Below are 115343 nucleotides of genomic sequence, written 5' to 3'. Positions count from 1 at the left end.
GGTGGAGAAGTCCACCTCGGCGCGCGACTGCGAGGCCGGGATCATCGGGTGGTCGAACTTGACCGTGAAGCCCAGCTTGAAGCCGTCGTAGGGCTCGAACCGCGCGATCTTGTCGCCGTCGCGCACTTCCACCGGCTTGGTCACGCGAATGAAGCGCTTGGGCACGTTCTGCTCGACGATGCCGGCGGACTGCAGCAGGAACACGAACGGGCTGGCCGAACCGTCCATGATCGGCAGCTCGGCCGCAGACAGTTCGACATAGATGTTGTCGATCCCCAGGCCGGCCAGGGCCGACATCAGGTGTTCGACGGTCTGGACCTTGGCCGGGCCACAGCTCAGGCCCGTGCACAGCGTGGTCTCGGTGACCAGCGAGGCATCGCCGGGGATCTCCACGACCGGATCAAGATCGACGCGACGGAACACCACGCCGGTGTTCGGGGCCGCCGGGCGCAGGGTCATGAAGACCTTGTTGCCGCTGTGCAGGCCCACGCCGGTGGCGCGGATCACGTTCTTGAGAGTGCGCTGGGGGATCATCGGGGAGCTCGCACGCGAAATGTCAACAATTCGTGATGATACCACCCGGGTCTGAACCTGAATGGAAGCGTGTCACGGCACGCGCACCTGCCCCACGGGCGCGGCGCGCGTCCTGGCGGTGAAAAGCCCGCCGGACCGGGCAGGCCGGCCCGGCGGGAAATCACTTGGACACGTCACGGTGTGTACTGCGCCGGTGTCGGCGCGCGGCCGGCAGCAGGCTGCCGGTTCGCGCGCGTGACCGGGTGGAACGGTGGATCAGTCGGCCTGGCGGCGCAGAAACGCCGGGATGTCCAGGTAGTTGTCCGGCAGCTCGGCCGCGCCGGCGGGGCCGCCGACGCTGGGCTCGGTGCCGGCGTTGCGACGCAGGCCCAGGCCCTGGGTGGCGCCCATCACCGGGTCGATCTTGCCGGTGGCGGTGGTGTTGGGCAGTGGCACCGCGTCGACCGGCAGGCCGGTGGTGGCATCGCGCACCAGCTTGATCGGCGCACGCACCGTCTCGCGCGGCTGGTAGCCACCGCCCAGGTCGGTGCCGCGCACCGGCTGGCGGGCGACGGCGCGGTTCAGGCCGGTGGCGACCACGGTCACGCGGACTTCGTCCTGCATGTTCGGGTCGAGCACGGTGCCCACCACCACGGTGGCGTCCTCCGAGGCGAAGCCCTCCACGGTGCGGCCGACCTCGTCGAACTCGGCCATGGTGAAGTCCGGGCCGGCGGTGATGTTGACCAGGATGCCGTTTGCGCCGGACAGGTTGACGTCGTCCAGCAGCGGGTTCTGGATCGCGGCCTCGGCGGCGGCCTGGGCGCGGTCGTCGCCGCGGGCGGCGCCGGTGCCCATCATGGCCAGGCCCATCTCGCTCATCACGGTGCGCACGTCGGCGAAGTCGACGTTGATCAGGCCCGGACGCACGATCAGGTCGGCGATGCCCTGCACGGCGCCCAGCAGCACGTCATTGGCGGCGCGGAAGGCCTGGATCATCGTGGCGTTGCGGCCCAGCACGGTGATGAGCTTCTCGTTGGGGATGGTGATCAGCGAGTCGCAGTGGGTGGACAGTTCCTCGATGCCCTTCAGCGCGACCTGCATGCGGCGACGGCCTTCGAAGGGGAACGGCTTGGTGACCACGGCCACCGTCAGGATGCCCATCTCCTTGGCCAGCTGCGCCACGACCGGCGCGGCGCCGGTGCCGGTGCCGCCGCCCATGCCGGCGGTGATGAACACCATGTCCGCGCCGGTCAGCGCCTCGATGATGCGGTCGCGGTCTTCCAGCGCGGCCTGGCGGCCGACTTCCGGGTTGGCGCCCGCGCCCAGGCCCTTGGTGACGTTGCCGCCGAGCTGCAGCTGCTGCTTGGCGCCGCAGTTCTTGATCGCCTGCGAGTCGGTGTTGGCGGTGATGAACTCCACGCCGTCCACGCTGCTGGCCACCATGTGCGCCACGGCGTTGCCGCCGCCGCCGCCCACCCCGATGACCTTGATCACCGCGTTGGGAGCCATCGTTTCAACCAGTTCGAAATGTGCCATGTCCGTTGTCCTCATCTTTGTGTGGGTATGTCTTTTGAATACAGCTGGGTGACGCTCAAATCCCGTTGTCCCTGCCCTCGCCTCACGCCGGCGCGCCCTCGCGCCGGCGTCGTGCCTCTTGCCGCGTCGAATCAGAATTCGCCGCGGTACCAGTTCTGCAGTTTCTTGAACAAGCTGCCGGCCTTGCCCGTGGGCAGCGACGGCCGGCGCGGATGCTCGATCTGGCTGCCCATCAGCAGCAGGCCCACGCCGGTGGCGTGGACCGGGTTGCCGACCACCTCGCCCAGGCCGGTGACGTGCTGGGGGATGCCGATGCGCACCGGCATCTGCAGCATCTCCTCGGCCAGTTCGACCACGCCTTCCATCTTCGAGGCGCCGCCGGTGAGCACCATGCCGGCGCGCACCAGTTCCTCGAAGCCGGAGCGGCGCAGCTCGGCCTGGACCATCTCGAAGATCTCCTCGTAGCGACCCTGCACCGCCTGCGCCAGCGAATGGCGCGGCATGCGCCGCGGCGGGCGATCGCCCACCGACGGCACCTGGATCGATTCCTCAGCAGTGGCCAGCTGGGCCAGCGCGCAGGCGTAGCGCACCTTGATCTGCTCGGCCTCCGGGGTGGGCGTGCGCAGCATGTGCGCGATGTCGTTGGTGACGTGGTCGCCGGCGATCGGCAGCGAGGCGGTGTGGCAGATCGCGCCGTGCACGAACACCGCCAGGTCGGTGGTACCCGCGCCCATGTCGACCAGGACCACGCCCAGCTCGCGCTCGTCGGCGGTCAGCACCGCCACCGAGGAGCCCAGCGAAGACAGGATCAGATCGTCGATCTGCAGGCCGCAGCGCTGCACGCACTTGGAGATGTTGGCCGCGGCCGACTGCGCGCAGACCACCAGGTGCGCGTCCACCTCCAGGCGCACGCCGGTCATGCCGACCGGATTGCGGATGCCTTCCTGCGAGTTGTCCAGCTTGTACTCGCGCGGGATGGCGTGGAGGATCTTCTGATCGGCCGGGATGGCCACGGCCTTGGCCGCGTCGAGCACGCGGTCCAGGTCGGCCCAGGTCACCTCGCCGTCCCGGATCGGCACGATGCCGGGCGAGTTCTTGCACTGCACATGGGCGCCGGAGATCGAGGCGTAGACGCTGCGGATCTCGCAGCCGGCCATCAGTTCGGCTTCCTCCACCGCGCGCTGGATCGACTGCACGGTCGATTCGATATCGACCACCACGCCGCGCTTGAGCCCACGCGACTCATGGCTGCCGATGCCGATCACCTCGATCGGGTTGCCGGGGGAATATTCGCCGACCAGCGCGGTCACCTTGGAGGTGCCGATGTCCAGTCCGACGATCAGGGATTTGTCGCCCTTGCGGTTCATGCGTGGAATGCCTGCTGCGATGCGTGTGCTGTCAGCGCGGCCATCGGGGCCGGTGCGCTGACGGGAGGAGGAGTCGTGGCGGCGCCATCGTTGGCGGCCGGCCTGGCGTTGCCCCAGGTCAGGGCGAAGCCGTTGGTGTAGCGCAGGTCCACGCTGGCCAGTTGGCGCGGATCGCCGAGCAGGCGCGGCAGCAGGCGCACGAAGCGCTGCAGGCGCGGACGGGCGTCGGCGCGGCCGATCACCACGTTCAGGCCGTTGCCCAGGGTCAGCGACCAGCTGCCGCGCGCATCCATCGCCAGCGCGTCCACCTTCAGCCCCAGCGGCGCGAACAGCTGGGTCGATTCGTTGTACAGGGCCACCACTTCAGCCACCTGGCTCTCCGGGCCGCCGAGCTGCGGCAGCGCGCTGGCGTCGACGTTCCTGGGCAGCGGGAACAGCGCCCCGTCCACCGACAGCAGCTTGTCGCTGCCCCAGCGGGCGAAGGGCTTGTGCTCGATCACGGTCACTTCCAGCACGTCGGGCCAGCGCTTGCGCACCTGCGCGCGCTCGACCCAGGGCAGGCGCTCGACCGCGCGCTGGGCATCGCTCAGCTGCACGGCGAAGTAGCCGCGCGCCGCATACGGCAGCACCACCGCGCGCAGTTGCGCTGGATCGACGCGGTGCAGCTCGCCGCCGACGCGCAGCCGCTTCAGCGGCCAGCGTTCGGCGCCGATCCAGCCGTTGAACACGGCCACGACCGGCAGGGCGACCAGCGCCAGCGCCAGGATCCAGGTCAGCACGCGCAGGGCATTGCTCATGGGCGTGCTCCGTGCGCGGGATTGGGGATTCGGGATTGGGGATGGGAAACGGCCGCGGCGACGCATGCGGCGCCGCTGTCGACCCATCCCGAATCCCGAATCCCCAATCCCGGCTTCATACCGTCTGCTCCAGGATGCGCCAGCACAGATCCTCGAACCCCAGCCCGGCCTGGCGCGCGGCCTTGGGCACCAGCGAGTGGCTGGTCATGCCCGGCGCGGTGTTGACCTCGAGCAGGAAGAACGCGCCGCTGGCGGCGTCGCGCATCACGTCCACGCGGCCCCAGCCGCCGCAGCCGGCGGCGTTGAAGGCGGCCAGCGCGATGCGCCGGATCTCTTCCTCGGCCTCTCCCTCCAGGCCGGGGCACAGGTACTGGGTGTCCTCGGCGATGTACTTGGCGTTGTAGTCGTACCAGGCGCCCTTGGGCACGATGCGGATCGAGGGCAGCGCGGTCTGGCCGAGGATGCCGACGGTCAGCTCGTCGCCGACCACCAGCTGTTCCATCAGCAGCTCACCGTCGTAGCGCGCGGCCAGTGCCACCGCCTCGTCCAGCTGCGCGTCCTCGAACACGCGGGTGACGCCGACGCTGGAGCCTTCGTTGGCCGGCTTGACGATCACCGGCAGGCCCAGCTCGGCGGCCGCGGCGTGCACGGCCGCTTTCGGCATCCTGCCTTCAGCGGCACTCGCGGGATCCTGCGCATCGGCCGTCGCCGCCAGGCGCACGTAGCGCGGGGTCGGCAGACCCAGTGACAGCCAGACCTGCTTGGTGCGCACCTTGTCCATGCTCAGCGCCGAGCCGAGCACGTTCGAGCCGGTATAAGGCACGCCGAAGGCCGTCATCAGGCCCTGGACCACGCCGTCCTCACCGCCGCCATTGTGGCCGTGCAGGACGTTGAACACGCGATCGCAGCCGCCCTGCGCCAGCAGCGTGGCCAGCGCGGGGATGCCATCGACCGCGAAGGCGTCCACGCCGCGCGCGGTCAGCGCCTCGAGCACGTTGGCGCCGGAGTTCAGCGACACCTCGCGCTCGCTGGAGGTGCCGCCCATCAGCACGGCGACGCGGCCGAACGCGGCCGCATCGGCGATGCGCGAGGACGGAAGCGACGTCGCGCTCATGCCTGGCCTCCCGGGACGAAGCCCTGCGCGGCGATCTGCTGGGCGACCGCGCCGATGTCGCCGGCGCCCATCATCAGCAGCAGGTCGCCGTCGGCCAGCACGTCGGGCAGCACGGTGGACAGGTCGGCCACGCTGCTGACCACGACCGGCTCGTTGCGGCCGCGCGCGCGGATGGCGCGCGCCAGCGACTTGGCGTCGGCCCCGGCGATCGGCGCCTCGCCGGCCGGATAGACCTCGCTCAGCACCAGCGCGTCGACCTCGCTCAGCACCGCGGCGAAGGCGTCGAACTGATCGCGCGTGCGGCTGTAGCGATGCGGCTGGAAGGCCACCACCAGGCGCTTGTCCGGCCAGCCGCCGCGCGCGGCGGCGAAGACCGCGGCCAGCTCCTTGGGATGGTGGCCGTAGTCATCTATCAGCTGCACGGTCGCGCCGCGCCCGGTGTCGATGGCGCCCAGATCGTTGAAGCGCCGGCCGATGCCGGAGAAGTTGGCCAGGGCGCGCGCGATCGTGCCCGGCTGCACGCCCAGCTGCCAGCCCACCGCCGCGGCGGCCAGCGCATTGAGCACGTTGTGCTTGCCCGGCAGCGCCAGGGTCACGCCGACCGACACGTCCTCGGGCAGGCACAGGGTGAAGCGCATGCGCCCGGCCTCCTGCACCACGTTCTCGGCACGGATATCGGCGCCGTCGGACAGGCCGTAGGTCATCACATGGCGCGGCGTCTCGGCGGCCAGCGCGGCCACTTCCGGATCGTCGATGCACAGCACGGCCAGGCCATAGAACGGCAGGCGCTGCAGGAACTCGGCGAAGGCCGCCTGCACGCGGGCGAAGTCGTTGCCGTAGTTCTCCAGGTGATCGGCATCGATGTTGGTGATGACCGCGATCAGCGGATTCAGGCGCAGGAAGCTGCCGTCGCTCTCGTCGGCCTCGGCCACCAGCCACTGGCCGTCGCCGAGCTTGGCGTTGGCGCCGGCCGAGAGCAGCTGGCCGCCGATGACATAGGTCGGGTCCAGGCCGCCCTCGCTGAGCACCGCGGCGGTCAGCGAGGTGGTGGTGGTCTTGCCGTGCGTGCCCGCCACAGCGATGCCGCGGCGGAAGCGCATTAGCTCGGCCAGCATCATCGCGCGCGGCACGATCGGGATGCGCTGGCTGCGCGCCTCCATCAGCTCGGGGTTGTCGGCCTTGATCGCGCTGGAGACGACCACGCAGTCGGTGCCCAGCACGTTGGAGGCGTTGTGGCCGCGCATCACGCGCGCGCCGAGCGAGGCCAGGCGCCGGGTGGCCGCGTTCTCCGACGCGTCCGAACCGGAGACCTCGTAGCCCAGCGTGCACAGCACCTCGGCGATGCCGCTCATGCCCGAGCCGCCGATGCCGACGAAGTGCACACGGCGAAAGGCCTGCGCCAGGTTGCCGGTGTTCTGCAGCCGGCGTTCACGCGCCGCGGAAATCATGCGGCTTCCTCCAGAATGATGTCTGCGATGCGTTCGGCCGCATCGATGCGGGCCAGCCCGCGCGCGGCGATGGCCATGTCCAGCCGGCGCTGCGGGTCGGCCGAGAGCACGGCCAGCACGCGCTGCAGGTGCACGTTCAAGCTGTCGTCCTGCTTGAGCAGCACCGCGGCGCTGTGTTCGACCAGGTACTGCGCGTTGCGGGTCTGGTGGTCGTCCACCGCCGCGGCGAAGGGCACCAGCACGCTGCCGATGCCGGCGGCGCACAGCTCGGCCAGGGTGGAGGCGCCGGCGCGGCACACCACCAGGTCGGCCCAGGCATAGGCCTGCGCCATGTCGGCGATGAAGCTCTCCACGCTGGCGGGCACGCCGGCCTGGGCGTAGGCCGCGTCGGCCTCGGCGCGCAGCTTCTCGCCGCACTGGTGGCGCACCTGCGCGTCCAGCTTCAGCGCGGCCAGCGCCTGCGGCACGGCGGTGTTGAGCGCGCGCGCGCCCTGGCTGCCGCCCAGCACCAGCAGGCGCAGCGGGCCTTCGCGACCGGCCAGGCGTTCGCGCGGCGGGGCGATGGCGGCGATCTCCTCGCGCACCGGGTTGCCGACGGCTTCCTCGCGCGTGGCGAAGCTGCCCGGGAAGCCGGTCAGCACGCGGCGCGCGACACGGGACAGCAGCTTGTTGGTCATGCCCGGCGCGCGGTTCTGCTCGTGCACCAGCAGCGGCCGGCCCTGCAGCCGGGCGGCCACGCCACCCGGGCCGGCCGCGTAGCCGCCGAAACTGATCACCGCGCGCGGCGCACGCCGGCGCAGCACGCCGGCGGCGGCCATGACCGCCGCGGCGATGCGCAGGGGCGCGCCGAACAGCGCCGCGGCGCCCTTGCCGCGCAGGCCCTTGACCGCGATGGTGTCCAGCGCGATGTCGTGCTGCGGCACCAGGCGCGTTTCCATCTGTCCGTCGGCGCCCAGCCAGGTCACCGGCACGCCGCGCGCGCGCAGCACCTTGGCCACGGCCAGCGCGGGGAAGATGTGGCCGCCGGTGCCGCCGGCCAGGATCATCACGGGCGCGTCGCCTGCCATCAACCAATCCGCTCGAAAGTGGGTTCGATGCGCTGCGGGCGCGCGTTGCCGCGCACGGCGGCCTTGGCCGGTGCCGGCTGCGGGGCGGGCTCGCCGGCGCGCGCGGGCGTGGCGACTTGCGCAACCTGCGGGGAGGAGCCCTCGTCGCGCTGATCGCGCGACTCGATGCCGCGGGTCAGCGCGATGTGCTTCTCGGCACGGCTGAGTTCGTAGGACACGCGCAGCAGCAGGCCCATCGCCGCGCAGGTCATCAGCACCGACGAGCCGCCGGAGGAGATCAGCGGCAGGGTCAGGCCCTTGGTTGGCAGCAGGCCCAGGTTGACGCCGATCGAGACGAAGGCCTGCATGCCGATCCACAGCGCGATGCCGAAGGCGATGTAGCCGGCGAAGTGACGGTTGCGGCCGATGCAGCGGTAGCCGACATACAGCGCGCGGCCGACCAGCAGCGCGTACAGGCCGATGATGGCGCACACGCCGAGGAAGCCGAGCTCCTCGCCGATCACCGAGAAGATGAAGTCGGTGTGCGCCTCGGGCAGGTAGTTGAGCTTCTGCACCGAGCTGCCCAGGCCCACGCCGGTCCATTCGCCGCGGCCGATGGCCATCAGCGCGTTGGACAACTGATAGCCCGAACCCAGCTGGTCCTTCCACGGATCCAGGAAGGAGGTGACGCGGCGCATGCGGTAGGGCTCGAACACCACCAGCGCCACCAGCGCCGGCAGCAGCGCCAGCACCGGCATGGTCATGCGCGGCAGGTTGGCGCCGCCCAGGATCAGCATGCCGGCGGTGATGCCCAGCAGCAGCGTGGACGAGCCGAAGTCCGGCTGCAGCAGCAGCAGCGCGATCAGCACCAGCACCACGCCGATGGCCTTGATCAGCGCGCCCCAGGTCGCATTGACCTCGTCGCGGAAGCGCACCAGGTAGCTGGCCAGCCAGACGATGTAGAGCACCTTGACCGCCTCGACCGTCTGGAAGCGGGTGAAGCCCAGATTGATCCAGCGCCGCGCGCCGTTGACCGTGCTGCCCAGCCCCGGCACGAACACCACCACCAGCAGCGCGAAGCAGCCCAGCAGCAGCAGCTGGTTGTACTTCTCGATGGACTTGAGCTCCATGCGCATGGCGGTGATCGCCAGGCCCACGCCCAGCGCCAGGAACACCACGTGGCGGCTCAGGTAGTAGTACGGCGTGGAGGCCATGGCGATCGAGGCCGAGGCCACCATCACCACGCCGATCGCCGCCAGCGCCCCGGCGGCGGCCACCAGCCAGAAGTCGTACTGCCCACCGATCGATTCCAGGCGCATGGCCTGCTTGCGGAAGTCGTTCATCAGCGCACCTTCAACGTGGCCAGACCGACAAGGACCAGGATCACCGAAATGATCCAGAACCGGACGATGACGCGCGGTTCGGGCCAGCCCTTGAGTTCGAAGTGGTGATGGATGGGCGCCATGCGGAACACGCGCTTGCCGGTGAGCTTGAAGCTGGCCACCTGGATCATCACCGAGAGCGTCTCGACGACGAAGATGCCGCCCATCACCACCAGCACCAGTTCCTGACGCACGATCACCGCGATGGTGCCGAGCACCGCACCGAGCGCCAGCGCGCCGATGTCGCCCATGAACACCATCGCCGGATAGGTGTTGAACCACAGAAAGCCCAGGCCCGCGCCGGCGATGGCCGCGCAGATGATGACCAGCTCGCCCGCGCCCGGGACCTGCGGGATCTGCAGATAGTTGGAGAACACCACGTTGCCCGAGGCGTAGGCGAACACCGCCAGCGCGCAGGCCACCAGCACGGTCGGCATGATCGCCAGCCCGTCCAGGCCGTCGGTGAGGTTGACCGCGTTGGAGAAGCCCACGATCCAGAAGTAGGCGATGGTGACGAAGCCCACCCCGGCCAGCGGCAGCGCCACGGCCTTGAACAGCGGGATGTAGAACGTGGTCGCCGCCGCCACATCCGCGGTGTGCCACAGGAAGATGCCCGCGGCCAGGCCGAAGATCGACTGCAGCAGGTACTTCCAGCGCGACTTCAGGCCGTTGGGATCGCGGCGCACGATCTTGATCCAGTCGTCGTACCAGCCGATCGCGCCGAAGGCCACCATCACCGCCAGCACCAGCCACACGTAGCGGTTGCGCAGGTCGCCCCACAGCAGCGTGGCCAGCGCCACGGTCATCAGGATCAGCGCGCCGCCCATGGTCGGCGTGCCGGCCTTGGAGAAATGCGTCTGCGGGCCGTCGCTGCGGATCGGCTGGCCGCCCTTGAACTGCGCCAGCCGGCGGATCACCGCCGGGCCCATCCACAGCGACAGGAACAGCGCGGTCAGCGCCGCCAGGATCGCGCGCAGGGTCAGGTAGTTGAAGATCGCGAAGACCGAGTCCAGTTGCCTCAGCCAGCGGGCCAGTTCAAGCAGCATGCGCGGTGCCTCCCGTGGATTGCGCGGGCGCGGCGGGAAGCAGCGCGGTGACGATGCGGTCCATCGCGCTGCCGCGGGACCCCTTGACCAGGATCACGGGACGCGAGGCCGGGGAAGCGGAACCGGACGCGGACGCGTCCAGCTCCGTGGCCAGCGCCTGGGCCAGCGCGGCGTGCGTGTCGAACACGCGCGCGCCGTCGCCGAAGGCCGCGGCCGCGTGGGCGCTCAGTTCGCCCAGCGCGTACAGGCGGGCGATGCCGGCCTGCTTGGCCTGGGCGCCGGCAGCGGCGTGCAGCGCCGCGCCTTCCGGGCCGAGCTCGCGCATGTCGCCCAGCACCAGCCAGCCGTGCCGGGTGGTGGCGGCCAGCGTGTCGATCGCGGCGGCCAGCGAACCGGGGTTGGCGTTGTAGCTGTCGTCGATGAGCACCGCGCCGGAGGGCAGCGTGTGCGAGACCTGGCGGCCGGCGACCGGGCGCGCGGCCTGCAGGCCTTCGACGATGGTGGCCAGCGCCACGCCGCAGCCCAGCGCCAGGCCGGTGGCGGCCAGCGCGTTGCGCACGTTGTGGCGGCCTGGCAGCGGCAGACGCACCTGCGCCTGGCCTTGCGGGGTGAGCAGGGTGAAGTGCGAGCCTTCCGCGTCGGTGACGATGTCGCGCGCGCGGATGTCGGCGCTGCCTTCCAGGCCGAAGCGCAGCACGCGCCGGCCCGCGGCCAGCCCGGCGAAGTATTCGACGAAGGCATCGTCGGCGTTGATCACCGCCACGCCCGTCTCGGGCAGCGCGCTGTAGATCGCGCCCTTGGTCTGGGCCACGCCGAGCAGGCTGCCCATGCGTTCCAGATGCGCCGGCGCGATGTTGTTGACCAGCGACACGTCGGGGCGCGCGATGTCGGTCAGATAGGCGATGTCCCCCGGCTTGCCTGCGCCCATCTCGTAGACGGCGTACTCGGCCGCGTCCGGGGCCTCGATCACCGCCAGCGGCAGGCCGATCTCGTTGTTGCGGTTGCCCGGCGTCGACCAGGTCTGGCCGGCGCGCTCGAGAATGGACAGCACCAGCGCCTTGACGCTGGTCTTGCCGTTGCTGCCGGTGATGGCCACCACCTTGCCCGCGCGATCGCGCTGCAGGCCGGCGGCCAGGCGCGCCAGCGCCTGCTGCGTGTCGGCCACCACGACCTGCGGCAGCGCGCTGTCCACGGCGTGATCGACCAGCAGCGCGCCGGCGCCCTGTGCGGCGGCCTGGGCGATGAAGTCGTGGCCGTCGAAGCGCTCGCCGCGCAGGGCCACGTACAGGCTGCCCGGGCGCAGCGCGCGGGTGTCGTTGGACACCGCCGCCACGGTGACGTCCTCGCCATGCAGCTCGCCGCCGGCCAGGTGCGCGATCAGCGACAGGGGCAGGCGGTTCATCGCCGCGCCTCCAGGTCCTGGTCCAGCGTTGCGCGCGCCTGGAGGGCCGCCTGCGCCTGCACGGTGTCGTCGAAGGCGCGCCTGACGCCATGGACTTCCTGGTAGGGCTCATGCCCCTTGCCGGCGATCAGCACGATGTCGCCGGCCTGCGCCTGGCTCACCGCGTGGGCGATGGCGCGCGCGCGGTCGCGCTGGACCTCGAAGCGCACGCCGTGCGCGTCGAATCCGGCCACGATGTCGGCGACGATGGCATCGCCGTCCTCGCTGCGCGGATTGTCGTCGGTGACGATCACCGCGTCGGCGTGTTGCTGCGCGATGCGCGCCATCTGCGGGCGCTTGCCGCGATCGCGGTCGCCGCCGCAGCCGAACACGCAGATCAGGCGCCCTTCGAGGTGGCCGCGCAGGCTGGTCAGGGCCTGCTGCAGGGCGTCCGGGGTATGCGCGTAATCGATCACCACCAGCGGCTGGCCGTCGACGCCGCCGAGGCGGTTCATGCGGCCGTGGATCGGCTGCAGCTGGCCAAGCACCTGGGCGATACGCGCCGTTGCGATGCCGGTGGCGTGCAGCACGCCGGCTACGGCCAGCAGGTTGTCCACGTTGAAGCGTCCCAGCAGCGGCGAGCGCACCGGGTGCACGGCATCGCCGAGCGCCAGCGAGAAGCCGATGCCCGACGCATCCAGCACGACATCGCGCGCCTGCACGGCGGCCTGCGCCGCGCCGAGCGCGCTGACGCCGACCAGCTGCACCCCGTCGGCCAGCTTGCCCGGCAGGGTCGCGCCGAAGGCATCGTCCAGGTTGACCACCGCGGCCCGCAGGCCGGCGCGCTGGAACAGCCGCGCCTTGGCCGCGCCGTAGCCTTCCATGGTGCCGTGGTAGTCCAGATGATCGCGGGTGAGGTTGGTGAACACCGCCACGTCGAAGGCGACCGCGTCCACGCGGGTCTGCACCAGCGCGTGCGAGCTGACTTCCATCGCCACCGCCTGCGCGCCGGCCTCATGCAGCTGCGCCAGCAGCGCATGAGTCTGCAGCACCAGCGGCGTGGTGAAGCCGGTCGGCTGCACCTGCCCGTACAGGCCGGCGCCGAGCGTGCCGATGCTGCCGCCGGTCACGCCGAGCAGATGCCAGGCCTGGCCGAGCAGCTGCACGAAGGAGGTCTTGCCGTTGGTACCGGTCACCCCGACCACGGTCATCTGCCGCGAGGGGTGGCCGTAGAAGGTATCGGCCATCGCGCCCAGCCGATGACGCAGACCCGGCACGGCGATCGCATCGGCCGGGGCCGGCAGCGCGTCGGGCGCCGGCGGTTCGAACAGGATCGCCGCCGCGCCGGCGGCGCGCGCCTGCTCGACGAAGCCCAGCCCGTGCCAGGTCGAGGGGCTGTTGTCGACCGGACCGATGGCCACAAAGGCGTCGCCCGGCCGCACGCTGCGGCTGTCCTGGGTCAGCCCGTGCACGATCAGGCCCGCCGGGACGGCGGGCACGTCGGGCAGCAGCGCGGACAGGGCCATGGCGCGGCTCATTCCAGGCTCCTGGGCAGCGCCGGCTCGGCCTTGGCCTGGATCGGCGCGGGCAGTGGTGCGGGCAACGGCTTGGGCAGCGCGGCGACGGTCGGCGCACGCTTGGGCGCCTGCGCGGCGCGCTTGGCCTCGTCCTTGGCCTGCGCGGCCAGCCAGCTGTCGATGTCGTCCGGCGGCACGTCCATCAGGCGCAGCGCGTCTTCCATCACGTTGTGGAACACCGGCGCGGACACCAGGCCGCCGTAGTACTTGCCGGCCTGCGGGTCGCGGATCACGGTGACCATGACGAAGCGCGGATTGGTCGCCGGCACCAGCCCGGCGAACAGCGCGGTGTAGTGGCCCGAGGCGTAGCTGCCGCCCGAGGCGATGCGCGCGGTACCGGTCTTGCCGGCCACGTGATAGCCCGGCACGGCCGCATCCTTGGCGCCGCCCTGGGTCACCACGGTCTCCATCATGGCGATGACCTGCTTGGTCACTTCGCGGGGCACGACCTGCACGCTGTTCTCGCTGCGCATGCCCTTGATGAAGGTCGGGGTGACCAGCACGCCGCCGTTGCCGATGGTCGCGTAGGCGCGGGCGATCTGCAGCGGCGACACCGCCAGGCCGTAGCCGTAGGACATCGTGGTCTTGGACGTGCCGCTCCAGCGCGCGGGCGAAGGGAACAGACCCGAGGCTTCACCCGGGAATCCGCTATGCGGCGCGCTGCCGTAACCGAAGGCCTTGACCGTGTTGTAGAAGGTCTGGTCCTGGATCTTGTCGGCGATCTTGGCCGCGCCGATGTTGGAGCTGTGCGTGATCACCCCGCCCACGGTCAGCACGCCGTTGTTGCGCGGCACGTCGCGGATGGTGAAGCCGCCCTTGAGCGCCATGTAGCCCGGGTTGGTGTCGATCAGCGTGCTCGGCGTGACCACGCCCGCCGCCAGCGCGGTGGAGATGGTGATGGGCTTCATCGTCGAGCCCGGCTCGACCAGGTCGGTGACCGCGCGGTTACGGTGCACGTCCGGCTTGCCCAGGTCCTGCGCATTGGGGTTGAACGTGGGCAGGTTGGCCATGGCCAGCACCTCGCCGGTGGCCACGTCCAGGATCACCACCGAGCCGCCTGCGGCCTGGTTGTCGTCGATCGCGCGGCGCAGTTCGCGCGCGGCGATGTACTGGATGCGGCGGTCCACGCTCAGGGTCAGGTCGTTGCCCGGCTGCGCCGGGCGCACCAGGTCGATGTTCTCCACGATGTGGCCGGCCTGGTCGCGGATGACCTTCTTCAGGCCCGGCTTGCCGCGCAGCCAGTCGTCGAAGGCCAGCTCCAGGCCTTCCTGGCCGCGGTCGTCGATGTTGGTGAAGCCCAGGATGTGGGCCATCACCTCGCCCTGCGGGTAGAAGCGCTTGTACTCGCGCTGCGAATACACGCCGGGCACGCCGTGGGCAAGGATCGCCTTGGCCGCGTCGGGATTGATGCGGCGCTTGAGATACATGAACTCCTTATCCGCCTTCTGGCTGACGCGGCGGGTCAGGCTCTCCAGCGGCTCGCCCAGCGCCTGGGCCAGCTCGGGCAGGCGGTCGGGCGACTTGAGCAGTTCGCGCGGATCGCACCACACCGATTCCACCGGCGAGGACACGGCCAGCGGCTCGCCGTTGCGGTCGGTGATCATGCCGCGCGAGGTCGGGATGGCCAGCTCGCGGGTGAACCGCGCGTCGCCTTCCTTCTGATAGAAGTCGCTGTTGATCAGCTGCACATAGGCGGCGCGGCCGACCAGGCTGACCGAGCACAGCACCAGCGCGCCGCCGACCAACAGCAGGCGGTTGCGCAGGTCGTAGCGCGCGCGGTTGCGGTTGCGCGGCAGCGCGCCCTTGCGCTCGCCGTTGCGCTTGATCACCCGCTCGATGGCATCGCGCAGGCTCATGGGCGGATCACCACGACATCGGCCGATTCGGGCGACTTCATGCCCAGACGCTCGCGCGCGATGCGCTCGACGCGATTGCTCTCGCCCACGGTGGCCTGCTCCAGCTGCAGCCGGCCGAATTCGATGTTCAGCTCATCGCGCGCCTTGTCCAGTTGGTTGAGCTGGACGAACAGCACGCGGTGCTGGTGACGCGCGTACACCACCGCGATGGCGGTGGCGATGTTGGCCACGATCACGACGATGAGCAGCAGGCGGGTCATGCGGCCTGCCCCAGCTTCTCGGCCACGCGCAGCACCGCGCTGCGCGCGCGCGGATTGGCGGCGGTTTCCTCGGCATCGGCGCGGGCCGCGTCCTGGATGATCTTCAGCGTGGGCGTGAAGTCCTGCGCCACCGGCAGGCGGCGGTTGCCGGCCGGCGCCTTGGCGTGGCCGGCGATGAAGCGCTTGACGATGCGGTCTTCCAGCGAATGGAAGCTGATCACCGCCAGCCGCCCGCCGACCTTCAGCCGCGACAGGGCCGCGTCCAGGCCCAGCTCCAGATCGGCCAGCTCGCGGTTGATGTGGATGCGGATGGCCTGGAAGCTGCGCGTCGCTGGGTGGATCTTGTCCTTGCCGCGCGGCATCACGCTGGCGATCAGCTCGGCCAGCTGCGCGGTGCGGGTCAGCGGGGTCTCGCCGCGGCGCGCGACGATGGCGCGGGCGATGCGCCGGCTCATGCGCTCCTCGCCGTACTGCCACAGCACGTCGGCGATCTCGGCCTCTTCGGCGCGCGCCAGCCACTGCGCGGCGCTCTCGCCCGCGTCGGGATCCATGCGCATGTCCAGCGGGCCGTCCTTGCCGAAGGAGAAGCCGCGCTCGGCCACGTCCAGCTGCGGCGAGGACACGCCCAGGTCCAGCAGCACGCCATCCAGGCCGTCGGCCGTGGCGTCCCACTGCGCCAGTTCGGCGAAGCTGCCGCGATACACCGACACACGTGCATCGCCGTCGAACACGGCGTGCGCATGGGCGATCGCGTCGGGATCCTTGTCCATCAGCAGCAGTCGGCCTCCCGGGCCGAGTCGTTGCAGCACGCCGCGCGCGTGGCCGCCGCGGCCGAGCGTGCCGTCCAGATACGTTCCGTCCACCTTCACCTGCAGCCCGTCCATGCACTGGGCGAACATCACCGGAAGGTGGCCGGGCTGCGCGTCGGGGCGCATCCGGGCACCTGCCGTCACAGCCTGAGCTCGAGCAGCTCCTCGCCCAGATCCTCGTCAGACAACGTCTGCTGGATCTGCGCGCGGTGCGCCTGCTCGCTCCATAGTTCGAACTTGTCGCCCATGCCCAACAGCACGGCCTTCTTCTCGATGCCGACCGCGGCACGATGGCTCGGCGGCACGGTCACCCGGCCGTTGCCATCCAGCTCCAGGAACGCGGCCGAGCCCACCAGCTTCTGCTGCAGGGTGCGCACGGTGCGCTTGGTGTTGGGCATGGCCATCACCTCGTCGCGCACGCGCTCCCAGGCCGTGGCGTCGTACAGCCACAGGCAGCCGGCCTCGAAGGGGTTGTAGGTCAGCACCAGGCGGTTGCCGCACGCGCGCGCGACCTGGTCACGGTAAGCGGTGGGGACCGCCAACCTGCCCTTGTCGTCCACTGTGATGGCGGTTTCGCCCTGGAACACGTCCCCTCTACCTCGACTTCAGCACTGCGGCGATCATTGAACCACGAAAAACCACAGAAACCCCGGATTTCCCGCTCGTGCCCACCTTAGCACTGGGCAAAGGGTTGTCAACAACTCGCACACGGGAAAATCACTTTCCGGATCAATGGCTTGCAACGAACTTCAGAGACTTGTTCAAGCCTTATCCACAAGTTGCTGTTTCGTCTCAAATTTTGAGATTGGACGGAGATTCAGGGCTGTGCAGGGGATGTGAAGTGACCGCTGTCACGGCCACGCCCGGGCGGCGGCCGGGCGCGCGCACTGCGCAGACTCGGCCGACAATGGGCGCATGTGTCTGGTCGCGATCGCCTGGAAAACCCACCCCCGCTGGCGCCTGGTCCTGGCCGGCAACCGCGACGAATTCCACGCCCGTCCCACCGCCGCGCTGGCGCCCTGGGCCGACCGGCCCGGCGTGATGGCCGGGCGCGACCTGCGGTCCGGCGGCAGCTGGGCTGGCGTGGGGCCGCAGGGACGGATGGCGGTGGTGACCAATGTCCGCGACCCGCGCCTGGCCGCCCCGCCCGGCGCCCCGTCGCGCGGCGCGCTGGTGGCCGACTTCCTGGCCGGGCCGGCGTCCGCGGCGGAGGCGGCCGACGCCCTGCACGCCCGCGCCGCGGCCTTCGCCCCCTTCAATCTGCTGCTGGCCGACGCGGCCGACTGCCGCTACGTGGGCAACTGGCCCGGCCCGCAGACACGCACCGTGCCGCCGGGCGTGCACGGCGTGTCCAACGGCCCCTTCGACGCCCCGTGGCCCAAGACCCGGCGCCTGTGCGCGGCCCTGGCCGGCTGGCTGGACGGCCCGGCCGAGGACCCGGCCGCACTGTGGGCCGCCCTGGCCGACCGCAGCCTCGCCCCGGACGACCAGTTACCCGACACCGGCATCGACCCGGACCTGGAGCGCCGCCTGTCCGCCGCCTTCATCGCAGACCCACGCTACGGCACCCGCGCCAGCACCCTGATCGCCCTCGACCACGCCGGCCGCGGCTGGATCGCTGAGCGGCGGTTTGGTCCTGATGGTGTTTCTGTGGGGGAGACCAGGCTGGAGATCTGAGGGATTCGGGATTCGGGATTCGGGATTGGGGATTGGGGATTGGGATTGGGATTGGCAGCGTCGTGTCAGACCGCTTGATTGGCCCCTCCCTTGCGCGCAGCGCAGGGGAGCTCGAAATCGCGGCTAGCGATTGAGGGGGAGGGGTCGCTTTTCGCGGGGAACTTGAAGAGGCCAAGAGCCAACGGCAACGGCAACGGCAACAGCAACAGCTAACCCCTCCCGACCCTCCCCTGCGCTCCGCGCAAGGGAGGGGGCCTGAAATTCGACGTTTCTGTGCCCACGCCCACACACACGAAGGCGAGGAGGCGAGGAGGCGAGGAGGCGAGGAGGCGAGGAGGCGAGGAGGCGAGAAACGACGCCAGGCCCTGTTGGGGAACTCAAGCCCCCTGAGTCAGGGGGCGCGCCGACAGGCGCGGGGTGTGGAGGGCAAAGCGCCGGGGCCCGAAACGTCGCGCCGCGTGCAGCGGCGCGAGGTTTTGGGGGCTCCATCTCGCTGCGCGAGATGGAGGTGGCGGAGCCGGCCTGTAAGCCGGGTTCTGTCGTGGACAGTCATTCCTCTAGGCGCATCGTCACCGATACGCTCAAGCAACCTACCCGGACCCGACGCGGGCCGCGTCATGAGGTCCCTATTCGGTCTTGCTCCCGGTGGGGTTTACCGTGCCGGTCCGTTGCCGGACTCGCGGTGCGCTCTTACCGCACCATTTCACCCTTACCTGATCCCTTGCGGGCCATCGGCGGTTTGCTTTCTGTTGCACTGGCCGTCGGCTCGCGCCGCCCAGGCGTTACCTGGCACCGTGCCCTGTGGAGCCCGGACTTTCCTCGGCGCCCGCTTCCATCGAAATGGAGCGAACGACGCGACTGTCCGGCCGGCTCCGCCGTCGCGGATTGTCGCATGCCGGCAGGAGCCAAGGGAAAAAACGAAAAATCCGTCAGCGCGAACACCTTCTACGCCTTCCACGCTTCCCCTGTTCCGCCGCGCCCGTTCCTCGCCTCAGGCCCCGTACAACGCCTTGCGCGGCGCGCCGGTGATCTCGGCGGCGAGCTTGGCGGCGGTCGAAGGCGGCAGGTGCGCCTTGAGCAGGGCGTGGACGCGGTGGCCTTCGGCCAGCTGGGCGTCGGCGTCGTCGCCGGCGCCCTGCACCATCACCACGAACTCGCCCTTGCGCTGGTTGTCGTCGGCCTGCACCTGCGCCAGCAGCGTGCCGAGGCTACCGTCGAGCACCGTCTCGAACAGCTTGGTCAGCTCGCGCGCCATGGCAGCGGGACGTTCCGCGCCGAAGGCCTGCGCCAGGTCGGCCAGCGACTCGGCGATGCGGTGCGAGGACTCGTAGAACACCAGCGTGCGCGGCTCGCCGGCCAGCGCGCGCAGCGCGTCGCGCCGGGCGCTGGCCTTGGCCGGCAGGAAGCCTTCGAACACGAAGCGATCGCTCGGCAGGCCGGCCACGCTCAGCGCGGCGATCGCCGCGCAGGCGCCCGGCACCGGGCTGACCCGCACGCCGGCCGCGCGCGCGGCGCGCACCAGCCGGTAGCCGGGATCGGACACCAGCGGCGTGCCGGCGTCGGAGACCAGCGCCAGCGACTGGCCTTCCAGCAGACGCGCGACGATGCGCGCGGCGATCGCCTCCTCGTTGTGTTCGTGCAGGGCCAGCAGCGGCGTGGACACGCCGAAATGCGCCAGCAGCTGGCCGGTGCGGCGGGTGTCCTCGGCGCAGATGGCATCGACGCTGCGCAGGGTCTCCAGCGCGCGCGGCGAGAGATCGGCGAGGTTGCCGATCGGCGTGGCGACGACATGGAGGGTGGGCTGGGCCATGGAGAGGCGCTCATCTGGCAAAGGGTAGAATCCTAGCCCGTTCCTCCAGACCCGGCCCCGCACTGCCCATGCATACGCGCACTGCCCTGCTGTTCGCCCCGGCCCTGCTCGGCCTGCTCCTGGTCGGCTGCGCCACCACGCAGGTGGCCCCGAGCGCGGGCACCGCCACGCGCGCCGAACAGAACGCGGCGTTCATCCAGGCCCAGCAGCTGGCCGCCCAGCGTCCCGGCCTCAGCGGCCAGGCCCTGAGCGACAACACCCGGCGCATCCAGGCGCTGCTGGCCGAGCTGGACAACGCCACGCTGACCCGCGAGGCCACCGCGCTGCCGCCGGGCGATCCGCTCTATCCGCTGGCCGGCAATGCGCTGCTCGAGCGCAAGCTGCCGCTGCCGCATCCGTTCGACCACGGCAGCAAGTGGAACTTCGACGCCAACGGCCGCCCGCCGGCCGAGCGCGACGGCTACCGCCCGCCGCAGAAGCTGGCCGTGCTGCTGCCGCTGTCCGGCCCGCTGAGCGCCGCCGCCGCGCCGGTGCGCGACGGCCTGCTGGCCGGCTACTACGGCGAACACCGCCGCCGTCCGGAGATCCGCTTCTACGACACCGCCAGCAGCCCGGCCGATGCCACCAGCGCCTATGCGCGCGCGGTCGCCGACGGCGCCGAGCTGGTGGTCGGCCCGCTGGGGCGCGAACAGGTCGATGCGCTGTTCCGCCAGGGCAACCTGAGCGTGCCGGTGCTGGCGCTCAATCGCGGCGAACTGGACCCGCCGCAGGGCGCGGCCAGCTTTTCGCTGGCGCCGGAGGCCGAGGGCGTGAGCGTGGCCGATTACCTGCTCAAGCTCGAGCGCAAGCGCGTGCTGATCATCGGCGGCAGCGACGAGAGCAGCCGGCGCGCGGCCGATGCCTTCGGCAAGCGCTTCAGCGAAGGCGGCGGCGTGGTCGCCGACGTGATGACCGTGGGCGACGCGCCGGCCGACCTGTCCGCGCCGCTGGCGGCGGCCGCGGGCAAGAACATCGATGCGATCTTCCTGGCCGTGCGCGGCTCGACCGCGCGCGTGCTGACCCCGCAGCTGGCCCTGGCCGGGCTGGGCGGCAAGACCCGGGTGGGCACCTCGCTGCTGGTGCAGGGCACCGGCAAGCCGGAGGAAGACAACGTGCTCGATGGGGTGATCTACCCGACCGAGACCTGGTCGGCCAACGGCGTCACCGGCCTGCCTTCGGCCTCGACCGTGGCGGCCACGCTGCCGACCGCCCGCGGCGGCGCGGCGCGCCTGTTCGCCTTCGGCTACGACGCCTGGCAGCTGGCGGCCTACCTGCCGCGCCTGGTCGGCAACGCCAACGCCGACGTGCGCGGCGCGACCGGCACGCTGACCCTGGATGGCTTCGGCACCGTGCTGCGCGCGCCGGCCTGGGCGACTTTCAGCGGCGGCGTGCCGGTGCCGATCGCCGGCGGCTGAGCCAACGCCCATGGCCGAGCGTCAGGCGCGCGGTGCGGCGGCGGAAGCCGCGGCCCGCGCGCTGCTGGAACGCGACGGCCTGCGCCTGATCGCCGCCAACGTCCGCTTCCGTGGCGGTGAACTGGATCTGGTGATGCACGATGCGGCCGCGCGCGGCGGCGCCTGTCTGGTGTTCGTGGAGGTGCGCTACCGCGGCGCCAGCGCCTTCGGCGGCGGCGCGGCCTCGGTCGATGCGGCCAAGCGCCGGAAGCTGATCCACGCGGCCCAGCTGTATCTGGCCCAGCATCCGCGCTGGGCCAGCCTGCCGTGCCGCTTCGACGTGGTCGAAGCGCACGGCGATCCCGCCACCCCCCAGCTGACCTGGCTGCGCGACGCTTTTCGCGCCGACGAGGCCTAGGGCCTCAGCGCAGCGGCACGCTCAGGCGCGACGGCGCCGCGGTGGGCGAACCGAAGGCCACGCTGCCGCCGACATCGGTGGCGTCGGTGTAGCGCGGGTCGAGCGTGTCGATCGCCAGGACCAGGCGGCTGCCGGCCGGGATTTCGGCGGCGGCCGCTTCCAGGCCGATCTCCAGCGTGCGCGCCTGGCCCGGCACCGCATCGCGCAGGCTGTAGGGCTTGTAGCTGAGCAGCGTGCCGGTGCCCAGGGCATCCATGCTGTAGAGGTAGGCCACCAGGGTCACGTGCGACTGGCTGGGCGTGACCGTCACGCGCAGGCTCGGCGCCCCGGCCAGCACGCGATTGCGCTCGAGCACCGGCCCGGACCACACCGCGCCGCCGACGCGGCTGACCAGCGGGATCGAGGTCTTCATCGGCTGGCCGAACGCCTGCAGCAGGCCGCTGAGCATGACCACACCCGAATCGGCCAGGGTCGGGATCCCGGTCAGGATGGAGGCGCTCCAGCCGGTGGCATCGCCGCTGGACAGCGTGCCGGTCGGCCGCAGCAGGCCGGTGGGCCGGCCCAGGCCGTAGACCACCGGATCGGCCTGCACCTGCGCCCAGCTGCCGTAGTCCAGGTTGCGCCCGCCGATGCTGGTCAGCCGCACCGAGCCGCGCCCGTCCACGCCGTTGGCCTGGCCCTTGAGGAAGTGGTCGAACCACGCCACCGCCTCGTCGTAGACCGCGTTGGGCAGGCCCAGCGCGCCCGGCAGTTCGGCCGTGGCGTGGTCGCCCTGGCTGAAGATCAGGCGCCGCGGGCCGGTCAGCTGGTTGTAGAAGGCCACGTACTGGCTGGGCGGGAACAGGCCATCGTTGAAGGCATTGGCCAGCAGCACCGCGGTGCCGTTGCGGTTGATCTGCGCCACCTCATGCACCGCGCCGCGGCTCGCGGCCTGCGGCAGGAAGCCGTTCACCGCGCCGTCGAAGTCGCCCAGGGCCACCTTCGCGGTGATCGTCTGCAGGTCAGGACCGGGCCGACCGGTCAGGCTGCCGGTGGCGGCCAGCATCAGCACCGCCTGCTGGCTGACGGTCTGGTTGGCGTAGAGCGAGGCCTCCAGATCGGCCCAGCCGCTGAGCGCGGCCACCGCCTTGATGCGCGGATCGCGCGCGGCGGCCAGCAGGCTGGTGCCGGCGCCGTAGGAAATGCCCGAGACGCCGATGCGCGCCGGGTCGGCGGCGGTATGCGCCAGCGCCCAGTCGATCACCGAACTCACGTCCTCCACCGTGGCCGGCCCGGCCACGTCGATCTGCCCGGTCGAGTCCCAGAAGCCGCGCGAGGTATAGCTCACCACCACATAGCCCTGGCTCGCCATCTGGGTGGCGCGGCCGACGTATTCCAGGTTGGGCAGCGACCAGCTGGCCGGCATCACCACCAGCGGGAACGGCCCGCTGCCCTGCCCGGTCGGCACCAGCACCATTGCGCCCAGTTCGGTACCGTCGAAACTGGCGATGCGTTCGTAGGTCTTGTTGAAGCCGCCTGCCCACGCCGTCACCGAACAAAGACACAGCACCAGCAACAGCCCAACCCGCCGCGTGAATCCGTGCATGGAACGCCCTCCCAGGCAAGGGCCGGTCGCCGCGAGCGCAGGCCGGCCGTGGTGTTCGAATGCCGCCCGCCGCGGGCGGCCAGGACACCGTACTTGCGCGTATGGAGGCAGCCAAGCTGCAGCGCAGCACGGGGCCAGTGTGGGAGCCGGCAAGGTGGAAGCCGGCCCGGTGGGAGCGACTGTCTCCTCAAATCTCGCAACGGCCTGCCTGTAGAGCGGAGCTTGTGGCAATCCCCTTTTGGGGACTCCGCTGCTCTTCATTCGGTTCATGGGGGAGGCCCCAGCGGAGCGAGCTCCGCTCTACAGGGGGGAGCCGCCATGGCGGCGATGGGGCTTTACCGGGAAGGCCTCATCGCCGCCATGGCGGCTCCCTCCGAGCGAGAAAGCGCGCGTGCCCGGCGTGCCGGGGACTTCAGCCGAAGTGGTCGTATCCCACGCGCGGCGCCTGCCAGGGCGCGCCGGCGGCGTCGAGGGCCTGCACGCCTTGCCCCGCGACGATGCGGCCGATGCGCGCACCGCGCACGCCGGCGAAATCCAGGGCCGCCTGCACCTCGTCGGCGCGCGTCGGCGCGGCGGTGAAACACAGCTCGTAATCGTCGCCGCCGCCGGCCTGCCAGGCCCAGCGCAGCTGCGGGCGGAAGGCCGCCAGCGCGCGCGAGACCGGCAGCTGTTCCAGCTGCACCTGCGCGCCGACGCCGCTGCGCTGGCACAGATGGCCCAGGTCGGCCAGCAGCCCATCGGAGATGTCGACGCAGGCGCTGGCCAGGCCCAGCAACCCGCGTCCGGCTTCCACGCGCGGCGTGGGCCGGTCCAGGCGCGCGCGCAGGGCGCGGTCGACCGCAGCGCCGGACAGCAGCGACTGCAGCGCCGCCGCCGCATCGCCCGGCGTGCCGGTCACCCAGATCTCGTCACCCACCTGCGCGCCGTCGCGGCGCAGCGCATGGCCAGCCTCGACATGGCCCATCGCCGTGATCGACACCGACAGCGGCCCGCGCGTGGTGTCGCCGCCGACCAGGGCGATGCCGTGGCGCGCGGCCAGGTCGCAGAAACCATCGAGGAAGCCATCGATCCAGGCCGGATCGGCCTGCGGCAGGGACAGCGACAGCGTGCACCACGCGGGGCTGGCGCCCATCGCGGCGAGGTCGGAGAGATTCACCGCCAGCGCCTTCCAGCCCAGGTCGGCGGGCGCCACGTCAGGGAAAAAATGCACGCCGGCATTGAGCGTATCGGCCGTGACCACCAGCGCCATGCCCGGCGGCATCGCCAGCAGCGCGGCATCGTCGCCGATCCCCAGCACCACGTCGTCGCGCGTGCCGGCGCGCGCACGGATGCGCGCGATCAGGTCGAACTCGGATCCGGCCGGCGAGGCGGTCAAGCGAACAACCCCTCGACCTCGTCGCTCCAGGCCGGGCGCCTCCACCCGGAATCGCGCGCAGGTGCCGGGAATTCGCTACGGCAATAGCCGCACTTCCCCGGGAAATCGAATGCGGCCTGCGCTTGGTCGTTGATGAACAGCACCGCCTTGGCGTCGTCGCGCGACCAGCCGATCTTCACTTCCGCCGGGACCTGGCGATCCACCACGTCCTCGACGTTGTAGACATGCAGCGCATCGACGATCTCCCACAACGCCAGCGCGGTGTTCCAGCGGTGCGCGTAGAAATACCCGGTTTCGCCGTCGTCCTCGAACACGACCGAGAAGGGCTGCTCCACCGCCGCATCGGACAGGAAGACGCCGCCACCGACGCTGACCGTTTCCCTGGCCTCCACGAACACGTTGAATGCCACGGAACGGGCCCGGCTTACTTGCCCGCGCGCGGATGCTTGGCTTCGGCCGGGCGCCACTCGAGCGCGGCGCGGTCCAGCACGCCGTTGACGTAGGTGTGGCCGTGTTCGGAGCCGAAGCGCTTGGCCGTCTCGATGGCTTCGTTGATCACCACCCGGTACGGCACGTCGATGCGGTGGCGCAGCTCGTAGGCGGCGATGCGCAGCACCGCGCGCTCGATCTGGTCGACCTCGGCCACGTTGCGGTCCAGGTGCGGCAGCAGGGCCTGGTCGAGTTCGGCATGGTGGGCCATGACGCCGCGCACCAGGTCCTCGAAGTACTCCAGGTCGGCCACTTCGTGGGCCTGTTCGTGGGCGAACTGGGCGATCACCGCCTGCGTGGTGCCGCCGGCCAGCTGCCAGGCGTAGATCGCCTGCAGCGCACGCCGGCGCGCACGCGCGCGCAGGACCGGATCGACCCCATCGCCGCGACGCGGACCGGGACGGCTCATGCCAGCTTCTCCAGCAGATTGACCATTTCCACCGCGGCCAGGGCCACTTCCTCGCCCTTGTTGCCGTGGCTGCCGCCGGCGCGCGCCTCGGCGTCCTCGGCCACCTCGACCGCCAGCACGCCGTTGAGCACCGGCAGGCGGTAGTCCAGCTGCACGCGCATCAGGCCTTCGGCGCAGCCGTCGGCCACGTGTTCGTAGTGGCGGGTGTCGCCGCGGATCACGCAGCCCAGCGCCATGATCGCGGCATGCCCGCCGCCGGCCGCCAGACGCGCGGCCACCACCGGGATCTCCCACGCGCCCGGCACGCGGATCACATCGATCGCGTCCTCGGCCACGCCGTTGCCGGCCAGCTCCTTGCGCGCGCCGGCCACCAGCGCATCGGTGATGCGCGCATTCCAGCGGCTGGCGATGATCGCGTAACGCGCACCGCCGACCGTGCGCAGGTCGCCTTCGTAGTGGGTCATGGGAATCGTGCGGATCGAGGGTCGGACAGTTTATCAGGGCCGGGACCGGGGACCGGGGACCGGGGACCGGGGAAGCGTTCTTCCTCCTGGACATAGGTCAAGCGCTCGCGTCCCAGGTGCTGCCTCAGATCTTTGCGCCCTCGCCTTTGTCTTCTGCCCGGTCCCCGGTCCCCGGTCCCGGGTCCCGGCTCTCCACGATCTCCAGCCCATACCCCGCCAGGCCGACCTGGCGGCGCGGGGTGCCCAGCACGCGCAGCTTGCCCAGCCCCAGATCGGCCAGGATCTGGGCGCCGGCGCCGTTGCGCCGCCACTGGCCCACGTCCTTGTCCTTGCCCGGTGCGCGCGGCGCGGGCTGCTGCAGCAGGCGCGCCAGCAGGGCGTCGGAATCGCGCGGGGCCGACAGCACCACCATCACGCCCTGCCCTTCGGCGGCGATCGCGCGCAGCGCGTCGGTGGCGGCCACGCCGAAGTCCTCGCGCCGCCAGTGCAGCAGGTCGGCCAGCGGATTCTCCACCTGCACGCGCACCAGCGTCGGCACCTCGGCCCGCGGTGCGCCCTTGACCAGGGCGAAGTGCAGCTCGCGGGCGATGCGGTCGCGGTAGGTGACCAGGCGGAACGGGCCGAACTCGGTGTCGATGTCGCGTTCGTCCACGCGCTCGACGGTGTGTTCGGTCGCCAGGCGGTAGGCGATCAGGTCGGCGATCGAGCCCATCTTCAGCCCGTGCTCGCGCGCGAACACCTCCAGCTGCGGGCGGCGCGCCATGCTGCCGTCGGCATTGAGGATCTCCACCAGCACGCCGGCCGGCTCCAGGCCGGCCAGCATGGCCAGGTCCACGCCGGCCTCGGTATGGCCGGCGCGCGTGAGCACGCCGCCGGGCTGGGCGATCAGCGGGAAGATGTGGCCCGGCTGGTGCAGGTCGGCCGGCTTGGCGTCGGGCTTGACCGCGGTGCGGATGGTGTGGGCGCGGTCGTAGGCCGAGATGCCGGTGGTGACGCCCTCGGCGGCCTCGATGCTGACGGTGAAGTTGGTGTGGAACTGGGCGGTGTTGGCCTGGACCATCGGCGCCAGGCCCAGCTGCGCGGCGCGCTCGCGGGTCAGCGGCAGGCACACCAGGCCGCGGCCATGGGTAACCATGAAGTTGATGTCCGCGGGCTTGACCAGCTCGGCGGCCATGATCAGGTCGCCTTCGTTCTCGCGGTCCTCGTCGTCGACGATGACCACCATGCGGCCCTGGCGGATGTCTTCCAGGATCTCGGGGATGGGCGCGAAGTTCACAGCGCGGCTCCGCGCTCGCCCAGCAGGCGTTCGACGTAGCGGGCGACCAGGTCGATCTCCAGATTCACCGCATCGCCCACGCCGGTCTGCGCGAAGCGGGTATGCGCCACGGTGTGCGGGATCAGCGCCACTTCGAAGCCCTCGTCATCGACTTCGTTGACGGTCAGGCTGACGCCATCGACGCAGATCGAGCCCTTCCTGGCGATGTACTTGAGCAGCGCGGCCGGCGCGGCAAAGCGCCAGCGCTGCGCGCGCGCGTCCTCGTGCACCGACAGCACCCGGCCCAGGCCATCGACATGGCCGCTGACCAGGTGGCCGCCCAGGCGATCGGTCGGGCGCATCGCGCGCTCCAGGTTCAGCGCCGCGCCGACCGGCAGCTGGCCGAGCGTGGTCAGCGACAGCGTCTCGGTCGAGGCATCGGCCTGGAAGCTGGTCGCATCGAAGGCGATCACGGTCAGGCAGACGCCGTTGACCGCGATGCTCTCGCCCAGCTGGACCGCGTCGAACGGCAGCGTGCCGACCTCGAAGCTGAAGCGGGTATCGCCGCCGATGGGGGTGGCCGCGGCCAGACGGCCGACGCCCTCGATGATGCCGGTGAACATCAGCGCACCTCCTGCGGCAGGAGGGCGGCAATACACGCATTACTCTGATTCATGATCAACGTTTCTCGCAAAGTGGAAAGCGAAAAACGCCACAAGGCCATGACCCGCGCGCAGCCACAAGGGCCGCGATGCGGGTCGTCTTCTTTCATCCGGACTCTCTGGCGCGGCAAGGCTGCGCCAACCGTCGGCTCCGGCATCGGACCGGATCTGCTGACCTGTGGCAGGCGTGAAGTCCGCAAGCGGAGAGACGCGCTCTCGAGAGGGACCCACCAACCCCAGCGCTCGCGGGCTCATGCGCCGATGGCGCATCTACCGCCGGTGGGGAATCTCACCCCGCCCTGAAGACGTTCTTTAAGGATGCCGGCGAACCGGCGCGCGCATTCTACCAGCGCAGGCTGCACACGCCGCGAAAGGCTGCGTTCCAGGCGGCGACAGGCATGGGACGACAGACCTCAGTCCGCCGGACGCAGCAGCAGGCGCAGGTCCGCGCCGACCTGGCGCTGGTCGATCACGCGCAGGCGATGCTGCTGCGCCAGGCTGGCCAGGCCCAGGTGCAGCAGCGGCCGGGCGGCGTCGCCGAGCAGGGTCGGCGCCTGGTAGAGCAGCAGCTCGTCGACCAGGCCGGCGGCCAGCAGCGCGCCGGACAGGGTGGCGCCGGCCTCGACCTGGACCTCGTTGATCCGGTGCTGGGCCAGCACCGTCAGCACCGCGCGCAGATCCAGCCGGCCCTCATCCAGCGGGACTTCCTGGTAGTGCACCTGGCCGTGGTCGGCCACGCGCGGGGCCTGCGGGCCGTGCAGGTAGAGCGTGGGCGCATCGCCTTGCTGCACGCGGGTGTGCGCCAGGCTGGACAGGGTGGCGTCGAGCACCACGCGCAGTGGCGCCACGAAGGGCTGGTCCTCCTCCGGTCGCGCGGTCAGCGCGGGGTCGTCGGCGATGACGGTGCGCGCGCCGGTCAGCAGGGCGCCGGAACGCGCGCGCCAGCGCTGCACGTCCGCGCGTGCGGCCGCGCCGGTGATCCACTTGGACTCGCCGCTGGCCATCGCGGTGCGGCCGTCGATGCTGGCGCCCAGCTTGACCCGCAGCCACGGCCGGCCGCGTACCACGTGCGACAGGAAGCCGCGGTTGAGCTCGCGCGCCTGCGCCTCGAGCAGGCCGACCTGCACGGCGATGCCGGCGGCCTGCAGCTTGCCGAAACCCGCGCCGTCGACCTGGGCGAAGGGATCGCGCATGGCGGCGACCACGCGCGCCACGCCGGCGGCGATCAGCGCATCGGCGCAGGGCGGCGTGCGGCCGTGATGGGCGCAGGGCTCCAGGGTGACGTAGGCGGTGGCCCCGCGCGCGCGCTGCCCGGCCGCGCGCAGCGCGAACACCTCGGCATGCGGCTCGCCGGCGCGCTGGTGGAAGCCCTCGCCCACCACCTCGCCGCCGTGCGCGATCACGCAGCCGACCATGGGATTGGGCTTGGTGGTCCACGCGCCGCGCTGGGCCAGGCGCAGGGCGCGGGCCATGTGGGCGTGGTCGGTGGCGGAAAACTCAGACATGGGGCGATCCCGGTTCGATGGTCATCACCACCACCTGCATCGCTCCCAGCGGCAGGTGGTCGAGGCGTGTCCAGCCCAGCCGCGCGTAGTACGGCACGCGCGCCGGCTCACAGTACAGATGCAGGCGGGCGACGCCCAGCGCCGCGGCGGCGGCCACGCAGTGCCGCACCAGCGCCGCGCCCACGCCCCGCGCACGCGCGGCCGGGCGCACGTACAGCGAGGCCAGCCAGGGCGTGTACGCGGCCAGACGCGGATCGTCCTCGGCCAGCAGGCTCACCGAACCGAGCCAGTCGGCGCCGTCCAGCGCCAGCCAGGTGTTAGGGATGGCGTCGGGCGCGACATGCGTGGCGAGTTCGTCGCGGGCCTGTTCGAAGGTCCACTCCGGCAGCAGTGCGCCGAAGGCCTGCACATGCGTGCGCGCAAGCTCGTCCAGATGCTGCCGGTGATGGCACAGCGGCGCGATCCGCACGGCCGCGCCGGTCAGCGCTTCTTGTTCTTGTCGCCGGCCTTGCCGAAGGGCAGCACCTCGCCGCCGAGCAGCGGCAGCTGGCCTTCGCCGGGCAGGTCGCGCTCGAGCCGGTCCAACTCCTCGCGGAAGTCGGCCACGTCCTCGAAGCTGCGATACACCGAGGCATAGCGCACGAAGGCCACATGATCGAGCTTGCGCAACTCGGCCATCACGAACTCGCCGACCCGGCGCGAGGGCAGCTCGCGCTCGGTGGTGCGGCGCAGCTGCTGGATCACCGCGCGCACCGCCGCCTCGACCTGCTCCTCGGACACCGCGCGCTTGTGCAGCGCGCGGTCGAAGCTCTGGCGCAGCTTGCGCGCGTCGAACGGATCGCGCCGGCCATCGGACTTGATGATCGCCGGCAGGCGCAGCTCGATGGTTTCCAGCGTGGAGAACCGCTCGCCGCAGGCCTCGCACTCGCGCCGCCGGCGGATGGTCGCCCCATCCTCGGACACGCGCGAATCGATCACGCGGGTGTCGCTGTTCTGGCAGAAGGGGCAGTGCATCAGGTGCCGGGATTGGGGATTGGGGATTCGGGATTGGGAAAAGCGACGGCTTCAGGAAACGGGCTCACGCCCGATCCCGAATCCCCAATCCCGAATCCCCGCTTCTCAGCCATACACCGGAAACTTCCCGCACTGCGCCGTCACCGCCTCGCGCACGCGGGCGATCACGGTCTCGTCGTTCGGCGCGTCCAGCACGTCGGCGATCCAGTTGGCCAGTTCGACCGTGTCGGCCTCCTGGTAGCCGCGCGTGGTGATGGCCGGCGTGCCCAGGCGCAGGCCCGAGGTCACGAACGGCGAGCGCGGGTCGCCCGGCACCGAGTTCTTGTTGACCGTGATGTGGGCCTTGCCCAGCGCGGCCTCCGCATCCTTGCCGGACACGTCCTTGCCGATCATGTCCACCAGCATCAGGTGGTTCTCGGTGCCGCCGGAGACGATCTTGTAGCCGCGCGCGATCAGCGTCCTGGCCATCGCCTGGGCGTTCTTCACCACCTGCTGCTGGTAGGTCTTGAACGCCGGCTCCAGCGCCTCCTTGAAGGCCACCGCCTTGGCCGCGATCACATGCATCAGCGGGCCGCCCTGGATGCCCGGGAACACGATCGACTGCAGCTTCTTGGACAGGTCCTCGAGCTTGTCGCCCGCGCCAGCGGCGCTGGCCAGGATGATGCCGCCGCGCGGGCCGCGCAGGGTCTTGTGCGTGGTCGAGGTGACCACGTGCGCGTGCGGCAGCGGGGTCGGATACACGCCGGCGGCGACCAGCCCGGCCACGTGCGCCATGTCCACGAAGAACCAGGCGCCGACCTTGTCGGCGATGGCGCGGAAGCGCGCCCAGTCCACCACCTGCGAATAGGCCGAGAAGCCGGCCACGACCATCTTCGGCTTGTGCTCCAGCGCCAGGCGCTCGACCTCGTCGTAATCGATCAGGCCGGCCTCGTTCACGCCGTACTGCACGGCGTTGAACAGCTTGCCGGAGGCGTTGACCTTGGCCCCGTGGGTCAGGTGGCCGCCGTGGGCCAGCGACATGCCCAGGATGGTGTCGCCCGGCTGCAGCAGGGCGAAATACACCGCCTGGTTGGCCTGCGAGCCGCTGTGCGGCTGCACGTTGGCGTAATCGGCGCCGAAGAGCTGCTTGAGCCGGTCGATGGCCAGCTGCTCGGCGATGTCCACGTATTCGCAGCCACCGTAATAGCGCTTGCCCGGATAGCCTTCGGCGTACTTGTTGGTCAGCTGGCTGCCTTGGGCCTCCATCACCGCCGGGCTGGTGTAGTTCTCGCTGGCGATCAGCTCGACGTGATCCTCCTGGCGGCGGACCTCGTGGGCGATGGCCTGGGCCAGCTCGGGATCGTAGCTTTCGATGCGGACGTCACGCGGGAACATCGGGTCTCCAGGGGCAGGCAGGCGGGCGAAGCGGGGCCCGGATTGTAAGCCCCCGGGGCCCCCGAGGCCATGTCGCCCGGGGCTTGCGGCGCGGACGGCCGCGCGGCGGATGCCACGCGGGCATGGCCTTGGCGAGCGCTGGTCGAGCCTCATCGCCGGCATGCCGGCTCCCACAGAAACAAAAAGGGCGCGCCGGTGGGGCGCGCCCTCTTGTTGCTTCCCTGCGGCCGACGGCTCAGCGGTTGAGCAGCAGGTCGGTGATGATCCCGGTGGCGATGGCGACCATGATCAGGTTGCCGCGGTCGTCGCGGATCCAGTGATAGCCCGGGGGCGGACGACGCACGCCGTAGTAATCGTAGTCGTTCACCACGATCGGCCGGCCGCTGTAGTAGTTCACATAGCGGTAGCCGCGCTCATAGCCGTACGGGCGGTAGTACGCGACCGGGGGCGGGGCCGGGCGGTAGTACACCGGCGGCGGCGGCGGCGGGCCCGGACGGTAGTAACCACCGCGGTAGTAGTTGCGCTCGACCACCACCGGGCGGCTGTAGCGGCCGTCGCGATAGCCATCGCGGTAGGCATCGCGACGGTCGTGGCGATCGCGGCGCTCGTCGTGGCGGTCGGCCCAACCGCGCGGACCACCGGGGCCAGGACCGGGGCCGCCGGGGCCAGCGCCCGGGCCCGGCGGGCCGTGGCGCCAGTCGTCCGCCATCGCCGGCGCGGCCGCCAGCGACATGGCAAGGACGGGAATGCTCAGCAGGGTCAGGATCGTGCGCTTCATGAGGGGTCTCCAGTGCTTCGAGGCACGATGCGATGATGCGCCGGGCCAGTGAACGGAAACTGGCTGGAAACGGCTACAAAAATTGCCGTTCACGACGCCTAGCACCCCCTGTTCAGTTTCGGCCCCGAGGCGCCTGCGCGGCCCGGCCCGCTATACTGTGCGCATCCCTTTCCCGCCAGCGTCGCGCGCCTGGAGTCCCAAGCGTGACGGCGCGGCTGCGTCCTCGTCGGAGACCCCATGTCGCAGTACATCTACACCATGAACCGCGTGTCCAAAGTGGTCCCGCCCAAGCGGCAGATCATCAAGGACATCTCGCTGAGCTTCTTCCCCGGCGCCAAGATCGGCCTGCTCGGCCTGAACGGCGCGGGCAAGTCGACGGTGCTGAAGATCATGGCCGGCGTGGACACCGACTTCGAGGGCGAGGCCCGCCCGCAGCCGGGCATCAAGGTCGGCTATCTGGCCCAGGAGCCCGAGCTCAACCCCGAACACACCGTACGCCAGGCCGTCGAGGAAGGCGTGGGCGAGGTGCTGCAGGCCCAGGCCGCGCTGGATGCGGTGTACGCCGCCTACGCCGAGGAAGGCGCCGACTTCGACGCGCTGGCCAAGGAACAGGAGCGCCTGGAGGCGATCCTGGCCGCGGGCGACGCCGCCACGCTGGAGCAGCAGCTGGACATCGCCGCCGACGCGCTGCGCCTGCCGCCGTGGGAGGCCATCGTCGGCAAGCTCTCCGGTGGCGAGAAGCGCCGCGTGGCGCTGTGCCGCCTGCTGCTGCAGAAGCCGGACATGCTGCTGCTCGACGAACCGACCAACCACCTGGACGCCGAGTCGGTGGAGTGGCTGGAGCAGTTCCTGGCGCGCTACTCCGGCACCGTGGTGGCCGTCACCCACGATCGCTACTTCCTGGACAACGCCGCCGAGTGGATCCTCGAACTGGACCGCGGCCGCGGCATCCCGTGGAAGGGCAACTACACCGACTGGCTGACCCAGAAGGAAGAGCGCCTGAAGCAGGAAGACAACCAGGAAAAGGCCCGCCAGAAGGCGATCCAGAAGGAGCTTGAATGGTCGCGGCAGAACGCCAAGGGCGGCCGCACCAAGGGCAAGGCGCGCCTGGCGCGACTGGAAGAGCTGCAGTCGGTCGACTACCAGAAGCGCAACGAGACCAACGAGATCTTCATCCCGCCGGGCGAGCGCCTTGGCAATGCGGTGATGGAGTTCAAGCACGTCTCCAAGAAGTTCGGCGACCGCCTGCTGATCGACGACCTCAGCTTCCTGGTGCCGCCGGGCGCCATCGTCGGCATCATCGGGCCCAACGGCGCCGGCAAGTCGACGCTGTTCAAGATGATCACCGGGCAGGTGAAGCCGGACTCGGGCGAGATCGTGGTCGGCCCGACCGTGCAGCTGTCCTACGTGGACCAGAGCCGCGATGCGCTGGAAGGCAACCACAACGTCTTCCAGGAGATCTCCGGCGGCCTGGACATCCTCAACATCAACGGCGTGGAGATCCAGTCGCGCGCCTACATCGGCCGCTTCAACTTCAAGGGCCAGGATCAGCAGAAGCTGGTCGGCTCGCTGTCCGGCGGTGAGCGCGGCCGCCTGCACATGGCCAAGACCCTGCTGCAGGGCGGCAACGTGCTGCTGCTCGACGAACCGTCCAACGACCTGGACATCGAGACCCTGCGCGCGCTGGAAGACGCGCTGCTGGAGTTCCCGGGCAACACCTTCGTGATCAGCCACGATCGCTGGTTCCTGGACCGCATCGCCACCCACATCCTCGCCTTCGAGGGCGACTCGCACGTGGAGTTCTTCCAGGGCAACTACCGCGAGTACGAGGAAGACAAGAAGCGCCGCCTCGGCGACGACGCCGGTCCCAAGCGCCTGCGCTACAAGGCGCTGAAGTAAGCCATCGCCCCATGGCCGCTCGATGCGGCCATGGGCGCTTCGCGCCCCGGACATGCGCGCGCACCGGGGCCGAAAGCAGCGCGCGGCCCACGCCGCCCTGCTGCTGCACGCCACGTATCTGATCCCACCTCAACCGCATCCATTCCCAGACCGGATGCGGCTTTCGGCGTGCGCGCGTGATGCATGCAAGTGGAACTCCGCGTCGCAACTGTCGAAAAATTCACGGCCCGCTCGCATGCGCCCTTCCTAGAATCGCGCCGCACGCCAAGGCGTGTGGTCCTGCGTTCCGTGCGTCGCTGCGTGCGACGGAAGACCGCAGATGCAGCTCGCCGGCGACGCAGCCTGACTCCCCTTCGATCCGCTTCGGGACAGGCGTCAGCGAGTGAAACACCATGGCCCTGGCCATGATCTGGAGTTGTGCATGAACACTGCCGCGCCCCGTCCCGGGCTCCCTCTCTGGCAGAAGATCGTCGCTGTCATCGTCGCCGTCTCCGGCCTGATCCTGGCCGTGGCCGGGGCCTATCTGCTGTCGCTGGGCGGCACCTGGTACTACCTGGTCAACGGCGTGCTGATGCTGATCAGCGGCGTGCTGCTGTTCGCCGGCCGGCTGTGGGGCGCCAAGCTCTACGGCGTGGTGTTTCTGCTCGCGCTGGTGATGACCCTGGTCGAATCGGCCACCCGCCTGTGGGGCTGGGTGCCGCGCATGGGCTACATCACCCTGCTGGGCTTCTTCGTCGCGCTGATGGTGCCGCGCCTGTCGGCCGGCCGGCTGCGCAAGCACGGTTATCTGGCGGCGGCGGGCTGCATCGTGTTCGCGGCGATCGCCTTCGCGCTGGTCTTCCGCACCCAATACGTCGAACACGGCGATGACGCGCCGCAGGCCCCGCTGGCCGCCGGCGACAACGCCAAGGCCCGCGCCGCGCAGGCCGACAGCGAATGGGCCGCTTACGGCCGCGACACCGACGCCACCCGCTATTCGCCGGCCGCGCAGATCACCCCGGAGAACGTGGGCAAGCTCAAGGTCGCCTGGACCTATCACACCGGCGATCTGCCGCCCCCGGGCAAGACCAACAAGTGGGGCGCGCAGAACACGCCGCTGATGATCGGCGACGGGCTGTACGTGTGCTCGGCGACCAACAACGTGTCCAAGCTCGACCCGGCCACCGGCAAGGAGATCTGGAAGTTCGTCTCCGGGGTCAAGTACGAGAACGTGCCCTACACCGCCGCCTGCCGCGGCGTGACCTACTTCGTCTCCAACGCGGTGCCGGAGGGCCAGAGCTGCCATGCGCGCATCATCGTGGCCACGCTGGACATGCGCCTGATCGAACTGGACGCCGCAAGCGGCCAGCCCTGCGCGCAGTTCGGCAGCGAGGGCAAGGTCAACCTGCTGACCGGGATGGGCAAGTCGGTGCCGGGCCAGCTGGCGGTGACCTCGCCGCCGGTGGTGGTCAACGGCACCATCTCGCTCAACCACCAGGTGCTGGACAACCAGCGCCGCTGGGCGCCCTCGGGCGTGATCCGCGGCTATGACGCCGAGACCGGCGCGTTCAAGTGGGCCTGGGACGTCAACCATCCCGGCACGGTGTGGCATCAGGAGCCCGGCCCGGGCCAGGAATACAGCCGCGGCACGCCAAACTCCTGGGGCCCGATGGCCGGCGACAACGCGCTCAACCTGATCTACGTCCCCACCGGCAACTCGGCCGCCGACTACTACGACCAGCTGCGCACGCCGGCGGAGAACGCGGTGGCGTCCTCGATCGTGGCGCTGGATGCGACCACCGGCGAGCAGAAGTGGGTGTTCCAGACCGTGCACAAGGACACCTGGGACTACGACATCGGCTCGCAGCCCACGCTGCTGGACTTCCCCGACCACAGCGGCACGCCGGTGCCGGCGATGATCATTCCGACCAAGCGCGGCCAGCTGTTCGTGGTCGACCGCCGCAACGGCAAGCCGCTGCTGCCGGTCGAGGAGCGCCCGGCCGACACCAAGGTGACCGTGCCCGGCGAGAGCCGCGCCAGCACCCAGCCGTGGTCGACCGGGATGCCGCGTCTGGGTATGCCGGACCTGAAGGAATCGACCATGTGGGGCATGACGCCGTTCGACCAGCTGTATTGCCGGGTCAAGTTCCGCCAGGCGCATTACACCGGCGAGTTCACCGCGCCGCAGCTCAAGCAGCCGTGGATCGTCTTCCCCGGCTACAACGGCGGCAGCGACTGGGGCAGCGTGGCCTACGACCCGGCCCGCGGCATCCTGGTGGCCAACTGGAACGTCACCCCGATGTACGAGCACTACATCCCGCGCAAGCAGGCCGACGCGCAGGACCTGTACTCGATCGACGATCCGCGCTACACGCCCGGCAAGGGCGGCGCCGAAGGCCCCGGCGCGATGGAGGACACACCGTATGCGATCTCGGTGTCGGCCTTCATGGTCCCGGGCCTGAAGACCCTGTGCAACGAGCCGCCCTACGGCATGATCACCGCGATCAACCTGCACGATCAGAAGGTGATCTGGCAGCAGCCGCTGGGCACGGCCCGCGCCAACGGCCCGCTCGGCCTGCCGACCGGCCTGCCGATCCAGATCGGCACGCCCAACAACGGCGGCCCGGCGATCACCGCCGGTGGACTGGTGTTCGTCGCGGCGGCCACCGACAACCTGCTGCGCGCCATCGACCTGAAGACCGGCAAGGTGCTGTGGACCTCGGTGCTGCCCGGCGGCGGCCAGGCCACGCCGATGACCTACACGGTCAACGGCAAGCAGTACGTGGTGCAGATGGCCGGCGGTCACCACTTCATGGAAACCCCGATCAGCGACGCGCTGGTGGCTTACTCCCTGCCGTGACGGAGATTCCCGGCGCCCTCACTCGGGGCGCCGGCGTTCTAAACCGAGCGTTGCAACCATCCAAAGCAAAGGCCGCCCGCAGAGCCTCCGCGGGCGGCCTTTGTTTTGGATGGGAGCGACCATCTCTCCCTGTAGAGCGGAGCTTGCTCCGCTGGGGCTTCCCTGTGATCCGGCCGAAACGCAGCGGAGCAAGCTCCGCTCTACGGGAGTCGCCGGCGGCGAGAGGCTCTTCCCGGTAATGTCCCATCGCCGCCATTGGCCGAAAAGGCCACAAGGGCGGCTCCCACCTTCAGATCAGCTTGGTGGCGTTGTTCAGCACGTAGTCGCAGGCCTTGTCCTTGAGCTTGCCCGAGACCGCGTCCAGGTTGAACGACTGCCCGCCTTCGCCCTTGAGAACGCCCATCAGGCCGCGCTGGTAGTCCGGCGACTGCTCGGGCTTCTGCGCGCCGCCCAGGCCGTACTTGGACAGCAGCTTGTCCTTGACGCCACTGACCGCATCGGCGCTGAGGTACTTGCGCTGCACGCAATACTGCAGCACGCCCGCGGCATTGCCGGCGGTGTTGCCACCGATCGCCGGCAGCGACAGCCCGCCCAGCGCCCCCAGGCCACCGGCCGCCTCGCCGCCGGCCGGCGCCGCCTGGCCGGTGTGCTGCTTGAGCAACTGCTTGAAATCCTGCGCCTGCACAGCGCCGGCCAAGGCCAGCGCGCCCAGCATCAGCGCGGCCTTCAGGGAACGGGATGTCGTCTTCATGACCTACCTTCGCAAGATCCGTGGACAGATCCCGCAGGCTAGCAGCGTGGCGTTAATGCCGCGCCTTGCCGCATGCGGCGTGCGCCGGCTCACTTGCCCTCGCCGATCTCCGGGAACAGCACGTCGGTGAACCCGAACGTGGAGAAATCCTTGATCCGCGACGGATACAGAATGCCGTCCAGGTGGTCGACCTCGTGCTGGATCACGCGTGCATGGAAGCCTTCGGCGACCTGCTCCACGCGCTGGCCGCCGGCGCTCCAGCCGCTGACCCGGATCCGCCGATAGCGCGGAATCACCGCGCGCAGGCCGGGAATGGACAGGCAACCCTCCCAGCCGTCCTCCAGCTCGTCGGTAAGCGGCTCAATGAGCGGATTGAACAGCGCCGTGCGCGGCACCGAGGGCGCGTCGGGGTAGCGCGCGTTGTGCTCGAAGCCGTACACGATCACGCGCTTGCTCACCGCCACCTGCGGCGCGGCCAGGCCCACGCCGCCGGCCTCGTCCATGGTCTGGAACATGTCATCGACCAGGTCGCGCAGCTCGCCGGTGGCGAAGTGCTCGACCGGCTCGGCCCGGGCCAGCAGCACGGGGGCTCCCATGCGGACGATGTTGCGGATCATCGGGACGACTCCTGCGACTTCGGAAGCCCCGAGCTTAAGCCCGGCCCGGCCGGCCCGCACCTGGCGCGTGGCGCCGGGTCAGGCCAGGAAGCCCAGCGTCGGGCTGGCGAAGTTGCCCAGGCCGGGGAAGATCGCCGCCAGGTCCGAGGCGCCCACGCCCATCCACTGGGCGAAGGTGGCGCCGAACTGGTTGGTGGAGGTGGTCGGGATCATGCGACCGCGATCGACCGCCTGGTCGCCGTTCAACTCCAGGATCGGATAGCTGCCGAATACGCGGCCGCCGGCCAGCGGACCGCCGGAGGACTGCGGGCCGCCCATCATCAGCTGCACGCCGCCCCAGGCGTGGTCGGTGCCATTGCCGTTGCTGTTGAGCGTGCGGGCGAAGTCGCTGTTGGTGAAGCTGACCACGTCGTTGAGCGCGCCGATTTCCACCAGCGCGTTGCGGAAGGCGAACAGCGCATCGGAGACCTGCCCCAACAGCCGCGGCTGGCCATTGGCGACCATCTGCCCGTCGTGGGTATCGAAGCCGCCCATGCTGGCGAAGTAGATCTGCCGGTTCTGCCCCAGCGCGCTGGTCCGGCTGGCCTTGATCGAGCGGGCGATCATGCGCAGCTGCGAGGCCAGCCCATTGCCGGACGGGAACACGGTGGCGATGTCGCCGCCGTTGTTCGCATCCAGCGCGGTGCGCATCGTGCTGCCGATCAACATCGCGCTCTCGCCCTGCAGCGCGTACTGGTCCTGCATCAGCGGCGTGTAGCGATGCTTGACCAGCGCGGCCAACGCCTCGCGGCGGATGCGGTCGGGCGTGGAGTTGACGTTCTCGAAGTTGCGCAGCGCCGCCGGACCGCCGGTGGACATCACATAGGGCGAGATCGAGGTGCCGGTCTGGAACAGGTTGTTGCCGGCCAGCGAGATGGTCGGCGGCAGCGCGGTGAAGCCGCCGCTGTTGGCGCCCTTGATGCGCTCGCCCAGGGTGCCGCCCCAGCCAACGTTGGAACTGCGCAGCTCCGACTCGCCGCGCATCCACAGCGCCTGCTGGTCGTTGTGCGAGAACAGGTTGTAGGGCAGGCGCTTGGCCTTGGCGGTGTACTCGGCCTTGGTGGTCGGCTGCACCAGCGTGCCGACGTTGGCCATGAACGCCAGCTCGCGGTTGTCGAACAGGGTCTTCATGCCGGCGCAGGCCGGGTGCAGGCCCCAGGCCTTGCCCGCCGTGTCGGTGACCTTGAGCAGCGCGTCGCGGGCGATGCCCAGGCCCTGGCTGTTGGCGGCCGCGTCGTACACGCCGCCGCGGCTCTTGAGATAGACGTCGTACTCGGTCTGCACATGCGGGATGAGCATGTTGAACGAGTCGTTGCCGCCGAACAGGAAGATGCACACCAACGCGCGGTAGTTGCCGGTGCCCACCGCGGTGGAACTCTGCGCCAGCGCGCGGCCGACCAGTTCGAACTGCGGCAGGGTCGCGGCGACGGCGCCGCCGGCCAGCATCAGCTGCAGCGAGCGCAGGAAGGTCCGGCGGTCCTGATTGACCTGTCGAGACATGTTCGTGCGGCTCCTATCGCTGGATCACGAAATCGGGGGAGGCCAGCGCCAGCTGGACCAGGGACTGCACCCGTTCGGCGCTGCTGCGCTTCTCGGTCTGCAGCTTGTTGAGCATGTCGATCATCGTGGCGCGGGTGTCGGCGGACAGGTTGCCGGCGAACAGCAGCGCGGAAATCTCATCGACCATGCCGGCGTGGTTGCCGGCATCGGCCAGCGCCTGCAGGCTGGTGGCGTCGAGCACCGGCGCGTTGGTCCGCGCGGTCGGCGCAGCCGTCTTCAGATTGCCGCAGGCGGCGTTGCACACCTCGTTGAAGGTGCTCACGAAGCTGGAGTCGTTGAGCAGGTCGAACTCCGGCGCATAGAGGCCATCGACGCCATCGGCGGCCTGCAGGCGCGCGTCGGGCGAGAAGAAGTTGAACACCGACGGCGAGCGCAGCGAGTCCTGGCCCAGCGACACGCTGAAGTCGTAGGACGCGCCGAAGGAGAACGCGTACTGGCCGTCGTCGCGCGGCACGTACTTGGCGTCGAAGGCGCGCCACAGCGTGGTCAGCTGGATCAGCGGCTCGCGCAGCTTGCCGTAGCTGGTGTCGGTGGCGGCCGGCGCGGTGCGCGCCTCGGTGTCCATCAGGATCGCCTTGATCACCTTGCCCAGATCCCCGTTGGAGCTGGCCCACACCTTGGTCACGCGGCCCACGTAGGCCGGGCTGGGATTGCTGGTGACGAAGCGCTGGATCAGCTGGCGGCTGATGAAGGGCGCCGTGTTGGCATGGCTGGCCAGCGCGTCGAGCGCCTTGGCCAGCGTCTTGGTGCAGTCGTTGCCTTCGGCGATGACGATGCCGTTGAAGATGGTCTTGGGCTGGTCGTCGTGGTAGTCCGGCACGCAGGTCATCGGCTTGGCGTCGTTGTCCGGCAGGCCCTTGTAGAAGGTGTCCTTGGTCGCGCCATTGATCGACCAGCCGGTGAACACCCGCGCCATCGCACTCACCACCGCCTGGTCGTAGGTGGGGATGGTGTTGCCCGAGGCATCGGTCCTGACGGTGAAGTCGGCGTTGCGCTGGACCAGGCCGATGGAGAACAGCTGCATCACCTCGCGCGCATAGTTCTCGTCGGGGACGATGGTGACCGTCAGTCCCTGGCCGTTCTTGTAGCTGACCGCCTTGCGGTTGCGGATGTGGCTGAGGTAGGTGCCCATCGCCGGGTGCAGGGTGACCTTCTCCAGCAGGTCGCGATAGGTGCCGAACGCATTGCTGTCCAGCATGTCCTGGTAGTTGGCGATGCGGCCGAAGTTGGCCGTGTTGTAGTCGCGGTCGGAGACCACGAAGATCTCGCTGAGCGCGAAGCCCATGCGCAGGCGCAGCTGGTCCTTGGCGGTCACCGCCTGCCACAGCCAGTAGTTGCGCCGCTCGGCGTAGCTCAGGCTGGCCACCGGGATGGACAGGATGTGCGGCTCCATCAGCGTCGGCGCGGTCTTGGACGCGTCGATCTGCTCATCGATCCAGGCGCCGTACCCGATCTGGCGCACGCGGGCGATGTCGGCCTTGGTCGGGCCGAAGCTGGCCTGGGTCAGAAAGCGCGCCGCCTCCGCATCGGTGGTCGGCTTGTCGCTGGGCGTGGTCGGGGTGGTGACCGGCGTGGAGGGCGAGGACGAGGCCGAAGACGACCCGCCGCCGCCCCCGCCGCCGCAGCCAGCCAGAAGGAGCAGCAGCCACAGCGTGGCAGCCGCGCGTACAAGCGTCATGTCGAGCACCCCGGCGCCACCCCTGATCCGCCCGAAGCGGCGGATGATCGCCGTCGGCTGCGGCGTCAAGACAGAGTGAAAATTACGCCAAAATAGGTGTCAAGTCCGCCAAGTTGTCGGTGATCGAAAGCTTGCCGCAGGTCACAGATCCTGCTCGGGCGGCAGCCCGAAGACCTGCCGCAGATAGCGCACATAGCCCGGGTCGTCGCACATGCTCTTGCCGGGCGAGTCGGACAGCTTGGCCACCGGCTGGCCGTTGCAGCGGGTCATCTTGATGACGATGTTCAGCGCCTTGGGGCCCAGATCGTTGGTCAGGTTGGTGCCGATGCCGAAGGCCAGGCGGCAGCGCCCCTTGAAGTGCGCGTACAGCTCGGCCACCCGCTCCACGTCCAGGCCGTCGCTGAACACCAGCGTCTTGGCGCGCGGATCGGCGCGATTGGCGGCCAAGTGCGCCAGCATCCGCTCGCCCCAGCGCAGCGGATCGCCCGAGTCGTGGCGCATGCCGTCGAAGAGCTTGCAGAAGTACATGTCGTAATCGCGCAGGAACGCATCGGTGCCGACCACGTCGCTCAGCGCGATGCCGAGGTCGCCGCGATACTCGCGCGCCCAGGCCTCCAGCGCGGCGGCCTGCGAATCGCGCAGACGCGGGCCCAGCGCCTGGAAGGCCTGCAGCCACTCGTGCGCCATCGTGCCCAGCGGCGTCATGCCGTACCGGTGGGCGAAGTGAACGTTGCTGGTACCGACGAACTGCTCGCCCAGCCCGTCGCGCAGCTGCGGCAGCAGGCGTGCGTGCCAGGCGCGCGAATAGCGCCGGCGCGTGCCGTAGTCGGCGATGGCGCAGCCGGCCGCGTCGGGGATGGCGCGCAGGCGCGCCAGCTTGCCCTGCAGCCGGCGCTCGCCTTCGACCAGATCGCCCTGCCCCAGCGCGTCGAAGTACACCTCGTTGATGATCGCCAGCAGCGGCACCTCGAACAGGATCGTGTGCAGCCACGGCCCCTCGATCTCCAGCGCGATCTCGCCGGGCACCTGGTCCGAGGCGCGCAGGGTGATGTACTTGCGATCGAAGTGGAACAGGCCGAGGAAGTCGACGAAATCCGGCTTGACGAAGCGCAGCCCGCGCAGGTAGTCCAGCTCGTCCGCGGTGAATCGCAGCGCGCACAGCGCGTCGATCTCCTCGGAGATGCGGTCCAGGTGCGCGGCCAGGTCGATGCCCGGCGTGCGGCACTTGAAGCGGTATTGCACCTGCGCGGCAGGGTGCTGATGCAGCACCGCCTGCATCATCGTGAACTTGTACAGGTCGGTGTCGAGCAGCGATTGGATGATCATGCGGCGATTATGCGCGTCGCGTCAGGCCGTCCGCACCAGCCGCAGGCCCAGGGCCAGGGCGAAGTGCGCCCAGATCGCGGTCCAAACGCCCACCCGCACCGGCCACGAGCGCCGCGGGGCCTCGAAGCGGCGAAAATAGCGCCACAGCCCGCGATGCTTGTGCCACTCGACGAACAGCGGCCGCGAGCGGCTGGACACGCCGCGCACGTGCAGCACCTGCACATCGTTGGCCACCGCCACCGTGGCGCCGGCCTCGCGCGCGCGCCGGCACAGGTCCAGGTCCTCGGCATGCAGGCGATAGCCCTCGTCCAGGCCGCCCAGCGCATCGAACAGCGTGCGCGGCATCAGCATCAGCGCGCCGGAGATGGCCTGCACCGGCTGCACCGCCTGCGCGGCGTCCATCGGCACCCCCAGCTGCGCGCCACGCGCGGGACTGCGCAGCATCTGCGCGAAGTCCGGGTCGCGCCGGCGCGCGGCGGCGTCGCGCACGCCGTCCTCGCCGACCAGGTCGGCGCCGAGCAGCGCATTGCCCAGCACCTGCGCATGGGCGCGCAGGCGCACCAGCGTTTCGGCCTCGACCATCAGATCGGGATTGACGAAGGCCAGCCAGGGCGCGTCCGAATCGCGCGCGCCCTGATTGCAGCCGACCGAGAAGCCGGGGTTGTCGGGGTTGCCGATGAAGTGCACGCGCGGATCGCGCGCGGCGTGGCGCTGGACGATCTCCAGCGTGCCGTCGTCGGAGGCGTTGTCGGCCACGCGGATCTGCACGACATCGCGCGCCGCGCGCAGCCGCGTCAGGCAGGCCTCGATGGTCGAGGCGCTGCGGTGGGTCACCACGATGGCGGCGATGCCGCCGGCGTCAGCCGAAGAGTTCACGTTGTTCCGTGGATCCCGCCTGCGCGTAGCAGGCCTCCAGGCGCTCGCGCAAGGCGCGCAGCGGATCGTCCATCAGGAAGCGGGCCACGCGCGGATTCCAGTCGGGCCAGCGCCCGGCCAGCGCGTCCATGTCGCCCTCGTCCGGGCCGCCCTCGCCGCCGCGCGCGACGAAGGCCGTCTCGCACAGCACGTTGCGCCAGCCCAGCCCGGACAGGCGTAGCGACAGGTCGATCAGGGCGGCATACCAGCTGCGATAGCTGTCCAGGTCCAGCCCGCCGGCGCGCGCGCGGGCACGGCCGCGCAGGGCCACCGCATGGCTGACTGCGGCCGGCAGCTCCGGATAGGTCGCCGGTAGCGCGGCGCAGGCGCGCGCGGTGCGCTGCGGGTCGACCGGCGGCGGGGCGATCTCGCCCACGCGCGGCCAGGCGGCCGCCTCGCCGGCGTTGCACCACGGCGTGGCGGTGGCGATGGAGGCGTCGCCTGCCAGGCAGGCGGCGAGCTGGTTCAGCCAGCCCGGCAGCGGCTGGGCGTCGGGCGAGAGCACCACCACGTCCAGCCCGGCGCAGGCGCGCAGCATTTCGTCCAGGTGCGCGACCTCGCCGAGCGGGTACGGGCGGCGGGTGTAGTCGGCCTTCAGGCGCGTGCGCGCCAGCCAGCGCTCGATCAGCGCCAGCCCGCGCGGACCCACCTGGGCGTTGTCGGCCAGCCAGACCTGCGTGCCCGCCGGTGTGCCGTCCTCGAGCGCGCCCAGGCAGGCGTCCAGCGCCTGGTCGTCCACGCCGACCGGCAGCAGCACGATCGGCAGGGGTGCGGCGTCGTGCGGGCTCACTTGCCCTTCGGCGGGTGCAGCGGTTCCATGGCGCGGAACTTCTGGCTGTATTCGTCGGTGAGGTTCCGCGCTTCGGCCGGGTTGCGCACGATGGTCGGGGTGATCAGGACGATGACTTCGCTGCGGTTGGTGTCCTGCTTCTTCTGCCCGAACAGCGCTCCCACCACCGGCAGCCGGCTCAGATAAGGCACGCCGGACGAACCGTTGGTCACCGAGTCGGTGATCAGGCCGGCCAGCATGATGGTCTGGCCGCTCTGCACCGCCGCCTCGGTCTTCACGAAGCGGGTGTTGATCGGCACGTTGCAGGCGCTGACGCTGGCGTCGCAGTTGGAGGGCGAGGCGCCGGGCGAGCTGACCTCCTGCGCGATCTCCATGAACACCGTGCCGTCCTTGGTCACGCGCGGGCGGACCTTGAGGATCACGCCGGTGTCCAGGTACTGCACCTGGCTGTAGGTCTGGGAGTTCAGGCCGGTGTTGACCGAATAGGAATTGACCGGGATCTGCTCGCCCACCTTCAGCTCGGCCTGGGCGTTGTTGCGCACGAACACCGAAGGGGTCTGCAGCAGGCGCAGGTCGGTGACCTGATCCAGCGCGCTCAGCACCGCGGCGGCGTTGTTGCCCAGGAAGGTCCAGGTCAGGCCGGTGCCGCTGGTGATGCTGCGGCCCCAGACGCCCTCGCCCACCAGACCGCTGGGATCGGGCTGCTGGCCCTGCTGCTCGAAGTACCAGTTGACGCCGTAGGCGAGTTTGCCGGTCAGCGCCACCTCGGCCACCTGCGCCTCGATATGCACCTGCATCGGCATCACGTCCAGCTTCTCGATCACGTCCTTGATCGAACGCCAGGCGTTGCCATTGGCGCGCACCAGCAGCGAGTTGGTCTCTTCCACCGCGGCCACGCCGACCTTGCTGCCCTCCACCTCCAAGGTGACGTTGCCGTTGCCTTCCTGGCGCGCATTGAGCGACACATCGCCCGAGCCCGAGCCGCTGCGTCCGCTGCTACCGCCCAGCCCCGAGCTGCTGCCCAGGCCGCTCGATCCATCGTCGCTGCGGCTTCCGTCCTGGTTGCCGCCGAACTGCAGCGTGCTGCCGCTGCCGTCCATGCCGCTGGAGGTCAGCGAGGTGCCGATCGCGCCCGGCGCCAGCGAGCTGGTGGAACCGCCGCCGCGCCCGCTGCCGCCGCCGAAGACCTCGGCCAGGCGCTGGGCCAGATCGCGCGCCTTGATGTACTTGAGCTCGTAGGAGAACAGGCGCGGGGTGTCGCCGGCGTTGTCGATGCGTTCGAGCCAGTCGCGGATCTGATCCAGGTAGGCTGCCTGCGGGGTGATCACCATCACCGCATTGGCGCCCTCCAGCGGCATGAAGCGGAACATGCCGGCGCTGGGCGTCTTGCTGTTCTCGCCGAACACCTTCTCCAGATCGGCCACGACCTTGCTCGCCTGGCCGGTCTCCAGCGGGAACACGCCCACCGACATGCCCGAGAGCCAGTCCACGTCGAAGATCTGCACCGTGCGCAGGTAGTTCTCCAGCTCGGTGCGCGAGCCGCTCAGGGTGATCAGGTTGCGGGTCGGGTCGGTGGCGATGACCGCGTTGGGCCGCGCATACGGCTCCAGGATCTTCTTCATCTCGTTGGCCGCGATGAAGCGCAGCGGCACCACGCGCACCTCGTAGCCGCGCGCGTTGCCCGCATCGCCCGAGCGCGGCGCCACGGTGCCGGCCAGCGCCTGGTCGGCCGGGACGATGTTGTAGCGGCCGTCGCTGTAGACCATGCGCGCGTTGTTCCAGCCCAGCACCTGCTCCAGCAGCGACAGCGCCTGCGCCGGCGACACCGCGCGCGGCGTGGCCAGGGTCACCGTGCCCTGCACGCCGGGCGCGATGACGTAGTTCTGGCCCAGCATGTCGCCCAGGATCGCCTTGACCACCGCCTGCAGCGATTCGCCCTCGAAGTTGAACATCGCCCCGCCGCCGGTGGCCCCGCGCAATGCCGGCGGCGGCGCTGCGGCGGCGCTGCGGTTGATCACTTGGCCGGTGCCGCGCCGGATCTGCGCCTGCGGGCCGGTCTGCGGCTCCTCGGGCGAGGTCATGGGCGAGGTCTGCGCCGCGCCCGCGGTCGCGCCCGGATTGGCCAGGTTGCCCTGGCGCTGCACGTTCGGCACCGGCGCGGTGGCGCAGCCGGCCAGCAGGCCGAGCAGGAGACTGAGCGGGAGGACGAAGCGTGACGTCATGTCTGCACTCTATGGATCGTTCGATGCGATGGACAGGGGCAAGGCGCTAGTTGCCGGTCGGCGCGCCGGCGCCCTGCTCGCGCAGCTGGCGGCGGCGGGCTTCGATGCGTTCGCGGATGGCCTGCATCTGCTGTTCGGGGGTGACCGGCGCCTCGGCCGGCGCCTGCTGGGCCGGGCTGCCGGCCGCGGCATTGGCGCTGGCGCCGGCCTGGGCGGCGTTGCGGGCCTGGTTCTGCGCCTGCGCCTGCGCGGGCGCTGTCGGCGGCGGCGGCACCGGCGAGCTGCGCGGCGCCTGTCCGGCCTGCATGCCGGCCGGCGGCGGCCGGCCGCCGGAGGACAGCGCCGTCGGCGGCTGCCCGCCCTGGCCGTCGAACACGCGCAGGGCCAGCGTGCGCTGGCCTTCGGGGCCGTCGAACACCGCCTGCCGCGGCGCCAGCTCGGTCAAGTGCCAGGCCGGCGCCTCGGCCGGCGCCTCGCCCACCCGGACCCGCACCGCCGAGGCCGGGCCGCCGTCGCCGGGCTTCTGCAGGATCGCCAGCCGCACCGTCGGGGTGATCAGCACGCTGGTCAGCACGTAGTCGAAGCTGGTCTTGGCGGCGGCCTCGCCCTGCCCCTCGAGGAAGAAGGGATGGGGCTGCCGGTCCGGCGCGAACACCGGGCGCTGGCCGATGGCCGCGTATTGGTCGGCCGGCCCCAGGCGCTCGGGCGCCTGCGGCGGCAGCGCGGGCAGGCGCTGCACCAGCGCCGGATCGTCGGCCAGCGGCGCGATCGCCCGGCCCATGCCGGCCAGCGCCAGCACCCAGGCCAGCAGCGCCCAGCCGGCGATCACCAGCAGCAGCCAGGTGCGCGCACCCAGGGTGTCACTGCGCACGCACACCTCCCGCCACGGGCGCCGCCGCTTGCGCGGCCGGCTTGAGGTAGCCGTACAGGTCGAAGCTGACGTTGAGCCCGGCGTTCTGATCCTCCGTGCCGGGCGCGCGCAGGTTGAAGGTCTGCGCCAGGATGTTGAGGTTGTCCACGAACAGGCGCGGGCTGCCCGATTCCAGCGCGTGCAGCACCGCGGCGGTCTGGTCCACGCCGCAGCGCAGGGTGACCTGCACGGTGACCCGGGTGAAGCGCTCGGTGCCCTGCTGCGGGACCGGCGAGCGGTTGGTGATCGCGCAGCTGCGGTTGCCCGGGCTGGCCTGGGCCACGACCGTCTCCAGGCGCTGGGTCAGCGCGGCGGTGGCCAGCTCGGCGGTGGGTTCGGCCAGGAAGCCGGGGCGGTTGCCCAGCGCGGCCTGCGCGGCGGCGAGCTGGCGGGCGACCAGCGGGCGCTGGGCCAGCTGGGTGCGCACGCGCAGCTCGCGCTCGCGCGCCGCGTCGATGCGCGCATCGAGCGCGCGCATCGGCACGGTCCACCACGGATGCACCAGCACCAGATAGGCCAGCGCCAGCGCGGCCAGCAGCAGGCCCAGGGCCAGCCAGCGGTCCTGGCGTTCACTCCTGGCGCGCATTGGGCCTCCTGGCGGCCGAGGCGGGCGGCGTGGCGCCGGCCAGCTGGGCGGTCATGCTGAAGCGGTCCAGCCGCGTGCGCCGGTCCTGCTGCAGGGCGCCGGTCAGCGCCGGCGAGGTCCACAGCGCCGAGCCTTCCAGCTGCTTGACCAGGCCCGGGGCCTCCGAGCTCAGGCCGATCAGCAGCAACCGGTCGCCCTCGATGGAGACCTTCTCCAGGTAGGTGTTGTTGGGCAGGCGGCGGGTGAGCTCGTCGAGGATCTCGATGGTGGTCGGCCGCGCGGCGCGCTGGCGCTGCAGGAAGCCGGCGCCTTCGACCAGGTCCACCAGCTGTCGGCGCTGGGCGGCCACGCCGCGCGCCTGCGCGGCGCTGCGTTCGACCTGGGCGGTGAAGTCGTCGGCGGCGGCCTGGCGGTTGGCCAGCACCTGCCAGCCGGCCAGGACGACGAACACCACCGCGGCCAGCGCGGCGATCAGGTTCCAGCGCCGCGCCGGGCTGGCCCGGCGCACGCGCAGCGCCGGCGGCAGCAGGTTCACGCCCAGCGGCTGGCCGGCCTCGTCGGCCACGTCCAGGCCGGCCAGGCCGGTGGCGACCGAGCCCAGTTCCTCCAGCGCGCGGTCCACGGCCTGGCGGCGCACCACCACCAGCTCGGCCTCGATCTGGCCGTCGCCGCGGCGGGCGACGATGCGCGCGTCGTAGTACACCGATTCGGCGGTGAACGGGGTCTGCCGGTCGATCTCGAACCCGACCACCTCGCGCAGCCGCTCGGCCGCCGCGGCCGGCAACAGCAGCGGCCGGCGCAGCACGCGCACGGCCGGCAGCAGGCCCCAGCGCGGCAGCCCGGCCACGCGCGGATGGAGCACGGCATCCAGTTCGGCCGAGGACAGCGGCAGGGGCAGCTCGGCCAGCGCCTCCGACCCGTCCAGCCTGGCGCGCAGCAGCTGCGCCTGGCCATCGCGCGGGACCAGCAGCAGGCGCTCGGCGGCCAGGCCGAACAGGCGACGCCAGCGCGGCGGCAGCCAGCTGGCCAGCGCATCGCGCCACCAGGTGAGAAAGCCGCTGGCGGCGCCGACGGAGCGACCCAGGGCCGGCAGCACCGGGGCGGCTGCGCGTGGTGTCGTCATCGGGGTTCCCAACCTTCCTCCCAGCGCAGCGTCGTGTACACGGCCCCTGGCGTGGGGCCACCGCCCGTGCGCAGCACCGCCCGCAGGACCGCCTGGCGGCCATCGGGGAGCTGTGCACGACTCTCGATACTATACGTGCCGGTGCCGCGCCCGACCTGCGGCGCGCCCACCTGCTGCGCCGCCTCGCGCTGCTGCTGGATCAGGCCCGGGTCCAGCCCCAGTGCGGTCAGCACCGGGCCCTGGGCATAGGTCGGGTCGGGCTGGGCGCGGCCATAGAGGGTCAGGTAGGGCTTGATCCGCGCATAGACCTCGGGCGTCCAGCCCAGCACCTGCTCGACCTCGGCCACGGTCTCGAACGGCGCGTCCTTGGCGCCGTAGGGCAGGCCGGCCTCGGCGTAGTCCCCGTCCTCGGCGCCGCCGACCGGCTGGCGCAGCGAATCGGCGTCGCGCCAGTCCACCACCGCGCCGGCCAACTGCTGGGCACGGGCCTGCTCGACGCCGGTGGCGACGAGCACGCTGGCCAGGGTCTGGGCGTCGACCTGGTTGAGATCGACCTTGCCGCTCTCGTCGGTGATGCGCACCAGCACCTGGCTGCCAGCGTAGCGCCAGCGGTAGGGCCGCCCATCCGGAATCCAGCGGCTGCGCGGGTCCTGGTCGTCCACGCGCTGCATGGCGTACTCCAGGCCGGCACGGGCGACTTCGCGGGCCACGCTGCCCTCGGCGGTGACACGTCCCTGCAGCGCCTCCACCCGCGCGGCGAGGGCGAAGGCCCCGATCAGCGCGGTCAGCAGCGCGATCAGCCACACCACCAGCAGCAGGGCCACGCCGCGCTGGGCGGCGGGCGAACGCGGCGGACGGACGCGGCTCACGGCGTCACCTCATGGGTGCTGCCGCTGCCCTGGGCCAGGGTGACGACCATGTCCGGCCAGCGCGGTCCGTCGGCCGGCACGATCTCGATGGACACCTGCACCGGCAGGGCCTCGACCTGGGTCCAGCCGTCCTGCCACGGGCCCAGCCCGCCGTTGTCCGGCAGCAGGCCGCGGTAGCGGAAGCGCACCGACTTGAGCCGGTCGGCCAGCAGCTCCGGCGGGCGCGGCGTACCCGGCTCGTCGATGGTCTGGCCGGCCTGGACCATCTTCAGGTCGACCTGCAGCCGGCTGCCGTCCTCGGTGGCGGATACGTCGTGCAGGTATGGCCCACCGCGCCCCAGATAGTCGGGCAGGTCGGCGACGAAGCGCATGCGCGTGCCGGTGCCGGCGAAGCGGTAGGCCAGGCCGCGCTCGGGATCGCGCGCGAAGGCGATGGCCTGGGCCGAGGCCAGGTGGCTGCGCAGGAAGCCCTGCACCGCGCGGATGCGCTCGTTGCGCGCCGCGGTGGCCTCGCCGCGATGGACCAGGCCGGTGGCCGCACGCAGCGTGGCGAAGCCCACCGCCAGGCCAGCGGCCAGCAGCAGCGTGGCCAGCAGGATCTCCAGCAGAGTGAAGCCGGCGGCGCGGCGCGGCGCGACCGGGGCGCGGAGCCTGCGCCTCATGTGCCCGGCGTGCCTTGCGCCGCGGCCAGGCGCAGGCTGCGCCATTGCAGCGCCTCGTTTTCGCCCTCGCCCCAGCGCACGGTCAGGCGCACTTCGAGCAGACGCGTGGCGGCCGGGTCGATCAGACCGTCGGCGGGCCGGCCCGGATCGGTCCAGGGCGCGACCTCCAGGCGCCAGTGATAGCGGCCATCGTCCAGCGCGCCGTCCTGTTCGCCCGGCTGCAGCGGCGCGCCCGCGCCGACCTGGGCCAGCAGGCTCTGCGCATGCAGCGCCGCGCGCCCGGCCAGGTTGGCGCGCTGGATCTGCCGCGAGGCGCCGGTCAGCGCGCCCAGCAGCAGGGTCAAGGCCAGCGCCAGCAGGCCGAAGGCGACCACCACCTCGATCAGCGTGAAGCCGCGCTGGCGCCTCATGGCGCGCCTCCCACCTGGCCATCCACGCGCACCTCGCCGGTCAGCCAGGCCACGCTGAGCCGGCGCGTGGCCTGGCCTGCGACCAGTTCGAGCTGACCGCCGGTGGAGGCGCCGTCGGGATAGAACACGATCGCGCCCTGCCCCGGCTGCGCGGCGGCCTGGCGCGCGCCGTAGAAGCGCACGCCCAGCTGTTCGGGCAGGCGGCCTTCGCGCTTGCCGGGTGCGCTGTAGCGATGCGCGGCCGGGTCGATGGTGAAGCGCTGCGGCTGGCCGGTGGCGATGGCCTGGGCGCGGGTGAAGCGCAGCTGCGCGGCCACCTCACGCGTCGCCCCGCGCAGGCGCAGGCCCTGCAGGCCGCCGCTCATGGCCACGGCGGTCAGCGTGCCGATCAGGGCGATCAGCGCGATCACCACCAGCACTTCGATCAGCGTGAAGCCCGCCGGCCGGCGCCGGACGCGGCCCTTGCCGGGGCGGGCGCGGCCGCGCATGGACCGCTCAGGGCGAGTAGGCGATATCGGCGTTGACGCTGTCGCCGCCGGGCTGGCCATCCTTGCCCAGGCTGACCAGGTCGAACGGGCCCTGCTGGCCCGGCACCGAATACTGGTAGGGGTGGTTCCAGGGATCCTTCAGCTCGCTCTCCTTGGCGTAAGGCCCCAGCCAGCCGGCGGTGCCGGCCGGCGCGGCCACCAGGTCGGACAGCGAGGCCGGCAGGTGGCCGGTGTCCATCTCGAACTGCTGCACCTTCTCGGCCACGGTCTGCACCTGCGCCCTGGCCAGATTGACCTTGGCCCGGTCGGCGTTGCCCAGGATGCGGCTGGCGGCGAAGGCGACGATGCCGCCGATCAGAATCACCACCACGATGATTTCCATCAGGGTGAAGCCGGCCTGGGCGCTGCGGGCGGGCGGAGGCGTCAGGGAGCGTGCGTTGCGCATGAGAGGTCTTCCATTCCGTATTGCGAAGTCGAGGAAAGCAGTGTGCGGGTCAGTTGATCGCACCGGCCAGATCGTACAGCGGCACCAGCACGGCGATGATGACCGCGCCCACCACCGCCGCCAGCACCAGGGTCACCGCCGGCACCAGCGCGGCCAGCATGCGGTCCAGCGCCTGGGCCGTCTGTGCCTCGAAGGTATCGGCGGTCTTGAGCAGCATCGCGTCCAGCGCGCCGGACTCCTCGCCCACCTGCATCATCTGCAGCGCCAGGCGCGGGAAGCGCTTGCCCGCGCCCAGCGCGGTGGACAGCGCGCGGCCGTTCTTGACCGCATCGGCGGCGCCTTCCACATCGGCGGCCAGCGCGCGGTTGCCCAGCACGTTGCGCGCGATGACAAGCGCGCCCAGCAGCGGTACGCCGTTGCGCAGCAGCGTGCCCAGCGTGCGCGCAAGGCGCGCGGTTTCCAGCCGCGCGATCAGCGGGCCGATCAGCTTGCGCTGCAGGATCCAGCCATCGAAGCGATCGCGGAAGGCGGTGTCGCGCCGCTTGCGGTCGACCCACAGCAGCGCCAGCGCCGGCAGCACGATGAAGGCCAGCCACCAGCCTGCGACGAACTGCCCCACCGCCAGCACGATGCGCGTGAACCACGGCAGGGTGACGTCCAGGCTCTCGTACATCTGCGAGAACTGCGGCACCACATAGCCCAGCAGGAACAGCATCGCCAGCCCGACCACCACCATCAGGATGGCCGGATAGATCAGCGCGTTGATCACCCGGCCCTTGAGCGCGCGGCTGCGCTCCAGGTAATCGGCCAGGCGCTGCAGCGTGTCGTGCAGCGTGCCGCCGGCCTCGCCGGCGCGCACCATGTTGATGTAGAGGCGCGAGAACGTGCCGTGCTGGCGCTCCAGCGCGGTGGACAGCGGCGCACCGCCGCGCACCGCCTCGCGGATGTCGGCCACGGTGTGGCGCGCCTTGTCCTCGTCCGGCAGCTCCAGCAGGATCGTCAGCGCCCTGTCCAGCGGCTGCCCGGCGCCCAGCAGGGTCGCCAGCTGCTGGGTGAACAGCACCAGCCGCTGCCCACCGAAGGCATTGGGCTGCAGCAGCAGCTTGAACGAGCCCAGCCCGCCGCCCTCGGACGCCAGCCGCGCCTCCATCGGCAGATGGCCCTGCTCCTGCAGCCGCGCCACCACCTCGGCCTCGCTGGCCGCCTCCATCTGCGCCTCCAGCACCTCGCCGCGCGCGTTGAGCGCTTTGTAGCGGTACAGGGGCATCAGGGCAGCCGGGCTTGGGGAGCGGGAACTCGGCGCGTGGAGGCCCGGGGTGCATGCGCACCGTCGCCACACGCGGAATCCCAGAACTCGTCATTCCCGCGAACGCGGGAATCCAGTGCCTTCCGCACTGGCACCTCCCCGCGGTACGCAGAGCCAAGTCGCTGGATTCCCGCGTTCGCGGGAATGACGGCAAGGGCAGTGACCTGGGCTGGCGCGTCCATGGGAAGGACACCGGTGGCGGTTCCGACATTCATTTCACGATCTCGCACCAAAGATCGCGCCAATACGCATTGCCCTGCTCGATCAGATCGACCTTCCAAGCACGGCGCCATTTCTTGAGCCGTTTCTCGCGCAGGATCGCGGATTCCATCGTCTCGTGAAGTTCGTACCAGACCAGGCGCACCACCGCATAACGGTCGGTGAAACCTTCCACGACATGTTCCCGGTGTTGCCAGATCCGGGCGGGCAGATTGCTGGTCACGCCGACATAAAGCGTGCCGTTGCGATCGCTCGCCAACATATAAACGCAGGGTTGTCGTTCGCGCATGGTTCTTCCCTGAACACCGACGCATTTCCGTGACTGCAGGCCTATGCAAGGTCGCCGCCATGCCTACACCGTCATCCCCGGGAACGCGGGGGTCCAGCGACTTGCCGTCACAGTGAGATTTCCACGCCTGGCGAGGCAGGCACTGGATTCCCGCGTTCGCGGGAATGACGAATTCAGAGACGGCGCGCAGCGGCGTTGCTCCGTCACTGCCACCGCGATCTGTAAGCACCCGCGCGGCCTCACGCATCCTCGGTCACCCGCAGGACTTCCTCGATGGTGGTCATGCCGGCCAGGGCCTTGGCGATGCCGTCCTCGTACATGCTGCGCATGCCGGCGTTGCGGGCCAGGGTCTCCAGTTCGCCCATGCCGGCGTGGCGCATCACCGCCGCGCGCAGGGCGTCGTCCATCACCAGGAACTCGGTGATGGTGGTGCGGCCCAGGTAGCCGGTCGGGGCGATGGCCGAAGCACGCGGGCGGTACAGCAAGATCTCGCCATCGGGTTGGTAGCGGCGCAGGTTGAAGCGGGCGATCTCCTCGGGCGTGGCCGGATACGCTTCGGCATGCTGCGGCTCGAGCCGGCGCACCAGGCGCTGGGCCAGGATGCCGTTGACCGTGGAGGTCAGCAGGTAGTCCTCCACGCCCATGTCGAGCATGCGGGTGATGCCGCCGGCGGCGTTGTTGGTATGCAGCGTGGACAGCACCAGGTGGCCGGTGAGCGCGGACTGGATGGCGATGCGCGCGGTTTCCAGGTCGCGCATTTCGCCGATCATGATGATGTCCGGGTCCTGGCGCACGATGCTGCGCAGCGCGCTGGCGAAGTCCAGGCCGATCTGCGGCTTGGCCTGGATCTGGTTGATGCCTTCGATCTGGTACTCGACCGGGTCCTCGACCGTGATGATCTTGACGTCTTCGGTGTTGAGCTGGCTCAGCGCGGTGTACAGCGTGGTGGTCTTGCCCGAACCGGTCGGGCCGGTCACCAGCAGGATGCCGTGCGGCCGCTGCAGCACGCGCAGGAACTGCGGCAGGAAATCCTCGGTGAAGCCCAGCCGCTGGAAATCGAACACCACCGTCTCGCGGTCCAGCAGGCGCATCACCACGCTCTCGCCGTGCGCGGTCGGCACGGTGGACACGCGCAGGTCCAGCTCCTTGCCCTGCACGCGCAGCTGGATGCGCCCGTCCTGCGGCAGGCGCCGCTCGGCGATGTTGAGCCGGGCCATGATCTTGATGCGACTGATCACCGCGGCGGTGAGGTTGGCCGGCGGGCTCTCGCCCTCCTCCAGCACGCCATCGACGCGGTAGCGCACCTTCAGGCGGTTCTCGAACGGCTCGATGTGGATGTCCGAGGCGCGCAGTTCGACCGCGCGCTGGATCACCAGGTTGACCAGGCGGATCACCGGCGCCTCGGAGGCCAGGTCGCGCAGGTGTTCGACATCGTCCAGCTCGCCGCTGGCCTCGCCGTCGGCGGTCTCGACGATGGCGCCCATCGCGCTGCGGCCCTGGCCGTGCCAGCGCTCGATGGTGTCGTCGATCTCCGAACGCAGCCCGACCACCGCACGCACCGGTCCGCCGATGGCCATCTGCACCGCATCCACGGCATAGGGATCGCACGGGTCGGCGACCCACAGCGACAGCGCGCCGTCGGCCTCGCCCAGCGGGCAGACGTGGAACTGCTTGAGGAAGCGCAGCGACAGCGCCACGTCCTCGGGCAGTTCGGGCGGGACGTCCGGCAGCTGCTTGGCCGACAGCAGGGTCAGGCCCAGCACCTCGGCGCTGGTCTCGGCGTGGTCGCGCTCGGACACCAGGCCCAGGCGCAGCAGCAGGGCCAGCACGTGGCCGCCGGTCTCCTCCTGCAGGCGCCGCGCGCGGCCCAGGTCGGCCTCCTTCAGCTTGCCCTTGGACAGCAGGGCCGCGACCACGCGTTCGTCGGCCGAGGGGGACAGGCGGGGTTCCAGAGCGGAGACGGGGACAGCGTTCACGTACGACCCTTGCGCAGCGTAGGGGCGCAACTCTAACAGCGGCCCGCGACGCGGCGGCAGGGGCGCGGCGCACCGCGCCCCGCAGGCGACGCCGCGCCGGGGCCGGGCCCCGGCGCGGTGCCCGGCGTTACTGCCGCGCCGACAGCGTGGCGCCCGCATAGGCGCCGGTGCCCACCACCTTGAGGTAGTACGTGCCGGACTTGGGCGCGGTGAAGCGCACGGTCTCGTTGTTGCCGGCGCGGGTGGACTTGGCGTCGAAGTCGCTGCTGGTCGGCGCCTTGTCGAAGCTGGCGTACAGCGACAGGTTGCCGGTTCCCCCCAGGGTGATGAACGACAGCGTCTTGCCGGCCACGGCCTCGAAGCTGTACAGCGTCTCGCTGCCGGCGGTGCCCGAGACGGTGACGCCGACCTTGTTGGTCAGCGGCGTGGCCTGCGGGCCGCAGGTCTCGGTCTGCGGATCGCACGGCGTGGCGATCGCCTCCTTCACCGCGGCGGCGGCATCGACGATGCCCGCGCCGATGGGACGGTTGGCGACCGGGGCCACCGCCGGCGCATGGGCGGTGCGCTGCAGCAGGTCGACCACCTCCGTGGGCGTGAGCAGCGGCAGGCCGGCGTCCAGACGCGCGCCCTGCACCAGCGCCACCACGCCGCTGACGTGCGGGGCGGCCTGCGAGGTGCCGGCGTAGCCGCCGTAGTCGCTGTCGTTGTCCACCGGCGTGGTGGTGCCCGAGTTCAGCGCCTGCCAGACGAAGCCGTCGTTGGTCGGCGTGCCGGAGGTGCCGTCGTTGGGATACACGCCGCCGCCGGGCGCGGCGATCTCCACGCTGGTGCCGTAGTTGGAGTAGTAGGCGCGGCGGCTGGTGATGCCGGTGGAGGCCACGGTGATCACGCCCGGGCAGCTGGCCGGCGAATAGCCCGCCGCATCGGCATTGCTGTTGCCGGCCGAGACCACCACCGTGGCGCCCAGCGCGTTGGCCTGGGCCACGGCCTGGCCGGTGACGTCGCTGGCCGTGCACACGCCGCTGCCGCCCAGGCTGAGATTGATGACCTGGGCCGGATGGGTGTTGGCCGGCACGCCGTCGACGCTGCCGCCGGCGGCCCAGATGATCGCGTCGGCGATGTCGCTGTCGTAACCGCCGCAGTGGCCCAGCACGCGCACCGGCAGGATCTTCGCGTTGTAGGCCACACCGGCCATGCCGGCGGCGTTGTTGGTCAGCTCGGCGCCGGCGGTGCCGGCCACGTGGGTGCCGTGCCAGGTGCTGTCCTCGGGCGGGTTGTCGGCGTTGGTGCACGCGCTCAGCCACGGCTCCTCGGTGGTCCAGTCGCCGGTGTCCCAGCCGCCGGGCGCGCGACCGTCGGCGTCGCGGCCGGAGATCAGCTTGTCGGTGATGAAGTCGTAGCCGTCGCCGGCCAGCTCGGTGTTCAGGTCGACGTGGCGGGTGATGCCGGTGTCGAGCACGGCGATGACGATGCCGTTGCCGTCGGCCAGGTCCCAGGCGTTGTTGACGTTGGCGCCGCCGTTGTTGGCGTTGCCGCCCTGGGTGGCGGTGCCGTCGGGCGCCTTCAAATGCCACTGGTACTTGGCGTAGTAGGTGTCGCTGGGAGTGAAGGTGGCCGGCGCGGCCGCGGCCGGAGCGCGGATGTCGCGCACCGGGCGGCGCAGCAGGTCCGGCTGCACGCGCAGCACGGCCGGGTCGGCGGCGAGCTGGCGCATGAAGGCCTCGGCCTCGACGCGGTCGAGCTTGCGCGAGGTCTTGACCAGTTCGGCACCGGTGGCGAGCCGGCGCAGATGGCTGGCGGTGGCGATGCGGCCGGGCGCGCTCAGGCCGGCGCGCGACAGCGCGGTGGTGGCGCGCGCGGCGACGCCGGTCGCGCTGGACGCGGTGGCGGTGCTGCCGTCGCGGTAGGTGATGATGAAGCGGCCGATCTTCTGCTCGCTCTCCGCGCCCGCCGTGGGCAGGCGCGTGGTCTGCGTCGGCGTGGCCGCGTGGCTGGCCGTGCTGGCGGCGAGCGCGAGCACGAGGGCCGGAAGGAGGATGCCGCGAGGTGTGCTGGTCATTGCTGGTCGTCCCTTTGCGCAAGTGAAAGTGTCAGCCCGGCGCCTGGCGGGCCGGGTTCGATGACGCATGTGCGCCGCGTCGGGCTGGGCCGGGCGGCGTTCCATCCCTGCACGGGCCGCCGCGAGGGCGACGGCCCGTGGTGTTGCCTCACCAGCCGAAGCCGGCGCCCACGCCCACCGAGCGTTCGTCGCCGCTGAAGGCGCCGCCGACGGTGATCGTGGCCCGCTCGCTGAGCGCGCGCTGGTAGCCCACCGACAGCGCGTTCTCGCCGCCCTGGAAGCCCACGCCGACGCCGACACGGTTCTCGGTGTGGATGCCGGCGGCGCTGGTGGCCATGTTGAGCATCGCCGCGTTCATCGCGCCCTGGCGGTCGATGCGGCGGTCCTGCTCGGCGAAGCGGCGGTCCACGCCCTGCTTGTAGCCGTCCAGGTCCTGGTTCCAGGCGTTGAACCTGGCGTCGGTGTAGCTGTTGGCGCTGCTCAGCGTCTGCGTGGCGGTGTTGTCGGTATAGGCCTTGGCGGTGGCCACCGACTGCGCGTCGCCGGCCTGCACCTGGCCGACGTTGGCCGCATCGTTGGCTTGCGTGCCGGCGGCCACGTTGGTGACCTGGCGCTGGTTGCCGGCACTGCCCACCGAGACGGTGTTGGCGCGGTCGTTGGTCGAACCCTGGCCCAGGGCGACGGCGTTCTGCGCGCTCACGCTGCTGCCCTGCCCCACGGCCGTGCCGCTGGCCGCGGTGACCGAGGTGCCTTCGCCCACCGCGACCGCGTTGGTCGCCTCGGCGGCGATGGTGGCATTGGCGCCGACCGCGGTGCTGCCGTCGGCGTTGACCCGCGCGTTGCTGCCGATGGCCGTATCGCCGGGGCCGGCGGCATAGGCGGCGCCGCCGATCGCGGTGCCGCTGTCGGCATTGGCCTGGGCCGCGTCGCCGAGCGTGGTGGACGCCGGCGTGGCCACTGCAGCGGTCGTGGCGGCGGCAGCGGCGGTGGAGGTAACAGGCGTGGAGCGCTCGCTCGCGGCGGTGCGCAGCGTCTCGGTGGACGCTTCTTCCGCTGCCGGCTCGACGCTGGCCGGGGCGGCGGCGCTGAGCGTCCTGCGTGCGGAGGTGGCGACCTTGCTGGCGCTGGCCGTGCCGCTGCGCGCGTCGAGCTCGGTCACCTTCGAATCCAACGCGGCCAGCGCATCGCCCACGCTGTTGTAGCCATCGCCCTGGACGATGAAGGTCGGCGTGGTCAGCCCGCCGAGCGGGCCGACCGAGGCGCCGCCACCGAGGTAACGCGCATAGGCCTGCAGCGACTGGTAGAGCTGACCGCCGGTGACCGCCTCGGTGCTGCCCTCGGCCAGCAGGCCCTGGCTGAGGTTGACGATGCGGCGCGTGGCCGGGCCGCCGCGGCCGTTGCCACTGCCCAGCGAGACGGTATCGGCCTCGTAGGTGCGCGAGCCCGCGCCCAGCGCCACCGAGTTGGCGCCGGTCGCACCCGCATTGGCACCCAGCGCCACGCCGTTGCTCGCGCTCTGCCGCACGAAGGCGTTGTAGCCCACGGTCACGCCATTGGCGCCCAGCGTGCTGGACTGCAGGCCGACCGAGGTGGCGTTGACCGCACTGGCCTTGCTCGCCGCGCCCACCGCGATGGCACCGGCACCGCTGGCCGCGCTGCCCGCGCCCAGCGCCACGCTGCGATTGCCAGCGGCGTTCGCCCCCGAACCGGCCGCGGTGGCATCGCTGCCGCCGGCGCTGGCCAGGCCCTTGCCGGAGAACTGGAAGCCCGCGCTGGTGCCTTCGGCCGAGGCCGCCACCGCATCGAGCTGCGACTTGTTCACCGCATCGGTGTCCTGCGTGCCGGCGGCGACGTTGGTGATCTGGCGCTCGGCACCCGCATCGCCGACCGAGACCGTGTTGTTGCGCGTGGCCTTGGAATTGGCGCCCAGCGCCACGCTGTTGTCGCCGAACGCGGTGGCGTAGTAACCGATCGCGGTGCTCGCCTCGCCGCTGGCCCAGGTCTCGGCGCCCAGCGCGGTGGACAGGGCGGAGGGCGCATAGGCGAAGTAACCCACCGCCGTGCTCTCCAGCCCGTCGGCCCCGCTGAGCACGCCGCTGGCCAGGCTGTAATCGCCCGCGGCGATCGCGCCGGCACCGAAGGCGCTGGCCGATTCACCGCTGGCCTGCGTCGAAACGAACGCGCCCTGCCCCGGAACCAGATCGACCACGCCGCCGACCGCGGTCGAACTGGTGCCCACCGCCGCACTCGAGGTGCCCACCGCAGTGGTGTAGTCGCCGATCGCATTGGCCACCGCGCCCACCGCCGTGGCCTGCGCGCCGGCCGCATAGGCGCCCACGCCGGTGGCGGTGGCGGCGAAGCCGGAGGCATCGGCGCTGGCACCCAGCGCGGTGCCGCCCACGCTGGCGCTGGTCGCGCCGGTGCTGACCGGCGCGCCCTCGACGGTGATCAGCGGATCGCCGTTCTCGTCCACCGCCACGCCGCCCACGGCCACGCTCGCAGGTCCGGTGGCCTGCGCGTTGTTGCCGAAGGCCGCCGCGTTCTGGCCCGCGGCCACGGCGTTGAAGCCCACTGCCGTGGCGTCCTGCGCGCTGGCGTTGGCACCCGAGCCGAACGCCGAGGCACCGTTGCCGATCGCATTGCTCGCCTCACCCGCGGCCACGGCGTTGTCGCCTTCCACGTACGCACCGGCATCGCTGTCGGCACTGCCGCTGGCCTGGAAGTACTTGCTGGTGGTCTGCGCGGTGGCGGCGACCCGGTCCAGCTGCGCCTTGTTCACCGCGTCGGTGTCCTGCGTGCCGGCGGCGACGTTGGTGATCTGGCGCTCGGCACCGGCATCGCCGACCGAGACGCTGTTGTCGCGCGCGGCCACCGCACCGGCGCCCAGCGCGACGGCGTTGTTGCCGGTGGCCTCGCTGCCGGCGCCGAGCGCGATGGCGCTCTCGTTGTCGGCCAGCGCATTGGTGCCGATGGCGATGCTGTTGATCGTGTTGCCCAGCGCCTGGTAGCCCAGGCCGATGCTGTAGTCGCCGTAGCCGAACGCGCCGCGGCCGATCGCGGTGGCGCTGGCCCCCGGGGCCCAGCTGTTGAAGCCGATCGAGGTCGCGCCGCTGCCGCTGGCCCAGGCACCGGTGCCGAAGGCCGAGGTGTTGAGCCCGGTCGCCCAAGCGCCCTGGCCGAAGGCCGAGGCGCCTTCGGCCGTGGCCCAGGCGTAGGCGCCGATCGCGGTGGCGTAGTCCTGGCTGGCCCAGGCGCTGTCGCCGAAGGCCACCGCATAGCCGCCGACCGCGCGCGCCTTGTAGCCGCCGGCCGTGCTGTGTTCGCCCAGCGCCTGCGCGCCGTAGCCGAACGCCGAGGACACCGTGCCGGTGGCCTGCGCGCCGGCGCCGACCGCGGTGGCGTCCTGGGTGGCGTTGGCGCCGACCAGCACCGGCTTGCCGTCCGCATCCTCGATGGGGCTGTTGTACTGATCGAAGGCCTGGCCCATGCCGCCGACCGCGACGCTGCCCTCACCCACCGCCGCGCTGTTGTGGCCGATGGCCGTGGCCTGGTTGCCCGCCGCGCCGGCGCCCGCGCCGTAGGCCGATGCGCCGGTGCCCAGCGCGTTGGCGGCCTCGCCCGCGGCGATCGCGTCGTCGCCTTCCACGTAGGCGCCGGCATCGCTGTCGGCGCTGCCGCTGGCCTTGAAGTACTTGCTGGTCGTGTTGGCGGTGGTGGCCACTTCGTCCAGTTGCGCCTTGTTGACCGCGTCGGTGCCCTCGGTGCCGGCGGCGACGTTGGTGAGCTGGCGCTCGGCGCCCGCATCGCCGACCGACACCGTGTTGGCGCGCGAGGCCACCGAATCGGCGCCCAGCGCGACACTGTTCTGCGCCTCGGCGAAGGCATTGGCGCCGATCGCGACACTGCTGGCGCCGTCGGCATAGCTGTTGTGGCCGAGCGCGGTGCTGTATTCGCCGGTGGCCCAGGCGCCGTTGCCGAACGCGGCGCTGCCGGTGCCGCTGGCGCGCGTGCCGATCAGGCCGAAGAAGGTGCTGCCACCGACCGCGGTCGCCTCCTCGCCCAGCGCCTGGCTGCTCTCGCCCACCGCGGTGGAACTGCCGCCCTGCGCGGCGGCGCCCGCACCCAGCGCGGTCGCGTTGACGCCCACCGCCTCGCTGCCATAGCCGAAGGCCGAGCCGAAGTCCCCGGCCGCGCTGGCGAAGCCGCCGTTGGCCGTGGCGGCCAGCCCGGCCGCGCTGCTGCTGAAGCCGCTCGCCGTGGCCTGCAGGCCCGTCGCCGTGGCGGCGGCGCCGGTGGCGGTGCTGAACGCGCCGCTGGCCTGCGCCCCGGCGCCCAGCGCGCTGGCGCCCACCGCGCTGGCGCTGGTGGTCTGGTCCAGCAGCACCTCGCCGGTGTCCGGATCGGCATAGGTCAGCGTGCCGCCCACCGCGGTTGCCGAGTCGGCGCTGGCGGTGGCATTGAAGCCGCTGGCGGTCGCGTTGACGCCGGCCGCCGTGGCGCCGCCGCCGAGCGCCGAGGCGCCGTTGCCGATGGCATTGGCGGCCTCGCCCGCGGCCACGGCGTTGTCGCCTTCCACGTAGGCACCGGCATCGCTGTCGGCGCTGCCGCTGGCCTGGAAGTACGTGCTGGTGGTGTTGGCGGTCGCGGCGACTTCATCCAGCTGCGCCTTGTTCACCGCATCGGTGTCCTCGGTGCCGGCGGCCACGTTGACGATCTGGCGCTCGGCGCCGGCATCGCCGACCGACACGCTGTTCTCGCGCTGCGCCACCGAGCGCGCGCCCAGCGCCACGCTGTTGGCCGCGGCACCGTGCGCGCCGAAGCCCAGCGCGGTGCTGTCGCTGGCCTGCGCCCACGCGCCCGCGCCCAGCGCACTGGCGCCTTGCGCATCGGCCGAGCTCAGATAGCCCAGCGCGGTGCCGTAATCGCCATTGGCCCAGGCGCCGTTGCCGAAGGCCGCGCCGCCTATGCCCAGCGCCTGGGTCTGGTAGGTGCCGCCCAGCGCCGAGCCGCCGACCGCGGTGCTTTCCTCGCCGCCGGCGATGGAGAACTCACCCAGCGCCGTGGCGCTGGTGCCGGTGGCCTGCGCGGCCAGGCCCAGGCTGGTGGCGTAGTCGCCGCTGGCCACGGATTCGGCGCCGTGCGCGGTCGCCCCGGCACCGCTGGCGGTGGACAAAAAACCGCCAGCGGTCGATTCGATGCCGCTGGCCATGCTCTCCGCGCCATGCGCGGTGGCGCCGTCGGCGGTGGCGGCGCTGTAGTAACCACTGGCCGTGGATTCCACGCCGGACGCCTCGCTCAGCGCACCGTGCGCCACGCCGCCGTCGCCGCTGGCCAGCGCGGCCGCGCCGCTGGCGGTGGACTGCGCGCCGCTGGCCTCGCTCTGGAAGCCCACCGCCGTGGACGCATCGCCCGAGGCATCGGCGCCGCAGCCGATCGCGATGCCGTTCCCGCCGCCGGCGCGCGCCGTACGCGTGGCCGCATCGGCGCAGTCGGCCGTCTGCGGCGAGATCGCGGTGCTGGCCTTGCCGGAGGCAACACCACCGCCCACCGATTGCGCCAGCGCGCTGTGCGCGGCGAACACCACCACCGCGGCGAGCGCGGCCCGCACCATGCGCGCCCCCTTGCCCTTGCCGTGGCGCGAGGCCAGTTCCGAGGCCACCACGACCTGCCCGCGTCGGGCATCCCACAGCTTGCAGAAGATGCGATTCATGCGTTCCTTTCCTTGGCGTTGTGTTGTTGCGGGCAAGAGACCCCCGTCGGCGCGCGAATCGCTTCGCGCACACGGTCACAGCAGTCGGATGTCTCTCTCGTTGAACGGCGACGGTCCACCTTGCGGGGGATTTAATGGCGGACCGAACGCATGGACTCGCGTCATGCGTCTGGATCGATAGTCCGCGAGTCAATTTCTTGACGTCAAGTGCCGTTCATGCATTGCAACGCCATGCGAAGACGCGGCAAAACAAGCCATTTCAACGACTTCATGCCGAGATGGCCTACGCAAATTGCGACAACGAATATCGCGTAAAGGAACAGAGGTCACATAACGCACGACGCCCATCGCAAGCGATGGGCGTCGATGTGTGCGGCGCAATGTCGGAAGCGTCGAAGACCCGGCGCTAGCCGCACCACACGCGCGCATTGCGGAACATGCGCAGCCACGGCGAGTCGTCGGCCCAGCCGGCCGGCGACCAGCTCAGGTTGACCGTGCGCGGGGTGCGTTCCGGATGTGGCATCAGGATGGTGGCGCGGCCGTCGCTGGTGGTGAGGCCCGTGATGCCCTCGGGCGAACCGTTGGGGTTGGTCGGATAGCGCGTGGCCACCTGGCCATCGCCATCGACATAGCGTAGCGACACGCGCGCGGCGGCCAGGTCCACCGCCGAATCGAACTCGGCGCGGCCCTCGCCATGGGCCACGGCCACCGGAATGCGCGAGCCCGCCATGCCGCGGAAGAACACCGACGGCGATTCCACCACCTCCAGCAGCGCGGTCCGCGCCTCGAACTGCTCGCTGCGGTTGCGCAGGAAGCGCGGCCAGTGCTCGGCGCCGGGAATGATGTCCTTGAGCTGGCTCAGCATCTGGCAGCCGTTGCACACGCCCAGCGAGAAGGTCGCCTCGCGCGCGAAGAACGCGGCGAACTGCGCGCGCAATCCCGGACGTTCCAGGATCGAGGTCGCCCAGCCGCGGCCCGCGCCGAGCACGTCGCCATAGCTGAAGCCGCCGCACGCGGCCAGGCCGGTGAAGCGCTCCAGCGTCACGCGGCCCTCGATCAGATCGCTCATGTGCACGTCGAAGGCGTCGAAGCCGGCACGTTCGAAGGCGTTGGCCATCTCGATCTGGCCGTTGACGCCCTGCTCGCGCAGGATCGCGACTTTCGGCCGCGCCCCGGTGGCGATGAACGGCGCGGCCACGTCCTCGGCCGGATCGAACACCAGCTTGGGCTTCAGGCCCGGCTCGGCGAAGGTGCGCGCGGTGTGGCGCTCCTCGTCGGCGCTCTCGGGGTTGTCGCGCAGGCGCTGCATGGCGTGGGTCACCGACCACCACGCGTCGAACAGCTCCTCCCAGCGCCACTCGGCCAGCGGCTGGCCGGCCTGGGTGACGCGCACACTCGGCGCGGTGGTGGGCTTGGCGATGCGCTGCGCGCATTCGGTCAGCGCATGGCGCTCGACCAGGTCGGCGAAGGCGGCGCGGTCCTCGGCGGCGATCTGCACGATGGCGCCGAGTTCCTCGTTGAACAGCGCGCGAAAGGCGTCCTCGCCCCAGGCATCCAGTGCGATGTCCACGCCCAGACGCGCGGCGAAGGCCATCTCGCACAGCGCGGCGAAGGCACCGCCGTCGCTGCGGTCGTGATAGGCCAGCAGCAGCCCGGCCGCGCGCGCTTCGCGCACCATCTCGAAGAAATTGCGCAGCAGCTCGGGGTTGTCCAGGTCCGGCACGTCGCCGCCGAAGGCCGGCAGCGCCTCGTCGCTGGCGAACACCTGCGCCAGCACCGAACCGCCCAGGCGCTGCTTGCCGCCGCCCAGCCCGATCAGCCACAGCTCGGTGTCCGGCTCGCGCGACAGCAGCGGGGTGAGCTGCGTGCGCGCGTCATCGACCGGCGCGAAGGCGGAGATGACCAGGGAGACGGGCGAAACGCTTTTCAGCGTTTCGCCGGGAATGGGGAATGGAGAATGGGGAGTGGGCGAAGCAGAAGCGTCGGCAACCGCGGCGACCGCCGCTTCCCGATTCCCGACTCCCGATTCCCCATTCCCAGCCGTCCACACCGCCTGCATCGACAGCGAGTCCTTGCCCACCGGGATGCTCAGACCCAGCTGCGGACACAGCTCCATGCCGACCGCGCGCACGGCGTCGAACAGCAGCGCGTCCTCACCGGCGTGGTTGGCCGCGGCCATCCAGTTGGCCGACAGCTTGACGTGCTCCAGCGCCGGCACCGGCGCGGCGCACAGGTTGGTGATCGCCTCGCCCACGGCCATGCGCGCCGAGGCGGCGGCATCCAGCAGCGCCAGGGGCGCGCGTTCGCCGATGGACATCGCCTCGCCGGCGAAGGTGTCGAACCCGGCCAGCGTGATCGCGCAGTCGGCCAGCGGCAGCTGCCAGGGGCCGATCATCTGATCGCGCGCGGTCAGCCCGCCGACGCTGCGGTCGCCGATGGTGACCAGGAAGCTCTTGGACGCCACCGACGGATGCGCCAGCACGCGCAGCCCCGCCTCGCGCAGCTCCAGCCCCTCGGTCTTCAGCTCGGGCCAGCGCGCCGGCGCCGGATGCGCCGTCTCGCGATGCATCTTCGGCGCCTTGCCGAAGAGCACGTCCATCGGCAAGTCGATGGGGTGCGGGGATTGGGGATTGGGGATTGGGGATTGGGCAGAAGCGGAAGCGGCGGCCTGGCCGATCCCGAATCCCGAATCCCGAATCCCACCGCCGAGAACGCCATATCCCACAACGAGCCGCTCCTCCGCAGTCGCCACACCAACCGCGGCAAACGGACAGCGCTCGCGCTCGCAGATCGCGGCGAACTCGGCCAGGCGCGCCTGCGGCACGCCCAGCACATAGCGCTCCTGCGATTCGTTGCACCACAGCTCCAGCGGCGAGAGCGAGGGATCGTCGCTGGGCACCTTGTCCAGGTCGATGATGCCGCCCACGCCCGAGTCGTGCAGCAGTTCGGGGATGGCGTTGGACAGGCCGCCGGCGCCGACGTCGTGGAACCAGCGGATCGGATTGTCCGCGCCCAGCGCCACGCAGCGGTCGATCACTTCCTGGCAGCGGCGCTCCATCTCTGGGTTGTCGCGCTGCACGCTGGCGAAATCCAGGTCCTCGGCGCTGTCGCCGGAGGCGACCGAACTGGCCGCGCCGCCGCCCAGCCCGATCAGCATCGCCGGGCCGCCCAGGACGATCACCGCATCGCCCGGCTGCAGGGTCTTCTTCTCGACCTGGCAGCGGTCGATCGCGCCCAGGCCGCCGGCCAGCATGATCGGCTTGTCGTAGGCGCGGGTCAGGCCCGCGCCTTCGGGCAGCTCGAAGCTGCGGAAGTAGCCCAGCAGGTTGGGCCGGCCGAATTCGTTGTTGAACGCCGCCCCGCCCAGCGGGCCGTCGAGCATGATCTCCAGCGCCGGCGCCATGCGCGGGTTGAGCGCGCGCGGAGCCTCCCACGGCTGCGGCAGCGTGGGGATGCGCAGGTGCGAGACGCTGAAGCCGGTCAGGCCGGCCTTGGGCTTGCCGCCGCGCCCGGTGGCGCCCTCGTCGCGGATCTCGCCGCCGGCGCCGGTCGAGGCGCCGGGGAACGGCGCGATCGCGGTCGGGTGGTTGTGGGTCTCGACCTTGATCTGGAAGGCGCTGGGCAGCACCGCCTCGCTGCGGTACTGACCGCTGGCCGGATCGGGCCGGTAGCGCGCCGCCGGCAGTCCCTCGACCACCGCGGCGTTGTCGCTGTAGGCCGACAGCGTGTACTGCGGGGTCTGCTGGTGGGTGTGCTTGATCATCTTGAACAGCGAGCGCTCCTGGGCGCGGCCGTCGATGGTCCAGCTGGCGTTGAAGATCTTGTGCCGGCAGTGCTCGGAATTGGCCTGCGCGAACATCATCAGCTCGACATCGGACGGGTCGCGCCCCAGCGCCGCGTAGCGCGCGCGCAGGTAGTCGATCTCGTCCTGGGCCAGGGCCAGGCCGAGGCGCGCGTTGGCCGCTTCCAGCGCATCCAGCGGCACCCGCGCCAGCGCGCCGCGCGGCGGCGCCTCGAACAGCGCACCGGCCTGCTCGACGCCGGCCAGCAGCGACTGGGTCATCGGATCGTGCAGCAGCTTGTCCAGCGCCGCGCGGGCGGCCGCATCGTCCGGCCAGCCGGCCAGGTCCACGCGGGTGCCGCGCTCGACCCGGTGCACGGCGATGCCGGCGCCGCGCAGCAGTTCGGTGGCCTTGCTCGACCAGGGCGAGCGCGTGCCCAGGCGCGGCACGACCAGGCGGCTGGTGGCCCCGTCCTCGCGCGCGGCCGGCGTGTCGCCGGCCTGCAGGATGCGGCGCAGCGCCTCCAGGTCCGGCGCGGTGCCCGGCTGCGGATCGATGAAATAGACCTGCCAGGTGTCCAGGAGACGGACCTGGGGGGCGACGGACTGCAGGCGGGATTCGAGCCGCGCGCGGCGGAACTGCGACAAGGCCGGCTGGCCTTCGAGGACGATCATGTCCGGGAACCGTGGGAGCCGTGGAGCGGGGCCGCCCATTGTACCGGCGGCGGGCGCCGCCATGGCGGCGCGAAGCTTTCCCGGAAGAGCCTCATCGCCGCCGTGGCGCCCCCACCTGTAGAGCGGAGCTTGCTCCGCTGCTTTTCGGCCGGATCATGGGAACGCCCCAGCGGAGCAAGCTCCGCTCTACAAACAGGCGGCTGCTGGATTCGAGCAGGCCGTTGCTCCCACGCCTTTACGGCATGCCGGCGCTCTTGGCCTTGGCGGCGTCGGCGGCCGCCAGCTTGTCCAGCGCCGCACGCATCTCGGCCGGCGGCAGGTAGCCGCCGATCTGGTTGCCGTCCGGGGCGAACACGGCCGGGGTGCCGTTGACCCCCAGGCGCTGGCCGACGTTGTATTCCATGTTCACCGGGTTGTTGCAGTCGCGCGCGGCGACCTGGCCGCTGGCCTTGGCCTCGGTCAGGGCCTTGCGGCGATCGGCCGCGCACCAGACCGAGATCATGTCCTTGTGGTCCTGGCTGCCCAGGCCCATGCGCGGCCAGGCCAGGTATTCCACCGCGATCCCCTGCTTGTTGTAGTCGGCGATCTGGCTGTGCAGCTTGCGGCAGTAGCCGCACTCGATGTCGGTGAACACGCTGACGGTGTACTTGGGATTGGCCGGCGCGAACACGATGCGGTCGGCCTGCTTGACCGACTTGAGCAGGTTCTGGCGGTACTGGGCCAGCGCGTCGCTGCCCTGCATCAGGTCCTTGCGCTGGGCCACGTCGATCACGTTGCCCTGGACCAGGTACTTGCCGTCGTCGCTGATGTAGACCAGCTGGCCGGCGGCGATCACCTCGCGGAAGCCCGGCAGGGGCGCCTTGCCGATGTAGTCCACGTCGACCTGGGGATTGAGCTGCTTGAGCGCGGCGCGGACCCGGGCTTCGACCGGGTCGTTGCCGGCCGGCGCGGCCGCAGTGGTGGCGGTGGCGGGCTTGGCGGTATCGGCGGCGGACTGCGGCGACTTGGCGCAGGCGGTCAGGCTCAGGCCGGTCAGCAGGACGAGGGGGACAAGACGGCGCATCGTGGGACTTCCTGGTTCGGGGCCGGCGGCCGCGGGCGGCGCTCGGCGCGGGGCCCCGCCAGGCGGGGCATCGGACCGGATTCTCGCACAGGCCGGCTGAAGGGCTTGGCCAGCGGCGCGCCGCCCCAGGAGCGGCATGCCCCGCTGTGCTCGGTGGGGAGCCGGCATGCCGGCGAGGGGCTTTCCCGGCAAGGCCGCATCTCCGCCATTGGCCGAAAATGCCACAAGGGCGGCTCCCACCTTGTAGAGCGGAGCTTGCTCCGCTAGGGCCTTTCCCACGAACCGAACGAAGAGCAGCGGAGCGAGCTCCGCTCTACAAACGAGCGGCCGCTAGCGTTGAGGAGACAGTTGCTCCCACCTGTAGAGCGGAGCTTGCTCCGCTGGGGCCTTCCCCACGAACCGAACGAAGAGCAGCGGAGCGAGATCCGCTCTACAGACGAGCGGCCGCTAGCGTTGAGGAGACAGTTGCTCCCACCTGTAGAGCGGAGCTTGCTCCGCTGGGGCCTTCCCCACGAACCGAACGAAGAGCAGCGGAGCGAGCTCCGCTCTACAAACGGGCGGCCGCTAGCGTTGAGGAGACAGTTGCTCTCACAGCAGCGCGCCGATGGCGCCGGCTGCGCCATGCGACCCTGAATGGCGCAGTTGGGTCGCGCGATGACGCCCCGCCCGCCCGAGCGAGCCCTAGCTGGGCGCTCACCCCCTCGGGTGATGCTTCGCATGCAGCTGCTGCAGATGCTGGCGGGCGACCAGGGTGTAGATCTGGGTGGTGGACAGCGAGCTGTGGCCCAGCATCAGCTGCAGCGAGCGCAGGTCGGCGCCGCGGTTGAGCAGGTGGGTGGCGAAGCTGTGGCGCAGGCCGTGCGGGCTGACCCTGGCGGCGTCGATCCCGGCCAGGACCGCGTAGCGCTTCACCAGCCCCCAGAACGCCTGCCGGCTCAGCGGCTGGCCGGCCGCGTCGATGAACAGCGGCGTGCGCCCGTCGCCCCGCGCCGCGCCGCGCTTGCCCGCCAGCTGCGCGCGCGCGCCGTCGAGATAGCGCTGCAGCCAGTGCTGGGATTCCTCGCCCAGCGGCACCATCCGCTCCTTGCTGCCCTTGCCCAGCACGCGCAGCGCGCCCTGGCGCAGGTTGACGCCGGCGTCGGCCAGGCCGACCAGCTCGCTCACGCGCAAGCCGCAGGCGTACATCAGCTCCAGCATCGCGCGATCGCGCAGGCCCAGCGGGGTGTCCACGTCGGGCGCGGCCAGCAGTGCGTCGATCTGGCTCTCCGACAGCGCCTTGGGCAGGGCGCGCGGCAGCTTGGGCGGATCGAGCAGCGCGGTCGGGTCGTCCGCGCGTTCGCCGCGACGCACCAGCTGGCCGTAGAAGGCCCGCAGGCACGAGAGCAGGCGCGCGTTGCTGCGCGGCGAATAGCCCTGGCGCGTGCGCCAGGCCAGGTAGTCGAAGATCAGGGCACGATCGGCACTCGCCAGCACATTGTCCGTGGCGGCCATCCCTGGCCGGGCGCTCGCTGGCGCGCGAGCCGGTGGCTCGCCGGCGCGCCAGCTCGCCCAGCGGGCGAAGCCCTGCAGATCGCGCCGGTAGCTGTCCAGGGTGGCGCGGGCCAGGCCGCCTTCGGCCCAGATGGCGTCGAGGAAACGGTCGATCTGGCGCTGGTCGGCATCGCCGCAGGGCGGCAGCTCGGCCACGCGCTGGCGGCGTTCGGCGGGGGTACTCATGCCGGCAAGGGTAGCGCCTGCCATCGAGGCAGCGGACCCGGCCGCCAAGGGACACGGCGGTGCGCGCCGGCCCGGGCGCGCTCTATGCTGGCGGCCATGTCCGCCGAACCCGACGCCGCCCCGCTCGCCCTGCCCGCGCCCCGCCGCGCCTATGTCGGCCGGCGGCTGCTGGCGCTGTTCTACGACGCCTGGCCGGCGCTGGCGCTGTGGTTCGCGGTGTCCGCGGCCTTCACCGCCGGCTACACCTATCTGGGCCACCACGCCGCACGGCAGAACATCGCCCCGTTCAGCACCCTGCAGTGGCTGCTGTGGCTGTGCTGCTGGCTGGTGACCGGCCTGTACGCCACGCTGAGCTGGCGCCGCGGCGGCCAGACCCTGGGCATGCGCCCGTGGAAGATCGCGGTGGCCGGCGTGTCCGCCGCGCGTCCGTCCTGGGGCGCGCTGTGGCTGCGCTACAGCGTGGGCAGCCTGTCGCTGCTGTGCGGCGGCCTGGGCTTCTGGTGGGCCTGGATCGACCGCGAGCGCCTGACCTGGCACGACCGCGCCAGCGGCACGCGCGTGGCGAGATTGGGCGTGAGCGGTGAAGCGAGGAGTGAGGAGTGAGGAGTGAGGAGTGAGCAAGCGCGAGGAAGGCGCGGCGCGCCGCCTTCGCTCACTCCTGCCGTCTAGCTGCTTCTGCGCTTGAACAGCCAGTACGAGATCACCAGCATCAGCACCGGCGTGGCGGTATACGCCAGGCGGTAATCCAGGCGCAGCGCGGTGCCCATGCGGCCGAACAGCAGCTGCAGCAGCCAGAACGCCAGCGCGAACATAATGCCCAGGAACAGGCGCTTGCCCATGCCGCCGCTGCGCAGGCTGCCGAAGGCGAACGGGATCGCCGCCAGGCACAGCGCCAGCACGTTGATCGGATAGAACCAGCGGCCCCAGTAGACCTCTTCGTAGTCGCGCGCATCCAGGCTGTTGCGGGTCCGGTAGTCGATGCTGCGCGACAGGTCGGCGGCGGACATGTAGCGCGGCTGCCCCAGCGTGGCCGCCAGCGCGGCCGGATCGAGCTTGGAGGGCCAGTTCTCCTGCGGCAGCTTGTCCTGCTGCACCGAGCGCGGCGCGAACGTGGTGCGCGTGACGTTCCTCAGCAGCCAGCTGTCGGTGACGTGCACCGCGTTGGCCGCGTGGGTGATCGAAGCCAGGCGGCCGTCGGCGTCGAGCTGATACAGGCGCACGTCCTGCAGCTGCAGCTGCGAATTGCCGTCGGCGCCGGCCACCAGGTCGCCGGACTGGGCGTTGAGGAAGGTATCGCCCTCGCGCGCCCATAGCCCGGCGTACATGCCGCGCGCCACGTTGCCGAACTTGGCCGCCGCCTTGAGGTTGTCGGCCTGGGTCTGGCCCCAGGCGCCGGCGGTCTCCATGCACAGCACCATGCCGGCGGTGAGGATCGCCAGGGTCACCGCCACCGACAGGCTCAGCCGGCGCCGCGACAGGCCCAGCGCGCGCAGCGCGGTCAGCTCGGAGCTGGCGGCCAGCTGGCCCAGGCCCATCAGCGCGCCGATCACCGCGGCGGTCGGGAACAGCGTGTAGGCCCGGCGCGGCACCGTGTACAGGGTGAACACGATCGCGTGGGTGAAGGTGAAGTTGCCGCGCCCGACGTCGCGCAGCTGGCCGGAGATGCCGTTGGTCACGTCCAGGCCGAGCAGCACCGCCCAGACCAGCAGCACGGTGCCCAGCACCACCTTGCCCACGTACAGGTCGTGGATGCGCGGGGTGAACCTCATGCGCGCGCTCCCTTCGGGCGGGCGAGCCGGCCGTCACGCAGATAGGCCCAGACGCCCAGCGCCAGCAGCGGCAGGCTCAGCCACCACAGGCCCAGCGCGCCGGGCAGCTTGCCGTTGGCCAGCCACTGGCTGCCGTTGATCATCATCAGGAAGGCCACCAGATAGCCGAGGAAGCCCAGCATCACCCGTCCGTAGCGCGACTGGCGCGGCGCGCTGCGCGCCAGCGGCAGGGTCAGCAGGGCGAAGGCCAGGCACAGCAGCGGCGGGGTGATGCGGGTCTGCAGCTGGGCGTTGGCCTCCGGTCGGGCATCGCCGAGCAGCTGGCTGGTCGGCAGCAGCTCGGGATCGTCCTGGGTCTTCTTGTCGCTGCCGTCGGGCAGGGCGACCTCGTTGCTGGCATAGCGCATCATGCGGTAGTCCTTGCCGTCGCCGGCCGGGCCTTCCACGCGGTAGCCGTCCTCCAGCTTGAGGAAGCGCGAGGTCTCGCCCTCGAAGTACATGTGCCCGGTCTTGGCGGTGACCACGTCCAGCCGGTCGCCCTGCTGGCGCTGCATGAACACCTTGGACAGGCGCGTGCCGTCGCCGGACATGCCGTTGACGTAGACCACCCCGCCGTTGCTGAGCACGGTGAACTGGCCCGGCTCCAGCCCGGCCAGGATCAGCGAGCGGTTGGCGTTGTCGATCATCGCCTGGCTGGTGCGCAGCGACAGCGGGCCGGCCCACAGCGACACCGTGGCCACGATCGCCACGATCGGCACCACCAGCAGCAGCAGCGGGCGCAGCAGGCGCCGCGGGCCCACGCCGATCGAGGTCAGCACCGCCATTTCCGAGTCGCGGTACAGGCGGGCGATGGCCAGCATCAGGCCCAGCATCAGCGCCAGGGACAGGATCAGAGGCAGAAACTGCACCGTGGCCAGCCCCAGCTGGGACAGCAGCAGCCCGGCCGGCAGCTTGCCGTTGGCCACATCGCCCAGCACGTCGACCAGCAGGCCGCCCATGCTCACGATCAGCAGCACCATCAGCGCGGCCAGGAAGCTCTGGGTGAACTCGGAGAACAGGTAGCGGTCCAGCTTCGGCATCGGATGGGGTTGCCTTACAATTGCAGGTTCGAATGCCGGTGCGCGCACGCGCGGACCGAGTCGGCGCCGGGGCATCCAGCATCGCGGCGGCCGGCGATTGTACGTAACTGCTGGTGAAACCGACTCGACGGAAATTGCGCAATGGCCCTGGAATTCACCCTGAACCACGACACGCCCACCACCGCCGCAGTGGATTGCGTGGTCGTGGGCGTCTATGCGGACAAGACCCTGAGCCCGTCGGCGGCCGCCATCGACGCCGCCAGCCAGGGCCGCCTGGCCGCGCTGGCCCAGCGCGGCGACGCCCCGGGCCGCAGCGGCAAGATCACCGCTCTCTACGACCTGCCCGGCGTGAAGGCCCCGCGCGTGCTGCTGGTCGGCCTGGGCGAGCCGGCCAAGTTCAACGTGCCGACCTACCTGAAGGCGCTGACCGAGGCCGCCCGCGCGCTCAAGGACGGCCCGTCCGCCTCGGCCCTGGTGACCTTGACCGAGCTGGAGGTCCCCGGCCGCGACGCCGCCTGGGCGATCCGCCAGGCCGTGGCCGCCACCGAGCACGCGACCTACCGCTACACCGCCACGCTGGGCAAGAAGAAGCCCGACCCGCAGGCGCTGGCCCAGGTCGCCTTCCTCGGCAGCGACGCCGCCGCGCTGGCCCAGGGCATCGCCATCGCCAACGGCGTGAAGTTCACCCGCGAGCTGGGCAACCTGCCGCCGAACGTCTGCACCCCGGCCTACCTGGCCCAGCAGGCGCAGGACTTCGCCGCCCAGCATGGCGGCGCCCAGGCCGAGATCCTGGACGATGCGGCGATGGAGGCCCTGGGCATGGGCTCGCTGCTGGCCGTGGCCCGCGGCTCGGCCAACCGCCCGCGCCTGATCGTGCTCAAGTGGAACGGCGCGGACGATGCGTCGGCCAAGCCCTACGTGCTGGTCGGCAAGGGCATCACCTTCGACACCGGCGGCGTCAACCTGAAGACCCAGGGCGGCATCGAGGAGATGAAGTACGACATGTGCGGCGGCGCCACGGTGCTGGGCACGTTCGTGGCGGCGGTCGGCCTGAAGCTGCCGCTGAACCTGGTCGTGGTGGTGCCGGCTGTGGAGAACGCCATCGATGGCAACGCCTATCGTCCCTCGGACGTCATCACCTCCATGTCCGGGCGCACCATCGAGGTCGGCAACACCGACGCCGAAGGCCGCCTGATCCTGTGCGACGCGCTGACCTACGCCGAGCGCTTCAAGCCCGAGGCCTTGGTCGACGTGGCCACGCTCACCGGCGCCTGCATGGTCGCGCTGGGCCGCCATGCCGCTGGCCTGATGAGCAAGCACGACGACCTGAGCGAGGAACTGCTCAGCGCCGGCGAGCACGTCTACGACCGCGCCTGGCGCCTGCCGCTGTGGGACGAGTACCAGTCCCAGCTCGAGTCCACCTTCGCCGACGTCTACAACATCGGCGGCCGCTGGGGCGGTGCGATCACCGCCGGCTGCTTCCTGGCGCGCTTCACCGAAGGCCAGCGCTGGGCCCACCTGGACATCGCCGGCGTGGCCAACGACGAGGGCAAGCGCGGCATGGCCACCGGCCGCCCGGTGAACCTGCTGGCGCAGTGGCTGCTGGACCGCGCCTTTGGCACGGCCGGGAATTGAGAAACGGGAATCGGGAATGGTGAGACGCCCGAGTCCCGATCCGTCGCCGATGCGCGGCCACCTTGCCGCGCACCGCTCCTTCGATTGCCGATTCCCCACTCCCCATTCCCAGCCCCCATGCGCGCCGACTTCTACCTGATCGCCAAGCCGCGCTTCCTCGAGGCGCCGCTGAACCTGGTCTGCGAACTGGCCAAGCGCGCCTACGCCTCCAACCAGCCCACGCTGATCCTGGCGCGCGACGCCGCCCAGGCCGAGGAGCTGGACGAGCTGCTGTGGGCCTTCGAGGACGATGCCTACGTGCCGCACCAGATCGCCGGCACCGACGAGGACGACGACATCACCCCGGTGCTGATCGCCGCGCCGGAGCTGGACGCCGCGCCGCGCCCGCTGGTGATCAACCTGCGCGACGCCGCCTATGCCGGCGCCTGCGAGCGCGTGCTGGAGGTCGTCCCGGCCGACCCGGCCGCGCGCGAGCCGCTGCGCGAACGCTGGCGCCAGTACCAGGCGCGCGGGTTCGCGCTCAACAAGCACGACATGTGATGAAACCCGGAGTCGGGATGGAGCATCGAGGATCCTGATCCCGCTTCACCGATCGCGGCCGACGCCGCCCCGCGCCTTGTCGATTCCCCATTCCCGATTGCCGATGTCCCGCCTATGACCACCCTCGCCTCCAGCTACGATCCGAAAGCCTTCGAAGCGCGTCTGTATGCGCAGTGGGAAGCCGACGGCGCGTTCAAGCCCTCCGGCACCGGCACGCCGTACACCATCCTGCTGCCGCCGCCCAATGTCACCGGCACGCTGCACATGGGCCATGCGTTCCAGCAGACGCTGATGGATGCGCTGATGCGCTATCACCGCATGCGCGGCTTCGATGCGCTGTGGCAGGTGGGCACCGACCACGCCGGCATCGCCACCGAGATGGTGGTCAGCCGCAACCTGGCGCTGGAGGGCAAGGGCGAAACGCGCGATTCGCTGGGCCGCGAGGGCTTCATCGCCAAGGTCTGGGAATGGAAGCAGCAGTCCGGCGACACCATCGAGCGCCAGATGCGCCGGCTCGGCACCTCGGCCGACTGGTCGCGCAGCACCTTCACCATGGACCCGCAGCCCTCGGCGGCGGTGACCGAGGCCTTCGTGCGCTGGTACGAACAGGGCCTGATCTACCGCGGCCAGCGCCTGGTCAACTGGGACCCGGTGCTGAAGACGGCGATCTCCGACCTGGAGGTGGAGAACGTCGAGGAAGACGGCTTTTTGTGGTCGATCCGCTATCCGCTGGCCGATGGCGCCACCTATGAGCACGTCGAGGTGGACGCCGACGGCCAGGAGACCCTGCGCGAGTTCCGCGACTACCTGGTGGTGGCCACCACGCGCCCGGAGACCATGCTCGGCGACACGGCGGTGATGATCCATCCGGAGGATCCGCGCTACGCCGGGCTGATCGGCAAGGCGGTGGCGCTGCCGCTGAGTCAGCGCACGATCCCGGTGATCGGCGACGACTATGTGGATCGCGACTTCGGCACCGGCGTGGTCAAGGTGACCCCGGCGCACGACTTCAACGACTACCAGGTCGGCGTGCGCCACGACCTGCCGATGATCAACCTGTTCACGCCCACCGCCGCGCTCAACGAGAACGCGCCGCACAAGTACCAGGGCCTGGACCGCTACGCCGCGCGCAAGGCGGTGCTGGCCGACCTGGAGGCGCTCGGCCTGCTGGTGGAGACCAAGCCGCACAAGCTGCAGGTGCCGCGCGGCGACCGCACCGGCCAGGTGATCGAGCCCTACCTGACCGACCAGTGGTTCGTGAAGATGGACGGGCTGGCCAAGCGCGGCCTGGATCTGGTCGAATCCGGCCAGATCCGCTTCGTCCCGCCGAACTGGATCAACACCTACCGCCACTGGATGGAGAACATCCAGGACTGGTGCATCAGCCGCCAGCTGTGGTGGGGCCATCGCATCCCGGCCTGGTTCGACGCGGCCGGCAAGTACTACGTGGGCCGCGACGAGGCGCAGGTGCGCGCCGAGCACGGCCTGGCCGACGAGGTGGTGCTGACCCAGGACAGCGACGTGCTGGAGACCTGGTTCTCCTCGCAGCTGTGGCCGTTCTCCACGCTGGGCTGGCCGCAAGCGCAGGCGATGGAGCAGCGCGGCTTCGATCGCTACCTGCCCTCGGACGTGCTGGTCACGGGCTTCGACATCATCTTCTTCTGGGTGGCGCGCATGGTCATGGCCACCGACAGCTTCACCGGCAAGATTCCGTTCCGCGATGTCTACATGACCGGCCTGATCCGCGACGCGCAGGGCCAGAAGATGTCCAAGTCCAAGGGCAACGTGCTCGACCCGCTGGACATCATCGACGGCATCGCGCTGGAGGATCTGGTCGCCAAGCGCACCAGCGGGCTGATGCAGCCGCGCCTGGCCGAGAAGATCGAGAAGGCCACGCGCAAGGAGTTCCCCGACGGCATCGCCGCCCACGGCGCCGACGCGCTGCGCTTCACCATCGCCGCGCTGGCCACGCACGGGCGCGACATCAAGTTCGACCTGGGCCGCGCCGAGGGCTACAAGAACTTCTGCAACAAGCTGTGGAACGCCACGCGCTTCGTGCTGATGAACACCGAGGGCGCGCGGTTCGCCGGCGCGCCGCAGCCGGTCACCGACGCGGAAAAGTGGATCCTGGCCGGCCTGGCGCGCGTGTCCGGCGAGGCCGCCGAGCACTTCGCCAGCTATCGCTTCGACCTGCTGGCGCAGTGCCTGTACGAGTTCGCCTGGAACCAGTTCTGCGACTGGTTCGTCGAGCTGGCCAAGCCTGCGCTGAGCGGCGCGGCCGACGCGGCCGCCGCCGACAGCACCCGCCACACCCTGCTCTATGTGCTCGAGCAGCTGCTGCGCCTGCTGCATCCCCTGGCGCCGTTCGTCACCGAGGAGCTGTGGCAGCAGGTCGCCCCGCGTGTGGGCGTGGCCGGCCGCAGCATCTCCCTGCAGGCCTACCCCACCGCGCAGGCACTGGACGCGACCGGCTACGCCGGCGCCGAGGCCGACGTGGAATGGCTCAAGGCCATCATCAGCGCCCTGCGCCGCGTGCGCAGCGAACTGCAGGTCGCCCCGGGCAAGAGCGTGCGCCTGCTGCTGCAGGCCGGCGACGCGCAGGACCGTGCGCGCGTGGCGCGCTTCGACTCGCAGCTGCGCTTCCTGCTCAGGCTCGAGGCGATCGACTGGCTGGACGGCGGCGATGCGCCGGCCTCGGCCGCCGCGGTGGTGGGCGAGCTGCGCCTGCTGGTGCCGCTGGAGGGCCTGGTCGACCTGGACGCCGAGCGCGCGCGCCTGGACAAGGAGATCGCCCGGGTCGCCGGCGAGCGCGAGAAGAGCGAGGCCAAGCTGGCCAAGTTCAGCGACAAGGTGCCGGTGGCGGTGGTCGAACAGGAGCGCGTGCGCCTGGCCGACTGGACCGCGCAGCTGACGGCCCTGCGGGAGCAGCGCGCCAAGCTGTAATCCTGCGGTGGCGCCTTGCGGGAGCTTGGTGCGAGCCTGCCGATCGCTTGAAGCGGGCCTGCTAGTTGCTTGAGGTGAGCCTGCTAGCTGCTTGAGGTGAGCCTGCAGATGCTTGATGCGGGCCTGCTGATTGCTTGATGCAAGGCTGCTGACCGCTCGAGGTGAGCCTGCTGATAGCTCGAGGTGAGGCTGGTGATAGCTTGGTAGGAGCCGGCATGCCGGCGATGGGGCTTTCCCGGTAAAGCCTCATCGCCGGCATGCCGGCTCCCACCCAGCCTCACTCCCATCCCCGCTTCAGGCCTGCCCATGCCACTAAGCGTCTTCTGCCTGGTGCTGTTCGCCGCGCTGATGCACGCGAGCTGGAACGCGCTCGTCAAGGGCGCGCCGGACAAGCTGCTGACCACGGTGCTGGTGTCCGGCTTCGCCGCACTGATCGCGGCCTGCACCCTGCCCTTCCTGCCCGCGCCGGCCGCGGCGAGCTGGCCGTTCCTGGCGGTCTCGCCCCTGCTGCAGGCGCTGTACTTCGCCCTGGTGGCGCGCTGCTACCACGTGGCCGACATGAGCCAGGCCTATCCGCTGATGCGCGGCGCCGCGCCGCTGCTGGTGGCCGTCGTCGGCGTGCTGTGGCTGGGCGAACACCTGGCACCGCTCGCCTGGCTGGGCATCGTCGTGGTGTGTGCCGGCGTGCTGGCGATGGCGCTGGGCAGTGGTCGCCTGCACCACGCCGCCCTGCCCCTGCTCAATGCCGCGGTGATCGCCGGCTACACGCTGCTGGATGCCGCCGGCGCGCGCCGTTCCGGCCATCCCCTGAGCTATACGCTGTGGCTGTTCGCGATGACCGCCCTGCCGCTGCTGGCCTGGGCGCTGCTGGCGCGGCGCGCGGCCTTCCTCGCCTACCTGCGCGGCAACGCCGCGCGCGGCCTGGCGGGCGGCGTGGGCACGCTGCTGTCCTACAGCCTGGCGCTGTGGGCGATGACCCGCGCGCCGGTCGCGCTGGTGGCGGCCCTGCGCGAAAGCGCGATCGTGTTCGGCCTGGGCATCTCGGTGCTGCTGCTCAAGGAGCGGCCACCACGGGCGCGTTCGCTCGCTGCGGGGGTGATCGCCCTGGGTGTGGCGGTGCTGCGGCTGGCTTGAGCAAGCCGGCATGGCATCAAGGATTTTGTGGGAGCAACGGCCCCTCAGATCGAGTCGCAGCCGACTTGTAGAGCGGAGCTTGTGGCAATCCCCTCTTGGGGGCTCCGCTGAGGCTTCCCAACGATCCGGCCGAAACGCAGCGGAGCAAGCTCCGCTCTACAGGCGGGGCCGCCCTTGTGGCCTTTTTGTCCAATGGCGGCGACGGGGCTTTACCGGTAGAGCCTCATCGCCGCCATGGCGGCTCCCACGAAGTATTTCTGCTTTCGATCAGCCGCACGACACGAGGCAGCGCCCTACAGCGGCGGCATACGGTCGATCTCGCCGTCGATCAGTTCGATCGCCATGACGATGGCGTCCTCGCGCCCGTCCTTGGCCGGGTAGTAGCGCGGGCGGCGGCCGATCTCGTTGAAGCCTTCGCTGTGGTACAGCGCGATGGCATGCGGATTGGACGGGCGCACCTCGAGGAACACCCGCTCGGCACGGCGCTCGCGCGCGCCCTGCACCAGCGCGCGCAGCAGCTGGCGGCCCAGGCCGCGGCCCTGGCGCTCGGGCGCCACGCAGACATTGAGGATGTGCGCCTCGTCGGCGGCCAGGCTGATCACGCCGTAGCCGATCGTCAGCCCGTGTTCGACCAGCAGCCAGGCCGGATAGCCGGCCAGCAGACAGTCGCGGAAGATGCCGCGCGTCCACGGAAAGGGATAGGCGCGCTGCTCGATCGCCATGACCGCGTCCAGGTCCGCCTCGCGCATCGGCCGCAGGCTGGCGGCACCGCCGGCGTCGGACTGGACCGCGCTCACGGCAGGCGCTTGCGGCGCAGCGCGCGCAGCTGCGGCCACAGCGCCCGCTTGGCCGCCGCGTTGCCGCGCAGGCTCGCGCTGTCGGGCCAGGCGGCCATGATCGCCGCGGCCTCGGGCGTATTGGGGTTCAGACCGGAGGCGCGCAGCAGCTCGATCCGCAGGCGGTCCGGCAGCAGCGAGCCGCGCGGCGGCGCACGGCGTGGCGCGACCGGCGCGCTGTCGGTGGCTGCGGCAGGCGGCGGACGGCGCGGCGGCGCGGAGGGCGCGGGCGGCGGGGCTGCTTCGCGCGCGGGCTGCGCCGGCGGCGCGGGCGGCCGGTGCACGGGCGCGGCCGGCGCGTCCAAGGCCGGCGCTTCCGCAGCGGCCAGCTGGCCCGGCACCCACACGGTGTGGCCGAGCGCACGCAGCCAGGCGTGCTGCTCGCCGGTCCACAGCGGGCTGCCGGCTTCGCTCACGCCGCCGGCTCCCGGCGCCCCCGGCGCTGCAGGGCCCACATCACCGGGCCGGACAGCGCGTACAGCACGCCGATCACGCACAGCGTGCGCGGCAGGTCGATCACCAGCACCGCGATCACCACCGGCACCAGCACCACCAGCAGGAAAGGGATGCGGTCGGCCTTGGCGCCGCCCTTGCCGCTGCCCTTGAAGCTCCAGAAGCGGATGCGGCTGACCATCAGCAGCGCCGCCACGATGGTTACGCCCAGCGCGACATAGCGCAGCTGCTCGCCGGTCCATTCCAGCTTGCCGTCGGCGAAGGCCCAGACGAAGGACATCATCAGCCCAGCCGCCGCCGGGCTGGCCAGGCCGACGAACCAGCGCTTGTCCACCGTGCCGACCTGGGTGTTGAACCGCGCCAGGCGCAGCGCCGCGCAGGCCGCGTAGAGGAAGGCCACCGCCCAGCCGACCCGGCCGATGATCTCCCCGTCCAGCTTCAGCGCCGACAGCGACCAGTGGTACATCACCAGGGCCGGGGCCATGCCGAAGCTGACCAGATCGGCCAGCGAGTCGTACTGCACGCCGAACTCGCTGCTGGTGCCGGTCAGGCGGGCCACGCGGCCGTCCACGCCGTCCATCAGCGCGGCGACGAAGACCGCGATCGCGGCGGACACGAATTCGCCATTGGACGCGGCGATGATCGCGTAGAAGCCGGAAAACAGCCCGGCGGTGGTGAACAGGTTCGGCAGCAGATACATGCCGCGCGCACGGGTGGGCTGGGGAAGCGGGTCCATTCCCACAGTTTAGCGTTGCCGGCGGCCCTCACGCCGTCATGCCGGCGCTTGCCAGTGCGGGCCCGGGGTGCTGCAATCGCCGCCATTCCGCCCGCTGTGCCATCCCGGAGCCTGCCATGCGCCTGTCCACCTGCCTGATCCTGTCGGCCCTGCTGGCGGCGCCGCTGGCCAACGCCCAGAGCATGTACCAGTGGAAGGACGCCCAGGGCGTGACCCACTACTCCGACGTGCCGCCGCCCAAGAGCAATCTGCAGGGCCGGCAGATCAACCCGGCCGACGCGATGGCGCGCGGCGAGGCCACGGCCGGCGCCAAGGAGGCCCCGGCCGAAAACGCGCAGTGCACGACCGCGCGCCTGAACCAGCGCATCCTGTCCAACAACGCCCCGGTGCGCCAGGCCGGCGCCGACGGCAAGCCGGGCGCGCTGCTGACCGACAGCGAGCGCGCCAGCCAGCGCGAGCTGGCCGAAGCGGCGGTCAAGGCCTACTGCACGCCGAGCGCCGCCAAGGCCGAGGGCAGCACCCGGCCGCCGGGCGCCTGAGCGACGATGCGGGTCGTCTGGGCGGTCCTGGCGCTGCTGCTGCTCGGCGGCGGCCTGGCCTGGTGGTTCGGCCACCCGGCGCGTCACGTCACCCAGGCCGCGCAGGCGCAGGGCCAGCCGCGGCCTTCGCTGTACCGCTGGCACGACGCCGACGGCGTGCTGCACATCACCGACCGCCCGCCCCCGGCCGGCACCGCCTACGAGCGCATCCCGCTGGACCGCGACAGCGCCCGCTAGGGCCTGTCCTCCATCCCCGGGCCGGTCGCGCCCAGCCGACCGGCGCGCGTGGCGCGCAGCTGGCAAAATGGCGGCTTTCCGCCAGCGATACCTCCACGATGCGCCTGTCGCAGTTCCACCTCCGCACCACCAAGGAAACCCCCAACGACGCCGAGCTGGTCAGCCACCAGCTGATGCTGCGCGCCGGCATGATCCGCAAGCTGGCCTCGGGCCTGTACACCTGGTCGCCGCTGGGCCTGCGCGTGCTGCGCAAGGTCGAGGCGATCGTGCGCGAGGAAATGAACCGCGCCGGCGCGATCGAGCTGCTGATGCCGACCATCCAGCCGCGCGAGCTGTGGGAGGAGTCCGGGCGCTGGGCCAAGTTCGGCCCGCAGCTGCTGAAGATCAAGGATCGCAAGGAGCAGGAGTTCTGCTACGCGCCCACCGCCGAGGAAGTGATCACCGACTTCGCGCGCAACGAGCTGTCCAGCTACAAGCAGCTGCCGGTGAACTTCTACCAGATCCAGACCAAGTTCCGCGACGAGATCCGGCCGCGCTTCGGCGTGATGCGCTCGCGCGAGTTCCTGATGAAGGATGCGTACTCCTTCCATCTGCACGCCGATGATCTGGTGCGCGAGTACCGCAACATGCATGCGGCCTATACGCGCATCTTCACCCGGCTGGGGCTGGAGTTCCGCGCGGTGCTGGCCGACTCCGGCGCCATCGGCGGCGATGCCTCGCAGGAATTCCACGTGCTGGCCGGCTCGGGCGAGGACGCGCTGGCCTTCTCCACCGCCTCGGATTACGCGGCCAACGTCGAGGCCGCCATCGCGGCCGAGCCCGCGCCGCGCCCGGCGCCCGGCGAAGCCCTGCGCCGCGTCGAGACGCCCACGCAGAAGACCTGCGAAGACGTGGCCGCGCTGCTGGGCATCGCGCTGCAGCGCACGGTCAAGTCGATCGCCACCATGAGCGAGGACGGCTTCGTGCTGGCGCTGGTGCGCGGCGACCACGAGGTCAACGAGATCAAGCTGGGCAAGGTCGCCGGCATGGCCGGCTACCGCATGGCCACCGAGGCCGAGATCCTGGAGCACCTCGGCAGCCAGCCCGGCTTCCTCGGACCCGTAAAGCCGGCCAAGGCCATCCGCGTGATCGCCGACCGCGAGGTCGCGGCGCTGGCCGACTTCGTCGTCGGCGCCAACGAGGCCGGCTTCCACATCGCCGGGGTCAACTGGGGCCGCGACCTGCCCGAGCCCGACGCGGTGGCCGACATCCGCAACGTGGTCGAAGGCGACCTGGCCGCCGACGGCGGGCAGATCAAGCTCGCGCGCGGCATCGAGGTCGGCCACATCTTCCAGCTCGGCAAGCAGTACGCCCAGGCCCTGGGCGCCACCGTGCTGGACGAGACCGGCAAGGCCGCGGTGATGTCGATGGGCTGCTACGGCATCGGCGTCTCGCGCATCGTGGCCGCGGCGATCGAGCAGAACCACGACGCCAACGGCATCATCTGGCCGAGCGCGATGGCGCCGTGGCAGGTGGCCGTGTGCATGATCAACCCGAAGGGCGATGCGGCGGTGAGCGAGGCGGCGCAATCGCTGCTGGGCGAGCTGCAGGCGGCCGGCCTGGATGCGGTGCTCGACGACCGCGGCCTGCGCCCGGGCGCGATGTTCGCCGACATCGAGCTGATCGGCATTCCGCATCGGGTGGTGGTGTCCGAACGCGGCGTGGCCGCCGGCACCTTCGAGTACCGCGCGCGCCGCGCCGAGGCGGCCGAGAACCTGGACAAGGCCGCCCTGTTCGAGCGCCTGCGCGCGGGCTGATCGGCGCGGGAATCTCCCGCCTTGGAATCGACAAAGCCGGCGCATGCCGGCTTTGTCATATTGGCGAATAATAAAAAACATTTGTCATCGATAACCCGATTGGATTAGGATCGGTCCGCTTTCGCCAAGGATGGGCATGGTTATCCCTTCCCTTTCCGGAGTTATTCGATGTCGATTGATCTGTCCGGCCTGTCGGCCAAAGAACTGGCCTCGCTGATTACCCAGGCCCAGAAACGCCAGACCGTGATCTCCAAGCGCACGCCCATCACCAAGGTCCGTGCCCGCATTCTGAAGTTCGCCAAGGCCGAGGGTTACACCATCGAGGAACTGTTCGGCGGCGGCAGCGCCGCGCCGACCCGCGGCAAGGCCGCCAAGAAATCCCCGACCGCCGGCCGCAAGCTGGGCAAGGTCGCGCCGAAGTACCGGAACCCGGCCAACAGCAAGGAAACCTGGACCGGTCGCGGCAAGCAGCCGCGCTGGCTGGCCGCGCTGGTCGCCAGCGGCAAGAAGGTCGAGGATTTCCTGATCAAGTCCGGCAAGAAATAATCCGGCTCTCCTCGCACAAACAAAAACGCCGGCATTGCCGGCGTTTTTGTTTTCACGCGCAATCAAATCGAAGTGCTAGAGCGCCTTGCGCGCCGAGATCAGCAGGTTGCCGAACAGCAGGCCGGCCACCAGCGCCATCAGGATCTGCAGCACCACCAGCAGGGTCGAATCCGGACTATTGGCCCCGCTGGCCAGATTCATCAGCACGCGCAGGCTGGCGCTGCCCGGCACCAGCATGATGATGCCGGGCAGCCGGATCAGCGCACCGGGCCGGTTGTAATAACGCGCGAATGCATTGCCCAGCGCCGTCATCACCAGCGCCGACAGGAACAGGCCGACCTCGCTGCCCCAGGCCTTGCCGGCGTAACGCGAAATCAGATATCCGCAGATCGCCGCCCCCATCGCCCAGGGGTAATCGCGCCGATGCGCCTTGAACAGCACCGCGAAGGCGAAGGCGCTGATCACCAGCGCGCCCCATTCCACCCAGTCCGGCTGCGGCCGCAGCGCGCGCACCTCCGGGTACAGGCCAAGCAGCTGGGCCAGGGTGACGGCGATGATGCTGCCCACGGCCAGCTTGATCACCGTGGTGACCGCGCCGGCGAAGCGCGCCGTGCCCGACACCCAGTGCTGGCTGGTGAGCTCGTTGAAGGCGTTGGTCAGGCTCATGCCGGGCAGCAGCACGACCAGCGCGGTGATGATCACCGAGTTGAGGTTGAGCGGGCCGACCAGATTGGAGATCAGGATGGCCACCAGGCCGGCCACCAGCGAGGCGATGGCATCGCTGGCCTCGCGCAGCTGCGGGCGACGGTCGGTCAGCTGCGAGAGCACGCCGATCAGCAGGCCGATCAGCGTGGCGGTGGCGATGTCCAGCCACGGCAGCCGCCACAGCCCGGCCACGCCGCCGGCGGCCAGCCCGTAGGCCAGGATCTGCATCAGGCGGAAACCGCGCGTGGGCAGCTGGTCCAGCGCGCGCAGCGCGGCATGGCCCTCGGCCAGGCTCATCTGCCCGCCGGCCACCGCGTCGGCGATGCGGTCGGCTTCGCTGAGCTTGTAGAGATCGTTCTCGCCCGGGGCCAGGCGGATCACGCGGGTCGTGTCGCTGGCCCCCAGCGCGCGCTTGGGATCGCTGAAGCTCAGGATCATGCCGGTCGGGTTGGACCAGGGCTCGCAGTCCAGCCCCAGCTGCGCCGACAGGGCCAGGATGCTGCCCTCCAGGCGCTGGGCGGTGGTGCCGTAGCGATGCAGCCGCGCGGCGATCTCGCAGACAAAGGCGATGCGCTGGGCGTAGGTGGCGGGCGCGGGGGGACGGGACATCGACACGGCTTCGGGAGTTGACGCCTAGTGTAGGCGGGGGCGCGCGTTCTCCTACACTGATGGGCTGCTCTTTTCACGACCGCGTGCCCATGCCGCTCCCCTGCTCCCCATGAACATCGGCCTGGGCGAAGCCATGGCGCTGGGCAGCGCGGCGACCTGGGCGTTCGGGGTGATCCTGGCCCGCCAGCTGGGCCGCACCCTGCCGCCGCCGACGCTGAACCTGTTCAAGAACGGCCTGGTGCTGCTGGCGCTGACCCCGCTGGCGCTGGTCTCCACCCATGGCCAGCTGCCCAGCCTGAGCGCCGGCGCGCTGCTGCTGACGCTGGTCAGCGGGATCATGGGCATCGCCGTGGCCGACACGCTGTACTTCCGCGCGCTCAACGAGCTCGGCGCGGGACGCATGGGCGTGGTCGGCAACCTCTACAGCCCGCTGGTGCTGCTGATGGGCTATGCCTTCCTGGGCGAGCGGCTGGGCCCGTGGCAGTGGCTGGGTTTCGCGCTGGTGGCCGGCGGCGTGCTGCTGATCGCGCGGCCCACGGGCATCTGGCAGGCCCGGCCAGCGCATGCGCTGCGCGGGGTGCTGATCGGCGCGACCTCGATCGCGCTGATGGCGGTGTCGATCGTGATGCTCAAGCGCGTGCTGGAGGCGCATGCGCTGCTGTGGATCACCCTGCTGCGCCTGCTCGGCGCGGTGGCCGGCCTGCTGGCGCTGGCGGCGTGGCCGCGCACGCGCGCGCATTTCCGCTTCGACCCCGGACCGGTGCCGTGGGGCCGGCTGGTGCTGGCCGCGCTGTGCGGACAGGGTCTGTCGATGGTGCTGTGGCTGGGCGGCTACAAGTACGCGCCGGCGGCGGTGGCGGCGATCCTCAACGAGTCGGCCTCTGTCTTTCTGGTCATCCTGGGCGCGCTGTGGCTGCGCGAACCGCTGGGCCGCCGGGCCCTGGTGGGCGTGACCCTGACCTTCACCGGCATAGCCTGTATGCTCGCGGCCAGACCGCCATGACCACGCCCGCCCCGACACAGCCCGAGGTCCGCATCGACCCGGCCGAGCCCACGCGGGCCCGGTTGCTGGGCAACTGGACGCTGGCCTGCGCCCTGGATGTGGGCCGCCAGCTCACCGCCATCCCCGAGGACGCGCAGACGCTGGACGCCACCGGGGTGTCGCGGCTGGATTCGGCCGGCGTGCTGGCGCTGCTGCGCTACGCCAGCCGCAACAAGCTGCCGCTGGAGAACCTGCTGTTCCGCCAGGATCACCAGGCGCTGGTGTCCAGCATCGAGGACGTGGTCGACGACCGGCCCCGCAAGAAGCGCGACTACGGCTTCCTGGCCGCGCTGGCGCGCCTGGGCTACCAGGTCCAGCAGAACGGCCGGGCGATCATGGCCTTGGTCAGCTTCACCGGCGAGAACCTGGTCAAGCTGATGCGCATCGTGCACGAGCCGCACCGCCTGCGCCTGACCTCCACCGTGCACCACATGGAGCAGGTCGGCCTGGACGCGGTGCCGCTGGTGGCGCTGCTGTCCTATCTGGTCGGCGCGGTGATCGCCTTCCTGGGCTCGACGATCCTGCGCGACTTCGGCGCGCAGATCTATGTGGTCGAGCTGGTCTCGATCGCCACCCTGCGCGAGCTGGCGCCGCTGATGACCGCCATCGTGGTGGCCGGCCGCACCGCCAGCTCGTTCACCGCCCAGATCGGCGCGATGAAGAGCCGCGAGGAGGTCGATGCGATCCGCACGCTGGGCCTGGACCCGATCGACCTGCTGGTGATCCCGCGCCTGCTCGCGCTGCTGTTCACCCTGCCGCTGCTGACCTTCGTGGCGATGATGGCTGGCCTGGCCGGCGGCGTGACGGTCGGCGCCTTCGATCTCAACATCCCGCCGCAGATGTATCTGGCACGCCTGCACGACACGATCGAACTGCGGCACATGCTGGTCGGCCTGGTGAAGGTGCCGGTGTTCGCCATGGTGATCGGCCTGATCGGCTGCCTGGAAGGCCTGCAGGTGCAGGGCACGGCGCAGTCGGTGGGCGAGCGCACCACCTCCAGCGTGGTGCAGACGATTTCGCTGGTGATCGTGATCGACGCCTTCGCCGCGCTGTGGTTCATGCAGGTGGGCTGGTGAACGCGCTCGCCGCCACGCCCGCGCCTGACGATGCACAGCAGGACGGACAGGACCAGACCGACGCGGTGATCCGCGTGCGCGGGCTGGTCAACCGCTTCGGCGCGCAGACCGTGCACGACGGGCTGGACCTGACCGTGCGGCGCGGCGAGATCATCGGCATCGTCGGCGGCTCGGGCACCGGCAAGTCGGTGCTGATGCGCAGCATCCTGGGGCTGCAGATCCCCGAGGCCGGCCAGATCGAGGTGCTGGGCGAAGACGCGCGCCACGGCGGCCGCGCCGCGCGCCAGCGCATCGAGCGCAATACGGGGGTGCTGTTCCAGGACGGCGCGCTGTTCTCCTCGCTGACCGTGGGCGAGAACGTGCAGGTGCCGCTGAAGGAGCACCACCCCGAGCTGCCCGAGACCTTCCGCTACGAACTGGCCCTGCTGAAGGTGAAGCTGGCCGGCCTGCCGGCCGACACGGTCAACAAGCTGCCCTCGCAGCTGTCCGGCGGCATGCGCAAGCGCGCCGGCATCGCCCGCGCGTTGGCGCTGGACCCGCCGCTGCTGTTTCTGGACGAGCCCACCGCCGGGCTGGACCCGATCGGTGCGGCCGCGTTCGACACGCTGATCAAGACCCTGCAGGAAGCGCTGGGCCTGACCGTGTTCATCATCACCCACGACCTGGACACCCTGTACGCTATCTGCGACCGCGTGGCGGTGCTGGCGGACAAGCAGGTGGTGGTCAACGCGCCGCTGTCCGAGGTCGAGCAGTTCGATCACCCGTGGGTGCAGGAATACTTCCACGGGCCACGGGCCCGGGCCGCGCGCGATGCGCGTTAACGACTAGCGGAGCACCGGATTTGGAGACCAAGGCCAATTACGTCCTGATCGGCGCCTTCACCATCATCGTCGGCATCGGCCTGCTGCTGTTCGGGCTGTGGGCGGCCAAGTATTCGTCCGAGCGCAGCTTCCAGGCCTACCAGGTGGTGTTCCGCGAGGCCGTCACCGGCCTGAGCGTGGGCAGCCCGGTGCAGTACAACGGCATCGCGGTCGGTTCGATCACCAAGCTGTCGCTGGCGCCCAACGACCCCAGCCAGGTCATCGCCCAGCTGCGCCTGGATTCGAGCACCCCGGTCAAGACCGACACCACCGCCAAGTTGGCCATCACCAGCCTGACCGGCCCATCGATCATCCAGCTCAGTGGCGGCTCGCCGCAGTCGCGCGCGCTGACCGAGGTGGACAAGCGCGACGTGCCGGTGATCCGCACCAGCCCCTCGGCGCTGCAGAACATCACCGACACGGCCAACCGCATCGTCGAGAAACTCGATCAGGTGCTCAGCGACAAGAACGTGGCGGCCATCTCCTCCACGCTGCAGAACCTGCAGTCGATCAGCGGCGACATCGCCAACCGCGAGGCCGGCGTGCAGGCGCTGCTGGTGTCCGCGCGCGACGCGGCGCAGAACCTGGACCGCACCCTGACCACCGCCAACGGCACCCTCAGCGACCTGGACCGCCACGTCGTGCAGCAGCTGCCGGCCACGCTGGCCAAGCTGGACGCCGCCCTGGCCAAGCTCGATTCGGCCGCCGGCAACGCCGATGCGATCCTGGGCGAGAACCGCCAGGCCATCAACAGCTTCGCCAACGACGGCCTGGGCCAGCTCGGGCCCACGCTGGGCGAACTGCGCGGCCTGATCCGCGACCTGCGCCAGGTCAGCGACCGGCTGGAAGGCAACCCCGCGCGCTACCTGCTTGGCCGCGACGCACCCAAGGAGTTCGAACCCAAATGAAGGCGCCGCTGCTGTTTTTGACGCTGGCCTCGACCCTGGCCCTGGCGGGCTGCTCGTCCCTGCTGGGCGGCGGCGCGCGCACGCCGACCACCATCTACGCACCGCCCGTGCAGGTGACGCCCGACCCAGCCTGGCCGCAGGTGGCGGCCTCGATCGTGGTGACCAAGCCGACCGCGCCGCGCCTGCTCGACAGCGCGCGCATCGCCGTGCGCCCGAGCCCCGACGAGCTGCAGGTCTACAAGGGCGTGTCCTGGGCGCAGAGCGCCACCAGCATGCTGGAGGATGCGGTGCTGCGCACGTTCGAGGACAGCGGCAAGACTGGCGGCGTCGGCAGCGCCGAATCCGGCATCCACGGCACCTACAAGCTGCTGCTGGACGTGCGCCGCTTCGAATCGGACTACGCCGGCGGCGCCACGCCGGCGGCCACGCTGGTGGTCAATGCCAAGCTGGTGCGCAACCTCGACCAGAGCGTGCTCGCCTCGCGCACCTTCAGCGCCGCCCAGCCGGCCGCCGGCACGGACATCGCCCAGGTGGTGCCGGCCTTCGACCAGGCGCTGGTGCAGCTGACCGGTCAGATCGTCGGCTGGACGCTGACCACCGCCGCCGCGCAGCCCGCCACGCCGCCACGCGCCTCCCCGTAGATCTGCTGAACGCGGCTGCCGCGTCCGGCCTAGCTTTCAGCGCCGTAGCGGCCGGATGTGGCGGAAGGTGAGGTTGAGGCGCGGCCCCACCGGCTTGGCGGTGCGCGGCAGCGCATGCTGCCAGTCGCGCTGGCAGGCCCCACGCATCACCAGCAGGCTGCCCGGCGCGAGCACCAGCGTCTGCTTGACCGCGTGGTCGTCGCGCCGGCGCAGCACGAAGCGCCGCGCCGCGCCGAGGCTGAGCGAGGCGATCACCGGCTCGGCCCCCAGCTCCGGCTCGTCATCGCTGTGCCAGCCCATCGCGTCGCGCCCGTCGCGGTACAGGTTGGCCAGCACACTGTTGAACGGCACCCCCAGCTCCTCGCGCAGGCGATCGCGCAGCGCCGCCAGCGCCTGCGTCCACGGATGCGGCGCGAAGGTCTGCCCCGAATACCGATACACCGCCTGCGGATCGCCGATCCAGCAGCTCAGCCGCGGCGAATCCACCCAGCGCCCGAACAGGCGGATGCGGTGGACGGACCAGGGCGTCTGGACAGACAAGGTCTCGCACAACACGTGGGCCGCGTGCGCGGACAGCCAGTCGGTCTGCAGGCTGACGCGGCCTGCCAATGCTTCGTCATCGAACCGGTCGCGCTGAGCGAGGCGTTCACCACGAACGTTTCGGCGGCCCAAGCTCCTAGAATGCATCTGTCTACTCAATCCACTTTGCCGTGCTTGTGACGCTTATTCTGCACCCCTGTCCCCGCGCCAGCCGCACGCTCCGCGCCCTGTGGCCATGCTGCGACATCTGACCAGCGCACAGCGCACGGTGCGCGGCCTCGTCGCGCGCCATGGCGGCGGCTGGAAGGGGCTGCTCACGGTTCTCCAGCGCGCCTGGCAACTGGCGCGCGCGCTCGGCCTCCGCGGACTGATGCGGCGCTTCAGAAGCGCCGGGCAGACCCTGCAGCACACAGCGCCGCCGGCGGGATTCCGGTTCCCCGAGGCCCTGCCGCTGGAGGGAAGCGATCTGCGCGTGGGCATCATGGCCCATGTCTATTACGCAGACCTCATCGACGAGCTGGCGAGCTACCTGCAACAGATGCCGATCCGCTACACCTTGATGGTGTCAGTCGTCGATGAGCAAACCGCAGCGCGATGCCGGATCAGCTTCTCCGCTCTCGCAAATCTTGAAGCCCTGCACGTCCAACAAGTTCCCAACCGGGGGCGCGACATCGCGCCGTTCTTCGTGCATTTCGGCCAGCAGATCGCCACGTTCGACGTCGTGGCGCATGTGCACACGAAAAAGTCGCTGTATACCGGCAGCGAGCAATCGAACTGGCGCACCTATCTGCTCGACCGACTGCTGGGCGACCGCGCACGCATCGCCTGGGTGCTCGGCATGTTTCTGGCCGAGCCCAAATTGGGCATCGTCTATCCAGAAAGCTATCCCGGCGTGCCGCTGTGGGCGCACACCTGGTTGGGGAATGTGCAGGCCGGCCAGTCGCTGGCCGCTTCCATGGGTATCAGCATCGAGCCCCAGCGCTATTTCGACTTTCCGGCCGGGTCGATGTTCTGGGCACGCGTGGACGCGCTGCGCCCCCTCCTCGATCTTGAGCTTGCGCTCTCCGACTTTCCCGAGGAACAGGGCCAGACCGACGGTACGACCCAGCACGCGATCGAACGGCTGCTGGTGCTGACCGCGCGCAGCGCCGGCTTCATCGCCGGAATCCTGCCCGGCGATGGCACACAGACGCTGAGCGACGAAGGTGCGCGCAACTGGCGCAGCTATTTTCAGGAACCCATGCAGACGCGGATCACGGTCGCGGCGCTGCAGGCACGGCTCGTGTCGGTCGATCTGTTCGACACGCTGGCCACACGGCCATTCCTCTACCCCAGCGGCGCGCGCGCTTACCTAGGCGAACTGATACGCAACGCACATGGCATCTCGGACTTCGCCGCGCTTCGACAGCAGGCCGAACAGCGAGCACGGGCACATAACGGAGGCGATGTCGATCTGGCACAGATCTACGCCGCGATGTCGGCCCTGCCAGCCGGTCCAAGCGCACAGACCGCCGCCGCGCTCATGGACATGGAGCTGGAGTGCGAGGCCAGACTCTTGCGGCCACGCGACGAAGTACTTCGGTCGATCAGCAACCTGCGTCGAAGCGTGGGCCGGATCATTGCGGTCTCCGATATGTATCTGACTGCGGCGCAATTGCAGCGCGCGCTGCCCGATGCGGTCTGGCGGCTGACGGACCACTGCTACGTGTCCTGCCAAACCCAGCAGCGCAAGGACGACGGCAGCGCCTGGGACGCGTTGCCCGCGTTGGAATCAACGCCGGCAACACAGTGGCTGCACGTGGGCGACAACGAGCGCTCCGATGTGCAGCTGCCACAGGATCGAGGCTATCTCACCCCGGTCCATGTCCTGCGCGCTGATGCGCTGCTGGATGTGGTGCCCGCTCTACGCTCGTTGCGTCCCTCGCTGGGCACCGAAACGTCTTGGCCGGACCAGCTTCTGCTGGGCCTGCTCACGCGCTCCCTGGCCGACCTGGCCGACCGTGAGCCGCACCGTTTCGGCGACGCGCTTGCCCTGCCCGACCCCTACACGCTCGGCTACTTGGTACTAGGACCGCTCCTGGTCGATTACAGCGCCTGGCTTGGACGAATCGCGCGCGAGACCGGCACAGCGCAGATTCTGTTCCTGGCACGCGAAGGCCATCTGCTGGAACGCGCCTTCGGTGCCGCGCAACAGGCCGCCCGCCTGGCCGATCCCGTCGCCACGCATTACCTGCTGGCATCCAGGCGCGGCGTCGGGACGCCCAGTCTTCGCGAACCCGCCGATCTTGATGCGTTGCTCGGCAATACCTTCAACGGCACCTTGGAACAGCTGCTGCAATCGCGCCTGGGGAAGGAGGCCGTCTCCGCCGTGCAGGCCGTGCTCGGGCAACACGCCCTTCAAGCCCCGGTCTATCTGCCTGACATGCGCGCGACGCTGGCGGCCCGATTGGCCCCGGCCATGGCGGCGCTGCTGGCTATCGCCGAGATCGAACGCAAGGATTACCTGGCTTACTGGCACACGGTGACCGCGGAGGGTCCGCTGCTGCTGGCCGACATCGGTTACTCCGGCACCATCCAGAAGCTTCTCGGGCGCGTGACGGGTAGGCCGATCGACGCGGCTTACTTCGCCGTCAACGCGCGCATCGACGAATTGGACGCGACGGCCCAGCGCGCTTGGGCGCGTTACGAGGACGCTCGCGCACCGGCCGCAGCGCCCTCGCCTGTGTCACGCCACGACTTGCTGCTGGAAACGCTGCTTACCGCCCCGCAAGGCCAGTTCCTCAGGTTCAGACGCGATGCGGAAGGACTGAAAAGCGAGCACGCCGCGCACGAATTGCGCGACCAGGATCTCGCGCTACTCGAGCAGGTCCATTCGGGCGCGATGGCGTTTGTACGCGACCTGGCAGAGGTGGCCGGCCCGTTTTTGTTCGAGCTTACGTTCGATCCGGCGCTGGTACAGGCGCCCCTGGCATGCCTTGGCGCAGGGCAGTGGCGCGCCGGCGCATGGCTGGAGGCGCTACAGGTCGAGGACGCCTACACCGGTCGCGGCGCGATCACGGTGCAGGCGCAGCTCGCACCACGCTGATCAGGACACTTTCACCCCGGTCTTACGTTCGACCTCCTCGCGGCTCACCCCTTCGGCCAGCTCCACCAGCCTCAGGCCCTCGGCGGTGACGTCGAACACGCCCAGGTCGGTGATGATGCGGTCGACCACGGCCACGCCGGTCAGGGGCAGATCGCAGTCGGGCAGCAGCTTGTGGCTGCCGTCCTTGGCCACGTGCTCCATGAGCACCACCACGCGCTTGACGCCGGCGACCAGGTCCATCGCCCCGCCCATGCCCTTGACCATCTTGCCGGGCACCATCCAGTTGGCCAGGTCGCCCCGCTCGCTGACCTGCATCGCGCCCAGGATCGCAAGATCGATATGGCCGCCGCGGATCATCGCGAACGAGTCGTGGCTGCCGAAGAAGCTGGCGCCAGGCCGCGCGGTCACGGTCTGCTTGCCGGCGTTGATCAGATCGGCGTCCACCTCGTCCTCGCTCGGGAACGGGCCGATGCCCAGCAGGCCGTTCTCCGACTGCAGCCACACGTCCACGCCCTCGGGAATGTAGTTGGCCACCAGCGTCGGCAGGCCGATGCCGAGGTTGACGTACATGCCGTCGGCCAGCTCCTGCGCGGCGCGCGCGGCCATCTGTTCGCGGGTCCAGGCCATCACTTGTCTCCTGCGGCACGCACGGTGCGTTGTTCGATGCGCTTCTCCGGATGCGCGTTGAGGACCAGGCGATCGACATAGATGCCCGGCAGATGCACCTGGTCGGGATCGAAGCTGCCGACCTCGACGATCTCCTCGACCTCGGCCACGCACACCTGCCCGGCCATGGCGCAGGCCGGGTTGAAGTTGCGCGCGGTCTTGCGGAACAGCAGGTTGCCGGCGGTGTCCGCCTTCCACGCCTTGATCAGGGCCACATCGGCACGCAGCGCGGTCTCCAGCACGTAGTGCTTGCCGTCGAACTCGCGCGTCTCCTTGCCCTGCGCGATCACCGTGCCGTAGCCTGTGGCGGTGAAGAAGGCCGGGATGCCCGCGCCGCCGGCGCGCAGGCGCTCGGCCAGCGTGCCCTGCGGGTTGAACTCCAGCTCCAGCTCGCCGGACAGGAACTGCCGCTCAAACTCCTTGTTCTCGCCCACGTAGGACGAAATCATCTTGCGGATCTGGCGCGTTGCCAGCAGCTGGCCCAGGCCGAAGCCGTCGACGCCGGCGTTGTTGGAGATCACGGTGAGGTTGCGCACGCCGGTGTCGCGCAGCGCGGCGATCAGCGCCTCGGGGATGCCGCACAGGCCGAAGCCGCCGACCGCCAGGGTCTGGCCGTCCGCCACCACGCCATCGAGCGCCGCCTGCGCGCTCTCATACACCTTGCCGCGCATCGGGCGCGCTGAAGACGTCGGGACCATCGCGATATCCGCCGGGAAAGAGGACTGAAATTCTAGCGGACCGCCCCCTCGCGCTGCCTATTGCACTTTCGTCCGTGCGCTGCGGTACAGCAACCGGAAGAGGCCTCCTCGACCGGGCGGGTCTCAGCAGGCCCAAGGCATCCCTCAGAAGCGGAACGTCATGAACCCGCCGAAGAACGTGGCGTCGCCGTAGCCGGCATCCTCCATCGCCGCCGCGGCCAGGAAGCGCTCGGCGCGCGCAGTGAACGCCACATACCGACTGACCTTCCAGGTGGCGTTGAGCCGCAGCAGGTCGCCGATGCGCCTGCCGTCGGTCCGCTGCGTGCCGGCATAGGCGGTGCCGGCGCCGCTGTAGATGGCGTCATCGGTGCTCTGGCGCCACATCCGCTGATACTGCAGCTGCACGCTGGTGGTCCTGCTCGGCGCGAACTGGAACATCGGCGCGAAGGCGATGTAGTTGGTGCTGCCGAACCAGGTCGCCCAGCTGTGGTACGGCCCGCTGCCGAAGAGGATCGAGCTGTTGCGCAGCGTGCCGCTGCCATAGGCGCCGCCGCCGGAGCTCAGGTCGGCGTGGAAGCCGACCTGTGGCGCCCAGCCGATGCCGGAGAGCTTCCAGTTGAAGGTCGAGTACGCCGAGTAGGCGCGCAGGTCGCGCTCGCCGAAGTCGCCGGTCTGGTACATCGCGGCGGTGTCGAACGTCAGCGCGCCGTGCGTGCCGTAGAAGTGCATGCCGAAGTAGTCGCGCGTTTCCCTTTCGACCTTGCCGCCCCAGGCCTTGTTGTCGTCGCGGGCATGGAACCAGAAAGGCTCCAGGTAGGGGCCGGTGCCCGCCAGCCGGAAGCCGGCCAGCGCACCGCTGAAGCGCTTGCTCGACAGCGTGCCGTCGTCGAAATAGCCGCCCCGCTGATCGACATAGCGGTAGTCGAACACGTCCAGCCGACGGTCCGCACCGATCGCCCACGCACGCACGCCATCGAAGGTGACGCGGGTGTTGGAGTTCTCGCGCGTGGTCACCAGCCACTGCGGGCCGTCCTGGAAATCCTGTCGCCCCACGCGTACGCCGACCTCGGCATCACCCCACTTGCCGGTCAGATCGACGAAGGCCTGCTGCAGGAACGCGTCGTCGCGCTGCGAAGCCGGGAAGCTGGTGACGTTGCGGCCGTCGTAACCGCCATGCGCCAGCTCGGTGAACGCGCGGACGTGCTCGCCCACATGCAGGTCCGCACCGAGGAAGGCACGATACAGCCACGGCGACTGCGAGGCCGCGCCCTCGCGCAGGCCGATGGCGCTGTAATAGTCGCCGCGGAAGCGCTGCTCCATGCTCACGCTGAGATAGGTGTCGCCGCTGTCGTTGAACGGGATGTACTTGAGTCCGTCGAACACGCCGGTGCGCTTGGCCGGATCGCGCAGCGCGGTCCAGTCCTCCACATAGCGCGACATCCAGGTGTCGGGGCCGGTCTTGCCGCCCCAGCCCTGCGCGGCCAGCGGATAGCCGGCGTCCTGGCTGGCCATCTGCGCCCGCGCGCAGGGAATGCCTGCCGCCAGCGCCATCGTGACGCATACGGCGATCTTGCACTTGCCCATGATGCTCCCCCTCCCGAAGGTGTTCAGGCGACGCGGTCGGATGCGCCGCGCCAGTCGTGGCGATTGGTGATGACGGATTCCAGATCCAGCGTGTCCTCGCCGGGAATGCGGATGCGCTTGTACTTCATCTCCGGGGCATCGACCGGGATGGTGGCGTCCAGTCCCATCTTGGCGCCCACGCCATCGTCGGTGGACGGATCGAGCTTGGAGCCCTGGCTGTTGCCGATCACCACCAGATCGCGATCGGCCTGGAAGCGCGTGGCCACCGCCCACTCGACTTCCTGCGGGTCATGGATGTCCACGTCGGTGTCGACCACCACCACATGCTTGATGTCGTAGTGCGCGGCGAACGCGCCGAGGATGACGTTCTTGCCCTCGCCGTTCTGGCGCTTGTCCAGCTTCACGTACAGGTGATAGCGGCCGACCCCGCCCAGGGCCAGGTGCACATCGCGCACGCCGGGGAAGCTGCGCTGCAGCTCATTGAGGATGGTGGCCTCACGCGGGATCGCGCCCAGCAGCAGGTGCTCCAGGCCGCCGCCGACGATGGTGTGGAACACCGCATCGCGGCGATGGGTGATCGCATCGACCTCGATCACATGGCGACGCGCGCGCTCGCCGTAGTACTGCGGGAATTCGCCGAACGGCCCTTCCTCCTCGCGTTCGTCGGCCAGCAGCCTGCCCTCGATGACGATCTCGGCCTGCGCCGGCACGCGCACCTCGTTGGTGGTGCACTTGACCACCTCCAGCGGCTGGCCGTGCAAGGCGCCGGCGATCTCCAGCTCGTCGTGGTCCACCGGCACGATCGCCTGCGAGGACAGCAGCGTGGCCGGGTCCACGCCGATGGCGATGGCCATCTGCAGCGGCTTGCCGTCCTTCTCGGCCATGCGGTAGTAGTGGTCGGTGTGGCGCGGCAGCAGCAGCACGCCGATGCGGTTCTTGCCGCTGATCTGGCAGCGGTGGATGGCGACGTTCTGGATGCCGGTTTCCGGGCTGCGCGAGATCAGCAGGCCGGCGGTGATGTAGGCGCCGCTGTCGTGTTCGTTGTGGGTGGGGATCGGCAGCTGCCTGAGCAGATCGATCTGCGTGTGCACCACCTCCTGCGCGGGGGCGTCGCCGACCTCCTTCCACGGAATCGGGTTGGACGCTGCGTGCTGGAACCGCGCCAGCAGCTCGTCCTGCGCCACGCCCAGCGCCTCGGCCATCCAGCCACGGTCGGACACGATGCCGGAGATCACCGGGATCGCATGCGCGCCATCGGGCCTGGGGAAGAACGTGGCCTGGCGCCCGTCCAGCTTGTGCGCGACCGCCGCGATCTCGTGCCGCAGCCTGAGCCCGTCGCGGGCCTCGGCCAGCTCGCCGCGCGCGGACAGGCGGTCCAGCCACTGACGCAACGACAGCGCGCCGTGCGTGTTGCCGGATCGGGGATTGGAATCAGCCATGGTTGCCTCCATCGGTCGGCCGCACGCCAGGGGCTGCGCGCGCCGTGTGGGAACACCGGCACGCCCGGGTGCCGGCAAGGAGTCGCGAGCGGACCACCCGGCGCGGGGCCTGGGCGATCGCGCGCGGTCTAAAGCGTCCTGCCGCGCGTCTCGGGGATGACCACCGCGCCGATCAGGTAGATCAGGCCGATCACGCCGGTGAACACCGCCAGCACCGTCGGAATCTGCGCGGGCGTGGCGCTGGCCAGGGACACGAAGGTCGGCATGGTCCCGCCCAGGGCGAAGCCGATGTTCCAGCTCAGTCCGGTGCCGCTGGCGCGCAGATCGGTGGAGAAGCGCTCGTTGAGAAAGATCATGATCGGCGCGATCGCCGCGCCGCCGATCAGCGAGATCGCCACCGCGTACAGCAGCACCGTGTCGACCGAACCGGCCGCACCGCTCATGCCATGGAACAGCAGCGGCAGGCCGACCAGCGCGGCCAGGCCGGCGACGATGAAGCTCGGCTTGCGCCCGACCTTGTCGCTGAGCCAGCCGAAGAACAGCGCGCTGACGATCACCGCCACCGAGCCCCACATCAGGATGTGCGAGCTCTCCCCGTGCGGCACCTTGGCCACCAGATTGAGCAGGGTCGGCAGGTAGCCGGAGGTCAGGTAATAGGTCGCACCGCCACCGAAGGTGATCAGCAGGTTGACCAGCATGACCTTGCGGTACTCGCGGCCGAATACGCGCCGCAGCGGCGAGACCTTCGGCGCGGCGGCGACCTTGCCGCTGGCCTTGGCCTCCTGCAACTGCTTCCAGACCGGCGATTCCTCGAGGAACTTGAACATGATCAGGCCGAAGGCCGTACTGATCAGCCCGGTGAAGAACATGAAGCGCCAGCCCCACTGGTCGAACTGCGCATCGGGGAAGATGCCCGACAGCACGAAGTAGGCGAAGGAGGCCATCAGCGCGCCGATGCCGGCGCCGGCGCCGCCGACCAGGCCGGACACCAGACCGCGATACCGCGGCGGGATCGACTCGGTGCCGATGGTGTGGGTGGAGGCCACGATGCCGCCGACGAACAGGCCCTGCACCACGCGCAGCACCAGGAACAGCACCGGCGCCAGGAGGCCGACCTGCTCGATGGTCGGCAGCACGCCGAAGGCCGCGGTGGCCAGGCCGACGCCGACCATCGCCACCATCAGCGCCAGCTTGCGGCCCTTGCGATCTGCATAGGCGCCGAACACGGCCGAGCCCAGCGGGCGCACCAGCAGCGCCACCGCGAACGAGGCATAGACCGCCGCCAGCGACAGCGTAGGCGTGTGCGAGGGGAAGAACAGCCGGCCCACGATCGGGGCGACGTAGAGCAGCAGGAACAGGTCGAACAGATCCAGCGCCCACCCGAAGGTGGAGGCGAAGGCCGCAAGCAGCACCTTGCGCGGTGGAATGGGCGCAGCCGCCCCCGTCGCCCCGCCTGGCGAGGTCGTGGTTCCGCTCATGTTTCCCCTCCTCGGAAATGGATGAACGTTGCTCGCGTTGTGGCCGTGCGCGGCGAAGCCGCATCGGCGTCGCGCCTGGCGGCGATGGCCAGCCCGACGGGCGCACCCCGGAAGGGGCAACGGCCGCAGCCTCGCCCAGGAAGTCGATAATTCCAAATAATGAATTTAGATATGATCCATCAGATTTTCTGACCTCATCCCGGAGGGGCGATGGACCTGCGACAGATCAATTACTTCCTGGCGCTGTACGAAGAAGGCAGCGTCACGCGCGCGGCGCAGCGCATGAACGTGGTCCAGCCCGCGCTGTCGATGCAGATCGCCAAGCTGGAGCGCGAGCTGGAACAGAAGCTGTTCGAGCGCACGCCCAAGCGCATGGTGCCGACCGCCGCCGGCCGCACGCTGCATCGGCTGGTGACGCCGATCCAGCGCGATTTGGCCGCGGCGATGACGCATATGGCCAACCTGTCGGGCACCGTCTCCGGCGAGGTCTCCATCGGCGTGCTGTCCTCGGTCACGCGCAGCGTGATTCCCGGCGTGCTGATGGCCTACTCGGCCGACTATCCGGACGTGCGGATCTCCATCGCCGATGGCTATTCGCAGACCTTCATCGAATGGGTCAACGCCGGCCGCCTGGACGTGGCGGTGATCAACCGGCCGGCGCGCCGCCTGGGGCTGGAGATGATCCCGCTGCTGGAGGAAGAGATGGTCCTGGTCGGCGCGCGCGGCAACGCCCCGCCGAAGATCCGCTCGCTCGGCGACGTGGCCGCGCTGAAGCTGGTGCTGCCGTCCAAGCGCCACGGCCTGCGCGCCGAGCTGGAGCGCCACATGGCCGGGCTCACCGTCGAGCTGGAACCGCAGCTGGAGATCGACTCGACCGACTCCATCGCCGACCTGGTCGCGCGCAGCGACTGGTTCACCGTGCTGCCCAGCATCGCCGTGCACCGGCAGCTGCTGGATGGCTCGCTGGTGGGGTATTCGATCGGCCGCTCGCGGATCACCCGCCATCTGGTCGTCATCCACCAGGCGCGGCATCCGCTGGGGCCGGCGGCGATGCTGCTGGTCGAGCGCCTGCGCGAGGCGCTGCACGAGACGCGCGAGGCGCTGGAGCCGATCCTTATCAGATCATCTGATAAAAAAAATAAAGACTGATTATTAGACTTGATGCCCAGCCCGCGCTAGCGTCGCCCTCGGGAGTGGCGCGCCGTCCGCGGGCGCGCCGCCGCCGAGCCTCGATTTCCTCCGGGCGCGGCGGTCGGGAGGCGCGGTGGGATGCAGCGCGCATCGGCGCGGCCGCGGGCCGGCGCCTTCCCGCGCGGGATGTCCCGCCACAGACGCGTCCGGATCGTCGTGCGCCATGCACCCAGGACGCTTCCGTGACCCGTTCCCCCGCCATGCACTGGATCGACGGCAAGGCCGTCGGCACCGCCTTCCTTCCCAGCCAGGACCCGGCTAACGGCCAGGCCCTAGGCCAGTACGCCGACGGCGGCGCGGCCGAGGCGCAGGCCGCCATCGACGCGGCGCGCCGCGCCTTCGATCATGGCGCCTGGGCCGCCTCGCCGCGCCTGCGCCAGCGCGTGCTGCTGGACTGGGCCGCCGCCCTGCAGGCACGCGCCGATGCACTGGCCGAGCTGCTGACCCTCGAGAACGGCAAGGTCATCGCGCAGTCGTGCGGCGAGGTGGCCGGCGCGATCTCCGAGATCGAGTACTACGCCGGCCTGGCCCGCCACATTCCCGGCCATGTGCTGGAGCCCGAGCCCGGCGTGCTGTCCACCGTGCTGCGCGAGCCGGCCGGCGTGGCCGGCATCATCGTGCCGTGGAACGCGCCGGCGGTGCTGCTGGTGCGCGCGCTCGGCCCGGCGCTGGCCGCCGGCTGCACGGTGGTGGTCAAGCCGGCCGCGCAGACCACGCTGTTCAACGCCGCGATCCTGGCCCCGCTGCTGCAGCATCCGCAGCTGCCGGCCGGCGTGGCCAACGTCTTCAGCGAAGCCGGCAGCGCCGGCGCTTCGCTGCTGGCCACCTCGCACGCGGTGGATGTGATCTGCTTCACCGGCTCGACCGCGGTGGGCAAGACCATCATGCGCAACGCCGCCGACAGCATGAAGAAGCTCTCGCTGGAACTCGGCGGCAACTCGGCCTGCCTCGTGTTCCCCGACGCCGACGTGTACGCGGTCGCGCCCAGGCTGGCCGCCGCCGCGACCATCCTCTCCGGCCAGCAGTGCACCGCGGCGCGGCGCGTGCTGGTGCACAAGAGCAGGCTCTCGGAGATGAAGCAGGCGCTGACCGGCGCGCTGGAGTCGCTGCGCCTGGGCCCCGGCATCAATCCGGCCTCGCAGATCGGCCCGCTGATCGACCGGCGCGCGCGCGATGGCGTCGCCGCCCAGGTCGCCCAGGCCTGCGAGCTCGCCGACCAGGTGCTGCTGCGCGGCGGCGTGCCCGACGGCGCGCTGGCCGAAGGCGCGTTCTTCAAGCCCGCGCTGGTGTATCACCGCGACAGCGGCGCCGACTTCGTCCAGGACGAGATCTTCGGCCCGTTCCTGGTGCTGGAGTCGTTCGAGGACGAGGACGAGGCCGTCGCGCGGGCCAACCACACCGTGTTCGGCCTGTCGGCCAGCGTGTGGACGCACGACGGCGCGCGCGCCCTGCGCGTGGCCCGCGCCCTGCGCAACGGCACGGTGTGGATCAACGAGCACAACCGACTGCTGGCCGAAGTGGAGACCGGCGGCTATCGCCAGAGCGGCCTGGGCCGTCTGCACGGCTACGACGCGCTGGCCGACTTCACCGAACTCAAGCACATCTACCAGGCGCCGGGCGTGGCCGGCGCCACGCCGTGATGGCCGACTCAGGAGACCAGCCGATGCGTGCAGACCCGCAGCAGAACCCGCCGCTCATCGTCGGCATCTCCGGCGCCAGCGGCGTGATCTATGGCGTGCGCCTGCTGGAGATGCTCAAGGCGCTGCGGATCCCCGCGCACCTGGTGATGTCCAAGTCCGCCGAGATCACCATCGCCCACGAGACCGACCTGAAGATCGCCGAGGTCAAGGCGCTGGCCACGCAGGTCCATGCGCACCAGGACATCGCCGCCTCGATCTCCTCCGGCTCGTTCCGTACGCGCGGCATGATCGTCGCGCCGTGCTCGATGCGCTCGATGTCCGAGATCGCCACCGGCGTGACCTCCAGCCTGCTCACGCGCGCCGCCGACGTGGTGCTGAAGGAGCGCCGCCGCCTGGTGCTGATGGTGCGCGAGACGCCGCTGCATACCGGCCACCTGCGCAGCATGACCCAGCTCTCGGAGATGGGCGCGATCATCGCCCCGCCGGTGCCGGCGTTCTATGCGCGTCCGGAGTCGATCGATGCGATGGTCGACCATACGGTGGGACGGGTGCTGGATCTGTTCGAGATCGAGACGGGGACGGTGAAGCGGTGGCGGCAGGGCGTGGATGCGGAGGCGGGGCAGTAGGTTTGCGGCGAGCGCTGCTGGCTGGGCGAGGCGGCGGGCGTCCGTTGACGCGCCGGCAAAGGCGAAGAGCGAGGTCCCTGGATTCCCGCGTCCGCGGGAATGACGCGCTGGGGGTTCTGCTTCGGCTTCGGATGTTGGTGCGGCTCACACCGCCTTGCGCATGCCGTCCGCGATCTTCTCCGCGATCATGATGGTCGGGATGTTGGTGTTGGCCGACGGCAGGCGCGGCATCACTGAGGCGTCGGCGACGTAGAGGTTGTCCACACCGATCACCTTGCCGGCCGGATCCACGACCGCGCTCGGATCGTCCGCGCGGCCCATGCGGCAGGTGCCGCTGGCGTGCCACACGCCGAACACGTTGGCGCGCACGAAGGCTTCCAGCTGCGCATCGTCGCCCAGCACCGACGCCAGCGAACGCCCGCCGTTCATCACCCGGCGCAGCACCTGCTGGCGCAGCGACGCCGGTACGTCCAGCAGCGCGCCCAGCAACCCGGTCAGCAGCGCGTTGCGGCGCGTGACCGCGCTGAGCTGCTTGATCGCCGGCGTGAAGCCGGCCGGGAACAGATCGTCGATGTCCGGATTGAGCGCCTCGCACACGGCCAGCCGCACCAGCTGGCGCACGCCGTGCATCATCCGCCGCAGATCGGCCGGCGCGGAGAGCAGGTTGAGATCGACCTTCGGATAGTCGTCGGGCGAGGCCGAGACCAGCTGCACGCGTCCCTGCGAGTGCGGCTGGTTGCACCACAGGAAGAACAGGCTCAGGCGCTGGCCCAGCGCATGCCAGCCGGCGCGCGCCGAGGCGGTGAGGTACATGTCCGATGCGCTGCCGCCTTCGATGCCCGAGCTGTAGCGCATGGCCACGAAGCTGGCGCGGCGATAGCTCGGCGGCAGGCGCAGCGCGCGCGGCAGGTACTGGCACAGCGTCAGCGCCGGATGATCGTGCAGGTTGCGGCCCACGCCGGGGCGATTGGCGATGACCTGGACCCCGAGTGCCGCCAGCGCCTGGCCATCGCCGACGCCCGCGCGCATCAGCAGCGCCGGCGACTGCAGCGCGCCGGCGGTGAGGCTGACGCGCCCGGCGTAGACCAGCTCGCGCGCGCCGTCTCGCTCCAGCTCGACACCGACCACGCGGCGGCCTTCGAACTTCAGCCCGACCACGCGTGTGTTGGCGCGAATCGCCAGGTTGCGGCGCGCACGCACGCTCGCATCGAGATAGCCCGTCGCGCTGGACACGCGCCGGTCGTGCTCGTTGGAGAACGCCGGTGGGAACAGCCCATCCTCGAAGTCTCCATTCTGGTCCAGCCGCATGGAAAGACCGCTGGCGGACAGCGCCTGCGTCACTGCGGTCGCATAGGGCGGGAATGCCTGCGGCCTGATGCGGCGGATCGGAATCGGCCCGTCGCGGCCGTGCAGCGGGCCGTCGCAGTCGAGGTCGCGCTCGAGCTTGCGGAAGTACGGCAGCACGCCGTCCCAGTCCCAGCCCTCGGCCCCCAGCGCGGCCCAGGCGTCGTAATCGCGCGGCAATCCGCGATTGGCCGCCTGCACGTTGATCGACGAGCCGCCGCCCATCACCCGGCCCTGCTCGTAGGCGCGCGACAGAACGCGGCCATCCGCAGCGCGCGTGGTCGAGGCCGACAGCCCGGGCCAGATGTAGCGCTCGCCATGGAACAGCGCCATCGGATAGCTGTCCAGCAGCGCCTCGGGCACCTGGCCCGGTGGCGTGTCGATGCCGGCCTCGACCAGCAGCACGCGCCGGGCGGGATGGGTCGAGAGCCGGTTGGCCAGCACGCAGCCGGCCGATCCGCCGCCTACGATCACCTCGTCGAACACTTGCGTCATCGCACTACCCTACGCGGCCCGCCGCAACCGGCGCTGGCCAGGAAGAAGATCCACGCGCGCCGCACCCGCGTGGTGGCGCGGGGCACAGCGCGCCTGCGCCGTTGCCCGCGATCAGCGGCCCTGGAAGTTCGGCTTGCGCTTGGCGTGGAAGGCCTCGACGCCTTCGCGGAAGTCGTCAGAGCTGCGCAGGCGGCTGTAGCAATGGCCTTCCAGCTCGATCGCGATGGACAGCGAGGCGTCCTCGGTATCGTTGAGCAGCTTCTTGGCGGTGCGCTGGGCCAGCGGCGAGAAGCCGATCAGCTCCTTGACCAGCGCGTCGGTGGCCGCTTCCAGCTCGCCGTCGGCGACCAGCTCGGTGGCGATGCCCCAGTCGTAGGCCTGCTGCGCCTTGATGCGCTTGGAGCGCATGACGATGTCCTTGGTGCGGGTGATGCCGACGATCTTCTGCAGGCGCGCCGAGCCGCCCGAGCCCGGGATCTGGCCGAGCTTCTGTTCCGGCAGCGCGTACTCGACGGTCTCGGAGACGATGCGGAAATCGCAGGCCAGCGAGATCTCGAAGCCCACCCCGAAGGTGTAGCCGCGGTTGGCGGCGATGACCGGCTTGCTGGCGCGCGCCGGGGCGGCGATGTTCCAGGCCAGATGCGAGACATGCTCCGGCGAGGCCTCCAGGAAGCCCATGATGTAGCCGCCGGAGGAGAAGTGCTCGCCCTCGGCACGCAGCACGATCACGCGCACGCGCGCATCGGCGTCGAGCCGCTCGAACGCCAGGCGCAGCGCGTCGCGCTGGTCCATGCTGATGGTGTTGAACGGCGCGCGGTCCAGCACGATGTCGCCGCGCTGGGCGTCGACGTCGACTTCGATGCGGAAGCCGTCGAGGGTTTCGATGGTCTTGGACATGGGGTTCTGCCTTGTGGGTAGGGGAAAGAAGAGGCTTCAAGGGGCCAGGGCGTATTCGCCGGCGGTGAGCTTGCGGCGCAGCAGCTTGCCGACCGGCGATTTGGGAATGTCCTGCACGAACACGAAGTCGCGCGGGCGCTTGAAGTTGGCCAGCTTGGAATCGCGGCACCAGGCGTCGAGCTCTTCCCGGGTGACCGGCGCATTGGCCTTGATGAAGGCGGTGACCACGCTGCCCCAGCGCTCGTCCGGCAGGCCGACCACGGCCACCTCATCGACCTTGGGATGCAGCGAGAGATGGCTCTCGATTTCCACCGGCGAGACGTTCTCGCCGCCGGAGATGATCATGTCGTCGACGCGGCCGGTGACGAACAGGTCGCCTTCCTCGTCCACATAGCCGGTGTCGCCGGTGAAGTACCAACCGTTGCGCAGCGCCTTGTCATCTGCGTCCGGGCGGCGCCAGTAGCCTTCGAAGGCCTCGTCGCCGGCCAGCAGCGCGACGATCTGGCCTTCCTCGTTGACCGCGGCGCGCTCCTCGCCCGTGCTCGCCTCCAGCTTGACCACGCGGACCATCTGGTTGATGCCCGAGCGTCCGGCGCTGCCCGGCTTGCCGGCCGCGTCGTCCTCGATGGTGAAGGTGTAGACCTCCGAGGACCCATAGTGGTTGACGAACAGGTCCGGCCTGAACGCCTCGTCGAGCTTCCTGAGCAGGCCATCGGTCATCGATGCGCCGGCATAGCCGAGCTTGCGCACCGAGGACACATCCGTCCCGGCGAAGTCCGGGTGGTGGACCACGTCGTGGTACAGCGTCGGCACCAGATAGAGGTTGTCGATCTTCTCCTGGGCGATCAGGGCCAGCGCGCGGGCCGCGTCGAACTTGGGCAGGCAAACGAATACGCCGTTGATGATCGAGCTGGCCAGCAGCGAGCGCACGCCCATCGTGTGGTACAGCGGCATCACCCCCAAGGTGCGCTCGCCGTTGCCGTAGAGATTCTGCGCGACATGGGCGATGGCCGCGGCGCGCTCGGCGCGGTGGCGGCGCGGCACGCCCTTTGGCTTGGAGGTGGTGCCCGAGGTGTAGAGCATCAGCGACCAGTCATCGGCCGTGGCGCGCGGCGTGGCCGGCGGCGCGTCCAGGGCCAGCCAGCTGGCGAAGCGCTGCGCGCCGGGACGCTCGATGTCCAGGGTCACGTGCAGCACGGACTCGTCCAGGCCGGCGGCGGCGATCGACTTGGAGGGCGCGTCCTCGTACACGATCACGCGCGCCTCGGCGTCGTGCACGCAGAAGCCCACGTCCTCGGCGGTGGCGCGCCAGTTGAGCGGGGTCAGGATCACGCCGGCGAACTGGCAGGCCCAGTGCAGCGTGGCCGCTTCCCAGCGGTTGCGCAGCACGCTGACCACATGGTCGCCGTGGCGCACGCCGGCGGCGTCCAGCGCCGCGACGACCGAAGAGATGGCCCGGTACCAGGCCGCGTAGGTCAGGCGCGTGTCGCCATCGACGATGGCCAGGGCCTTTGGGTCGCGTTCGACGCTGGCCAGGAAACTGGTGCCGAGATCAAGCATGTGCGCGTTCCTCTTTCAACCGCCGCTGCGCGTGCAGGGCGGCCTTGATGATGGTGGCGTAGCCGGTGCACCGGCACAGATGGCCGGAGAGCATCTCCTTGAGTTCGTCCTCGCTGGCGTCGGGCGATGCGCGCAGGAAGCCGTCCAGCGACATCAGGATCCCGGGCGTGCAGAAGCCGCACTGCAGGCCGTGGTGGGCGCGGAAGGCCTCCTGCAGCACGCCCAGCGTGTGGCCGCCGTCGGGCGAGAGCCCTTCCACGGTCTGCATCTGCGCGCCGTCGCTCTGCACGGCCAGCGCCAGGCACGAGCGCGCCGGCACGCCGTCGATCAGCACGGTGCAGGCGCCGCAGACGCCGTGTTCGCAGCCCACATGGGTGCCGGTGGCGCCCAGCTCGTGGCGCAGGAAGTCGGACAACAGCATGCGCGGCTCGGCCTGCCCCTCGACCCGGCGGCCGTTGAGCGTGAGGCTGACGGTGTGGCGCAGGCTGGCGATCAGTTTCGGCATCGCAGGGCCTCCTCGATGGTCTCGCGGCCCAGGCGGCGCACCAGCTCACGGCGATAGCGCGCCGTGGCGTGCAGATCGTCGCGGGCGTCCAGGTCCCAGGCGTACTGGTTGAGGGCGTCCTCGAAGTCCGACGCGCCGGGCAGCGGCAGTTCGCGCACGGTGGGGACGTCGGCCACCCCGCCGACGCCAAGACGCACGGCGTGCCCGGTGGCGACCGCGGCGCAGGCGACGATGGCGAAGTCGCCGTGCCGGCGGCCCACTTCGCCGAAGGCATAGCCGGTGCCCGGCTGCGCGGCGGGAAAGGTCACCGACTCGATCAGCTCGGTATCGCCGCGTGCGGTGGCCATCATGCCGACGAAGAAATCCGAGGCCGGGATGGAACGCGCCTTCCTGCGCTGGCGCAGCTGCAGCGTGCCGCCCAGGGTGAGCAGGCACAGCGGCTGCTCGGCGCTGGGGTCGGCATGGGCGATCGAGCCGACCACGGTGCCGCGGTTGCGTGTCTGCGCATGGCCGACCCAGGGCAGCGCCCTGGCCAGCAGCGGCAGGCGCGGATCGCGTGCGGTCCATTCCAACAGCGCCGCCTGGCGCACCCCGGCGCCGATGCGGATGCCGGCCTCGGTGACCTCGATCCTGGCCAGCGATTCGACATGCATGACGTCCACCAGCAGCGCCGGCTTGGCCAGGCGCATGCTCAGCATCGGCACCAGCGATTGGCCGCCGGCGATGATGCGCGCCTGGTCGCCGTGCTCGTGCAGCTGCGCCAGCACCTCCTCGCGCGATTCGGCGCGGAGATAGTCGAACGGCGCCGGCTTCACAGACCCACTCCAAACCTGCGCAGCACGCGCTTGAACCATCCGGCGATACCGCCCTTGCCGCCGCCGGCCTTCGCGGCCAAGCCGTCGAACAGCTGGCCGATCACCACCCTGGCCGCGCCGTCCAGCAGGCGTCCGCCGATGGAGGCGACCTTGCCGCCGATGACCACTTCGTAGCGGTAATGGATCTCGGTGTGGCCCGGCGACGGTTCCTTCAGGGTCACCGCGCCGCTGCCGTTGCCGAAGCCCAGCGCACCGGTGGTGGTGCCCTTGAGGGTGAGCGATTCGGGCTCGTCGAGATCGTGCAGGCCGACCTTGGCCTTGTAGCGGCCCTTGACCGGGCCGATGCCGAGCGTGACATCGGCGGTGAACTCGGTCGGCGAGGGCCGTTCGATGCCGTGCGCGCCGGGGATCACCGAGGCCAGCGTGTCCGGATCCAGCAGCATGTTCCACACCTGCTGACGCGACGCGGCGACCCTGGCCACGCCCTCGCCGGTGAGCTTGCGCTCGCCCGGCTTGGCCGGCGGCGCGGCCTTTTTTGCCAGCGGCCGCGAGGGCGGGGCCTCCTCCCCGTGCAGATGCAGCGCCAGGCGCGCGGGCAGCAGCGGAAGTTCGACATCGGCGATCGACAGCGCGTCGGCCACTGCATTGGCCAGGCATACCGGCGTGGACATGCAGTTGCCCTCGCCCACGCCCTTGGCGCCCAGCGGCGTGAATGGCGACGACGTCTCGTGATGCAGGATCAGCGGCGGGACCACTTCCATCGCGGTCGGCACCAGGTAGTCGGCGAAGGTGCCGGACAGGAAGCTGCCGTCGGCGCCGTAGCTGTGCTCCTCGTACAGCGCCGCGCCCAGCGCATGCGCGTAGCCGCCGTTGACCTGGCCTTCGACCATGCCCGGATGCAGGATGCGGCCGCAGTCGTGCATGGTCACGTACTTGTCGATGCGCACCTGCGCGGTGTCGCGGTCGATCTCCACGCCGCAGAAGTCGAAGATGAAGCCGTGGCACAGCGAGCTGTTGACGCCGTCCTGCGCATCGGGCGCGGTGAGCTGCGGCGGCGTCCAGAACGCGGTCTCGCGGATCGCATGGTCCACCTCGTCCGGCAGGGTGCCCGGCGCCCAATGGCTGGACGAGGCCACGCGCGCGAAGGACAGCGGCCTTGCATCGCTGCCCTTGTGCCGCAGCGTGCCCTCGACGAATTCGATCTGCTGCCATTCGCAGCCGAGCTGGGCGGCGGCGATCCTGGCCAGCTTCTCGCGCAGGCGCATGGCGGCGATATGCGCGGCGCCAGCGACGGCGGCGGCGAAGCGGCTGGAATAGTTGCCCGAGGCGATCGACCAGGCATCGCGCGCGGTGTCCATCTCGGTCACCACGCGGATGTCGCGCGGGGTCAGGCCGAAGGCATCGGCCACCACCTGCGCGAGCACCGTGCGGTGGCCCTGCCCCTGCGGCACCGAGGCCACGTGCACGCTGACCGAGCCGACCGCGTCGATCTGAATGGTCGCCGTGGCCTGCGCGCCATTCTTCGGCCCGGCCTTGGCGCGCTGCTCGGGCGTGAGCACCGCGGTGATGTAGCCCATGTTGGACACGCTGGGCTCGACCGCGGCGGTGAAGCCGATGCCGTAGCGGCGGCCTTCGGCGCGCGCGGCATCGCGCCGTGCGATCAGCTCGGCCAGGCCGCCCTCCTCGACGGCGCGGTCCACCGCGGTGCGGTAGTCGCCCGAATCCAGCAGCGCCCCGGTGGCGGTGCGATACGGGAACGCCTCGGCCGGCACCAGGTTGCGGCGGATGACCTCGAGCGGATCGAGGCCGAGTTCGATGGCGATGCGCTGCATCAGCCGCTCCAGCGCGAAGTACACCTGCGGACCGCCGAAGCCGCGGTTCAGGCCGGTCGGCATCTTGTTGGTCAGCACCACACGGTTGCGGATGGACACGTGCGCGATCGCGTAGGCACCGGTCATGTTGCCGTGCATGCGGTACAGGGTGGCCGGCTCCGGCGCACGCAGGTGCGCGCCGCAGTCCTCCAGCTGGTCCCAGGCCAGCGCGCGCACGCGGCCATCGGCGTCGACCGCTGCGGCCAGCGTGGTGTCGCGGTTGGTCGCGCAGACCGAGGCGGACAGATGCTCGAGCCGGTCCTCGACCCACTTCACCGGGCACTGGGCCACGCGCGCGGCGGCGGCGATCAGCACGATGTAGGGAAAGATGCCCTGCTTGATGCCATAGCTGCCGCCGGACTCGGGCGGCGTGCGCAGGCGCAGGCGGTTGCCCGGCACCTTCAGCGCCCGCGAGATCACCGCATGGATGCTGAAAGGACCCTGGAAATTGGCCAGCACGTCGTAGCCGTCGATGCCCGGGTCGTACTCGGCCAGCACGCCATAGCATTCGATCGGCGTGCAGCTGTTGCGCGGATAGCGCACCTCCACCGACACGCGACGGGCGGCCTGCGCGAAGGCGGTCTCAGGATCGCCGTAGCGGAAGGACCGCTCGCTGGCGATATTGCCGCCCAGGCCCTCGTGCAGCACTGGCGCATCGGGTGCGATGGCCAGCTGCGGATCGACCACCGCGTCCAGCGCCTCGTACTCGACCTCGATCAGCTCCATCGCGTCTTCGGCCAGGTAGCGGTCGCGCGCCACCACGACCGCGACCGGCTCGCCGACGTAGCGCACGCGGTCGGTGGCGATGGGCCAGCATTCGATCGGCGCCTTGACGCCGACCACCAGGCTGGTGGTCAGCCGCTGGATGTCAGCCCCGGTCAGCACCGCGCAGACGCCCGGCAGGGCGCGCGCCTTGTCGACGTCCACGCGCAGCACGCGCGCATGGCCATGCGGCGAGCGCAGGATCGCCGCATGCTGGGTGCGCGGCGGCGTGCCGAGATCGTCGAAGTAGCGGCCGCGCCCGCTCAGCAGGGCAGCGTCTTCCACGCGCGGCAGGGAACGGCCGGTCCACTGGCCGGGCGCCAGCGTTTCGTCGTGCGAGAGGGTGTCGGCTTGCGTCATCGTGTTCCGTGTTCCAGCTTCACGCCTGCCGCCACCCGGCCCTTGCCGCGGAAGGGATGACTGAGGGCCATGACCACCAGGGGAATCGCCAGGGCGACATAGGCGTTGTCGATGCCGAACGGATTGCCGGCCAGGTACCAGCCGATGGTCACGAACAGCGACAGCAGGATGCTGGCCAGCGCACCGCGCGGCGAACCGAAGCGCGGCGCGTAGAAGGCGATCAGCAGCAGCACGGCCAGCGTGGCGCGCAGCGACTTGGCCAGGAAGGTGACGTTGAGCACCTCGGTGGAGGCCACCGCCAGCGGGATCGGGATCAGCCCGACCACGATCGTGGCGATGCGCACGAAGCGCAGCGCGCTGACCTCATCAGTCTTGTCGCGCTGGAAGAACCGCGCGTAGAAATCCTTGTAGATCAGCGTGGCCGTGCCCATGCTCAGCGCCGAGATGGTGCCGAACAGCGATCCGGCCAGACCCGCCACCACCAGGCCGGCCATGAAGTCGTTCATCGACGCGACCAGGGTCGGGAAGGCCTGCAGCGCATTGATGTTGGGGAACAGCAGCACGCAGCACATGCCGACGATCGCCGCGGCGATGCCGAAGGGGACGATCAGCAGGGCCGAATAGAAGCTTGCCGCGCGCGCGCGCCGGCCGTCGGGCACGGTCGCGATCGCCTGCACCACGTACTGGGTGGCCAGCACCGCGCCGACGCCGGCCACCATCCACGCGCCGATCTGGCCCCAGCCCACGCCGGTCAGGCTGAACATGCTGGCCGGCAGCCGCGCGTGCAGCTGCTCGTAGCCGCCGACCTTGGACAGGGCATAGCCCAGCGCGATGGCGATGCCCAGATACTTGACCATCGCGTGCAGCACGTTGGTGTAGATCACCGAGCGCATGCCGCCCAGGCTGACGTACAGCACCCCGATCACGCCGACGATCACGATTGCCAGGGTGCGGTCGATCTTGAGCAGCCCGGCCAGCACCGCCCCGCCGCTGGTGTAGACCGAGATCGCGACGATCTGCAGGGCGAAGATCATGATCACCGAGGTCGCAAAGCGCACCGGCTCCCCGTACGTGCGCGCCATCGCGCCGGAGATGGTGTTTTCCTGCATGTCCTTGAAGCGCCGGGCCATCAGGAAGGCGAACAGGACGAAGCCCACGCCGAGCGCAGCCAGGTTCCAGGCCGAGGAAATGCCCTGCTTGTAAGCCACCTGCGCGGTGCCTACGCTGGCGGTGGTGCCGATGAATTCGCTCATCAGCAGGAAGCCGATGAGGATCGCCGGAAAGTTGCTGCCGCCGCTGGTGAAACTGTGCGCGGTCTTGGCATAGCGTCGGGCCCAGAAACTGATCGCGGCCAGCGCCAGCATGTAGCCGCCGACGATGGCGATGAGGGTGAGGTTCATGCGCGCACGTCCTGCCGGGTGGCCGGGCGCGGGGCGAGTTGCCGGTGCTGCTTGTTCATCGACCTGCCCCTCCCAGGGCGCGTGGTGACGCTGCGGATCGTGTGGATGGTGGTAAGCGAAGACATCGGATCAGGAGCTGGCCGCGCGGCCTCCTGCGCGGGCTTCTTCGGGCGTGCGCACACCGGCCTGGGCCAGCGCGATCCTGAATTCCTCCTGGAACAGCGCGGCCACATGCGCCGCGCCGGCCGGACCGGCCGCGCCGTGGCCCCACAGGAAGGCGCGGCCGGCGAGCGCGGCGTGGGCACCGCAGCGCAGCGCGCGCAGCACGTCGACGCCATGGCGCAGGCCACCATCGACCAGCACCGTAGCGTGCTGGCCGACGCGTTCGACGATCGCCGGCAAGGCCTCCAGCGCCGCCGGTGCCGCATCGAACTGGCGCCCGCCATGGTTGGACACCAGTACGCCGTCCGCGCCGATCGACAGCGCGGTCTGCGCGTCGTCCGGATGCAGCACGCCCTTGACCACCAGCGCGTGCGGCCATGCATCGCGGATGCGCACCAGCGCATCCCAGGTCATCGGCCCGGCCATCTGCTGGAACACATAGCTCGCCAGCTGCCGGGTGCTGGGCGCGTCGCCCGCATAAGGAATGAAGTTGCCGAAGCGCGGCTGGCCATGGCGCAGCAGGTCCAGCGCCCAGCGCGGTGCGCGCAGCACGTCCAGCACGGTGCGCGGGCGCGGCTTGAACGGCACCACCAGGCCGTTGCGCACATCGCCCGAACGCTTGGCGCGGACCGGCACGTCCAGCGTCACCACCAGCACCCTGGCGCCCGCACGCGCCGCGCGCCGGGCCAGGTCGAGCGAGACGCGGTGGTCGTCCGCGGGTACCGCGTAGAGCTGGAACCAGAACACATCCGGCGCGATCTGGCCGATGCGCTCGATGGTCGCGTTGCCCACCGAGGAGTACACATACGGCACCCGCGCCGCCTGCGCCGCCGCGGCC

General features: G+C 70.6%; 93 protein-coding genes, 1 other RNA gene, 3 pseudogenes and 1 riboswitch (2 of these 98 cut by a window edge). Of the genes and pseudogenes, 23 read left to right on the top strand and 74 right to left on the bottom strand.

What is annotated here, in order from left to right; genetic code table 11:
* From lpxC to mraZ, 15 genes and pseudogenes are all read right to left on the bottom strand, one after another.
* On the bottom strand, positions 1–534 hold the 5' portion of the coding sequence (gene lpxC / locus MWN52_RS03390; RefSeq protein WP_130515483.1) for a UDP-3-O-acyl-N-acetylglucosamine deacetylase. Its footprint begins 390 nt before the window's first position; 534 of the gene's 924 nt are visible here — the first part of the coding sequence; the start codon lies at positions 532–534; its stop codon lies off the left edge, out of view.
* A 255-nt stretch (positions 535–789) separates the two neighbouring features.
* The gene (gene ftsZ / locus MWN52_RS03385; RefSeq protein ID WP_130515481.1) at positions 790–2049 is read right to left on the bottom strand and encodes a cell division protein FtsZ; all 1260 of its coding nucleotides are present in this window, start codon (positions 2047–2049) and stop codon (positions 790–792) included.
* 131 nt (positions 2050–2180) lie between these two features.
* Positions 2181–3416, bottom strand: a complete 1236-nt coding sequence (gene ftsA / locus MWN52_RS03380) for a cell division protein FtsA (protein ID WP_130515479.1) — start codon at positions 3414–3416, stop codon at positions 2181–2183.
* Positions 3413–4213 (bottom strand): cell division protein FtsQ/DivIB, encoded by an 801-nt coding sequence (locus MWN52_RS03375; RefSeq protein WP_130530758.1) that lies wholly within the window; start codon positions 4211–4213, stop codon positions 3413–3415. Before MWN52_RS03375 ends, ftsA begins: the two co-directional genes overlap by 4 nt.
* Positions 4214–4328: 115 nt before the next feature.
* On the bottom strand, positions 4329–5327 hold the full coding sequence (locus tag MWN52_RS03370; protein WP_286576618.1) for a D-alanine--D-alanine ligase: 999 nt from the start codon (positions 5325–5327) through the stop codon (positions 4329–4331).
* Positions 5324–6775 (bottom strand): UDP-N-acetylmuramate--L-alanine ligase, encoded by a 1452-nt coding sequence (gene murC / locus MWN52_RS03365; RefSeq protein WP_286576617.1) that lies wholly within the window; start codon positions 6773–6775, stop codon positions 5324–5326. The genes MWN52_RS03370 and murC overlap by 4 nt, the downstream gene beginning before the upstream one ends.
* Before the next feature lie 2 nt (positions 6776–6777).
* Positions 6778–7842: pseudogene (gene murG / locus MWN52_RS03360) on the bottom strand (undecaprenyldiphospho-muramoylpentapeptide beta-N-acetylglucosaminyltransferase); the annotation flags it as partial.
* Positions 7842–9164, bottom strand: a complete 1323-nt coding sequence (ftsW, locus tag MWN52_RS03355) for a putative lipid II flippase FtsW (RefSeq protein WP_130515469.1) — start codon at positions 9162–9164, stop codon at positions 7842–7844. The gene ftsW and the pseudogene murG, both read right to left, overlap by 1 nt.
* Positions 9164–10249 carry a phospho-N-acetylmuramoyl-pentapeptide-transferase gene (gene mraY, locus MWN52_RS03350; RefSeq protein WP_130515468.1) on the bottom strand — a complete coding sequence of 362 codons (1086 nt, stop codon included), beginning with the start codon at positions 10247–10249 and terminating at the stop codon, positions 9164–9166. Before mraY ends, ftsW begins: the two co-directional genes overlap by 1 nt.
* Positions 10239–11651, bottom strand: a complete 1413-nt coding sequence (locus MWN52_RS03345; protein WP_286576616.1) for a UDP-N-acetylmuramoyl-tripeptide--D-alanyl-D-alanine ligase — start codon at positions 11649–11651, stop codon at positions 10239–10241. Before MWN52_RS03345 ends, mraY begins: the two co-directional genes overlap by 11 nt.
* Entirely contained in the window at positions 11648–13168 is a 1521-nt protein-coding gene (locus MWN52_RS03340; protein ID WP_286576615.1) for a UDP-N-acetylmuramoyl-L-alanyl-D-glutamate--2,6-diaminopimelate ligase, read from the bottom strand. The genes MWN52_RS03345 and MWN52_RS03340 overlap by 4 nt, the downstream gene beginning before the upstream one ends.
* Positions 13165–15063: a peptidoglycan D,D-transpeptidase FtsI family protein gene (locus MWN52_RS03335; RefSeq protein WP_286576614.1), complete on the bottom strand. Its 1899-nt coding sequence runs from the start codon at positions 15061–15063 to the stop codon at positions 13165–13167. Before MWN52_RS03335 ends, MWN52_RS03340 begins: the two co-directional genes overlap by 4 nt.
* The gene (ftsL, locus tag MWN52_RS03330) at positions 15060–15323 is read right to left on the bottom strand and encodes a cell division protein FtsL (protein WP_130515460.1); all 264 of its coding nucleotides are present in this window, start codon (positions 15321–15323) and stop codon (positions 15060–15062) included. The genes MWN52_RS03335 and ftsL overlap by 4 nt, the downstream gene beginning before the upstream one ends.
* A complete protein-coding gene (rsmH, locus tag MWN52_RS03325; RefSeq protein ID WP_130523184.1) occupies positions 15320–16258 on the bottom strand; it encodes a 16S rRNA (cytosine(1402)-N(4))-methyltransferase RsmH in 939 nt (312 codons plus the stop codon). Before rsmH ends, ftsL begins: the two co-directional genes overlap by 4 nt.
* Positions 16259–16272: 14 nt before the next feature.
* Positions 16273–16719 (bottom strand): division/cell wall cluster transcriptional repressor MraZ, encoded by a 447-nt coding sequence (gene mraZ / locus MWN52_RS03320; protein ID WP_130515456.1) that lies wholly within the window; start codon positions 16717–16719, stop codon positions 16273–16275.
* 328 nt (positions 16720–17047) lie between these two features.
* Between mraZ and MWN52_RS03315 the strand changes: the two genes are divergently transcribed.
* Positions 17048–17809, top strand: coding sequence for an NRDE family protein (locus MWN52_RS03315; RefSeq protein WP_286576612.1), 762 nt, complete (start codon positions 17048–17050; stop codon positions 17807–17809).
* A gap of 509 nt (positions 17810–18318) precedes the next feature.
* Here the strand turns inward: MWN52_RS03315 and rnpB are convergent.
* Positions 18319–18683: RNase P RNA component class A (gene rnpB, locus MWN52_RS03310), an RNA gene on the bottom strand.
* Positions 18684–18800: 117 nt separating this feature from the next.
* The gene (gene rsmI / locus MWN52_RS03305) at positions 18801–19619 is read right to left on the bottom strand and encodes a 16S rRNA (cytidine(1402)-2'-O)-methyltransferase (protein WP_286576610.1); all 819 of its coding nucleotides are present in this window, start codon (positions 19617–19619) and stop codon (positions 18801–18803) included.
* Between the two features lie 191 nt (positions 19620–19810).
* Here rsmI and MWN52_RS03300 point away from each other — a divergent pair.
* Together MWN52_RS03300 and MWN52_RS03295 are read left to right on the top strand one after the other, a co-directional pair.
* Positions 19811–21073, top strand: a pseudogene (locus tag MWN52_RS03300) (penicillin-binding protein activator); the annotation flags it as partial.
* A 10-nt stretch (positions 21074–21083) separates the two neighbouring features.
* Entirely contained in the window at positions 21084–21470 is a 387-nt protein-coding gene (locus tag MWN52_RS03295) for a YraN family protein (protein WP_286576609.1), read from the top strand.
* A 4-nt stretch (positions 21471–21474) separates the two neighbouring features.
* Here MWN52_RS03295 and MWN52_RS03290 read toward each other — a convergent pair whose 3' ends face one another.
* The 13 genes from MWN52_RS03290 to MWN52_RS03230 form a co-directional block, all read right to left on the bottom strand.
* Positions 21475–23055: a CocE/NonD family hydrolase gene (locus tag MWN52_RS03290; protein WP_286576608.1), complete on the bottom strand. Its 1581-nt coding sequence runs from the start codon at positions 23053–23055 to the stop codon at positions 21475–21477.
* A gap of 412 nt (positions 23056–23467) precedes the next feature.
* Positions 23468–24430, bottom strand: coding sequence for a thiamine-phosphate kinase (thiL, locus tag MWN52_RS03285; protein ID WP_286576607.1), 963 nt, complete (start codon positions 24428–24430; stop codon positions 23468–23470).
* Positions 24427–24840, bottom strand: coding sequence for a DUF2251 domain-containing protein (locus MWN52_RS03280; RefSeq protein WP_286576606.1), 414 nt, complete (start codon positions 24838–24840; stop codon positions 24427–24429). Before MWN52_RS03280 ends, thiL begins: the two co-directional genes overlap by 4 nt.
* Positions 24841–24854: 14 nt before the next feature.
* Positions 24855–25328 (bottom strand): transcription antitermination factor NusB, encoded by a 474-nt coding sequence (gene nusB, locus MWN52_RS03275; protein WP_130523177.1) that lies wholly within the window; start codon positions 25326–25328, stop codon positions 24855–24857.
* Positions 25325–25792 carry a 6,7-dimethyl-8-ribityllumazine synthase gene (gene ribH / locus MWN52_RS03270; RefSeq protein ID WP_130515439.1) on the bottom strand — a complete coding sequence of 156 codons (468 nt, stop codon included), beginning with the start codon at positions 25790–25792 and terminating at the stop codon, positions 25325–25327. Before ribH ends, nusB begins: the two co-directional genes overlap by 4 nt.
* A gap of 124 nt (positions 25793–25916) precedes the next feature.
* On the bottom strand, positions 25917–27068 hold the full coding sequence (gene ribB / locus MWN52_RS03265) for a 3,4-dihydroxy-2-butanone-4-phosphate synthase (RefSeq protein ID WP_286576603.1): 1152 nt from the start codon (positions 27066–27068) through the stop codon (positions 25917–25919).
* Positions 27065–27670, bottom strand: coding sequence for a riboflavin synthase (locus tag MWN52_RS03260; protein ID WP_286576601.1), 606 nt, complete (start codon positions 27668–27670; stop codon positions 27065–27067). The genes ribB and MWN52_RS03260 overlap by 4 nt, the downstream gene beginning before the upstream one ends.
* Positions 27670–27819, bottom strand: coding sequence for a hypothetical protein (locus MWN52_RS03255; RefSeq protein WP_165494495.1), 150 nt, complete (start codon positions 27817–27819; stop codon positions 27670–27672). The genes MWN52_RS03260 and MWN52_RS03255 overlap by 1 nt, the downstream gene beginning before the upstream one ends.
* A riboswitch (FMN riboswitch) is annotated at positions 27804–28020 on the bottom strand. (Overlaps the previous gene by 16 nt.)
* 102 nt (positions 28021–28122) lie before the next feature.
* Entirely contained in the window at positions 28123–29214 is a 1092-nt protein-coding gene (gene ribD / locus MWN52_RS03250) for a bifunctional diaminohydroxyphosphoribosylaminopyrimidine deaminase/5-amino-6-(5-phosphoribosylamino)uracil reductase RibD (protein WP_286576600.1), read from the bottom strand.
* Positions 29207–29683, bottom strand: coding sequence for a GNAT family N-acetyltransferase (locus MWN52_RS03245; RefSeq protein WP_286576599.1), 477 nt, complete (start codon positions 29681–29683; stop codon positions 29207–29209). The genes ribD and MWN52_RS03245 overlap by 8 nt, the downstream gene beginning before the upstream one ends.
* A gap of 11 nt (positions 29684–29694) precedes the next feature.
* Positions 29695–30228: a transcriptional regulator NrdR gene (gene nrdR, locus MWN52_RS03240; protein WP_130515424.1), complete on the bottom strand. Its 534-nt coding sequence runs from the start codon at positions 30226–30228 to the stop codon at positions 29695–29697.
* Between the two features lie 105 nt (positions 30229–30333).
* Positions 30334–31602, bottom strand: coding sequence for a serine hydroxymethyltransferase (glyA, locus tag MWN52_RS03235; RefSeq protein WP_130523167.1), 1269 nt, complete (start codon positions 31600–31602; stop codon positions 30334–30336).
* A 235-nt stretch (positions 31603–31837) separates the two neighbouring features.
* Complete coding sequence (locus MWN52_RS03230; protein WP_234852571.1) at positions 31838–32380, bottom strand: RcnB family protein; 543 nt, start codon at positions 32378–32380, stop codon at positions 31838–31840.
* A gap of 237 nt (positions 32381–32617) precedes the next feature.
* Between MWN52_RS03230 and ettA the strand changes: the two genes are divergently transcribed.
* Both ettA and MWN52_RS03220 read left to right on the top strand, forming a co-directional pair.
* The gene (ettA, locus tag MWN52_RS03225; RefSeq protein ID WP_130523166.1) at positions 32618–34279 is read left to right on the top strand and encodes an energy-dependent translational throttle protein EttA; all 1662 of its coding nucleotides are present in this window, start codon (positions 32618–32620) and stop codon (positions 34277–34279) included.
* Between the two features lie 421 nt (positions 34280–34700).
* Entirely contained in the window at positions 34701–37118 is a 2418-nt protein-coding gene (locus MWN52_RS03220; protein WP_286576596.1) for a membrane-bound PQQ-dependent dehydrogenase, glucose/quinate/shikimate family, read from the top strand.
* Positions 37119–37407: 289 nt separating this feature from the next.
* Here MWN52_RS03220 and MWN52_RS03215 read toward each other — a convergent pair whose 3' ends face one another.
* From MWN52_RS03215 to xerD, 24 genes are all read right to left on the bottom strand, one after another.
* Positions 37408–37869 (bottom strand): DUF2501 domain-containing protein, encoded by a 462-nt coding sequence (locus tag MWN52_RS03215; RefSeq protein ID WP_286576595.1) that lies wholly within the window; start codon positions 37867–37869, stop codon positions 37408–37410.
* Between the two features lie 89 nt (positions 37870–37958).
* Complete coding sequence (def, locus tag MWN52_RS03210; protein ID WP_130515414.1) at positions 37959–38486, bottom strand: peptide deformylase; 528 nt, start codon at positions 38484–38486, stop codon at positions 37959–37961.
* A gap of 78 nt (positions 38487–38564) precedes the next feature.
* Positions 38565–40025: a DUF1501 domain-containing protein gene (locus MWN52_RS03205; RefSeq protein WP_286576594.1), complete on the bottom strand. Its 1461-nt coding sequence runs from the start codon at positions 40023–40025 to the stop codon at positions 38565–38567.
* Positions 40026–40038: 13 nt separating this feature from the next.
* A complete protein-coding gene (locus MWN52_RS03200; protein ID WP_286576593.1) occupies positions 40039–41763 on the bottom strand; it encodes a DUF1800 domain-containing protein in 1725 nt (574 codons plus the stop codon).
* 141 nt (positions 41764–41904) lie between these two features.
* Positions 41905–43089, bottom strand: coding sequence for a nicotinate phosphoribosyltransferase (gene pncB / locus MWN52_RS03195; protein ID WP_286576592.1), 1185 nt, complete (start codon positions 43087–43089; stop codon positions 41905–41907).
* A gap of 21 nt (positions 43090–43110) precedes the next feature.
* Positions 43111–43965 carry a glycosyltransferase family 2 protein gene (locus tag MWN52_RS03190; RefSeq protein WP_286576590.1) on the bottom strand — a complete coding sequence of 285 codons (855 nt, stop codon included), beginning with the start codon at positions 43963–43965 and terminating at the stop codon, positions 43111–43113.
* Positions 43949–44794, bottom strand: coding sequence for a glycosyltransferase family 2 protein (locus tag MWN52_RS03185; protein WP_130523144.1), 846 nt, complete (start codon positions 44792–44794; stop codon positions 43949–43951). The genes MWN52_RS03190 and MWN52_RS03185 overlap by 17 nt, the downstream gene beginning before the upstream one ends.
* On the bottom strand, positions 44791–47016 hold the full coding sequence (gene gspD, locus MWN52_RS03180) for a type II secretion system secretin GspD (RefSeq protein ID WP_286576588.1): 2226 nt from the start codon (positions 47014–47016) through the stop codon (positions 44791–44793). The genes MWN52_RS03185 and gspD overlap by 4 nt, the downstream gene beginning before the upstream one ends.
* 46 nt (positions 47017–47062) lie before the next feature.
* Entirely contained in the window at positions 47063–47887 is an 825-nt protein-coding gene (locus MWN52_RS03175; RefSeq protein WP_286576587.1) for a general secretion pathway protein GspN, read from the bottom strand.
* Positions 47877–48512 carry a type II secretion system protein GspM gene (gspM, locus tag MWN52_RS03170; RefSeq protein WP_130533933.1) on the bottom strand — a complete coding sequence of 212 codons (636 nt, stop codon included), beginning with the start codon at positions 48510–48512 and terminating at the stop codon, positions 47877–47879. Before gspM ends, MWN52_RS03175 begins: the two co-directional genes overlap by 11 nt.
* Positions 48496–49635, bottom strand: a complete 1140-nt coding sequence (locus MWN52_RS03165) for a PilN domain-containing protein (RefSeq protein WP_286576585.1) — start codon at positions 49633–49635, stop codon at positions 48496–48498. The genes gspM and MWN52_RS03165 overlap by 17 nt, the downstream gene beginning before the upstream one ends.
* Positions 49632–50504 (bottom strand): type II secretion system minor pseudopilin, encoded by an 873-nt coding sequence (locus MWN52_RS03160; RefSeq protein WP_130515362.1) that lies wholly within the window; start codon positions 50502–50504, stop codon positions 49632–49634. Before MWN52_RS03160 ends, MWN52_RS03165 begins: the two co-directional genes overlap by 4 nt.
* Complete coding sequence (locus tag MWN52_RS03155; RefSeq protein ID WP_286576582.1) at positions 50501–51166, bottom strand: general secretion pathway protein GspJ; 666 nt, start codon at positions 51164–51166, stop codon at positions 50501–50503. Before MWN52_RS03155 ends, MWN52_RS03160 begins: the two co-directional genes overlap by 4 nt.
* Complete coding sequence (gene xpsI, locus MWN52_RS03150; protein WP_131658477.1) at positions 51163–51576, bottom strand: type II secretion system protein XpsI; 414 nt, start codon at positions 51574–51576, stop codon at positions 51163–51165. Before xpsI ends, MWN52_RS03155 begins: the two co-directional genes overlap by 4 nt.
* Entirely contained in the window at positions 51573–52064 is a 492-nt protein-coding gene (gene xpsH / locus MWN52_RS03145) for a type II secretion system protein XpsH (RefSeq protein WP_165424293.1), read from the bottom strand. The genes xpsI and xpsH overlap by 4 nt, the downstream gene beginning before the upstream one ends.
* A gap of 7 nt (positions 52065–52071) precedes the next feature.
* On the bottom strand, positions 52072–52509 hold the full coding sequence (gene gspG, locus MWN52_RS03140; RefSeq protein WP_286576581.1) for a type II secretion system major pseudopilin GspG: 438 nt from the start codon (positions 52507–52509) through the stop codon (positions 52072–52074).
* Positions 52510–52558: 49 nt separating this feature from the next.
* Positions 52559–53776 carry a type II secretion system protein XpsF gene (gene xpsF, locus MWN52_RS03135; RefSeq protein WP_286576580.1) on the bottom strand — a complete coding sequence of 406 codons (1218 nt, stop codon included), beginning with the start codon at positions 53774–53776 and terminating at the stop codon, positions 52559–52561.
* A 250-nt stretch (positions 53777–54026) separates the two neighbouring features.
* Complete coding sequence (locus MWN52_RS03130) at positions 54027–54323, bottom strand: GIY-YIG nuclease family protein (RefSeq protein ID WP_286576579.1); 297 nt, start codon at positions 54321–54323, stop codon at positions 54027–54029.
* A 239-nt stretch (positions 54324–54562) separates the two neighbouring features.
* Positions 54563–56299: a type II secretion system ATPase GspE gene (gene gspE / locus MWN52_RS03125; protein WP_286576578.1), complete on the bottom strand. Its 1737-nt coding sequence runs from the start codon at positions 56297–56299 to the stop codon at positions 54563–54565.
* A 127-nt stretch (positions 56300–56426) separates the two neighbouring features.
* Complete coding sequence (locus MWN52_RS03120; RefSeq protein ID WP_286576577.1) at positions 56427–58358, bottom strand: S8 family peptidase; 1932 nt, start codon at positions 58356–58358, stop codon at positions 56427–56429.
* Between the two features lie 148 nt (positions 58359–58506).
* Complete coding sequence (locus tag MWN52_RS03115) at positions 58507–64068, bottom strand: ESPR-type extended signal peptide-containing protein (protein ID WP_286576576.1); 5562 nt, start codon at positions 64066–64068, stop codon at positions 58507–58509.
* Positions 64069–64474: 406 nt separating this feature from the next.
* Positions 64475–68524, bottom strand: a complete 4050-nt coding sequence (gene purL / locus MWN52_RS03110) for a phosphoribosylformylglycinamidine synthase (RefSeq protein WP_286576575.1) — start codon at positions 68522–68524, stop codon at positions 64475–64477.
* Between the two features lie 235 nt (positions 68525–68759).
* A complete protein-coding gene (locus MWN52_RS03105) occupies positions 68760–69587 on the bottom strand; it encodes a thioredoxin fold domain-containing protein (protein ID WP_286576574.1) in 828 nt (275 codons plus the stop codon).
* Positions 69588–70280: 693 nt separating this feature from the next.
* Entirely contained in the window at positions 70281–71303 is a 1023-nt protein-coding gene (xerD, locus tag MWN52_RS03100) for a site-specific tyrosine recombinase XerD (RefSeq protein ID WP_286576573.1), read from the bottom strand.
* A gap of 96 nt (positions 71304–71399) precedes the next feature.
* Between xerD and MWN52_RS03095 the strand changes: the two genes are divergently transcribed.
* Entirely contained in the window at positions 71400–71906 is a 507-nt protein-coding gene (locus MWN52_RS03095; protein WP_286576572.1) for an RDD family protein, read from the top strand.
* 62 nt (positions 71907–71968) lie between these two features.
* Here the strand turns inward: MWN52_RS03095 and lptG are convergent, their stop codons facing one another.
* Both lptG and lptF read right to left on the bottom strand, forming a co-directional pair.
* Complete coding sequence (gene lptG / locus MWN52_RS03090) at positions 71969–73072, bottom strand: LPS export ABC transporter permease LptG (protein WP_130515334.1); 1104 nt, start codon at positions 73070–73072, stop codon at positions 71969–71971.
* Positions 73069–74151 (bottom strand): LPS export ABC transporter permease LptF, encoded by a 1083-nt coding sequence (lptF, locus tag MWN52_RS03085; protein WP_286576570.1) that lies wholly within the window; start codon positions 74149–74151, stop codon positions 73069–73071. The genes lptG and lptF overlap by 4 nt, the downstream gene beginning before the upstream one ends.
* Before the next feature lie 141 nt (positions 74152–74292).
* Here lptF and MWN52_RS03080 point away from each other — a divergent pair, with 141 nt between their 5' ends.
* The 4 genes from MWN52_RS03080 to MWN52_RS03065 all read left to right on the top strand — a co-directional run bounded on the left by MWN52_RS03080 (position 74293) and on the right by MWN52_RS03065 (position 80403).
* The gene (locus tag MWN52_RS03080) at positions 74293–75786 is read left to right on the top strand and encodes a leucyl aminopeptidase (protein ID WP_286576569.1); all 1494 of its coding nucleotides are present in this window, start codon (positions 74293–74295) and stop codon (positions 75784–75786) included.
* A 117-nt stretch (positions 75787–75903) separates the two neighbouring features.
* On the top strand, positions 75904–76326 hold the full coding sequence (locus tag MWN52_RS03075) for a DNA polymerase III subunit chi (protein ID WP_130523125.1): 423 nt from the start codon (positions 75904–75906) through the stop codon (positions 76324–76326).
* 114 nt (positions 76327–76440) lie between these two features.
* Complete coding sequence (locus MWN52_RS03070; protein ID WP_286576568.1) at positions 76441–79269, top strand: valine--tRNA ligase; 2829 nt, start codon at positions 76441–76443, stop codon at positions 79267–79269.
* Positions 79270–79575: 306 nt separating this feature from the next.
* Positions 79576–80403, top strand: coding sequence for an EamA family transporter (locus tag MWN52_RS03065; protein WP_286576567.1), 828 nt, complete (start codon positions 79576–79578; stop codon positions 80401–80403).
* Positions 80404–80696: 293 nt separating this feature from the next.
* Here MWN52_RS03065 and rimI read toward each other — a convergent pair whose 3' ends face one another.
* From rimI to pssA, 3 genes are read right to left on the bottom strand one after another with little or no spacing between them, the layout of a single operon-like run.
* The gene (gene rimI, locus MWN52_RS03060; protein ID WP_425479877.1) at positions 80697–81152 is read right to left on the bottom strand and encodes a ribosomal protein S18-alanine N-acetyltransferase; all 456 of its coding nucleotides are present in this window, start codon (positions 81150–81152) and stop codon (positions 80697–80699) included.
* A gap of 44 nt (positions 81153–81196) precedes the next feature.
* On the bottom strand, positions 81197–81655 hold the full coding sequence (locus MWN52_RS03055) for a hypothetical protein (RefSeq protein WP_286576566.1): 459 nt from the start codon (positions 81653–81655) through the stop codon (positions 81197–81199).
* Positions 81652–82428 carry a CDP-diacylglycerol--serine O-phosphatidyltransferase gene (pssA, locus tag MWN52_RS03050; RefSeq protein ID WP_286576565.1) on the bottom strand — a complete coding sequence of 259 codons (777 nt, stop codon included), beginning with the start codon at positions 82426–82428 and terminating at the stop codon, positions 81652–81654. Before pssA ends, MWN52_RS03055 begins: the two co-directional genes overlap by 4 nt.
* Before the next feature lie 116 nt (positions 82429–82544).
* On the opposite strand from pssA, the gene MWN52_RS03045 reads away from it, so the two are divergent.
* From MWN52_RS03045 to MWN52_RS03030, 4 genes and pseudogenes are all read left to right on the top strand, one after another.
* Entirely contained in the window at positions 82545–82967 is a 423-nt protein-coding gene (locus MWN52_RS03045; protein ID WP_286576564.1) for a DUF4124 domain-containing protein, read from the top strand.
* A 6-nt stretch (positions 82968–82973) separates the two neighbouring features.
* Complete coding sequence (locus MWN52_RS03040; protein WP_286576563.1) at positions 82974–83204, top strand: DUF4124 domain-containing protein; 231 nt, start codon at positions 82974–82976, stop codon at positions 83202–83204.
* 98 nt (positions 83205–83302) lie between these two features.
* Positions 83303–85000: a proline--tRNA ligase gene (locus tag MWN52_RS03035; protein ID WP_286576562.1), complete on the top strand. Its 1698-nt coding sequence runs from the start codon at positions 83303–83305 to the stop codon at positions 84998–85000.
* 168 nt (positions 85001–85168) lie between these two features.
* A pseudogene (locus MWN52_RS03030) lies at positions 85169–85528 on the top strand (H-NS histone family protein); the annotation flags it as partial.
* 93 nt (positions 85529–85621) lie between these two features.
* Here the strand turns inward: MWN52_RS03030 and MWN52_RS03025 are convergent.
* A complete protein-coding gene (locus MWN52_RS03025) occupies positions 85622–86860 on the bottom strand; it encodes a threonine/serine exporter family protein (RefSeq protein ID WP_130515310.1) in 1239 nt (412 codons plus the stop codon).
* 109 nt (positions 86861–86969) lie between these two features.
* On the opposite strand from MWN52_RS03025, the gene MWN52_RS03020 reads away from it, so the two are divergent.
* The 5 genes from MWN52_RS03020 to MWN52_RS03000 all read left to right on the top strand — a co-directional run bounded on the left by MWN52_RS03020 (position 86970) and on the right by MWN52_RS03000 (position 91387).
* Complete coding sequence (locus MWN52_RS03020) at positions 86970–87863, top strand: DMT family transporter (protein ID WP_286576560.1); 894 nt, start codon at positions 86970–86972, stop codon at positions 87861–87863.
* Positions 87860–88978, top strand: a complete 1119-nt coding sequence (locus MWN52_RS03015) for an ABC transporter permease (RefSeq protein ID WP_130523117.1) — start codon at positions 87860–87862, stop codon at positions 88976–88978. The genes MWN52_RS03020 and MWN52_RS03015 overlap by 4 nt, the downstream gene beginning before the upstream one ends.
* A gap of 65 nt (positions 88979–89043) precedes the next feature.
* The gene (locus MWN52_RS03010) at positions 89044–89799 is read left to right on the top strand and encodes an ABC transporter ATP-binding protein (protein ID WP_130531012.1); all 756 of its coding nucleotides are present in this window, start codon (positions 89044–89046) and stop codon (positions 89797–89799) included.
* Positions 89800–89819: 20 nt separating this feature from the next.
* Positions 89820–90746: an MlaD family protein gene (locus tag MWN52_RS03005; protein ID WP_130515304.1), complete on the top strand. Its 927-nt coding sequence runs from the start codon at positions 89820–89822 to the stop codon at positions 90744–90746.
* Positions 90743–91387 (top strand): ABC-type transport auxiliary lipoprotein family protein, encoded by a 645-nt coding sequence (locus tag MWN52_RS03000; protein ID WP_286576559.1) that lies wholly within the window; start codon positions 90743–90745, stop codon positions 91385–91387. Before MWN52_RS03005 ends, MWN52_RS03000 begins: the two co-directional genes overlap by 4 nt.
* Positions 91388–91423: 36 nt before the next feature.
* Here MWN52_RS03000 and MWN52_RS02995 read toward each other — a convergent pair whose 3' ends face one another.
* Positions 91424–91996 carry an alpha-ketoglutarate-dependent dioxygenase AlkB family protein gene (locus MWN52_RS02995; protein WP_345783505.1) on the bottom strand — a complete coding sequence of 191 codons (573 nt, stop codon included), beginning with the start codon at positions 91994–91996 and terminating at the stop codon, positions 91424–91426.
* Between the two features lie 166 nt (positions 91997–92162).
* Here MWN52_RS02995 and MWN52_RS02990 point away from each other — a divergent pair, with 166 nt between their 5' ends.
* Positions 92163–95012: a rhamnan synthesis F family protein gene (locus MWN52_RS02990; protein ID WP_286576555.1), complete on the top strand. Its 2850-nt coding sequence runs from the start codon at positions 92163–92165 to the stop codon at positions 95010–95012.
* Here MWN52_RS02990 and MWN52_RS02985 read toward each other — a convergent pair whose 3' ends face one another.
* The 5 genes from MWN52_RS02985 to MWN52_RS02965 all read right to left on the bottom strand — a co-directional run bounded on the left by MWN52_RS02985 (position 95013) and on the right by MWN52_RS02965 (position 100877).
* Positions 95013–95639 carry a CoA transferase subunit B gene (locus MWN52_RS02985; RefSeq protein WP_286576553.1) on the bottom strand — a complete coding sequence of 209 codons (627 nt, stop codon included), beginning with the start codon at positions 95637–95639 and terminating at the stop codon, positions 95013–95015.
* Positions 95639–96349, bottom strand: coding sequence for a CoA transferase subunit A (locus tag MWN52_RS02980; protein WP_130530611.1), 711 nt, complete (start codon positions 96347–96349; stop codon positions 95639–95641). The genes MWN52_RS02985 and MWN52_RS02980 overlap by 1 nt, the downstream gene beginning before the upstream one ends.
* Before the next feature lie 171 nt (positions 96350–96520).
* Positions 96521–97960 carry an alginate export family protein gene (locus MWN52_RS02975; protein ID WP_286576551.1) on the bottom strand — a complete coding sequence of 480 codons (1440 nt, stop codon included), beginning with the start codon at positions 97958–97960 and terminating at the stop codon, positions 96521–96523.
* Positions 97961–97983: 23 nt separating this feature from the next.
* Positions 97984–99399, bottom strand: coding sequence for a UbiD family decarboxylase (locus MWN52_RS02970; RefSeq protein WP_286576550.1), 1416 nt, complete (start codon positions 99397–99399; stop codon positions 97984–97986).
* 128 nt (positions 99400–99527) lie between these two features.
* Positions 99528–100877: an MFS transporter gene (locus tag MWN52_RS02965; protein ID WP_286576548.1), complete on the bottom strand. Its 1350-nt coding sequence runs from the start codon at positions 100875–100877 to the stop codon at positions 99528–99530.
* Positions 100878–101087: 210 nt separating this feature from the next.
* On the opposite strand from MWN52_RS02965, the gene MWN52_RS02960 reads away from it, so the two are divergent.
* The 3 genes from MWN52_RS02960 to MWN52_RS02950 all read left to right on the top strand — a co-directional run bounded on the left by MWN52_RS02960 (position 101088) and on the right by MWN52_RS02950 (position 104334).
* Positions 101088–102026: a LysR family transcriptional regulator gene (locus MWN52_RS02960; RefSeq protein ID WP_130523109.1), complete on the top strand. Its 939-nt coding sequence runs from the start codon at positions 101088–101090 to the stop codon at positions 102024–102026.
* Positions 102027–102250: 224 nt separating this feature from the next.
* Entirely contained in the window at positions 102251–103708 is a 1458-nt protein-coding gene (locus tag MWN52_RS02955; protein WP_286576546.1) for an aldehyde dehydrogenase family protein, read from the top strand.
* Between the two features lie 23 nt (positions 103709–103731).
* Positions 103732–104334: a UbiX family flavin prenyltransferase gene (locus MWN52_RS02950; protein ID WP_130523108.1), complete on the top strand. Its 603-nt coding sequence runs from the start codon at positions 103732–103734 to the stop codon at positions 104332–104334.
* A 144-nt stretch (positions 104335–104478) separates the two neighbouring features.
* Here the strand turns inward: MWN52_RS02950 and MWN52_RS02945 are convergent, their stop codons facing one another.
* From MWN52_RS02945 to MWN52_RS02910, 8 genes are all read right to left on the bottom strand, one after another.
* Positions 104479–106173: a GMC family oxidoreductase gene (locus tag MWN52_RS02945; protein WP_286576545.1), complete on the bottom strand. Its 1695-nt coding sequence runs from the start codon at positions 106171–106173 to the stop codon at positions 104479–104481.
* Positions 106174–106284: 111 nt separating this feature from the next.
* A complete protein-coding gene (locus MWN52_RS02940; protein WP_286576544.1) occupies positions 106285–107070 on the bottom strand; it encodes an enoyl-CoA hydratase/isomerase family protein in 786 nt (261 codons plus the stop codon).
* A 36-nt stretch (positions 107071–107106) separates the two neighbouring features.
* Positions 107107–108630, bottom strand: coding sequence for an AMP-binding protein (locus MWN52_RS02935; RefSeq protein WP_286576542.1), 1524 nt, complete (start codon positions 108628–108630; stop codon positions 107107–107109).
* The gene (locus MWN52_RS02930) at positions 108623–109135 is read right to left on the bottom strand and encodes a (2Fe-2S)-binding protein (RefSeq protein ID WP_286576540.1); all 513 of its coding nucleotides are present in this window, start codon (positions 109133–109135) and stop codon (positions 108623–108625) included. Before MWN52_RS02930 ends, MWN52_RS02935 begins: the two co-directional genes overlap by 8 nt.
* Positions 109123–109950: an FAD binding domain-containing protein gene (locus tag MWN52_RS02925; protein ID WP_286576539.1), complete on the bottom strand. Its 828-nt coding sequence runs from the start codon at positions 109948–109950 to the stop codon at positions 109123–109125. Before MWN52_RS02925 ends, MWN52_RS02930 begins: the two co-directional genes overlap by 13 nt.
* Positions 109947–112943 carry a xanthine dehydrogenase family protein molybdopterin-binding subunit gene (locus MWN52_RS02920; protein WP_286576538.1) on the bottom strand — a complete coding sequence of 999 codons (2997 nt, stop codon included), beginning with the start codon at positions 112941–112943 and terminating at the stop codon, positions 109947–109949. Before MWN52_RS02920 ends, MWN52_RS02925 begins: the two co-directional genes overlap by 4 nt.
* Positions 112940–114343, bottom strand: a complete 1404-nt coding sequence (locus MWN52_RS02915) for a sodium:solute symporter family protein (RefSeq protein WP_286576537.1) — start codon at positions 114341–114343, stop codon at positions 112940–112942. The genes MWN52_RS02920 and MWN52_RS02915 overlap by 4 nt, the downstream gene beginning before the upstream one ends.
* A 129-nt stretch (positions 114344–114472) precedes the next feature.
* On the bottom strand, positions 114473–115343 hold the 3' portion of the coding sequence (locus MWN52_RS02910; protein ID WP_286576536.1) for an alpha-hydroxy acid oxidase. 362 nt of this gene lie beyond the right edge of the window; only the last 871 of its 1233 coding nucleotides appear in the window; its start codon lies beyond the right edge, outside the window — the gene reads right to left on this strand; it ends in the stop codon at positions 114473–114475.

The organism is Pseudoxanthomonas winnipegensis, from assembly GCF_030322905.1.
GTDB lineage: Bacteria > Pseudomonadota > Gammaproteobacteria > Xanthomonadales > Xanthomonadaceae > Pseudoxanthomonas_A > Pseudoxanthomonas_A winnipegensis.
Note: the sequence above shows the minus strand (reverse complement) of the source record. Positions and strands in the feature narration are given on the sequence as shown.

What these genes read in the sequence shown, in the direction of transcription:
- ftsZ (WP_130515481.1), bottom strand. Translation starts at nt 2,049, where the DNA reads ATGGCACATTTCGAACTGGTTGAAACGATGGCTCCCAACGCGGTGATC.
- ftsA (WP_130515479.1), bottom strand. Translation starts at nt 3,416, where the DNA reads ATGAACCGCAAGGGCGACAAATCCCTGATCGTCGGACTGGACATCGGC.
- MWN52_RS03375 (WP_130530758.1), bottom strand. Translation starts at nt 4,213, where the DNA reads ATGAGCAATGCCCTGCGCGTGCTGACCTGGATCCTGGCGCTGGCGCTG.
- MWN52_RS03370 (WP_286576618.1), bottom strand. Translation starts at nt 5,327, where the DNA reads ATGAGCGCGACGTCGCTTCCGTCCTCGCGCATCGCCGATGCGGCCGCG.
- murC (WP_286576617.1), bottom strand. Translation starts at nt 6,775, where the DNA reads ATGATTTCCGCGGCGCGTGAACGCCGGCTGCAGAACACCGGCAACCTG.
- ftsW (WP_130515469.1), bottom strand. Translation starts at nt 9,164, where the DNA reads ATGAACGACTTCCGCAAGCAGGCCATGCGCCTGGAATCGATCGGTGGG.
- mraY (WP_130515468.1), bottom strand. Translation starts at nt 10,249, where the DNA reads ATGCTGCTTGAACTGGCCCGCTGGCTGAGGCAACTGGACTCGGTCTTC.
- MWN52_RS03345 (WP_286576616.1), bottom strand. Translation starts at nt 11,651, where the DNA reads ATGAACCGCCTGCCCCTGTCGCTGATCGCGCACCTGGCCGGCGGCGAG.
- MWN52_RS03340 (WP_286576615.1), bottom strand. Translation starts at nt 13,168, where the DNA reads ATGAGCCGCGCCATGGCCCTGTCCGCGCTGCTGCCCGACGTGCCCGCC.
- MWN52_RS03335 (WP_286576614.1), bottom strand. Translation starts at nt 15,063, where the DNA reads ATGAGCCTGCGCGATGCCATCGAGCGGGTGATCAAGCGCAACGGCGAG.
- ftsL (WP_130515460.1), bottom strand. Translation starts at nt 15,323, where the DNA reads ATGACCCGCCTGCTGCTCATCGTCGTGATCGTGGCCAACATCGCCACC.
- rsmH (WP_130523184.1), bottom strand. Translation starts at nt 16,258, where the DNA reads ATGCGCCCCGACGCGCAGCCCGGCCACCTTCCGGTGATGTTCGCCCAG.
- MWN52_RS03315 (WP_286576612.1), top strand. Translation starts at nt 17,048, where the DNA reads ATGTGTCTGGTCGCGATCGCCTGGAAAACCCACCCCCGCTGGCGCCTG.
- rsmI (WP_286576610.1), bottom strand. Translation starts at nt 19,619, where the DNA reads ATGGCCCAGCCCACCCTCCATGTCGTCGCCACGCCGATCGGCAACCTC.
- MWN52_RS03295 (WP_286576609.1), top strand. Translation starts at nt 21,084, where the DNA reads ATGGCCGAGCGTCAGGCGCGCGGTGCGGCGGCGGAAGCCGCGGCCCGC.
- MWN52_RS03290 (WP_286576608.1), bottom strand. Translation starts at nt 23,055, where the DNA reads ATGCACGGATTCACGCGGCGGGTTGGGCTGTTGCTGGTGCTGTGTCTT.
- nusB (WP_130523177.1), bottom strand. Translation starts at nt 25,328, where the DNA reads ATGAGCCGTCCCGGTCCGCGTCGCGGCGATGGGGTCGATCCGGTCCTG.
- ribH (WP_130515439.1), bottom strand. Translation starts at nt 25,792, where the DNA reads ATGACCCACTACGAAGGCGACCTGCGCACGGTCGGCGGTGCGCGTTAC.
- MWN52_RS03260 (WP_286576601.1), bottom strand. Translation starts at nt 27,670, where the DNA reads ATGTTCACCGGCATCATCGAGGGCGTCGGCCGTCTGGCCGCGGCCACC.
- MWN52_RS03255 (WP_165494495.1), bottom strand. Translation starts at nt 27,819, where the DNA reads ATGAAAGAAGACGACCCGCATCGCGGCCCTTGTGGCTGCGCGCGGGTC.
- ribD (WP_286576600.1), bottom strand. Translation starts at nt 29,214, where the DNA reads ATGTCTGAGTTTTCCGCCACCGACCACGCCCACATGGCCCGCGCCCTG.
- nrdR (WP_130515424.1), bottom strand. Translation starts at nt 30,228, where the DNA reads ATGCACTGCCCCTTCTGCCAGAACAGCGACACCCGCGTGATCGATTCG.
- glyA (WP_130523167.1), bottom strand. Translation starts at nt 31,602, where the DNA reads ATGTTCCCGCGTGACGTCCGCATCGAAAGCTACGATCCCGAGCTGGCC.
- MWN52_RS03230 (WP_234852571.1), bottom strand. Translation starts at nt 32,380, where the DNA reads ATGAAGCGCACGATCCTGACCCTGCTGAGCATTCCCGTCCTTGCCATG.
- ettA (WP_130523166.1), top strand. Translation starts at nt 32,618, where the DNA reads ATGTCGCAGTACATCTACACCATGAACCGCGTGTCCAAAGTGGTCCCG.
- MWN52_RS03220 (WP_286576596.1), top strand. Translation starts at nt 34,701, where the DNA reads ATGAACACTGCCGCGCCCCGTCCCGGGCTCCCTCTCTGGCAGAAGATC.
- MWN52_RS03215 (WP_286576595.1), bottom strand. Translation starts at nt 37,869, where the DNA reads ATGAAGACGACATCCCGTTCCCTGAAGGCCGCGCTGATGCTGGGCGCG.
- def (WP_130515414.1), bottom strand. Translation starts at nt 38,486, where the DNA reads ATGATCCGCAACATCGTCCGCATGGGAGCCCCCGTGCTGCTGGCCCGG.
- MWN52_RS03205 (WP_286576594.1), bottom strand. Translation starts at nt 40,025, where the DNA reads ATGTCTCGACAGGTCAATCAGGACCGCCGGACCTTCCTGCGCTCGCTG.
- MWN52_RS03200 (WP_286576593.1), bottom strand. Translation starts at nt 41,763, where the DNA reads ATGACGCTTGTACGCGCGGCTGCCACGCTGTGGCTGCTGCTCCTTCTG.
- pncB (WP_286576592.1), bottom strand. Translation starts at nt 43,089, where the DNA reads ATGATCATCCAATCGCTGCTCGACACCGACCTGTACAAGTTCACGATG.
- gspD (WP_286576588.1), bottom strand. Translation starts at nt 47,016, where the DNA reads ATGACGTCACGCTTCGTCCTCCCGCTCAGTCTCCTGCTCGGCCTGCTG.
- gspM (WP_130533933.1), bottom strand. Translation starts at nt 48,512, where the DNA reads ATGCGCGCCAGGAGTGAACGCCAGGACCGCTGGCTGGCCCTGGGCCTG.
- MWN52_RS03165 (WP_286576585.1), bottom strand. Translation starts at nt 49,635, where the DNA reads ATGACGACACCACGCGCAGCCGCCCCGGTGCTGCCGGCCCTGGGTCGC.
- MWN52_RS03155 (WP_286576582.1), bottom strand. Translation starts at nt 51,166, where the DNA reads ATGAGGCGCAGGCTCCGCGCCCCGGTCGCGCCGCGCCGCGCCGCCGGC.
- xpsI (WP_131658477.1), bottom strand. Translation starts at nt 51,576, where the DNA reads ATGAGGCGCCAGCGCGGCTTCACGCTGATCGAGGTGGTGGTCGCCTTC.
- xpsH (WP_165424293.1), bottom strand. Translation starts at nt 52,064, where the DNA reads ATGCGCGGCCGCGCCCGCCCCGGCAAGGGCCGCGTCCGGCGCCGGCCG.
- gspG (WP_286576581.1), bottom strand. Translation starts at nt 52,509, where the DNA reads ATGCGCAACGCACGCTCCCTGACGCCTCCGCCCGCCCGCAGCGCCCAG.
- xpsF (WP_286576580.1), bottom strand. Translation starts at nt 53,776, where the DNA reads ATGCCCCTGTACCGCTACAAAGCGCTCAACGCGCGCGGCGAGGTGCTG.
- MWN52_RS03130 (WP_286576579.1), bottom strand. Translation starts at nt 54,323, where the DNA reads ATGCGCGAACGACAACCCTGCGTTTATATGTTGGCGAGCGATCGCAAC.
- MWN52_RS03120 (WP_286576577.1), bottom strand. Translation starts at nt 58,358, where the DNA reads ATGACCAGCACACCTCGCGGCATCCTCCTTCCGGCCCTCGTGCTCGCG.
- MWN52_RS03115 (WP_286576576.1), bottom strand. Translation starts at nt 64,068, where the DNA reads ATGAATCGCATCTTCTGCAAGCTGTGGGATGCCCGACGCGGGCAGGTC.
- purL (WP_286576575.1), bottom strand. Translation starts at nt 68,524, where the DNA reads ATGATCGTCCTCGAAGGCCAGCCGGCCTTGTCGCAGTTCCGCCGCGCG.
- MWN52_RS03105 (WP_286576574.1), bottom strand. Translation starts at nt 69,587, where the DNA reads ATGCGCCGTCTTGTCCCCCTCGTCCTGCTGACCGGCCTGAGCCTGACC.
- xerD (WP_286576573.1), bottom strand. Translation starts at nt 71,303, where the DNA reads ATGAGTACCCCCGCCGAACGCCGCCAGCGCGTGGCCGAGCTGCCGCCC.
- MWN52_RS03095 (WP_286576572.1), top strand. Translation starts at nt 71,400, where the DNA reads ATGTCCGCCGAACCCGACGCCGCCCCGCTCGCCCTGCCCGCGCCCCGC.
- lptG (WP_130515334.1), bottom strand. Translation starts at nt 73,072, where the DNA reads ATGAGGTTCACCCCGCGCATCCACGACCTGTACGTGGGCAAGGTGGTG.
- lptF (WP_286576570.1), bottom strand. Translation starts at nt 74,151, where the DNA reads ATGCCGAAGCTGGACCGCTACCTGTTCTCCGAGTTCACCCAGAGCTTC.
- MWN52_RS03080 (WP_286576569.1), top strand. Translation starts at nt 74,293, where the DNA reads ATGGCCCTGGAATTCACCCTGAACCACGACACGCCCACCACCGCCGCA.
- MWN52_RS03075 (WP_130523125.1), top strand. Translation starts at nt 75,904, where the DNA reads ATGCGCGCCGACTTCTACCTGATCGCCAAGCCGCGCTTCCTCGAGGCG.
- MWN52_RS03070 (WP_286576568.1), top strand. Translation starts at nt 76,441, where the DNA reads ATGACCACCCTCGCCTCCAGCTACGATCCGAAAGCCTTCGAAGCGCGT.
- MWN52_RS03065 (WP_286576567.1), top strand. Translation starts at nt 79,576, where the DNA reads ATGCCACTAAGCGTCTTCTGCCTGGTGCTGTTCGCCGCGCTGATGCAC.
- rimI (WP_425479877.1), bottom strand. Translation starts at nt 81,152, where the DNA reads ATGCGCGAGGCGGACCTGGACGCGGTCATGGCGATCGAGCAGCGCGCC.
- pssA (WP_286576565.1), bottom strand. Translation starts at nt 82,428, where the DNA reads ATGGACCCGCTTCCCCAGCCCACCCGTGCGCGCGGCATGTATCTGCTG.
- MWN52_RS03045 (WP_286576564.1), top strand. Translation starts at nt 82,545, where the DNA reads ATGCGCCTGTCCACCTGCCTGATCCTGTCGGCCCTGCTGGCGGCGCCG.
- MWN52_RS03040 (WP_286576563.1), top strand. Translation starts at nt 82,974, where the DNA reads ATGCGGGTCGTCTGGGCGGTCCTGGCGCTGCTGCTGCTCGGCGGCGGC.
- MWN52_RS03035 (WP_286576562.1), top strand. Translation starts at nt 83,303, where the DNA reads ATGCGCCTGTCGCAGTTCCACCTCCGCACCACCAAGGAAACCCCCAAC.
- MWN52_RS03025 (WP_130515310.1), bottom strand. Translation starts at nt 86,860, where the DNA reads ATGTCCCGTCCCCCCGCGCCCGCCACCTACGCCCAGCGCATCGCCTTT.
- MWN52_RS03020 (WP_286576560.1), top strand. Translation starts at nt 86,970, where the DNA reads ATGAACATCGGCCTGGGCGAAGCCATGGCGCTGGGCAGCGCGGCGACC.
- MWN52_RS03015 (WP_130523117.1), top strand. Translation starts at nt 87,860, where the DNA reads ATGACCACGCCCGCCCCGACACAGCCCGAGGTCCGCATCGACCCGGCC.
- MWN52_RS03000 (WP_286576559.1), top strand. Translation starts at nt 90,743, where the DNA reads ATGAAGGCGCCGCTGCTGTTTTTGACGCTGGCCTCGACCCTGGCCCTG.
- MWN52_RS02990 (WP_286576555.1), top strand. Translation starts at nt 92,163, where the DNA reads ATGCTGCGACATCTGACCAGCGCACAGCGCACGGTGCGCGGCCTCGTC.
- MWN52_RS02985 (WP_286576553.1), bottom strand. Translation starts at nt 95,639, where the DNA reads ATGGCCTGGACCCGCGAACAGATGGCCGCGCGCGCCGCGCAGGAGCTG.
- MWN52_RS02980 (WP_130530611.1), bottom strand. Translation starts at nt 96,349, where the DNA reads ATGCGCGGCAAGGTGTATGAGAGCGCGCAGGCGGCGCTCGATGGCGTG.
- MWN52_RS02975 (WP_286576551.1), bottom strand. Translation starts at nt 97,960, where the DNA reads ATGGGCAAGTGCAAGATCGCCGTATGCGTCACGATGGCGCTGGCGGCA.
- MWN52_RS02970 (WP_286576550.1), bottom strand. Translation starts at nt 99,399, where the DNA reads ATGGCTGATTCCAATCCCCGATCCGGCAACACGCACGGCGCGCTGTCG.
- MWN52_RS02965 (WP_286576548.1), bottom strand. Translation starts at nt 100,877, where the DNA reads ATGAGCGGAACCACGACCTCGCCAGGCGGGGCGACGGGGGCGGCTGCG.
- MWN52_RS02960 (WP_130523109.1), top strand. Translation starts at nt 101,088, where the DNA reads ATGGACCTGCGACAGATCAATTACTTCCTGGCGCTGTACGAAGAAGGC.
- MWN52_RS02950 (WP_130523108.1), top strand. Translation starts at nt 103,732, where the DNA reads ATGCGTGCAGACCCGCAGCAGAACCCGCCGCTCATCGTCGGCATCTCC.
- MWN52_RS02945 (WP_286576545.1), bottom strand. Translation starts at nt 106,173, where the DNA reads ATGACGCAAGTGTTCGACGAGGTGATCGTAGGCGGCGGATCGGCCGGC.
- MWN52_RS02940 (WP_286576544.1), bottom strand. Translation starts at nt 107,070, where the DNA reads ATGTCCAAGACCATCGAAACCCTCGACGGCTTCCGCATCGAAGTCGAC.
- MWN52_RS02935 (WP_286576542.1), bottom strand. Translation starts at nt 108,630, where the DNA reads ATGCTTGATCTCGGCACCAGTTTCCTGGCCAGCGTCGAACGCGACCCA.
- MWN52_RS02930 (WP_286576540.1), bottom strand. Translation starts at nt 109,135, where the DNA reads ATGCCGAAACTGATCGCCAGCCTGCGCCACACCGTCAGCCTCACGCTC.
- MWN52_RS02920 (WP_286576538.1), bottom strand. Translation starts at nt 112,943, where the DNA reads ATGACGCAAGCCGACACCCTCTCGCACGACGAAACGCTGGCGCCCGGC.
- MWN52_RS02915 (WP_286576537.1), bottom strand. Translation starts at nt 114,343, where the DNA reads ATGAACCTCACCCTCATCGCCATCGTCGGCGGCTACATGCTGGCGCTG.